Annotated in this window: 87 protein-coding genes, 1 tRNA gene and 1 riboswitch (2 of these 89 cut by a window edge); of the genes, 49 read left to right on the forward strand and 39 right to left on the reverse strand. The window is 41.9% G+C overall.

Features of this window, described 5'->3' with window-relative positions; genetic code table 11:
• The 3 genes from C900_RS02100 to C900_RS02115 all read right to left on the reverse strand — a co-directional run.
• Positions 1–2,395: the 5' portion of a hypothetical protein gene (locus tag C900_RS02100; RefSeq protein ID WP_009577897.1), read on the reverse strand. It extends 89 nt beyond the left edge of the window; the window shows 2,395 of its 2,484 coding nt (coding positions 1–2,395); its start codon is at positions 2,393–2,395; its stop codon lies beyond the left edge, outside the window.
• Between the two features lie 113 nt (positions 2,396–2,508).
• Positions 2,509–4,170 carry a tetratricopeptide repeat protein gene (locus tag C900_RS02105; RefSeq protein WP_009577898.1) on the reverse strand — a complete coding sequence of 554 codons (1,662 nt, stop codon included), beginning with the start codon at positions 4,168–4,170 and terminating at the stop codon, positions 2,509–2,511.
• A gap of 802 nt (positions 4,171–4,972) precedes the next feature.
• Positions 4,973–5,392 carry a BLUF domain-containing protein gene (locus C900_RS02115; RefSeq protein ID WP_009577900.1) on the reverse strand — a complete coding sequence of 140 codons (420 nt, stop codon included), beginning with the start codon at positions 5,390–5,392 and terminating at the stop codon, positions 4,973–4,975.
• 384 nt (positions 5,393–5,776) lie between these two features.
• Between C900_RS02115 and C900_RS02120 the strand changes: the two genes are divergently transcribed.
• The 6 genes from C900_RS02120 (at position 5,777) to C900_RS28005 (ending at position 10,942) form a co-directional block, all read left to right on the forward strand.
• Positions 5,777–6,553 (forward strand): SDR family NAD(P)-dependent oxidoreductase, encoded by a 777-nt coding sequence (locus tag C900_RS02120; RefSeq protein WP_009577901.1) that lies wholly within the window; start codon positions 5,777–5,779, stop codon positions 6,551–6,553.
• Between the two features lie 18 nt (positions 6,554–6,571).
• A complete protein-coding gene (locus C900_RS02125; RefSeq protein WP_009577902.1) occupies positions 6,572–7,558 on the forward strand; it encodes an NAD-dependent epimerase/dehydratase family protein in 987 nt (328 codons plus the stop codon).
• 55 nt (positions 7,559–7,613) lie between these two features.
• On the forward strand, positions 7,614–8,867 hold the full coding sequence (cypC, locus tag C900_RS02130; protein ID WP_040495363.1) for a CYP152 family fatty-acid peroxygenase CypC: 1,254 nt from the start codon (positions 7,614–7,616) through the stop codon (positions 8,865–8,867).
• A gap of 430 nt (positions 8,868–9,297) precedes the next feature.
• Positions 9,298–10,176, forward strand: a complete 879-nt coding sequence (locus tag C900_RS02135; RefSeq protein WP_009577905.1) for a sensor histidine kinase — start codon at positions 9,298–9,300, stop codon at positions 10,174–10,176.
• A 6-nt stretch (positions 10,177–10,182) separates the two neighbouring features.
• On the forward strand, positions 10,183–10,548 hold the full coding sequence (locus C900_RS28000) for a SpoIIAA family protein (protein WP_009577906.1): 366 nt from the start codon (positions 10,183–10,185) through the stop codon (positions 10,546–10,548).
• Between the two features lie 13 nt (positions 10,549–10,561).
• Positions 10,562–10,942: a DUF7793 family protein gene (locus C900_RS28005; protein WP_009577907.1), complete on the forward strand. Its 381-nt coding sequence runs from the start codon at positions 10,562–10,564 to the stop codon at positions 10,940–10,942.
• Between the two features lie 45 nt (positions 10,943–10,987).
• Here the strand turns inward: C900_RS28005 and C900_RS28010 are convergent, their stop codons facing one another.
• Positions 10,988–12,151 (reverse strand): PrsW family intramembrane metalloprotease, encoded by a 1,164-nt coding sequence (locus C900_RS28010; RefSeq protein ID WP_051052754.1) that lies wholly within the window; start codon positions 12,149–12,151, stop codon positions 10,988–10,990.
• Positions 12,152–12,267: 116 nt separating this feature from the next.
• Between C900_RS28010 and C900_RS02155 the strand changes: the two genes are divergently transcribed.
• Positions 12,268–13,245: a YihY/virulence factor BrkB family protein gene (locus C900_RS02155; RefSeq protein WP_009577910.1), complete on the forward strand. Its 978-nt coding sequence runs from the start codon at positions 12,268–12,270 to the stop codon at positions 13,243–13,245.
• A gap of 3 nt (positions 13,246–13,248) precedes the next feature.
• Here C900_RS02155 and C900_RS02160 read toward each other — a convergent pair whose 3' ends face one another.
• The gene (locus C900_RS02160; RefSeq protein WP_009577911.1) at positions 13,249–13,500 is read right to left on the reverse strand and encodes a hypothetical protein; all 252 of its coding nucleotides are present in this window, start codon (positions 13,498–13,500) and stop codon (positions 13,249–13,251) included.
• 174 nt (positions 13,501–13,674) lie between these two features.
• On the opposite strand from C900_RS02160, the gene C900_RS02165 reads away from it, so the two are divergent.
• Positions 13,675–14,658 (forward strand): GlxA family transcriptional regulator, encoded by a 984-nt coding sequence (locus C900_RS02165; protein WP_009577912.1) that lies wholly within the window; start codon positions 13,675–13,677, stop codon positions 14,656–14,658.
• 121 nt (positions 14,659–14,779) lie between these two features.
• On the opposite strand, the gene C900_RS28015 is transcribed toward C900_RS02165, so the two are convergent.
• On the reverse strand, positions 14,780–16,699 hold the full coding sequence (locus C900_RS28015) for a T9SS type A sorting domain-containing protein (protein ID WP_009577913.1): 1,920 nt from the start codon (positions 16,697–16,699) through the stop codon (positions 14,780–14,782).
• A 270-nt stretch (positions 16,700–16,969) separates the two neighbouring features.
• On the opposite strand from C900_RS28015, the gene C900_RS28020 reads away from it, so the two are divergent.
• The 5 genes from C900_RS28020 to C900_RS02195 all read left to right on the forward strand — a co-directional run bounded on the left by C900_RS28020 (position 16,970) and on the right by C900_RS02195 (position 25,306).
• Positions 16,970–19,060, forward strand: coding sequence for a substrate-binding domain-containing protein (locus tag C900_RS28020; protein ID WP_009577915.1), 2,091 nt, complete (start codon positions 16,970–16,972; stop codon positions 19,058–19,060).
• Between the two features lie 266 nt (positions 19,061–19,326).
• Positions 19,327–20,748 carry a hypothetical protein gene (locus tag C900_RS02180; RefSeq protein ID WP_009577916.1) on the forward strand — a complete coding sequence of 474 codons (1,422 nt, stop codon included), beginning with the start codon at positions 19,327–19,329 and terminating at the stop codon, positions 20,746–20,748.
• A 217-nt stretch (positions 20,749–20,965) separates the two neighbouring features.
• Positions 20,966–23,482, forward strand: a complete 2,517-nt coding sequence (gyrA, locus tag C900_RS02185) for a DNA gyrase subunit A (protein WP_009577918.1) — start codon at positions 20,966–20,968, stop codon at positions 23,480–23,482.
• 26 nt (positions 23,483–23,508) lie between these two features.
• Positions 23,509–24,693 (forward strand): tetratricopeptide repeat protein, encoded by a 1,185-nt coding sequence (locus C900_RS02190; protein ID WP_009577919.1) that lies wholly within the window; start codon positions 23,509–23,511, stop codon positions 24,691–24,693.
• Positions 24,694–24,910: 217 nt separating this feature from the next.
• Positions 24,911–25,306 (forward strand): rhodanese-like domain-containing protein, encoded by a 396-nt coding sequence (locus C900_RS02195; protein WP_009577920.1) that lies wholly within the window; start codon positions 24,911–24,913, stop codon positions 25,304–25,306.
• Between the two features lie 27 nt (positions 25,307–25,333).
• On the opposite strand, the gene C900_RS02200 is transcribed toward C900_RS02195, so the two are convergent.
• Both C900_RS02200 and C900_RS02205 read right to left on the reverse strand, forming a co-directional pair.
• Positions 25,334–26,248, reverse strand: coding sequence for a sulfotransferase family protein (locus tag C900_RS02200; RefSeq protein ID WP_040495376.1), 915 nt, complete (start codon positions 26,246–26,248; stop codon positions 25,334–25,336).
• Between the two features lie 4 nt (positions 26,249–26,252).
• Positions 26,253–27,863 (reverse strand): hypothetical protein, encoded by a 1,611-nt coding sequence (locus tag C900_RS02205; protein WP_009577922.1) that lies wholly within the window; start codon positions 27,861–27,863, stop codon positions 26,253–26,255.
• A gap of 63 nt (positions 27,864–27,926) precedes the next feature.
• Here C900_RS02205 and C900_RS02210 point away from each other — a divergent pair, with 63 nt between their 5' ends.
• From C900_RS02210 to C900_RS02230, 5 genes are read left to right on the forward strand one after another with little or no spacing between them, the layout of a single operon-like run.
• Positions 27,927–29,501, forward strand: a complete 1,575-nt coding sequence (locus C900_RS02210; RefSeq protein WP_009577923.1) for a DUF2723 domain-containing protein — start codon at positions 27,927–27,929, stop codon at positions 29,499–29,501.
• Positions 29,502–30,386, forward strand: coding sequence for a decaprenyl-phosphate phosphoribosyltransferase (locus tag C900_RS02215; protein WP_009577924.1), 885 nt, complete (start codon positions 29,502–29,504; stop codon positions 30,384–30,386).
• A 5-nt stretch (positions 30,387–30,391) separates the two neighbouring features.
• Positions 30,392–31,723, forward strand: coding sequence for an FAD-binding oxidoreductase (locus C900_RS02220; protein WP_009577925.1), 1,332 nt, complete (start codon positions 30,392–30,394; stop codon positions 31,721–31,723).
• The gene (locus C900_RS02225; protein WP_009577926.1) at positions 31,720–32,451 is read left to right on the forward strand and encodes an SDR family oxidoreductase; all 732 of its coding nucleotides are present in this window, start codon (positions 31,720–31,722) and stop codon (positions 32,449–32,451) included. Before C900_RS02220 ends, C900_RS02225 begins: the two co-directional genes overlap by 4 nt.
• Positions 32,448–33,035: an HAD-IB family hydrolase gene (locus tag C900_RS02230; protein WP_009577927.1), complete on the forward strand. Its 588-nt coding sequence runs from the start codon at positions 32,448–32,450 to the stop codon at positions 33,033–33,035. Before C900_RS02225 ends, C900_RS02230 begins: the two co-directional genes overlap by 4 nt.
• A 170-nt stretch (positions 33,036–33,205) precedes the next feature.
• Here the strand turns inward: C900_RS02230 and C900_RS02235 are convergent, their stop codons facing one another.
• The 13 genes from C900_RS02235 to C900_RS02300 all read right to left on the reverse strand — a co-directional run bounded on the left by C900_RS02235 (position 33,206) and on the right by C900_RS02300 (position 56,065).
• Positions 33,206–34,258: an acyltransferase gene (locus C900_RS02235; protein WP_009577928.1), complete on the reverse strand. Its 1,053-nt coding sequence runs from the start codon at positions 34,256–34,258 to the stop codon at positions 33,206–33,208.
• Positions 34,255–34,707 carry a twin-arginine translocation signal domain-containing protein gene (locus C900_RS02240; RefSeq protein WP_009577929.1) on the reverse strand — a complete coding sequence of 151 codons (453 nt, stop codon included), beginning with the start codon at positions 34,705–34,707 and terminating at the stop codon, positions 34,255–34,257. Before C900_RS02240 ends, C900_RS02235 begins: the two co-directional genes overlap by 4 nt.
• Positions 34,704–36,131, reverse strand: a complete 1,428-nt coding sequence (locus C900_RS02245; RefSeq protein WP_009577930.1) for a GMC oxidoreductase — start codon at positions 36,129–36,131, stop codon at positions 34,704–34,706. The genes C900_RS02240 and C900_RS02245 overlap by 4 nt, the downstream gene beginning before the upstream one ends.
• Before the next feature lies 1 nt (position 36,132).
• Positions 36,133–39,948: a fibronectin type III domain-containing protein gene (locus C900_RS28025; RefSeq protein ID WP_009577931.1), complete on the reverse strand. Its 3,816-nt coding sequence runs from the start codon at positions 39,946–39,948 to the stop codon at positions 36,133–36,135.
• A gap of 326 nt (positions 39,949–40,274) precedes the next feature.
• Positions 40,275–41,648, reverse strand: coding sequence for a PorP/SprF family type IX secretion system membrane protein (locus tag C900_RS02255; protein WP_009577932.1), 1,374 nt, complete (start codon positions 41,646–41,648; stop codon positions 40,275–40,277).
• 11 nt (positions 41,649–41,659) lie between these two features.
• Entirely contained in the window at positions 41,660–46,942 is a 5,283-nt protein-coding gene (locus C900_RS28030) for a PKD domain-containing protein (RefSeq protein ID WP_051052756.1), read from the reverse strand.
• A 116-nt stretch (positions 46,943–47,058) separates the two neighbouring features.
• Positions 47,059–48,750: a dienelactone hydrolase family protein gene (locus C900_RS28035; RefSeq protein WP_009577934.1), complete on the reverse strand. Its 1,692-nt coding sequence runs from the start codon at positions 48,748–48,750 to the stop codon at positions 47,059–47,061.
• Positions 48,741–50,630 carry an asparagine synthase (glutamine-hydrolyzing) gene (gene asnB, locus C900_RS02270; RefSeq protein ID WP_009577935.1) on the reverse strand — a complete coding sequence of 630 codons (1,890 nt, stop codon included), beginning with the start codon at positions 50,628–50,630 and terminating at the stop codon, positions 48,741–48,743. The genes C900_RS28035 and asnB overlap by 10 nt, the downstream gene beginning before the upstream one ends.
• Before the next feature lie 11 nt (positions 50,631–50,641).
• Positions 50,642–51,538 (reverse strand): glycosyltransferase family 2 protein, encoded by an 897-nt coding sequence (locus tag C900_RS02275; protein ID WP_009577936.1) that lies wholly within the window; start codon positions 51,536–51,538, stop codon positions 50,642–50,644.
• Positions 51,539–51,541: 3 nt separating this feature from the next.
• A complete protein-coding gene (locus C900_RS02280) occupies positions 51,542–52,729 on the reverse strand; it encodes a glycosyltransferase family 2 protein (RefSeq protein ID WP_051052758.1) in 1,188 nt (395 codons plus the stop codon).
• A 34-nt stretch (positions 52,730–52,763) separates the two neighbouring features.
• Positions 52,764–53,909 carry a sugar transferase gene (locus tag C900_RS02285; protein WP_009577938.1) on the reverse strand — a complete coding sequence of 382 codons (1,146 nt, stop codon included), beginning with the start codon at positions 53,907–53,909 and terminating at the stop codon, positions 52,764–52,766.
• 4 nt (positions 53,910–53,913) lie between these two features.
• Positions 53,914–54,309 (reverse strand): response regulator, encoded by a 396-nt coding sequence (locus C900_RS02290; protein WP_009577939.1) that lies wholly within the window; start codon positions 54,307–54,309, stop codon positions 53,914–53,916.
• Positions 54,310–55,225: 916 nt separating this feature from the next.
• Positions 55,226–56,065 carry a universal stress protein gene (locus C900_RS02300; protein WP_009577941.1) on the reverse strand — a complete coding sequence of 280 codons (840 nt, stop codon included), beginning with the start codon at positions 56,063–56,065 and terminating at the stop codon, positions 55,226–55,228.
• A 406-nt stretch (positions 56,066–56,471) separates the two neighbouring features.
• Here C900_RS02300 and C900_RS02305 point away from each other — a divergent pair, with 406 nt between their 5' ends.
• The 7 genes from C900_RS02305 (at position 56,472) to chrA (ending at position 62,873) form a co-directional block, all read left to right on the forward strand.
• Entirely contained in the window at positions 56,472–56,777 is a 306-nt protein-coding gene (locus C900_RS02305) for a DUF202 domain-containing protein (protein ID WP_009577942.1), read from the forward strand.
• Between the two features lie 335 nt (positions 56,778–57,112).
• Positions 57,113–57,448 (forward strand): ArsR/SmtB family transcription factor, encoded by a 336-nt coding sequence (locus C900_RS02310; protein WP_009577943.1) that lies wholly within the window; start codon positions 57,113–57,115, stop codon positions 57,446–57,448.
• Positions 57,449–57,497: 49 nt separating this feature from the next.
• Positions 57,498–58,382 carry an arsenite methyltransferase gene (locus C900_RS02315; RefSeq protein ID WP_009577944.1) on the forward strand — a complete coding sequence of 295 codons (885 nt, stop codon included), beginning with the start codon at positions 57,498–57,500 and terminating at the stop codon, positions 58,380–58,382.
• Positions 58,383–58,389: 7 nt separating this feature from the next.
• Complete coding sequence (locus C900_RS02320) at positions 58,390–59,016, forward strand: low molecular weight phosphatase family protein (protein WP_009577945.1); 627 nt, start codon at positions 58,390–58,392, stop codon at positions 59,014–59,016.
• On the forward strand, positions 59,016–60,068 hold the full coding sequence (arsB, locus tag C900_RS02325; RefSeq protein WP_009577946.1) for an ACR3 family arsenite efflux transporter: 1,053 nt from the start codon (positions 59,016–59,018) through the stop codon (positions 60,066–60,068). Before C900_RS02320 ends, arsB begins: the two co-directional genes overlap by 1 nt.
• A 2-nt stretch (positions 60,069–60,070) precedes the next feature.
• Positions 60,071–60,844, forward strand: coding sequence for a metallophosphoesterase family protein (locus C900_RS02330; RefSeq protein WP_009577947.1), 774 nt, complete (start codon positions 60,071–60,073; stop codon positions 60,842–60,844).
• Positions 60,845–61,622: 778 nt separating this feature from the next.
• The gene (gene chrA, locus C900_RS02340; protein WP_009577949.1) at positions 61,623–62,873 is read left to right on the forward strand and encodes a chromate efflux transporter; all 1,251 of its coding nucleotides are present in this window, start codon (positions 61,623–61,625) and stop codon (positions 62,871–62,873) included.
• A 226-nt stretch (positions 62,874–63,099) separates the two neighbouring features.
• Here chrA and C900_RS02345 read toward each other — a convergent pair whose 3' ends face one another.
• The 11 genes from C900_RS02345 to C900_RS02395 all read right to left on the reverse strand — a co-directional run bounded on the left by C900_RS02345 (position 63,100) and on the right by C900_RS02395 (position 74,004).
• Positions 63,100–64,890: an SLC13 family permease gene (locus tag C900_RS02345; RefSeq protein WP_009577951.1), complete on the reverse strand. Its 1,791-nt coding sequence runs from the start codon at positions 64,888–64,890 to the stop codon at positions 63,100–63,102.
• 429 nt (positions 64,891–65,319) lie between these two features.
• Positions 65,320–66,675 (reverse strand): FAD/NAD(P)-binding protein, encoded by a 1,356-nt coding sequence (locus C900_RS02350; RefSeq protein ID WP_009577952.1) that lies wholly within the window; start codon positions 66,673–66,675, stop codon positions 65,320–65,322.
• 34 nt (positions 66,676–66,709) lie between these two features.
• Positions 66,710–67,531 (reverse strand): phosphate ABC transporter ATP-binding protein, encoded by an 822-nt coding sequence (locus C900_RS02355; protein WP_009577953.1) that lies wholly within the window; start codon positions 67,529–67,531, stop codon positions 66,710–66,712.
• Positions 67,528–68,379 (reverse strand): PstA family ABC transporter permease, encoded by an 852-nt coding sequence (locus C900_RS02360; protein ID WP_009577954.1) that lies wholly within the window; start codon positions 68,377–68,379, stop codon positions 67,528–67,530. Before C900_RS02360 ends, C900_RS02355 begins: the two co-directional genes overlap by 4 nt.
• A gap of 13 nt (positions 68,380–68,392) precedes the next feature.
• On the reverse strand, positions 68,393–69,286 hold the full coding sequence (pstC, locus tag C900_RS02365) for a phosphate ABC transporter permease subunit PstC (RefSeq protein ID WP_009577955.1): 894 nt from the start codon (positions 69,284–69,286) through the stop codon (positions 68,393–68,395).
• 2 nt (positions 69,287–69,288) lie between these two features.
• Positions 69,289–70,284, reverse strand: a complete 996-nt coding sequence (locus C900_RS02370; RefSeq protein WP_009577956.1) for a PstS family phosphate ABC transporter substrate-binding protein — start codon at positions 70,282–70,284, stop codon at positions 69,289–69,291.
• Positions 70,285–70,360: 76 nt separating this feature from the next.
• Positions 70,361–71,845, reverse strand: coding sequence for an alginate export family protein (locus tag C900_RS02375; RefSeq protein WP_009577957.1), 1,485 nt, complete (start codon positions 71,843–71,845; stop codon positions 70,361–70,363).
• Positions 71,846–72,006: 161 nt separating this feature from the next.
• Positions 72,007–72,119, reverse strand: a riboswitch (SAM riboswitch).
• Positions 72,120–72,251: 132 nt separating this feature from the next.
• Complete coding sequence (locus C900_RS02380; protein WP_009577958.1) at positions 72,252–72,698, reverse strand: RrF2 family transcriptional regulator; 447 nt, start codon at positions 72,696–72,698, stop codon at positions 72,252–72,254.
• A 17-nt stretch (positions 72,699–72,715) separates the two neighbouring features.
• Positions 72,716–73,255, reverse strand: coding sequence for a sigma-54-dependent transcriptional regulator (locus tag C900_RS02385; protein ID WP_009577959.1), 540 nt, complete (start codon positions 73,253–73,255; stop codon positions 72,716–72,718).
• A 292-nt stretch (positions 73,256–73,547) separates the two neighbouring features.
• Complete coding sequence (locus C900_RS02390) at positions 73,548–73,739, reverse strand: hypothetical protein (protein WP_009577960.1); 192 nt, start codon at positions 73,737–73,739, stop codon at positions 73,548–73,550.
• 191 nt (positions 73,740–73,930) lie between these two features.
• A tRNA-Met gene (locus C900_RS02395) sits at positions 73,931–74,004 on the reverse strand.
• Between the two features lie 176 nt (positions 74,005–74,180).
• Here C900_RS02395 and C900_RS02400 point away from each other — a divergent pair.
• From C900_RS02400 to trxB, 6 genes are all read left to right on the forward strand, one after another.
• On the forward strand, positions 74,181–74,576 hold the full coding sequence (locus tag C900_RS02400) for an START-like domain-containing protein (RefSeq protein ID WP_040495295.1): 396 nt from the start codon (positions 74,181–74,183) through the stop codon (positions 74,574–74,576).
• A gap of 54 nt (positions 74,577–74,630) precedes the next feature.
• On the forward strand, positions 74,631–76,484 hold the full coding sequence (locus C900_RS02405; RefSeq protein WP_009577962.1) for an LptF/LptG family permease: 1,854 nt from the start codon (positions 74,631–74,633) through the stop codon (positions 76,482–76,484).
• Positions 76,485–76,557: 73 nt separating this feature from the next.
• A complete protein-coding gene (rpsO, locus tag C900_RS02410) occupies positions 76,558–76,833 on the forward strand; it encodes a 30S ribosomal protein S15 (RefSeq protein WP_009577963.1) in 276 nt (91 codons plus the stop codon).
• Between the two features lie 98 nt (positions 76,834–76,931).
• Positions 76,932–79,079: a polyribonucleotide nucleotidyltransferase gene (gene pnp / locus C900_RS02415; protein WP_009577964.1), complete on the forward strand. Its 2,148-nt coding sequence runs from the start codon at positions 76,932–76,934 to the stop codon at positions 79,077–79,079.
• An 89-nt stretch (positions 79,080–79,168) separates the two neighbouring features.
• Positions 79,169–80,032, forward strand: coding sequence for a sigma-70 family RNA polymerase sigma factor (locus C900_RS02420; RefSeq protein WP_009577965.1), 864 nt, complete (start codon positions 79,169–79,171; stop codon positions 80,030–80,032).
• 135 nt (positions 80,033–80,167) lie between these two features.
• Positions 80,168–81,115, forward strand: a complete 948-nt coding sequence (trxB, locus tag C900_RS02425; RefSeq protein WP_009577966.1) for a thioredoxin-disulfide reductase — start codon at positions 80,168–80,170, stop codon at positions 81,113–81,115.
• A 174-nt stretch (positions 81,116–81,289) separates the two neighbouring features.
• Here the strand turns inward: trxB and C900_RS02430 are convergent, their stop codons facing one another.
• The 3 genes from C900_RS02430 to C900_RS02440 all read right to left on the reverse strand — a co-directional run bounded on the left by C900_RS02430 (position 81,290) and on the right by C900_RS02440 (position 83,991).
• Positions 81,290–81,631, reverse strand: coding sequence for a rhodanese-like domain-containing protein (locus C900_RS02430; RefSeq protein ID WP_342662384.1), 342 nt, complete (start codon positions 81,629–81,631; stop codon positions 81,290–81,292).
• A 91-nt stretch (positions 81,632–81,722) separates the two neighbouring features.
• The gene (locus tag C900_RS02435) at positions 81,723–83,078 is read right to left on the reverse strand and encodes an MBL fold metallo-hydrolase (protein ID WP_009577968.1); all 1,356 of its coding nucleotides are present in this window, start codon (positions 83,076–83,078) and stop codon (positions 81,723–81,725) included.
• Positions 83,079–83,172: 94 nt separating this feature from the next.
• Positions 83,173–83,991, reverse strand: coding sequence for a sulfite exporter TauE/SafE family protein (locus C900_RS02440; RefSeq protein ID WP_009577969.1), 819 nt, complete (start codon positions 83,989–83,991; stop codon positions 83,173–83,175).
• Positions 83,992–84,344: 353 nt separating this feature from the next.
• Here C900_RS02440 and C900_RS02445 point away from each other — a divergent pair, with 353 nt between their 5' ends.
• The 10 genes from C900_RS02445 (at position 84,345) to C900_RS02495 (ending at position 102,130) form a co-directional block, all read left to right on the forward strand.
• Complete coding sequence (locus tag C900_RS02445) at positions 84,345–84,800, forward strand: hypothetical protein (protein ID WP_040495296.1); 456 nt, start codon at positions 84,345–84,347, stop codon at positions 84,798–84,800.
• A 666-nt stretch (positions 84,801–85,466) separates the two neighbouring features.
• Positions 85,467–86,003 carry an OmpH/Skp family outer membrane protein gene (locus tag C900_RS02450; RefSeq protein ID WP_085950821.1) on the forward strand — a complete coding sequence of 179 codons (537 nt, stop codon included), beginning with the start codon at positions 85,467–85,469 and terminating at the stop codon, positions 86,001–86,003.
• Entirely contained in the window at positions 85,990–86,628 is a 639-nt protein-coding gene (locus C900_RS02455) for a hypothetical protein (protein ID WP_009577972.1), read from the forward strand. The genes C900_RS02450 and C900_RS02455 overlap by 14 nt, the downstream gene beginning before the upstream one ends.
• A 69-nt stretch (positions 86,629–86,697) precedes the next feature.
• Positions 86,698–88,446, forward strand: a complete 1,749-nt coding sequence (locus C900_RS02460; protein ID WP_157493856.1) for an autotransporter outer membrane beta-barrel domain-containing protein — start codon at positions 86,698–86,700, stop codon at positions 88,444–88,446.
• Between the two features lie 43 nt (positions 88,447–88,489).
• The gene (locus C900_RS02465) at positions 88,490–93,961 is read left to right on the forward strand and encodes a hypothetical protein (protein ID WP_009577974.1); all 5,472 of its coding nucleotides are present in this window, start codon (positions 88,490–88,492) and stop codon (positions 93,959–93,961) included.
• Positions 93,962–93,986: 25 nt separating this feature from the next.
• Positions 93,987–99,347, forward strand: a complete 5,361-nt coding sequence (locus C900_RS02470) for an RHS repeat-associated core domain-containing protein (protein WP_009577975.1) — start codon at positions 93,987–93,989, stop codon at positions 99,345–99,347.
• The gene (locus C900_RS02475; RefSeq protein WP_040495299.1) at positions 99,347–99,931 is read left to right on the forward strand and encodes a hypothetical protein; all 585 of its coding nucleotides are present in this window, start codon (positions 99,347–99,349) and stop codon (positions 99,929–99,931) included. The genes C900_RS02470 and C900_RS02475 overlap by 1 nt, the downstream gene beginning before the upstream one ends.
• Positions 99,932–100,074: 143 nt before the next feature.
• Positions 100,075–100,530, forward strand: coding sequence for a hypothetical protein (locus tag C900_RS02480; protein ID WP_040495301.1), 456 nt, complete (start codon positions 100,075–100,077; stop codon positions 100,528–100,530).
• 629 nt (positions 100,531–101,159) lie between these two features.
• Complete coding sequence (locus C900_RS02490) at positions 101,160–101,627, forward strand: hypothetical protein (RefSeq protein WP_009577979.1); 468 nt, start codon at positions 101,160–101,162, stop codon at positions 101,625–101,627.
• Positions 101,628–101,683: 56 nt separating this feature from the next.
• Positions 101,684–102,130: a lipocalin-like domain-containing protein gene (locus tag C900_RS02495; RefSeq protein ID WP_009577980.1), complete on the forward strand. Its 447-nt coding sequence runs from the start codon at positions 101,684–101,686 to the stop codon at positions 102,128–102,130.
• A 159-nt stretch (positions 102,131–102,289) separates the two neighbouring features.
• Here C900_RS02495 and C900_RS02500 read toward each other — a convergent pair whose 3' ends face one another.
• Positions 102,290–103,429, reverse strand: coding sequence for a hypothetical protein (locus C900_RS02500; protein ID WP_040495304.1), 1,140 nt, complete (start codon positions 103,427–103,429; stop codon positions 102,290–102,292).
• A 167-nt stretch (positions 103,430–103,596) separates the two neighbouring features.
• Here C900_RS02500 and C900_RS02505 point away from each other — a divergent pair, with 167 nt between their 5' ends.
• A complete protein-coding gene (locus C900_RS02505) occupies positions 103,597–104,268 on the forward strand; it encodes a hypothetical protein (RefSeq protein WP_009577983.1) in 672 nt (223 codons plus the stop codon).
• 76 nt (positions 104,269–104,344) lie between these two features.
• Here the strand turns inward: C900_RS02505 and C900_RS02510 are convergent, their stop codons facing one another.
• Positions 104,345–105,487 carry a saccharopine dehydrogenase family protein gene (locus tag C900_RS02510; RefSeq protein ID WP_009577984.1) on the reverse strand — a complete coding sequence of 381 codons (1,143 nt, stop codon included), beginning with the start codon at positions 105,485–105,487 and terminating at the stop codon, positions 104,345–104,347.
• A gap of 431 nt (positions 105,488–105,918) precedes the next feature.
• Between C900_RS02510 and C900_RS02515 the strand changes: the two genes are divergently transcribed.
• The 5 genes from C900_RS02515 (at position 105,919) to C900_RS02535 (ending at position 110,725) form a co-directional block, all read left to right on the forward strand.
• Positions 105,919–106,410 (forward strand): MarR family winged helix-turn-helix transcriptional regulator, encoded by a 492-nt coding sequence (locus C900_RS02515; protein WP_040495308.1) that lies wholly within the window; start codon positions 105,919–105,921, stop codon positions 106,408–106,410.
• A complete protein-coding gene (locus C900_RS02520; RefSeq protein ID WP_009577987.1) occupies positions 106,407–107,312 on the forward strand; it encodes a PLP-dependent cysteine synthase family protein in 906 nt (301 codons plus the stop codon). Before C900_RS02515 ends, C900_RS02520 begins: the two co-directional genes overlap by 4 nt.
• Positions 107,313–107,351: 39 nt before the next feature.
• A complete protein-coding gene (locus tag C900_RS02525; protein ID WP_040495313.1) occupies positions 107,352–107,954 on the forward strand; it encodes a class I SAM-dependent methyltransferase in 603 nt (200 codons plus the stop codon).
• A gap of 134 nt (positions 107,955–108,088) precedes the next feature.
• Positions 108,089–109,384, forward strand: a complete 1,296-nt coding sequence (locus tag C900_RS02530; protein ID WP_009577989.1) for an OmpA family protein — start codon at positions 108,089–108,091, stop codon at positions 109,382–109,384.
• Between the two features lie 39 nt (positions 109,385–109,423).
• A complete protein-coding gene (locus C900_RS02535; protein WP_157493857.1) occupies positions 109,424–110,725 on the forward strand; it encodes a hypothetical protein in 1,302 nt (433 codons plus the stop codon).
• A 20-nt stretch (positions 110,726–110,745) separates the two neighbouring features.
• Here the strand turns inward: C900_RS02535 and C900_RS02540 are convergent, their stop codons facing one another.
• Positions 110,746–111,960 carry a PQQ-dependent sugar dehydrogenase gene (locus tag C900_RS02540; protein WP_009577991.1) on the reverse strand — a complete coding sequence of 405 codons (1,215 nt, stop codon included), beginning with the start codon at positions 111,958–111,960 and terminating at the stop codon, positions 110,746–110,748.
• Positions 111,961–112,320: 360 nt separating this feature from the next.
• Between C900_RS02540 and deoD the strand changes: the two genes are divergently transcribed.
• Positions 112,321–113,037, forward strand: a complete 717-nt coding sequence (gene deoD, locus C900_RS02545; RefSeq protein WP_009577992.1) for a purine-nucleoside phosphorylase — start codon at positions 112,321–112,323, stop codon at positions 113,035–113,037.
• Positions 113,038–113,055: 18 nt separating this feature from the next.
• On the opposite strand, the gene C900_RS02550 is transcribed toward deoD, so the two are convergent.
• The gene (locus C900_RS02550) at positions 113,056–113,790 is read right to left on the reverse strand and encodes a LytR/AlgR family response regulator transcription factor (RefSeq protein ID WP_009577993.1); all 735 of its coding nucleotides are present in this window, start codon (positions 113,788–113,790) and stop codon (positions 113,056–113,058) included.
• A 205-nt stretch (positions 113,791–113,995) separates the two neighbouring features.
• Between C900_RS02550 and C900_RS02555 the strand changes: the two genes are divergently transcribed.
• Positions 113,996–115,343, forward strand: the 5' portion of a protein-coding gene (locus C900_RS02555) for a S8 family peptidase (RefSeq protein WP_157493858.1). It continues 1,061 nt past the right edge of the window; only the first 1,348 of its 2,409 coding nucleotides appear in the window; the start codon lies at positions 113,996–113,998; its stop codon lies beyond the right edge, outside the window.

Raw genomic sequence — 115,343 nt, forward strand, 5'->3', positions numbered from 1 at the left:
CATTGGTACGAGTGCCTGCAATGTAGATGCTGCCATCGTATATGATCAGGTCTAAGGCAGTAAAATAATCTGGACTTTGCAGGCTTACAGATGTGCCGTTAAGCCAGTATCCCGCCTGTGGCAGTCCACCGTTATAGTCTACGCCCGATACGTGTACATCGCTTCCTGATATAGAAATAGAGTATGTGCGCGGATTGGTCGCGGTAATTGAGTTAATACTACCATTCACCCAGTATTTCCCTTCAGCCGGGGCTCCTGTATGAAATTCATCTCCGGCAATATATATGTTGGCGCCCACTACCTGAATAGCAGTAGCAACGGTGCTTAGACTTCCATCGGTGAGCTCTGTAACAACATCGTTTTTCCAATAACATGCATAAGACTTCGTCTCTCCGTTTTTATATAAATAACCTGATATGTATACGTCTCCATTTGTAATGGTAATGTCTGTTGCGCCCGAGGTTAAGTCGTGTAACGTTGTCTTAACTTCATTTTTCCAATATACAGCCCTGTAGTTGTCATGTCCGGTAATATATACGTCACCGTTTGAAACTGCTATGGCGCGGGCGTTAGCATAATCTGTATGTGTAGTCAGGGGTATGGCTATACCATTTTTCCAATATACTGCACTCTCATGAGTAGTTTTATTTACATACCCGGCTACATATATATCCGTGCCGTCAACATAAATGCTGTTGCCTTGACCCCACACTGCTCCCGAGGGAAGAGGGAGTGTCACGAGCATATTGTTTTTCCAGTATGCCGGCATTTGCTTATCATTTTCATCCATTACATAACCTGCTGTATACAAGTCTAAAGCAGTTGTAGTAAAGGATAACTCCTGGCTATAAGCTGTACCTTGACCATTTGTGGCAAAAGCTCTTACATAATATGTTGTTTCACCGCTCAGGCCATCCATTGAGCTTTCAAAGGCTCCAACACCCGCCCCGGTAGTGGTGAAATTATCTGCAATGGTTGGCATAGGAGAGGTGCTCCAACATATACCTCTGGAGGTTACTGATGCTCCACCACTGTTATCAACTGAGGCATCGATCTGTGCGGATGACTTGCCAATGTTTTTAGCATCTGCTATAGATACTTCGGGTAACTCTGCGGGTAGTGTGGTAAATGAAAGTTCATTGCCATAAGCTGTGCCAACACTGTTTGTAGCATAAGCTCTTACATAATATGTGTTTGAAGGTTCAATGTCATTGAACGGGGTGGTGTAAAAGCCTAATCCGGAGCCGCTGGAAATGGAGGCATCTTCAATAGTAGGATTGGGATTGTACCCCCAGGTGATACCTCGCGCGGTTACCTCTGCGCCTCCGTCATTAAGAACATTGCTTAGGATGTTCGCGGAATTTGAAGTTATGTCAGTGACCTCCACTGTCTCTATTTCGGGAATTGTCGGGGCTAGTGTAGTAAAGGATAATTCTTCACCATAAGATGTTCCTGCGCTGTTTTTAGCATATGCTCGCACATAATATTTTGTTGCCGGTTCTAAGTTCAGTGCCTCGGTAGTAAAACTGCCTGTGCCTGAACCATTTGATGTGCTTTGGTCTTCTACCACCGGATTCGGATCATTGCTAATGGTGATGCCTCTTTCAGTTACATCCGCTCCACCGTCTGTAGCTATATTCGCGCTGACAGTTGCAGAATACATGGTAATATTCATTACTTCTATTGTTTCTACATCTGCCAACTCAGCACCTGAGGTAGTAAAGGAAATCTCCTGTCCATACCCGGTTCCCACACTATTTATGGCATATGCTCTTATGTAATAAGTACTATCCGCACCCAAATCTGTAAGCGAACTTACAAAAATACCCATGCCGCTTCCGTCTGAAGTCGTATTATCTTCAATGGTGGGATTGGGATTTTTGCTCCAGCATATTCCGCGGGCCAGGACTTCTGCTCCGCCATCGCTGGTGATGTTTCCACCAGTAACGGCTGATGATCTGGTAATATTTGTTGCCTCAGTAGTGGATAGTTCGGGTAATGTTCGCGCGGGCGTGGTAAAAGAAATTTTATCACCGTAGGCTGTACCTGCCTTGTTTGTAGCGTACGCTCTGACAAAGTAGGTTGTTTGGGAAGTTAAATTAATGAGTGAGCTTGTGAATTCACCGGTGCCGCTCCCATCGGTTGAAAAATTGTCATCCAGTGTAGGCTCCTGATCCGTACTCCAGCAAATACCGTAAGCTGTAACCTTGGCACCACCATCTGAGAGTACGGTTCCTCCTCCGGTTGCACTGGTTTGTGTGATACTGCTGATTTCGTGTGTTTCTACCGCAGGCAGTGCCGGAGCAGGATCATCATCCTTACAACTTTGAATGATGGCGCCCATGAAAATTAGTACTGCTAAAAGGGCATAATTAAAAAGATCTCGTTCTGTCATAACTCGTGCATTTTGTGTTTGAAACAGCCTGCAAGTAAGACTAAACACGGATAAGAACCGAGAAATGGGGGGTTAACAAATGGGGAACATACCCCAAAAAAGTGGTTGGAGGTCTAAAGGTGATGGAGCATCTCTTGCATATTCTCCTCTTGAGGGAGCATCATCTTTTTCTTGAGCCTGTACTTCAATACCTTTACACTCTCCGGTGTAATGTTGAGCAAACGGCTGATCTCTTTATTGGTCATTTTCATCCGCAGATAAACACACAGCTTTTGCTCATGGACAGTGAGGCTCGGATACTGGGTCATGAGGTTCTCAAAAAATTGTGGATGTACCTGCTCAAAATGTAACTTAATGTGCTGCCAGTCATCAGATAGCTCGATATTATTGTTAATATCACGTGTCAGGTTTTTTAATTCTTTGTTTACTTCTGGTTCACGATTTTCCTGACTGATCTTCTTTACTTTCGCCTTTAGACCCTGCAGTACTTCATTTTTTTGAGCTATCATCATAGTACTTGATACTACCTGCCGGTTTTTATATTCCAGGTCCATTTGAAGCTTTTCCTTTTCCAGTATAGCAATCTTTTGTTCAGCCTCATGTTTGATCACCAGTTCATCATTCTTCTTTTTTAGCAGCTTATTTCGTAGGGTATATGTTACAAAAACGAGCACCAGGCCAATACAAAAGAGTATAGCAGAGGCTATGGCCCAATATATAATAGTTTGGTGCAAAGATTTCTCTTCTTCAAGCTGAGCGATTTTAATTGATTTCAGTTTTGTTTCATACTTGGCCTCCATCTCAGCCATTTGGTTAAACATATCCTTATGCAGGATACTGTCCTGCCAGTTGGCCTTCTGACTGTAAGCTTCCAGAGCGGATCTGTAATCACCCATGCTTTCGTAAATGGACGTCAGCGCTCCGTACCCATCCCTTAAGTACACCTGAAAATTGTTTCTCTTAGCCAGCGTTATTCCACTGTTCACTGCCTCCAGAGCCTCCTCATATCGCTTAAGCGCATTGTAAACTTTCCCCCTGTTGAGTAAGCGTACACATGTAATATAATCCAGGCCGGAACGCTGAGAGGCTTCGAGTGCTTTATCGATTTTCTCAAGGCTCTTCTCGTATTCACCTATTTCAGAATATAACTCCGACAGATTTCCTTCGGTATTGGCTATAGCCGTATCGTTCTTTGTTTCATATCCAATTGCTAAGGCTTTCTCATAACTTTCCTCGGCTTTATCATACTGGGCAAGGGCGCGGTACATGATGCCTAAATTGTTGTAAGTGATACCCACCCCTTTATGATCGCCTCGCTGCTGATCTATAAGCAGGCTTTGTTCCAGGCTTTCTATAGCTTTATCGTAAAGTCGTTGTACAAAATAGATGTAGGACAAATTATTGTATATGGCCGATTTTTTCACCAGGTCATTTGATTCTTCTGCTACATTCAGTGCCAGTAGAAAGTTTTCAAGAGCTGCTTCAAGATTTCCTTCTGTTGAGTAAGCCACTCCCAAATAATTATAAGCTTTATAAATATATGAGGGGTCACTATTTCTTTTTGCAAGCTCCAACAGTTGCTTTGCCAGACTTTTTACTGTATCAGGCGCTTCTTTTCGGTAGTACTCTATAATATTTCTTAGCGCCAGGAGCTTCTCTTCCTGGCTTTGGGCCTGGTCAAAGATATTTTGAAGTGAATCAGACTGAACTCCATAGCATGGTAGGCCAAAGATGAGCCCTAGAACGAATAAATAGACGGGTGTAAGCCTGGGCATAAAAATCTGGTTGTAACATACAATAATAAAAAGAAAAACGATATGACGGTAGACAAAATTTTGGTTTTAACATATTGCAGAGGAAGGTGGGAAGGCCGAAGTCGGAAGACGGAAGATCGGAGTCGGAAGTGTAATGGATAGTGATCGGTATTCGTTGATCGGTGTGATCAGTAGGTTCATTAAACATGCACTCTCCTCATGGGAGACTCCTAAGGCCCTCCAAAGGGGGAAAATTATAAATCAAATTATCGTGAACTTTATTAGTACTGTCCTCCGCTGGCGGAGGTGGCCAAAGGCCGGAGGTGGAGAAACGCACCCAGGAGGAGAGTTGTGCACGTGTTTTCGATGCAAACTCATCTTTCACTCAACTAGCAACAATGAAAGACCGAAGATCGAAGACCAGAGTCGGAAGACGGAAATCCGAGGTGTTAATCGGGTATTCGGTGATTGGTGCAGTAGTGTCATTCCGTTTTGTGTGTTTTGAAACAAAAAATTCTGTCTTAGGAGGAGATACAGAGCTGGGCCTGGGAAGCCTGAAATCAAAAGCCGTTATGAGATAATTGAACTTTGATATCGAGTAGCGAATGCCTGCTTTACTAAGCCTGAAAGGACTAGTAAAACTGTTCCTGGCAATGAAGTGCAATAATAGTGATAAGTGGTCTGTGGCGTGCTTTTTGTTCAAGCAACAAACATCCACTAAATATTAATTGTAAGTGACAGTCTTATACCAACGAGATGTTAAAAAATGAGGCTGTCTCCACACAGGAGAGCAGCCTCGTAACCAGCTATATGTAAAACTATTTTATTTAAAGAATTTCCTCATAAGATCAACGGTTTTGTTAGCGTCATGCTTATTGCCTGAAAGGATTGATCTGAATTCTTCCCGCTCATTGGGGGCAAGCTGTGTTTTAAAATCAAAATCATTACCATCAAAGTTCCGGGCACCCATTTGCCAACTCGGGAATATTCTGCTGTCCAATTTTCCACTGGTGATCATCACAACATTCTTGTGTCTTTGATCCTCTTTGATTTTGTCATATAGGGCGATTATCTTTTTGTATGCTCCTTCCAGGTACTGCACAAAGTGCGTTTTGGAATAAAGAAGTACGCCCGTGATGTCATCGTCATGGTTATTCCTTTTACAGGAAGCCAATATTTTCTGAATTTCTTCCTCTGTACATGAGGATGTTCGCAATGAAACGTAAACTAATTGTGATAACATAAAAGTGATGTTTAAAATGACATAGTTTTAAAACCTGGTTAGGAAGAAATACGGCACAAGATACATTTTGTTTAATAAAAATTAAAATTTATTAAACAAAAATTTTTTACACAATAACGAACACAACGAATCAGGTCATGTTTTCTATATAAAAGGAATTTGTTAGCGTTAGTGATGTAGCAGGAAAACTCTGTGACTTTAAGAAGATATCAGCATAAAATTCACCTTACGCAGCCAATCCGGCAAAGCAAGGTTTACACTGCAAAAGTGGAGTATTGTGCATTGATGAGCGCTTTTATTATCGCATTGGCGGTATATAGAGTTTGCTGGGGGGAGAGGTAGCGGTATCACTCTCCTATTTTCATTTGAGTAAGGAGGTTAATTATGGAGTATACACTTGTAACTGGTGCAAGTAGGGGTATTGGATTGGCATTGGCGATGGAATGTGCCAGACGCAAAATGAATGTCATACTGATTTCCTTAGAAGGTGAAGGGCTTTCCTGTGTGGCAAAAAAATTAAAGTCAAAGTATGATGTTTCCATACATTATAAAGAATTGGATCTGGCGCAAAAGCGTAATATTAATCATCTGTTTGATTGGTGTGTCGCTAAAGAATTTTCCATAAACATGCTGGTAAATAATGCCGGTTACAGCACACAGAAGGCCTTTCAGGATTGTGATTTGGAGGAACATACCAGGTGTTTGAAAGTAAATGTGGAAGTTCTTGTCTTAATGTGCGCTAAATTCCTGCCTTTATTAAAAAGACATAACCGATCTTATATCCTCAATTTGGGAAGCATTGCTTCTTTCATGCATATTCCCTATAAAGCGCTTTATTCTGCATCGAAGAATTTTGTGATGGCGCTGTCTAATGCTCTTAACCATGAGGTGGGTAAAGAAGGAGTGGTTGTAAGTTGTCTATGTCCAGGCCCAACGATCACTAATAGCAAAGTTGCGCTAAGAACAAAAGCTCAGGGATTTAAGGCGAAGGTACTCACTTTGACAGCAGAAGAGGTAGCACGTAAAGGAATTGACGGGGCGTTAAAGGGCAAGCGTGTTATTGTTCCGGGTATTTTTAACCGGTTGTTAGTTTTCATTACCATAGCTATTCCGCGCAGCTTGAGTATAACCGTGGCAGGTAAGATGTTTAGAAAAAAGTGAACATAGAACTGAATAACGATGAAGTATTTTATTACCGGTGGTACTGGTTATATTGGAGAGCATCTGGTGCAAAGGTTGCTGGAAGACAGGCAGCAGGTTATTGTGCTGTTGCGTCCTTCTTCCAGGCATAAAGCCCGTATAAATCACAAGAATTTAAGGTATGTTTCTGGAGATATTCTTGATTATCAAAGCCTGGTTTCGGGTATGAAAGGCTGTCGTTATGTATTTCATTTGGCTGCATTAGCGAGGGTTTGGGCTCCATCAATGGATATTTTCAGAGAAGTAAATGTAGTAGGAACGGAAAATGTACTGAAAGCAGCCTTATACCATAACGTACAGAAATTGGTATTTACCTCTACCTCAGGAGTCATGTCCCCTTCATCAACTAATCCTTCAAATGAAGATACCATCAGGACCATTCCTTTCTTCAATGCCTATGAGCGTACAAAAAGTGAAGCAGAGGTTATAGTAAAGGCTTTTGTAGAAAAAGGGCTTGATGCTGTTATTGTAAATCCTTCCAGGGTTTTCGGACCTGGAAACAACGTGGTTACGGATCTCATCAGGCGATATATGGGTGGAGCCTGGCGTCTGATCCCCGGAAGTGGAAGATCAGTAGGAAACTACGCCTTTATAGAAGATGTAGTTGACGGACATATGTTGGCGATGAAGAGCGGTGTTCCGCGTGAGCGATATATTCTTGGGGGCGAAAACTTATCTTATAATCAGTTTTTTGAATTGATAGCCCGACTTTCTGATATTCATAAAAGTATGGTGCATATTCCTTTGCCTGTAATCATGGTATATGGCTACCTGCAATTATTTATGGCTTCAGCTTTTAACCGCAAGCCGTTGATAACACCTCAATGGATTAAAAAGTACAGTTACAATTGGGCGCTTACTTCAGCTAAGGCCGAAAGGCGCCTTGAATACAATCCTATGCCATTTCAGAAGGCACTGAAAAAGACAATTTTCTGGATTAGAACGAAAGACTCTAATGTTAAATGAGCATGGTTTAAACATATATAAAAGTGGTCTGTTCTTTTTTAAAGGACTTATTATTATGACCACAATACCTAAAGATAAAGCGATAGACAGTACTCCGGCATTGTTATCCGATGGATATAATTTCATCGGAAACCGATGCGATGAATTGGGAACAGACGTATTTGAAACGCGGCTGATGATGAAGAAAGTTATCTGCATGAGAGGAGAGGAGGCCGCAAGGGTTTTTTATGATACTGACAGGTTCAATAGAAAAAAAGCCGCTCCGAAACGACTTCAGAAGACACTGTTTGGAGAAGGAGGTGTTCAGGGCATAGACGGTGAATCTCATAAAAATCGAAAAGAGCTGTTTATGTCTTTAATGTCGGCCGATAGTATCCGGCAGCTATTGGGCATGATAGGGCAGGAATGGGAGCTTGCTATAAAAAAATGGTCAACTCTAAAGGAGGTAATACTTCTAAACGAAACAGAGGAGATACTTTGTCGTGCTGTATGCCGGTGGGCTGGTGTTCCTCTTAAGGATAGTAAAGTATCTAAGCGTACGAAACAGATATCGTCAATGATAACATCGGCAGGTGAAATAGCGCTGGACCATTATAAAGGGAGAAGAAATCGCAAAAAAGCAGAAAAATGGATATCCGGCCTGATAAACAAGGTGAGGTCCGGCAAAATTATACCGGGGGAACAGTCAGCGTTAGCTGTTTTTGCACAGCATCGCGATCGGGATGGAAACAGATTGGATGAACGGGTGGCTGCGGTTGAAATACTGAACGTACTCCGTCCCACAGTGGCTATTGGCAGGTTTATAGTGTTTATTGCGCATGCTCTTTATATATATCCTGAATACAGGGACAAACTTCTGCAACAACCTGAGATGAGTGAATGGTTTGTGCAGGAAGTGAGAAGGGTATACCCATTCTTTCCATTTGCTGCAGCTCGTGTGAAGAAAGATTTTGAATGGAATGGGATACATTTTCCAAAAGGAAGAAGAGTATTATTGGATCTTTATGGAACAAACCACCATGCCGGTACCTGGGATGATCCTGAGGTTTTCCGCCCCGAAAGGTTTAAGCACTGGAATGGTAGTCCATATAACTTCATTCCTCAGGGTGGGGGCGATCATAACACCAATCACAGGTGTGCCGGTGAGTGGGCTACTATTGAAACAATGAAGCTGGCTCTGGATTATATTGTGAAAAAAATGAGATATAATGTGCCTCAACAGGACCTGACAATTGACATGTCAAATTTCCCGGCCATACCCGAAAGCCGGTTTGTGATCACCAATGTAAATAGCGTGAGTTCGACATAGAAGATAGAAGGACCGACCCAAAACCTCTTTTTAAGGTCGTTCCGGAAGGAATGAAGGATCTTGATAAGTTCAAGGGTGCTATTCACAACTTAAGAATATCCTTCCTGCGTACCAATGACAAGTTTTCATTACATGTTATTGAGACTAGAGATTTCATTTTGTAGTTGGTATTGCCGTTCCGCTACTCTATACTAACTACTCAGTACTCATGACTTTTTTTGCCAACTGCTTTTGCCAACTACCGACTGCTAAGCTTTCCGCATTTATATAGAACTCTAATGTGCCCCAACTGTGTAGGAGATATTTTCCCTTTTTTATAATGATGCTTTTGGCCATTTCTTTTATGGTTTTAATACCATAATTAACATTTTATTATTAAATTCCGTAATGATCAGCTAAAACCGCCATACAATTTTATGCCATCAAAGGAATGCTTTATAGCCAAAACGAGGAGAGGTATAGCGAAAATGAGGAGAGGTTAAATGATATATTAGATATGATCGGGAGTATGGCCTCTCTTGATTTTTCTAAGGTATTACAAACCAGCCACCGCAATGATATGGTAGATGCCATCGCTTTGGGGTTAAATATGCTGAGCGAAGAATTAAACACACAGGTAGTAACCCGCAGGCAACTAGACGAGATCAATGAAAAGCTGGAAAAATTTGCTTTTACAACAGCACATGATCTAAAATCGCCCCTTAACGCCATGACAGGCCTTTTGCATCTTTTGGAATACAGTTTAGCTCCTGACAGCAAGTCAGAAGTTATCGAGTATATGTCGCGGCTAAAGAAGATGACCGAGAAGATGAAGGGTTTAATATCGGGAATCTTAGAATATTCCAGGACTTTCTCGCTAGAGATGAAAACCGAAATAGTCGACCTCAACCAGCTTTTAAATGATGTTATTGAAAATGACAACGTGGCGGACCGGGCTAATATAGATGTGGATGGTAAGTTGCCGGAAGTGCTTTTTAACAAAACTGCAGGGGTACAGGTAATCAGAAATCTTTTGGATAATGCTATAAAGTATTCTGATAAAAGACAATGTGAGATCAAGATCAGCACTGAGGAACTTGACGATCACTATCAGATAACTTTCAGCGATAACGGTCCGGGTATAGCTGCTGAACATCATGAGACGATCTTTGAACTTTATAATCAGGTAGACACCGGTATGAAGGAAGATAGTCTCGGTATAGGCCTGGCCACAGTTAAAAATATCATTACATCGGCAGGAGGCCGTATATGGCTTGAGTCAGTGCCGGGAGAGGGTGCCTCTTTCATTTTTACTCTTAAGAAAACATAATACCAGATGTATAGAGAAAATGAAAAAATAAAATTCACTTTAAAGGACAATATTCTGTACACTGAATGCTTTCCCAACACGATCATGACCCTTGATGATGGAAGGGAAAGCACAAGAATATCAGCCGAAATGGTTAATTATCAGCCGCTTCCATTGCTATGTGATCTGACTAATGTAGTAAAAATGACGCAGGAATGTCGCCAGCATTTTGCAGGACCGGAACACGCCACTACATTCAGCAAGTGTGCATTGATCGTTACGAGCCCTATCAGCAGGATGATAGGAAATTTTTTCCTGGGGCTTAACAAACCCTTAAAACCCACGCGGCTATTTACAAATAAAGAAGAGGCTCTTAAGTGGCTTAAAGAATAGATAGAAAACTGTTATGATACGAAAGCAACGAGAAACAGACAAAGTCAAATTCAGGCTGGGCGCCGATAAAGTTTTATACATTGAGTGTGCTCCGAATACCATCATGACGTTGCAGGATGGTAAGGAGAGTACCAAAATAGGGCATGAACTCACCGAAGGAAAGCCGCACCCTCTTCTGTGCGATCTGACTAATGTAGTGAAGATGACGCAGGAGTGCAGGCAGCATTTTGCAGGACCTGAACATGCTGAGATCTTTAACAAGTGTGCACTTATTATAACCAGCCCTATCAGTAGAATAATCGGCAACTTCTTTCTGGGAGCTAATAAACCGCTTAAGCCTACGAAATTATTTACCAGCAGGGAAGCCGGATTGAAATGGCTTAAGGAAAAATAGATATAACACTGCCAAGAAATTAATCCCTGAAATTCAACCCTACATTTACTCTTTCCGCACAGGCTTGGGAATAAAGAAATCCATCGGCACAGTAAGCTTCCCAATATGTCCTTTTATTATCCTGTACCGGCTAAAGCTCAGCGTCAGGTATAGCACGAGATAGCCATATGCCAGCCAGGCTTTGGTAAGATATTCGTTTCCCGAAGATAAACCGTGTACGATAGAGACTATTACATATCCAAGCATCAGTATTGACGAAAGGGAAATCACCAAATACCACTTCAGTCGATCGTTGTCCAGCATTACTTTCGGGTCATAAAAGGTGGAAATATTGATGGCGTTGTTCTTTAGGATGAACCAGATATGGATGGTAATAAGAAAGAACAATGTAGTTAAGAACGACAAACTGCTTACGAAATAATTGATGATCCAGAAGTCGTAAAATCCATGTGCCAGCATAGCAAGACCAAAAAACACAAAGAAAGCCTTTACTTGTCGGGTATCCATGTTGCGGTATTTGCCGAGTAACATTCCATATCCAATAATAGAAGAAAAGGCCATATGTGCAACAGTTGAATACAGGGCTCTGCCTCCAATGTTGTACAGGCTGCTACTATCAATATAATATATGTTCTCAACAAAGGCGAATCCAAGGGCTGATATACTGGGGTAAAGTATATAATCATAGGGCTCATCTATGGCCCTGGTAAATTTCAGCAACAAAAGAAAGGGTATGATCTTTACGGTTTCTTCCAACCCTCCGATAGCAAAAATACAATAAATCAGGTCGTTTATTATTTGTCCGTTAAGATCGATGCCAATTGCTGTCAGCGTTTTGTAGCCCATAAGCGCTAGCTCTGTAGACACCGCCCCAAGCACAAATACAGTGATAACATACTTCCATTTCTCGCTTTCATAAATATCTATCTTCCGTACATACATCAGCCATATTCCCGAAATAAGCAGCGCCATAGCAATGCTTAAGATCAACTGTAGTTCCCTGCTAATAGTTTGACTCACCGGTATATAGTCGTTGTTCAATAGATAAACCGGCCCGAAACCAATGATCAGTAGGATTAGCAATAAGGCAGCATCACGCGATAATATTACATTCCGTATGTCATCAGCGTTCTTTATCCGGTATATCCACTTTTTGACGATCAATAAAATTAACGCGAGGTAAAAAAAGTTGAGGATCAGAAATTGCATGAGGAAATATAGGAAAATTATTTCAGTTCCGGTTGTCGTTTTCCAAACCATGCATTGAAAGCAGTCAACATTCCCGGCTCCTTTATTGTTTCATATTAAACATCAAGTGGAATTTTATGACCAAAGAAGCTGTGCAATTTGAGTCAGACCATAATGATAGATCCGCCTCTTCTTATTGGAAAGAGGTTCTAAAAGGAGCCAAAAGCCAGTTAGACAGGGATCATATCGGTATTATTTCGGCTGGCGTGGCCTTTTATTTTTTTCTGTCACTCTTCCCCGCGGCTGCTTCTGTGATTTCCATTTATGGATTGATCAATGACCCCGCAGAGGTACAGCAGCAGATGGCTCAATGGACGCAGGTACTACCTGCTGAGACGCATAAAATGCTTACCGAGAGAATGAGCGATATTGCCGCAACTTCCGGACAAACACTCGGATGGGGCGTAGCCTTAAGCATCATTTTGAGCCTCTGGAGTTCCAATAAAGGCACTAAAGCGCTCTTTGAAGGAGTAAACATTGCTTTTAATAAAAAAAATGAACGCAATTTTTTTCAGGAGAACGGTCTCACCCTGCTGTTCACTGTTGGAGGTATGATCTTAGGCTTCATTTCCATGAGCCTTGTAGTGGCGTTTCCTGCGCTCGTAGGAAAAATAGGCTTACCTGAAACAGTGGAAATAGTGATATCATGGGGTAGATGGGTGATTTTAGCGCTTGCCATATTAATAAGCCTGGGCCTGATCTATAGGTACGCACCATACCAGCGCAATGGCAGGATAATGTGGTGGAGTTATGGAGGCATTACGGCCACTATTTTATGGATGCTTGGTTCCTGGGGATTTTCTTTTTATGTAAATAATTTTGGTAGCTATGACGAGACCTACGGATCAGTGGCAGCCGTAATAATTCTCATGTTATGGTTCTACCTGACCGGCTTCGTGATCTTGCTGGGCGCAGAGATCAACTCAGAACTGGAATATCAGAGAGCTAAGAAAAGTAAGCCGGCAACACGGCCAAAGTCACCTTTCTATTCACACCAGGATGATCATCCGGAGGAGGCTATGAATGACCGGTTTGAATACGATGACAACATGTAGTGATTATTTGCTATACCAGGTGCCAAAAGATACCGGTTCATCGCATAAAACCTCCGCTTCAAAACCATGCTTTTGCAATAGAGCAGCTACAAATGAGACCTTAACCGGGCCTTCACAACATACCACTCTGAGTATGTGGTCGCAGTCATCCAAATCAAAATTAGCCTGATAATCAGTACAAATTGCATGTATTTCGTCTAATAAAAGGTCTGCATGATGCCGTTTCGTGACATTTGTTTTAAAAACTTCTACCATCGTTTATCCTTTTTCAGTGAATAATAGGTCAAAAGTAGTTGTCGATATTGTAATTCTACAGGGGTAAATACGGCAAACTACGGGGTTGATCGCGACATCGCCATGCGGTAACTTTACGTTTAATAAAACAAACGAATATTGATCTGACTAAGTTGTAACTGAAATGCGAAAATTATGAAGCACATATCCATTATTATACCTCGTGGACATACAAGCGTGGTAAATATTGAAGGCACACATCAGTTGTTGGCCAGCGTAAATGATTTATTACTTAAAAAGGGAAAGGCTCCCATTTTTGATATTCAACTGGTGGGTATCTCCCGCGAAACCACACTGGTGCCCGGGCTGTATACGGTAAAACCCGACCGGCTTATTGGAGAAGTCAGGAAAACAGATATGATCATAATACCAGCCGTGCATGGCGACCCCCAGGCAGCGGTAGCCGATAATTATGAGTTTATTCCCTGGATTGTTGAGCAGTATAAGTCAGGATGTGAAGTGGTGAGCTTATGTGTTGGCGCTTTCTTTCTTGCGTCTACAGGCTTACTCGATGGTAAACAATGCGCCACACATTGGATGTTTGCCAACGAGTTTAGAAATATGTTTCCGCAGGTGCACCTGGTAGATGATAAGATTATGACCGAAGAGCAGGGGATCTACACCAGTGGCGGTGCATATTCTTACCCCAATCTGATTCTATATCTTATTGAAAAATTTGCCGGCCGTGAAATTGCCATTTTGACTTCCAAAACATTCATGATCGATATTGATAGAGAAAGCCAGTCGCCTTTTATTATGTTTCAGGGCCAGCGTTCACATGAAGATGACCTGATAAAAAAGGCCCAGGATTATATAGAGGATAATTTCCAGGAAAAGATCACTGTCAATGAATTGGCAGACATGCTGGCGCTTGGCAGAAGAAGTCTTGAAAGAAGATTTAAAAAAGCTACTTGCAATACTGTAACGGAGTATATACAACGGGTGAAAATAGAAGCTGCAAAGAAAAGCTTTGAAACCAGCAGGAAAAATATCAACGAGGTGATGTACGATGTCGGTTATACCGATACCAAGGCCTTTAGAACTGTTTTTAAGAAGATCACCAATCTATCACCTGTCGAATATAAAAATAAATATAATCGGGAAGCAGCGTTTGCGTAGGGAGAAGGGCCACTAATTAGTGCTCGTAAAGACCCTGGACCGCATGGGAGCCATGATGACAAGGGTTTTTCCTACAAGCACTAATTGGTAGCCCCTTTTGAGACAGCTCAAAAAAATACCGCTATCGCATGATTGCCTTTTGCGTGATCTTCTTTCTACCGTCAGTAAGCTGTAAAATATACATACCCTTTTCAGTATTTTCTGCTGCTGCATCCCACAGCAAACGGATTCTTCCTGATCTGCCAGTAAGGTCAAAGGCTTTAACTTGTTGTCCAAAGATGTTATATATTACCAGTTTAGCTCCTTTACCGGTCACAGTTAGATCAATGTTTATGCTTTGCCGGAAAGGATTGGGATATGCGGCATCCAAAGATGACTCCTGATTACCCTCACTTATAGAATGACCCGAACCACCTGCTACGGCTATGCTGGTGATGACGTGCTTGCGAAAATTCGCACCCTGCGCATTAACTAGAATATTATAGATACCAGGAGGTAAATTTTCAATGACTTCTGCCCTAAATTCATTACCGGTATTTTCAAAGCTAATGATGTGCGGTGCGTCATTAGTTTTATTCAGTTGCAGATCTGTTGAACGTATCATTGTTCCGGTTACTTGTGCTTTATTGATAGATTCTCCATTGGCAGACTGAATTTTTATAGTAAGTGGTATTGCTTCACCTGCAGTATAGACCAATTTATCGTGGCTCAGACCGGTGCGGAGTTGCAGTTGCATGCCTCCCTCTGTTAAAACGATAGCATTATTTTCCCGCTTTGTTTTAAAGGTGTACTCTCCACTGCTTAGACCCTCATATTCATAGATAATATGTCGTCCATCCCCACGATTTGCAATGGATGAAGACCTGAACACTATTGCTTTACCTTCGGCATTTTTAACGATCATCTCCTCTGTATTTTCGGCCTTAGCCATGAAAATTGCAACTTTTCCGGCCTCCTCTTCAATATAGAACTTATTGTTCTGCACTATTTGAAGCCTGCTGTTAACGATAGAATTAGGATTGTAACCCTCCGGAGTGATTTGTGTTCCTGAAATAGTCGGAGAAAGATTGGCTTTGATATGTGGCCATACAAGTCCACCCCGGGTGAGCTCATAATGATCCAGGTTTGTTTCATCAGGACCAGTATAGTAGGGGATGCCCAGGAAATATGCTTTACGTTGCCCTCCGTAGAGTTCATTTCCTCCTGGTCTTCTACTACTCGAATATGGCACCACACCATCATTTCCACCGGAGGCTTTGCTACCACCTGCCAGGTAAAGATATCCCTGCGGTATGGCCAACCGGTTAAGAGGACCATTACCCCAGGCACCTAAGGTGGTATAACTCACGGTATTGTTTACATGGTTATCCGTTAGGGAGCGAAAGTAATTCATATATCCTCTTTGCAGGCATAGGGTAGCATCATTATTCTGCATGAAGATGATATTTACCAAGCTAAGCAATATGCTATTGGCGAGTTCTGCAATGCCGGTGCCGTAATGTGGCGCATTGAGCGTAAAAACCTGAGAAACCTTTGAATTGGCTCCTGCATGAACAAGTGCTGCGTCTATATCTATACCACCCTTGCTCCAGCCAACCAACACTACCTGCTCAACTCCATAGTAACCAGTGATCCGGTCGATCATACGGGCAAGCATATGTCCGTTGGTCCACATATGGCGGTTTGGAGTTAAAGAAACATATGCCGACCGGTAGCCATCGCGATAAACATCCCAATACATATTGTCATCGCCTTTAAGCCATACCTGGGCATTAGTGGCATAACCGTGCACAAACACAATCACCGGTTTGTTGGCAGCATTTTCGGGTATTTGTCCAAAATATATGGTGTTAACCTCATCACCTTCCCAAAGATCAATGCCAATGGGAATAAATTGTATACCCTCGCTTTGATCAGGATAGCCAAGAAGGAACTCTTTGGCCGGTCCATAATCTTCAATTTCGGGATAGTCAAACTGGGCAGATACACTATAGATCATTAGATAGTATAAGGGTAGGAAAATATAAATATAGGGTTTCATAATAGGATAGGTTTAGGTGGCTGAAAGTTTGGTATGCATGCATACTATTAACTACTTCAAGTTACAACTATTGGCAGGCTGGTACAAGTCTATACTGCGACAAAACTTACACCGTATGGTTTCTGTTGCTGGTCGCTGGTCAATGGTAATTGACAGATTTATGTGCAATTTTCACCTTAGTGGCAGTGGTGAAGTCTTTTTTGTTTAAAAAGCAGAAAATCACTAAATTGTATAGAGAGGTACACACACTTATCAGGTTGGCTAATACTCATGAAACCGTTATTTCTGAAGCTGCTCATTGCCATTAGCCTCAATATTTTGAGTGTTTCAGCATATGCCCAGAAAGTAGGGTTGCTATTGGGGAGCTATGTCAGCTCGCGCTGGTATATGGACCAGAAACTGTTTACCGACCGTGCAACGGAACTTGGCATGACTTGCAGCGTACAGATTGCCTATACTCCCGAGGAGCAGTTAGAGCAGGCAGAGAAATTAATACGGGAAGGAATCGATGTACTGGTTGTGGTGCCACTGGACGCCATAAAGGCTGCTAAAATTGTCGACCTTGCTAAAAACTCGAAGATCCCGGTCATCTCATACGACAGGCTTATCTTTAGCAACGACATTGCCATTTACATTTCATATGATAACGAAAAAGTAGGGCGTCTTCAGGCCGAATATATGGTGTCGAAGGTGCCTGAAGGAAATTATTTCCTGCTTAATGGTCCTATTTCAGACAATAATGCCATTCTTTTTCGAAAGGGGCAGCTTCAGGTGTTAGAGCCACATATTCAAAACGGAAATATCAAAGTGGTTGATGATGTAATACTCAAAAACTGGAGTCAACTGGATGCTTTCGAGATTATGACCCACTATTACGCCTCTGAAAAGCCAAATCCGGATGTAATTTTAGCGGCTAATGATGCGATTGCCAGCGGAGTAATACAGGCATTGCCCAGTGAGTATACCGGAAAAGTCCAATTATCAGGGCAGGACGCTGACCTGAACAGTATTCGCAGTATCATTTCAGGCACTCAGTCCATGACGGTTTATAAGCCCATTAAACCATTGGCCGATATGGCTGCGGAGATGACCCTAAAATTATACCACGGAGAGACACTAAAAGGACGGATGAAATTTGACTTAGATACCATTTCCGTAGAAGCAATTTTACTGGAGCCTATGATTGTCGACAGGAGTAATTATAAAGAAACGGTACTGAGAGACGGACATGCGTCACTTTCTGAGGTAGTCAACAATTTAGGAGAGGCCTTTGAGCAGGAACGAAATAAAATCAGACTTTCATTGCTGGAAAAGGAGAACGCACTGGAAGTGCAGAGAAAGGAGAGTCAACAAAATATCTTCGTTATCATTCTCACATTCTTCCTGTTATCTGTGGCTGGTCTCACCTTTACGATTTATCACAAGCAGAAGGATAATAAACTTCTTAACAAGCAGAAAAAGCTCATTGAAGATCAGAATGATGAGTTAAATCATTCCAACGAAAAACTACGGAATTATAATGAAGAGCTTACCCAACAACAGGAGGAGATCAGCGCCCAGCGAGATGCAATTGCCCTGCAGAACCGGAAACTTGAGGACGTTAAGCAAATTATAGAACAGCAAAGAGATGAAATACTGCACCAGAATGAGCGACTGGAGCAGCAGGTGCAGAAGCGCACTGCAGAGCTCGTTCAATATGTGCAGCAATTAGAGGAGTATGCATTCCTGACAGCCCATAACCTGCGCGCCCCGGTTGCACGTATTATGGGGCTGGGCCAGTTGATTCAAAATAAGCAGGCAAAGCCGGAAGAAATTCAGTTTATCATTGATGAGCTAACATCTGCGAGCCAGGAATTGCGCCTGATATTTGATGACCTGAATACCATTCTCGATATACGAACTTTTTCTATGGAGCCACTTACGGAAGTAGATATTGAGGCGGAAATCCATCACATTGTCGGCAACCTGCAATCTGAGATCAGCCACCATCAAGTGATCATTAATATAGATTTAAAGGTTAAAACCATTTTCTCAATTCGGCCCTATATTCAGAGTATCCTCTTTAATTTGATCACCAACGCTATAAAATTCCGGCACCATGACAGACGGCCAGAAGTTTCGATCACAACACAAATATCTGATGATCAGGTAAACTTGTGTGTTTCGGACAACGGCCTTGGTATAGATCAGGCAAGTTTGCCATCTGTATTTCAACTTTATAAACGCTTCCATTTTCATGTCAAAGGAAGGGGCATTGGGTTGTATCTTGTTAAGTCACAGGTGGATTCTCTGGGAGGCTCGATAAAAATTGATAGTAAAATAAACGAAGGCACCAGGGTATGTATTTCTCTGGCAGCATGAGTGGGCTCCTCTTTCTCTGGCAATCGAAATATGGGTAAATTTCCCCTGGTAAATTACTATTTAATATCCGTTATTTGTTTTAGAAAATGATGACAAAAATCATTCATTTTCTATTCCATTTTGGATGGAGACTACCTATATTGAGTTATAAATCATAACGGCACAACATGTAGTAATTGAGCATGGAGAAAAGTGCAGATAGTGGGTTGCCCACTGAAAATCTATAGACGGCTTATAGCGGATTTTCGAATGCAAATTTTTCCTGGGTGAAAGCCATATTTAACATAGTCAAGAATCTCACAAACAGAGAGGTCCAATCTTTCCGGCAACTGTTTCTGGCAGAAAAGAAAGGCAGCGAAAACAAAAAGAGGCTATTATTTGACGCTGCACTTCGAAGTAAGAAGCACTCCGATCTGAAGCGGTTTGTTAAGGTTCAGCGTTTTTCAAGGCAAAGTTACCACCAACTGTGTAAACGCCTGAAGGAAAATCTTTATGACTTCCTGCTCTCGTTTCATCAGATCAAAAAAGACAATGAACATCTAGCGGGGGAAATGGAATGTCACAAAAAATTGTATTGTGTGAAAATTTTGCTGGATAGAGGTATGGAGGACCAGGCTGAACAGGTATTGGATGAAACTATAACAGTCTCTCAAAGCCATCAGCTACCGGATCTCTATTTTGAAGCCGTTAACCTCAAACACAAATGTTTTCCCCTGGCTCACCGGTCTGATACCATACGGCCGGGGTACCTCACAGAGATCCGGGATAATTTCAGGAAGAATGAGTACATAAAACAATACCTGGTGGAGTCTGTTGCGGAAACATTTGAGTGCGATACCCAGTTGCGAGAGCGGCTTATGGAGTTCATTAAGCAACGAGACCCCGGAAGTGAGAATAGGATCATCTCCAGCTTAGTTACCATCAATAATTTGTTTTATAAGTGCGCATTTAAGGATGCTTACCATTTACTGAAGACTCTTGTTGACCAACTGTTCATGGATGTTCATCAGCCCGAAGATTCCATACAAGGCCTGGTGTGCCTGGAGCTGTCAAAGGCATGCATATGTCTGGGCAATTATGATGAAGCCAAAAAGTATCTTACCCATGCCAAAGCCCTGCTTGGACACCTTGATTATTGGCTGGCGGTGATATATGAGCAGCAATATTTGATAGCAGCGCGATGTAGCAATATGGGCGCTCAAGCCAATATTTTAGAGGCGATGCAAAAGCTTGTGCTTCCCGGAGTACAGATTCGGGGCCAGGCCAGGAGACACCTCTATCTGGTATGGTATCATTACCAAAACCAGGATTTTAAAGAAGTTATTAAGCTGGCCAATATCAAAACGCCACAAATACAGGAAGGCCAAATGGAGAATGTATTGTTTAAAATGCTTGAATTGATATGTATCTACCAACTTCATGACCCCGATTGGTTTTATTACAGGTCAGAATCCCTGCGAAAGCTGTTCAATGGCAAACCGCACGCCACGGATAGAATGCAGGCGCTCTTCTCATTCATAAAAAGAGACCTTCCCGGGTATGATGATGACTCCCTACGCAAGCTGGCAGAGATTGAACAAAAATCACCCTGGCACCCACTTAGTCTGGAGGTGATCAACATAACCGAAATATTGAGATCATTGATGTCATCAGTACACAGCCCACAATGCTCATACACAGGTTATTAGGGAACAAACCACATTTCTGGTGGATTTTGATAGCTGCAAGCTTTGAGCCTACAGCAGGCAACCAGCATCCAGCAACGGGCCACCAGCAACCAACGGCCAGCGACCAGCCGCCAGCGGGCCTTGACTTACCCAATAATTGTTTAATTTCGTTGTTAATTGCTAATTGAATTCCTTAAATTCGCCATGGTTTTTAAACATTGGATTTTAACACTAAATAATGGCTGAAGGAGCAAATGAGAATATCATTCCTATTAATATAGAGGATGAAATGCGTGGAGCCTACATAGATTATTCTATGTCGGTTATTATTTCCCGGGCACTGCCGGATGTGCGTGACGGATTAAAGCCTGTACACAGACGGATCCTTTATGGAATGCTCGAACTTGGAGTAAACTATAACAAACCTTATAAGAAGTCGGCAAGGATAGTAGGGGAAGTGTTGGGTAAGTACCACCCACATGGAGACATCGCAGTATACGATACTATGGTACGTATGGCGCAACCATGGTCGTTACGATACCCTCTGGTTGACGGTCAGGGTAACTTTGGATCGATAGACGGAGACTCCCCGGCTGCCATGAGGTATACAGAAGCCAGATTGAAGCGGATAGCAGAAGAAATGCTTACGGATATCAACAAAAATACTGTTGATTTTCAGCCTAACTTTGACGATTCCTTAAAAGAGCCAACTGTATTGCCTGGTAAATTACCAAACCTGCTGTTAAACGGAGCTTCAGGTATTGCAGTAGGTATGGCTACTAATATGGCGCCTCATAATCTCTCTGAGGTGGTTGATGGTATTGCTGCCTATATCGATAACAACGAAATAACAGTAGCCGAGCTAATGGAACACATCACTGCCCCGGATTTTCCTACAGGGGGTATTATTTATGGCTACAGTGGAGTGAAAGATGGTTTTGAAACAGGCCGCGGACGGATTGTAATGCGGGCAAAAGCTGAGTTTGATACCACCAGCACCGGCAGAGAGCAGATCATCGTGACGGAGATCCCCTACATGGTGAACAAAGCCAGCATGATCGAAAAGACGGCTGCTCTTGTTAATGAAAAGAAAATTGATGGTATTTCGGATATCAGAGATGAATCTGACCGAAATGGATTGAGGATTGTATATGATCTGAAAAAGGATGCAATTCCTAATATTGTACTTAATCATTTATATAAATATACTCAACTCCAGTCTTCTTTTGGGGTCAACAACATAGCCCTGGTAAAAGGCAGACCACAGACCCTTAACCTTAAGGATCAGATCAAACACTATGTTGATCATCGCCACGAGGTGGTGATAAAGAGGACGGAATTTGAGCTGGATGAGGCAGAAAAGAGGGCCCACATCCTGGAAGGTTATCTGATAGCGCTGGATAATCTTGATGAGGTGATAGACCTGATCAGAAAATCAAAAGATCCGGATGAGGCGAAAGATGGGCTGATCAAAAAGTTTGAACTTTCGGAGATCCAAGCCAAGGCCATCCTGGAAATGAGACTTCAGAGGCTGACAGGACTTGAAAGAGATAAGATCCAGAAGGAATATGAAGAAGTACAGGCTTTGATCACAGACTTAAAAGACATCCTTGCAAATGAAGACAGAAGGATGAATATCATTAAAGATGAGCTGTTGCAGTTGAAAGAACGCTATGGCGATGAAAGAAGAACTGAAATTGTACACAGCGCAGACGACCTTTCTGTCGAGGATATGATCCCCAACGATGAGATGGTGATCACCATTTCACATCAGGGATACATCAAAAGGTCACCTCTGGTAGAGTATAGAACGCAAAGCAGGGGAGGTGTAGGTTCCAGAGGAGTGAGTACCAAAGATGATGACTTCACAGAGCACCTGTTTATTGCTAGGGCGCATAATTATTTGTTGATATTTACAGCATTCGGAAAAGTATTCTGGAAAAAAGTATACGGTATACCGGAAGGTAGCAAAACCTCTAAAGGAAGGGCTATTCAGAACCTGATCAACATTGAGCCGGGTGATAAAGTACGTGCCGTGATCAACGTGGAGAGCCTGACCGATGAGAAGTATGTTGATAATAATTTTGTAATGATGTGTACTGAAAATGGTACCATTAAAAAAACGTCACTTAAAGCATACTCGAGGCCGCGTCAGAACGGCATTAATGCCATTACTGTGAGAGATGGCGACCGGTTGCTGGATGTCAAATTGACCAATGGCGATAACCATATTGTAATAGCCAAACGAAACGGTAAGGCCATACATTTTCATGAATCTGACGTACGCCCTATGGGTAGAACGGCTTCAGGAGTTCGTGGCGTGACACTGGAAAGTGCAGATGATCGTGTAGTGGGTATGGTTTGTATCAGCAGAGAGGAATCTAACCTGCTGGTAGTGTCTGAAAAGGGGTACGGAAAGCGCTCTCTTGTCGAGGACTATAGGATCACGAAAAGAGGTGGTAAAGGGGTGAAAACCATCAATGTTACGGAAAAAACTGGCAAGCTTGTTGCAATTAAGGAGGTAGTAGACTCTGACGATCTGATGATCATCAACAGGTCTGGTATTACTATCAGGCTGGCGGTGAGTGGCTTGCGGGTGATGGGTAGAGCCACACAAGGTGTTAAGCTGATCAGGCTTAATGAAAATGACGAGATATCATCGGTGGAGAAAATAGAGAAAATAGAAACTGAAGATGAGGAGGAGAATCTACAAAACCCATCAGAGGAAGCTCCTGATAACGAAGAAAAAGCATAACTTTATATTAAACAGAACAATAGATTATGAAACGAATCATTTTATTACTGGCTGCTTGTGCTATAGCCGGATATTCTTTCGGGCAGAAGAAGCCTAAAATTAATCAGGCTGAAAAGGCCAGAAGTGAGGGAAATCTGGGAGAGGCCAAGGAGATAATCGATGCCGCCATAGAGCATGAAAAAACCAAAGATGATGGCAAAACCTGGTACTACAGAGGTTTGATCTATGCTTCATTGGATACCACAACAAATCCTCAGTATCAAAACCTGGCTCAAGACCCATTAAAAATTGCCATGGAGTCTTTTGCAAAAGCAGATGAATTAAATAAAGGAAACAGTGATTATTATATTTCAGATGCTAATGGCCTACCTCTTTTGAAGAGCCAGCAGTTGCAGACCCTTTGGGGACACTACCTCAACAAAGGGGTAGAGAATTATCAGGCTCAAAAGACAAATGACGCAGTGAAATTCTTTACTAAAACGCAGTACGTAATGCCTGAAGATACTACAGGCTTCATTTATGCAGGTCTTGCTGCTCAGTCGGGTAAAGATTTCAAAACTGCTGCGGAGAATTATTACAAACTGATCAATGACCTCGATTACCATAGCCCGGATATTTACAATTCGCTGATATATATCGAAGGTACAGTCAATGAAAATCCGGAGAAAGCACTGGGACTGATACGTCAGGCCAAGAAGCAATTTCCTGAAAACCTGGATTTTGCAAAAGCTGAGATCAATGCACTCATTCAGTTAGATAAGGTTGATGAGGCTAAGAATGAGCTTGAGGCGGCTATTGCCAAGGAACCGGATAATTCTAATTTGTACTTTACATTAGGTGTAATGCAAGAGGAATTGGGTAATAAGGGCGAGGCTAAAGAAGCATATAAAAAAGCTGTTGACCTGGATCCTAAAAACTTCAATGCTACGTTTAACCTTGCCGTTATTAACTATAACGAGGCTGTTGAGCTTATTAAGAAAAAGAACAACCTGGGTATAACAGCCGCTGACTTGAAAAAGGCGAAGGACATGCAGGTCGAGATAAATGAAAAATTGAAGGCCGCCCTGCCTTATTGGGAAAAGATATTGGAGCTTGAGCCTCAGAACAGAACAGCCCTGGAGTCGCTACAGTACAGCTATAGCCAACTCAAAATGAATGAAAAGGCGCTGGAGGTAACTGAAAAGCTTGAAGCTCTGGATGACGAAGGCTGATAGTTCCTTCAAAAACAATTAAAGGAGAGGCCGTTTTAAGATAACTTTTGAGACGGCCTCTTTTTTTATGATGCCAGTTGCTGCTCCGATTACCTGCGTACGTCAATCATACCAGATATTGTACTTAACCAATTGATGTTTTTTAATCAGACACATGCCAAGATGTGGCGTTTTTTTCTTATATTGTAAGAATGATTAATTCTGTAAATGGTTAGTTATGAATAAGTTGGGGTTATTTCTGGTAGGAATCATATTACTCGCATGTAAGCCTCAAACGGCTCAGCAGGTACAAACAGACGATGAGGTCAGGCTTGTTGAGATTAATGAGTTCAGAGCGTTGCTGAAGGAAAAGGAGGTACAGCTTATAGATGTACGCACAGTTCATGAATTTGAGCTGGGAAGTATACCAGGGGCGGTCAATATCAACTATTGGGATAAAGACTTTGCAGACCGGCTGAATGAATTCGATAAAGAAAAGGCGATTGCCGTATATTGTGCCGCCGGGCTGCGCAGCGCTCAAGCCGCAGTTAAACTTAAAGCGCTGGGCTTTAAAGAGGTCTATGACCTGGACGGAGGTCTCAGGGCATGGCACACACGCCCTGTTGTCGAATAGCATTTATCCACTTCTTCCGGCTTACGACTACTTCAACCAGTGAGAAAGGTCCTTATTTAGTAGGGTAGAAAGTTTGTCTACATCTTCTTTAAAATATTGAACAAGCCGTTGTTTTGATTGATCATCAATGGACTGTTTCTGCAGGTTTCGTTTTGAAAGATTATAAACTATTTTTCTTCTGGCATTCTCAGGCAGCACAGCACGGATAAGCGGTCTGAAGAAGGTCTTTAAACTATTTTCTCTGGATAACAATCTGTTCAGTATCTTCACTTTTGGAACCCCGGACATGTTGTATTGTACTTCCGTATCGATCTGTACGGTACTGTCTACTTCAAGAAAGTCAAATATTTGCTTAAACACCTTGTCAGGATTCTTATAGAGGTCTTCATTCAGAAGAACCAGGACGTCATCAAAATTATCAAGATAAGCCTTGACACTATCGTGGAAAAGGCTGCATTCCGTATAGTGATACAGTGGGTCCCACCCATCTGCTATCCGGTTTTTCTCTTCATTTAGAGCCTTTTCAAAAGGTAATGGTTCCCTTTCATCTCTGACCAGGTGCTGGTAAGCCGAAAAAGTTCTTTTTACCGGGTCTCTGAGCACTATAACTATTTTTGGAGACCCCAGGTATTTTTTAATAACCGGAATGACATCATTATAATAATAGATCGTATCTGCACTGGCTTCACCTATAGCCTTCTGCGTAGCATTTTTAAACAGATCAACATAGTCGTCATAGTTTTTAATATACCATGCTTCCACTTCATGTGATTTTATACCTCTCAACGGAAATTTGACTACCTGACTTGTAAGAAACCTGGGCTCCTTGGCTTCGCTGATGAAGATATCCGGGTGTTGCTTCAGGTATTCACTTAGTGAGGTGGTACCACATTTTGTAGCGCCAATGATCAGAAAGTTGGGTAGTACAGGGGTATCAGTCATTTTATTATTTTTTTCTAACATAAACTTCTATATAAGAATCTTCAGGTATGCGTGGGGCCGGAAAGGTATCATCAAGTTCATAATGATCTTGTATACAATCCCTTACCTCTGGGGGATAAAACCTGTTCAGCTTCGGAATTGTTTCAAAAAATATAAGATCAAACTGCTCATCGGCTATCTGTAAACAAGTATTTTGGCTTTCTCTGTCAAAAAATGCCACATTGCGATGAAACCACAGCGGTTGATCTTCACCCGAAAGAGGCGTGTAGCCCAGTTCGTAAGCCAATTGTGTAAGTTCTGACATATTGAGTACTTTCAGGTCTGCTTTTCCTGCCCATTGTTCCTTCAATCGCTTAATACCTTTAATAGTGGCTTCAGGTAAATATACATTATCCAATGACTTAAAAGGTGTGCGCTTCCAGTCTGACCGATCGGTTTTCTCCTCTTTGTCTTTTATGATCCAGGTCCTTTTGGTAACATAGTTGTAATCTACCTCCTGCTTTATGCCTAAAGTGCGTTCCATTATTCTCTTGCCGTAACGCCAGTAGTCATGCGACCAGAGAAAGAAGATCAATAGCAAAAGCGAGCCAAATACCCAGCTTTTTCTCACCTCAAGGTGTCGAATCTGAGAAAGTATGAATACAAAAACAAAACTGTGGTAGTAATAATGTGCATTGGCTGGGATATACGTAGTTACTTGTGCCAGTAGAGGCTGTATTAAGAGCGCAAGAATGAATAATGAAAAATTTAATTGTACTCTATCCTCAATTAATGCCTTTATTCCCCCCTGCGATATTTTTATTAACAAACTAATAATAATCCCTGTGATATAGAGCCTTAAGATCAGAGAAGATTCTTTAAAAGCATCGTCCATGTAGTCAAAAATTGCTATCCTTGAAGAGTGGGGCGCCTGGCCATAATTAAACCAATATGTAAATTCATAAGATAATAGCGGAGAGATGATTATAATTGCAAAAAAAATAAAAGAAGCAAGAAATATTAATGTACTTCTAAACTCCCTGTCTATTACATTGTTAATAATCAACAAGGTAAGGGCGATGATAAGTCCCAGACCACCAATATCTTGCTTAGTGAATACCGATAGAAAGATGAAAAAACCGGCAGCAATTAATTTATATAAAGCGTATTTGTCACGCTTCAATATACCGCTTATGAGAAAGGCGAGTCCAATTAATTCATAAACAAAAACAGTATGGTTGTACCAGGGCCAAAAATTTATAAATACATAAGACAGACAGAAAAATATTACCCCCAGAACCCTGATAGGGGGAGCAACCTTGAAAGTTCTGAGAATGGAGCTAAAAGCAACTATAGACAATGCATTGATAAAAACCTGCGCCTTTATAAGAGAGGACATGAAAGGGCCGAATATTTTAAAAAAAAGGCCTGGGATAATCCAGAAACCGTAGCCCAGAGGCATACCGAAGTCCCGAAAAGGCAACTGGCCAAGGTACATCCTATAGGCGCCATCCCAGGCGAGATATAAGTTAATTTTATATGGAAAAGTGGCAAAAAGAGGAATACTGCAAAATATTACGGCTATTAAAATTTCTGCAATGCTTAATTCCTTGTCTTTTAAGAAATATTTAAACATTTTAACATTTTTTATAATCACAATTAGTTGATAACTTACAGCAAAATAATAAAACTCAGACTCTTGAAACTAGTAAAGCCGACAAATAAATTATATGTTTATTTGACAGCATTCTTTTTAGTGCAAATCATGCTCATTGCTTTTTATCCTGCTAACCGTACGGAAGTAGACGATGGTTTTTGGTATGCAGCAGGAATTAGGGATGAGCCTTACCTCAAATTGTTTAATCCACGGTTTTTCCTGTTCCTCCCTCTCTTTAAAGCCCTTTATGAATTGGTGAGCCTGACAGGGTTGAGAATAGACGCCTATCATTTTATGTGTGCGGTGAGCATGATCTTTGCCGGGTTGACCTTAGTGCTTTTGTATGATATACTTCGTCAATACATGCATTTTAAAACGAAGACAGCATTTTTTATTGTCGCTTTGCTTGCTATATCCTATCAATTCTGGAGGTATTCTGTTGAGGCAGAAGTATATGTTTTATCGATGTTTTTGATTGTGCTTATTCTTAAGCTATGTTTAAAACTAAAAGAGAGTGCATCATGGCATCATGTGTTGCTGCTATGTATTCTTGGTGCATTTACCACACTACTTTACAAGCCGAATTTTATCCCGCTGTATGCCGTATTTCCAGCTATTTTCCTTTATTACAAAAGATATAAAGCTTTTATTGTATATTATGCTTTGAGCGCTGTCTTTATTGTTGGCAGCTTTTTTATAGTGTACCTGCAGTTGCCTGAAGAAGGCACATTTCTTACATATCTTTTCGGGGGCACAAATCATCCCGTTGGCAATCCGGCCGTGTCTGTTTTAGTGATCACCTCCAACATACTTTCCCTCATGTGGATATTTGGTTTCGAAGAGGCCACCACCTTCATCATTGACAAATTTCCCCATAAGGTTATTCAGGAAGAACTATTTCTTGCCCAGCAGATAGGCAGAGAAAAATATTTGCTTTTAGGGGTGTTGTGCCTTCTGGCGCTGCTGTTTATTATCTTGGTAGTAAATGCAATCAGAAGAAGAGATGTCTTTAAGATGGGGAGGTTCCGGATACTGGCGATAATGGCGCTTTGGGTTTTGGTATACGGAGGATTTCTATTGCTAATGGACCCTACATCAAACGAACCATGGCTTATGCTCCAAATTCCAATACTTGTGTTTTTTGGAGCGATCCTGATAGAGCCTTTGTCTAAGAGTCTGCAGTGGATAGCTCCCACATTCCTGGTGTTGGTTTTTATTAACAATACTGTAGGAGGGATGAACCTACTCCGCCAACTGGACTATGACTACTATTATAAAAAATCCGAGTGGCTTATAAATAATGCCACGGGTGATGATTATATTATTTCATACGGCCCGATGTCTTTCATTCGATATCTGAGGTATTATACTGATGCAGAAATTCTCAATATGGAAGAGGGGCAGGGCAGGGCTTTGACAGTTTTAAAAACTCCGGAAAAAGTTTCAGGTGAAATATACCTGTCAGAAAACATTTTTCACCCTCCACCTGCTATTATGTACAGGTCGCAAGTCAATGTGGTATCACTTTTTAAACTCTATGAAGAAAAGGGATATAGGACTGAATTGATATCCGGGGAAGGTGATAGATTTGCTACATATAAATTGATAATGAAATAAATGAAACAGGTTGGCGCGATAATCAAACTCATCCGCGTAAAGCAATGGGTTAAGAATAGCTTTTTGTTCATACCGATATTTTTTGCCGGTGAAATATTTGATACCGATAAGTTACTTGCGGTATTTATAGGCTTTTGTATCTATAGCATTACAGCCAGCGCAGTATATATATTAAATGATATTAAAGATGTTGAATTGGATAGGGTTCACCCGGAGAAGTCCAAGAGACCAATAGCTTCAGGCGCTGTTAGCATACCCTTAGCCTATACTCTTTTTACGATTTTTCTGCTGGCCAGCCTTTCTCTGAGCTTCATCATCGATATCCATTTCTTTTATATTATATTAACTTATCTGTTAATAAACCTCGGCTACAGCGCAGGTCTCAAGCAGATATCCATACTTGACCTGATGCTGGTGTCTGTCGGGTTTGTCCTTCGTGTGATGGCTGGCGGTATTATAGCGGATGTCTGGGTGTCGCATTGGTTGGTGATCATGATATTTCTTTTGTCTTTATTCATCGTATTGGCCAAGCGGAGGGATGACCTTATTGAATCAAAAAACTCCGGTAAAGTTTTGAGGGTAGCCAGTCAAAAATATAACCTGGACTTTGTACACTCGATCCTGACCATGCTTTCGGCAATTGTTGTCACAGCATATATTATGTACACCTTGTCTGACGATATTCAAAGGCAGTTTGATACAGAACATTTATATCTAACCAGTATTTTTGTAGTGGCGGGGGTGATGCGGTATATTCAAATAACTATAGTAGAAAATAATAGCGGCTACCCCACAAAGATCTTATATTCGGACAGGTTTATTCACTTTACTCTTATTGGGTGGGCGCTGAGCTTTTTCCTGATCATATATATTTTAAAGGCTTAAATTATTTGAAAAAGAGACTGAAAAATTGGGGCAATTATCCTGAAAAGGCATGTCAGGTCCATTCGTTCGATACGATCGAGCGACTGGTGTCCTTGTGTAGTGCGGAAGATGCATTAATAGCAAGAGGCAAAGGCAGGTGTTATGGAGATTCGTCTCTTGCGGAGCACGTGATATCAACAAATAAGTATAACAGGATTACTTTTTTTGACGTAGAGCAAGGTGTTATGGAATGCCAGGCTGGGGTGTCGTTAGACGACATTCTCCGGGTAGCGGTGCCCAAAGGGTGGTTTTTGCCAGTTACTCCGGGTACAAAATTTGTTTCTCTGGGGGGCGCTGTGGCCTCTGATATCCACGGGAAAAATCATCATAAAGAGGGGTCTTTCTCCAGCCACACATTGAGCATTAAAGTATTGTGCGGTGATGGTAAAATATACGAATGCTCCAGGGAGCAACATACTGACCTTTTCATGGCCACCTGCGGAGGTATGGGATTGACTGGTATTATTGTGTCGGTTAAATTTAAGCTGAAAAGGATATCTTCGGCCTATATCAGGCAAAAGCAGGTAAAGGCTGCCAATCTCGATGAGTTATTAAGGTTATTTGAGACAAATAAAGACTACACCTATTCTGTCGCCTGGGTGGATTGTTTAGCTACCGGCAACAGCTTTGGGCGTGGTATTTTAATGCTTGGCGAGCATGCGGAAAGGAAAGAGTTGCCTATGTCCATGATGGAAGAGCCGTTAAAGGTTCACTCAGACTCTAAATTTAACATTCCATTCAACTTTCCCTCTTTTGTGCTCAATAAAATGAGTATAAAGCTTTTTAACATTCTATACTACCATAAGAACCTAAAGCCGGTACAGGACAGCATTGTTCACTATGATGGATTCTTTTACCCGCTGGATAATATCAGAAACTGGAACCGGATGTATGGCAAAAAGGGCTTTTTACAATATCAATTCGTACTACCCCTGGATCAGATTGCGAATCTGAAAGACATCATGAAGAAGATCTCGGAAAAGAAAATGGGATCATTTCTGTCTGTGTTAAAAGTGTTTGGCCCACAGGATGATCTTATCTCCTTCCCTCAGGAGGGCTACACACTAGCCCTTGATTTTCCTGTTCGTTCTAATATTCTCAACTTTTTGGATGAACTGGACGAGATTGTAGAGAAGAGTGGGGGACGATTATATTTGACCAAAGATGCCCGCATGAACAAAATTTTTTTTCAGAACTCTTATCCCAGATTGTCAGAATTTAAACAGATCATTAACAAATATAATCCCCATTTTAATTTTAGGTCAGCACAATCTGAAAGATTATCAATTATAGAATGAAAACAGTACTTTTATTAGGAGCGACTTCCGATATTGGACAGGCATTAGCAGAAAAATATGCCAAAGAAGGCTACGGACTATTACTGGCAGGCCGTAACTTGACCCATCTGGAAGATATTTCCGCAGATCTTAACATAAGATATAATGTAGCGGTACGTTGTTATTTTTTTGAAGCATTAGATTACGGCTCTCATAGTAGTTTTTATGAAGAACTACCGGGTACACCTGATGTTACTATCTGCATTTTCGGCTATCTGGGAGAACAGGAGCGTGCTGAGACCGAATGGCAGGAATGTGAGAGGATTATGGATGTAAACTATAAAGCTGCTGTTTCAATACTCAATATAGTCGCCAATAGCTACCAAAAAGCAGGCTCAGGCACCATAATAGGGATCAGTTCGGTAGCAGGCGATAGAGGCCGCCAAAGCAACTATTTCTACGGGAGCGCCAAGGCTGGTTTTACAGCTTATCTTTCAGGCCTTCGAAACAGGTTATTCAAGAGTCAGGTACATGTACTTACTGTAAAACCGGGTTTTGTCAACACTAAAATGACAGAAGGAATGCCACTACCCGCACCACTAACTGCAGAACCTCAGAAAGTTGCTTCTGCTATCTATAGCGCTGCCCGAAAGAAAAAAAACGTACTGTATGTATTAGGCGTGTGGAGACTCATAATGACGGTTATAGTACTGATTCCCGAGTTTGTATTTAAAAGGCTGAAGCTTTGAAAAAACTGGCGTTATTTGACTTTGACGGTACCCTTACCACCAGAGATACTTTATTGGAATTTATTAAGTTTTATAGGGGTACATTTCGTTTTTACCTGGGGTTTCTGATCTTATCCCCACTCCTGATACTCTATAAGCTTAAAATTATACCTAATTGGAAGGCCAAGGAATATACCCTGCAGTATTTTTTTAAAGGAGAATCCCTGGAAACCTTCAATCAAAAGGCGCATAGTTTTGCCTTAAATCGCATACCTGCTATGCTTAGGAAAAAGGCTATGGATAAACTTCAATGGCACCTGAAGAACGGCCATGAGGTTGCTGTTGTGAGTGCATCGGCTGTCAACTGGATTAAACCCTGGGTCGAAAAGTTGAATATTGGTTTGATAGCCACAGAACTTGAAGTGAAAAATGGACTGCTTACCGGGCGAATTTCAGGGAAGAATTGCTATGGCAATGAAAAAGTGACAAGAGTATGCGCTAAACTTGTAATAGATGATTTCACAGAAATTTACGCCTACGGAGACAGTTCAGGAGATAAGGAATTGCTTGATTTGGCCACCCATCCGTTTTACAGGAGTTTCTAAGTACTAGTGTTTGTAAAAAACTCTAAGTGGCTTTAAAAAAAACGTTCCTGCCAAAGAGCAGGGACGAAGTCCCAAAAAGCGGTAGTCCCGTACAGTTGTTGCAGTTGTCGGGAAGAGCATTTCTGGAACGAGCGTAACGTGGACACTGGCCTGGCATTTTCTTAGAGACACTAACTACCTATAAAGTAACGGCTTTTACGTCCGGTGACTTTTTTTATCACATATACGATCCCCATCGTTATGGCTGTAACCAATGCAGTATAAATAAAGAAAGTGATCATATTCAGCCTGAAGTCAGGCACCAGATTTTTAACACTTAGCTCGATAGCTGTTATTACATATAAATGGATAAAATAGATGCCAAAGCTATAGTCGCCCAACAATTTCAATACAGCCACTTCTTTATTCAGCACATGAAATTCACGCAGAAGAATGACACAAAGAATTGATACTTTGAGTTTGGCAAAATTAAACATAAAATATGCATCTGTGGCAGCATCCTGGAATGAGCTTAGTTTTGGTGCATAAACAAAGTTTGATGCCTCCATAAAAGCTATGACAATATAAATGGCCACCAGTACAAGGCTTACAGAAGAGCGAAGATTGATTATTCTGTGCCTATAGCGGGCACCCCACATCCCAAACATGTACACTGGAAAATAGTGGATAAAGGAATCAAAAGTATTGGAAAAGTACCCGAATCTAAAGGTAAACAACCCTGCAACAAATATTACCGGGAACACGGTTTTGTAGAATACAGGCTTATCCAGCCAGTTGAGAAGAGGTGAAATAAGATAGAAGACCACTATCATTGGAATGAACCAAAACGGCCCCAGATGTTTGCCAGTGGCGAGCATATATACAGCCTGAACCATCTTAGATTGTTCAACTATATTGTCAGGCATCCATGCAGGCACAGTATCCAGGTAAAGCTTGTATAATATTGCAGGAAGCGATGCGAGGATATAGGGGAGGATTACATACTTCGCCTTTCTTTTGAGGTAGGGCACATAATGGAATTTATGCTTGAGGTATTGAAACAGAAATCCGGCAATAAAGACAAATAGCACTGTCCCATTATCCAAAAAAGTAATTAACAGGTCCTTCCCGATCGAATGCTCAGGCCACCTGAAAGATATCCTGCAATGGATGCCTACTATGATTAAAATGGCAAACCCTCTGAATAAATGTATGTAATTGAGGTAGCCTTCTTTTTTGATCATGTCTCCGGGTAATATAAATTAGAAAAAGGATTGGAGCATGGTCTCGCGTAAGGGTTATACAAGCCGATATAATTTATTGTTTTATTACTATCCATCCTGTTCATAAAGAAGTCTGTGGATAGAAGAAAATCTCCTACTATATCGCTCCTATACTGCACATATTTATATTTATATGGAAAGGAGGGAAGTAGGCTGTCAACTATAAACCCGAATCTTACAAACTGTTTCTTTTTCCAGTCGAAAAATTTACCTGCCCAATGGCGCTTATCATCTGCTTCTTTAACAAATTTCTCAAAGCTGTCAGGATTTATCTTTAGATGCGCCAGATCTTTTTTGAGCATCTGAACAACTATCTTGTTGAAATCGAAAATAACCAAAGTACCGGCAAGAACGGCAGCCACCGCCAATAGGATCAGTTTTATGAACTTACGTCTGGAGATCTTCTTCATGATAAATACTTTTCAGCCGCCCGAAGAGAAAGTGCCGATAATGTCAGTGTCGGATTTGCAGGAGTGATAGAAGGATAAGCACTACTGCCCACTACAACAACGTTTCTGTATTCATGGTGTATCATATTCTCATCTATTACACTATTTTCCCGGCTCTGGCCCATTTTTGTAGTAGAGCAAATATGAAATTCCGTTTTTTGACTATAATTATCTATTTCCAACTTTTCGATAGGTAGGAAACCGAAGTAGTTGTTTACATCTTGTTTTAATCGTGCTATGCCTTTATTAACATATTCTGACGGTCCGTTAAAGATAATATCAGGTGATAGCTCGTTATCAGACAGCGCAACTTTATTGTCTTTTTGTGGTAGATCTTCATAGATAAACTTGAAAATCGAAAGCTTGCGCCACTTCCCTGCCTCATTTCTTATAAATGGAGTGTTGAAGCTTTCGATCAGGCAGGCCGCATGATCTTTCCTGTGATCTCCATCATACATCATATATCCATTGGCAGAAATAATCGAACTGCCTCCAAGATTGTCGAGATCTTTGTAATACATTCTTACAAACACACCCACCTGCTCACAAATGCCCGTACCTGTATGGGGGTTTGAGTCACCGGAGTTCAGTAGAATATGGGCATTAAAGATAGCATTTGCGCCTAACACAATAGTTTCCCCTTTTGCTGTGCGTGTAGTACCTTCTTCAACATAGGTGACAGATTTTACTATTCCCTGCACGCTGTCCATGCCAATAACCTGGGCATTGTACTTTATAGTTACCCTTGGGTCTGAATAGAGATAACCTAACCCATTCTCAATAGTGAATTTGGCGTTTACGGGGCAAAGATCACATACGGAACTAGAACAACAGGCGCCCCTTTCTCCAACTGCCCTGCTGGCCCTGGCTGTTGGTTGACTGATATATAAGTCACCATACTTTTCCTGTAGCAATCTGTCCACGGTGCTCAACTGATGAGCAGGAAGAGGGTATGAGGATCTTCTTGGGAATGGTGTATGATCAGGACCTGAAATAGACATTATCTTTTCCACCTGATCGTAATATGGATCAAGATCATCATATGATATTGGCCAATCCTGGCCAACACCATATAATGTCTTTAGCTTAAAATCATTGGGTAAAAAGCGGGGAGTACATCCTGTCCAGCAATTTGAACTTCCCCCGAAGTTCGGATCAAAAACCCATATCTTACCAAAGTCTGTAGTATAGGTCTTTCCTGCTTTAGTGATTTGCAACTGCTTTTTACCTTTTTTAAGAGCCAACCTGTCGACATAAGGGTGAAATTTCCCCCTTTCCAACACCAACACTTTCTTACCTGAGCTACTGTGCTCTAAGTAATGCTTTAAAAAAAAAGAAGATGCAAAACCTGTTCCTACTACTATCAGATCATAACCATCTGACATCTTATCGAATAATTACACGTTTTTGAGATTTGTTTATACCATCACTGATTTCCACCATATAAATACCAGGGTGCAGGTTATTCCTGGCATCAATATTTAATCCTTCCAGCAAAGTATTAGGATCTGTTTCGATGGCCAAAGAGCTTTTACCCATAGTATCGTAGAATCTAATATTGATCCTGTCCTTTTCAGTCGGAACATAACCTTTTATATTGATATTGTTAGGACTTGCCGGGTTAGGATACACCGTTAGCTCTTCGAATACATTAGTTAATGTTACACGAATGGTTTTGGATAGTGTAGATTGTCCATCCAGGTCCACCTGTTTAATTCGATAGTATGCTATGTTCAAAGGATTTGAGTCTCTAAATTCATAATCCACCCTGCCATCAGTATTTCCAGATCCTTCCACTTCACCAATTGAAGTAAACTGCTCAATATTCTCGGCTCTTTCAATAGAGAAGTAGTCATTGTTTACCTCGTTGGTGGTAGTCCACTTAAGTACTACATCATTACCCTCCAATACATAGTTGAAACTAACAAAATCAACAGGTAGGGGATTATCCGAAAGGGTGGTAGCAGTTATGGGGTCACTATCACCCGATTGATTTCCTGAAGCATCCAGGGCCGAAACTGTGAAAGTGTACTCTGTTTCTGGCGCAAGGTCTTCAATAGTTATTCCATTGCTGTTACTTGTCGCAGTTTGTGACTGTGTTTTAGCTGCAGTACTATTTCTTGTTGCTGTACCCGTTCTGTCTGCACTTCCTCCACCTGTAGTGGAGTAGGACACGACATATTCGGTAACACCCACATTATCAACAGAATTATCCCACGACAACGCTATTTTGCTTTCCGATTTTGAACGCACCACTACGTTCTGAGGTATAGAAGGTGGTGCAACATCCGGAGCAGACGTAGCGCTTACAGTTGAGGAAAAACCGGATGAGCCATTTGCATTAACCGCTTTCAATTTATACCAGTAGGTTGTGCTCGGATGCAACTCGGTATCCTGATAAGATATAATGCCGGTAGCAGTGGTATGTATCAGGCTAAAATTTGTGCCGTTGGCAGATCGATAAATTTCAAATTTCGGATTACCAGAGCCTGAGTGGCTCCATGACAGATCAATTCTGAAGGCGGTATTGTCAGCAGTTGCAGATACATTGGTAGGTGCCGGTGGCAACGTAACCGAAGGTTTGTTTCCACTTTTCAACACATTGTCAGGGATCTGTCGTTTACCAATTCCCGGTCCTTTATAGCTTACCTGTAACCCGTGTCCGCCGGACCTTTCAAAATACTTGACGGTTATAGGGTAAACACCGGCAGATAACGTGATTTTTCCACTTCTTTCTTGCATGCCATGCACACCGTCATTATTTACTACCATTTGGTTGCCAATCCAGAGTTGACTACCGTCATCAGAAGACGTGTAAAAGGTATACTCACCTGAGTTGGTGATATAAATGTATCCAAAGAAATCAAAGGCGAAATAATCATCATCAACGTAAATACCATCTTTAATCGATATTTTAAAATTTTCCACGCTACCTGATGCAAATATTGCCCAATCGGAGAAATCTTTAACAACATCCCAGGTTCCACCTCCATATAAATTAAAGTATAAGCCTTCAAATACAGTTGTAACAGAGATACTATTACTTGGATTGGAAACATTACCCGCAGCATCTTTAGCCACTACATAAAAGCTATAGACAGCCTCCTTTTGTAAACCAGTGATGATAGTCTCGGTAGATGTTGTTGTTTTCGCTAACGTTCCATCAGAAAAATATACTTCATATTCCGTTACACCCACATTGTCCTGAGAAGGTTCCCAGGAAAGTACAATTTCATCCGTGTGTACTGTGAAGTGCTCATCCGCTAAATTGGAACCGGTGACATTAAGCCGGTGTTCTGTATAGTTAAAATGTTTAAATACAAAATTTCCGGGTGATGTAGGTTTCTTGTCATCCTCCAGAGTCTGCGCAGAAGCTACATTTGAAGGAGCTGATGGTCCATTCATGTTATATGCCCTGACCTTATAATAATATAGTTTATTACTGCTCAGTAGCGTGTCGGAATACATCAGAATGTTAGGGCCTGTAGTGGTAACCCAACTATAATTAGTGCCATCCGCACTGCGATATACTTCGAAGCCAAGCTCATCTGTGGATTTGTCCTCCCAGTAAATGTTTATTGAACTCGCAGAGCTTGGGGAAGCGTGGACATTCTCTGGTTTAGCTGGTAAGGCTCCTGTATAAGGCTGGTTGGAGACATAGATCTTATTAGATTCGTTCCCCTTACATAAGCCTTCATCCTTTACAATTAGGGAATATGCCCCAGGGTCCGATACGGTTATTGCATTAAGTGTTGAATCATGTAAATAAAGATTTCCATCCTTATACCATTCATAATATAAGCCCTGCTGATCAGTGGTTAGAGTAACAGTCGTAGCGCCATCAAGACCCGGCAATGCAGAGCTTCCCGTGGCCTTTACAACTGCTGTAGGACGTGTCTTACTTGTAATAGTATATGGTTCTGACCACTCTGTCCACTCAGCGCCTCTTGCAAATCTCACCTGATAGCTGGCCAATTCATCTGCAATGATCTCGTTATCCCTTTCAGGAGAAGGAGGAAAAGCTACTGTGTCGCCATCAGCGATCTTCCTCCATTCATAAGCGTCAAAGCCCTTTGATATTCCTAGTCGTACATTTACCTCATCTCCCTCACAAACGGCCTTTACACCATAATATCCATGTATGGTTAACTTACTATGTTGTAAAAACCATGAGAAGAAATCAGGTTCTGCGTAAGCTGTATTCCATGTAGCATGCCCCAGATGGGCGTATTCTGTATAACGTGGTGTACCTCCAACGTTTCTTAGTTTCTTCATTTTGTTTTGAGTGGAAGAAGGCTTAGGCCTGGTGTCTTTGCCTCCCTGGATCTGCCAGATGGGAATGTGGATCATTGTAGTGTCCATACCAACAACATCAGTACTAAAGACTCCATAATCCTTATACCCTGACATGGGAGCGGACGCTGCAAAGAGATCAGGGCGGCTATTAAAAAGCATCCATGCACCCTGAGCCCCTTCTGACAGGCCGTGTATATATACTCTATTGGGATCTATTGGGTACACTTTAATTAATTGCTGAACAAGAGCTATCACACGTGCTGTGTAGCTGCCCAGTCCGTTACCATGGTTCCATCCGTTTTTCATTTGAGGAAAAACAACAAACCCTGGCCAGTGTCTAGGATCGGAAGGAGATCGGTTTATGGCATCCAGATGCTGCTTGCCTCCATGCTGTACGTTATGGTCATTGTTCCACATTCTAGGATTAGATTCTCCATAGCAGCTTCCTCCCCAGCAGTCTGCTCTTTCACCCGCCCCATGCATGAATATAATTAATGGGAATAGTTGCTCCTTGCTGGCTGTATCATAGCTATAATGAGTTGTTGAAGGATACGCCATCCTGAAATTGAGGAGCCATCGTGACCAGTTATATCCTCCATTATTGATTTTCGGGAGTACATCCACCTGATGAGGATCTGTTATAAAGTCTGCCTTATTAGGGTGATAGAACAACGAGAAGTCCTTGTATTGTGAACTGTTAAAACCAGTCATTGCACCACCCGATGCGGCTCCGTAGTATGTACCCCGTACCAAAGTATCAGGGTGAGATAATGGAGGATTCGTTGTTGCATCTAAGCGATAACTCATAGTACCGGGTACTATAAAGTAATGCTGCTTGGGCACTTGAGCAGACACCATCTGCACTGCCAATATAAACACTATTACGAGGGTAATATTTGTTTTCATTTTCAATGTCTTTAGACACCTTTTTTCAAAGGTAGTAATTATTTTTAAGTAAATAATCATCCGATCAGATGTAATTTTCTTGGGTTTTTTTCAGATTATTTTCATCAATCGTTTGTTGGCTTAAAAAACCCTATTCTGATCTATATTTCAATAAAATCATCTTATAATTTTATTAGTAACACCTTTCGTAAAGCGTGGGATAACACATGCTTTAGTTGAAAAACAAGCGGTTATGGGAAATGTTTAGAGGCAGGATAAAGAAATTCTCTTTCCTGGTTCGGTGTTTAAACTAAGAAATGATGGAGAATGACCATATCATTTTAAATTTACCGCTCCACCTGCAATATCCAGGCATCCTTAAATTCAAAACGGCTTATTTTTCTGATTTGATTTCGCGCCTCAATGGCTGTTGTTCGGTCTTCGCTGAATCTAATGTATACATAGTTTAATTCCCTTTGAGGACTGTAACCGGAAAGGGCTTCATAGCCGTACGAACGTAAGTTTTTGATATATGATTCTGCATTTTGCTTGCTTCTATATGCACCAACCACCACATAATAGCCCGGCTTCATGCCTGCAACAGGATCGGTTTTTTCCGTCTTTATAATGGGCTCATCGGCAGGTTCTGTAATAGGAATAACTTCATCAGGTCCTTCCTCCTCATACTCTTCTTCAATAAATGTCTGCTCTGGTTCTTCCACTTCTTTATCTTCCACTTCAGTAACCGTTTCTTCCTCCTCGTCCTCTTCCTCAGGTTCTGCTATTGCATTCTCCTCTACCTGGGGCTTTTTAGGCTTCGAGGTGGGTGAGGGAATAATAGATTCTCTTTTATTCTTTTTTCCAAGGCGTATACCCAGTTGGAATTCATGAGTTCCATTACCAAACCCGGTGACTACTTCCGGGGCAAATTCATAGGAATATCCGACTTTGAGGAAGTTATTGACATTAAGGCCGAGAAAAGCATTCGCCCCTACATCTTGTTTGTAGCTTCCACCTATCCAGATCAGGTTATCATAGGTGAGCACGGCCAATCCGCCCAGTTGATTTTTGCTTTTTTCATCGGTCTGATAAAAAACAACCGGTTCCAGTTGAACGCGCGGTCCTAGATCAAATTTATATCCCAGGGAAGAGAATGTGATTTTTGTGGCTTCGATCCCCAGCTCTTCAAAATGGTACTCCTGTAGAAATTTGGATTCTACAAGACGTGGCAATGAAAAGCCCAGGGTCAGTTTTTCAATGTTAAGGCTCATCCCAAACTGCCCCGCCATGTAATAGCTTTTGTCCAGGGTATTAGTAAGCGCCCTATCGGTAATAACAAAGTCGATATCATTACGCCCCACACCAACGGTGAGCCCAAAAGATAGCCTGCTCATTCTTGATAGCTCCACACCATAGCTTAGGCCGGCACTGGTTTCATACGTGGAGAGCAAACCTCTGGTATCACTATAAAGGACAGCGCCCAGGGCAAGTTTACGCGAAAGCGGAACCTGGAAGTTGATATTTGTGGTAACGGGAGCGCCTTCAACTCCTACCCACTGCTGCCGGTGATTTACATTTGCCTCAGTATAGCCCGATTGACCAATGAATGATGGGTTATACAGTGCAGGATTAAAGAAAAACTGATTGTAAACCGGCATTTGTTGACCAGATGCAAGTGTACAGACAAAAGTGATAAGCAGGAGGGCTAGGGTTCTCTTCATTTCACGCTCGACTATCTAATTACTGTTATACTTCCTGATTTCGAATTTTTATTATCACACTGGATCACATAGTAGTAAACTCCTTCAGGAAGGTCGTCACCATTAAGCTGTGCTTCCCAATTGTTCATATACGGGAATGCTTCATACACCTTGGAGCCTTGCCGGTTAAAGATATACAGTTGGCAGGATTCATAGGTGCTCAGGTCAGGGTCTAAGATCCAGGTATCGTTTTCACCATCCCGGTTCGGGCTAAACATTTTCATGGGAAACTCCAGGTCGGGAAACTGTGATACCACATAAATTGTTACCTGATCCGTTCCTGTAAGGTTTTGATTATCAGTTATCATTAATTCAAAAGTGTACTCCCCTGCGGCCAGTCCTGATATATTCAGTGTGTCGCTGTCGGCTCCTTCCAGTTGTACCAGTCCACCGGATATCTGTGTCCAGGCGAAAGATTCGGCAAAACCCTCGCTTGTCATTTGACCAATAAGTTGTGCTGCATTCTCCGGAAGTATTATTGTCTGGTCTTCGCCTGCATAGACTACCGGTGGGGTTGCTTCTATCTGTTCACTGGCGATAACAGTCACTTTTACATTATCCCTGTCAGTTAATCCACCATCATCCACCACCTCTAATGTGAAGACATAGATGCCTTCTATTAGGTTCGACACAGAAAGTGTAGCGGTATTCTGGCCTGACAGGGTAGGGTTATTAGGGCCGTTTGCCAGAAACCAGTTGTAGCTGACTATAGTGCCGTCAGAGTCACTGCCTGAGCCATTGATCTGAACAGCATTCTCCGGTAGTTCAACCAGTAGGTCAGGACCTGCGTTTGCAGTAGGATCCAGGTTAAATGATTCGGGGAATACAGTCACTTTTACTTCATCGAAATTCTCCGCGCCATCGTCATCCATAGCTGTAAAACGGAATATGTATGTACCTTGTACAAGGTCCGATAGAGAAAGGGAGTTTTGATTAACATCACTTGTAGTAACTGTCGGGCCACTTACCTTATCCCATATCACAGAAGCTATGGTGCCATCATTATCACTGGCGGAGCCGTTCAGCGTGGCGGTGTTTGTGGGTAATTTTATACTTTGATCGGCTCCGGCATTTACGATAGGAGCCAGGTTGGTGTTCTCGGGTAACACAGCAACGATTACCTCATCAGATCCTTTGGCGCCATCGTCATCCGTAGCCGACAACCTAAACAGGTATGAGCCTTCCACCATGTTGGTAACTGTTAGCTTGGGCTGATTGGTTCCGGATAGGGTAGCATCAGGGCCGCTCACTTTAGTCCAGATGTATGAAACCACCGTTCCATCGCTATCACTTGCCGACCCGTTGATCACAGTGGCATTCTCCGGCAGTACGAGCGTAATATCTGCTCCTGAATTTACGGAAGGCGGCTGATTGACAGTTTCCGGAAGTACTGTAAGTATCATTTCATCAGTAGCGGTATCACCATCGTCATCTGTCACCATCAGTCTGAATTTATAGGTGCCCTCTACCAGGCTGCTGGCCGTTAATGTTGCACTTGTTGTATTGCTAAGCGTAGAGGCTGGCCCACTGACTTTTGTCCATAGGTATGAAACAATAGCTCCATCTGCATCGCTACCGGAGCCTGAGATATTAATGGTGTTTGTTGGCAATATGATCGTTCTGTCCGAACCGGCATTGGCAACAGGCTTTTGATTGACGGAAGCTGATTGTACCGTTACTACAACATTATCTTCATCAGTGGCGCCATCATCATCTGTAACTGTTAAATTGAATGTATAGGCTCCTTCCACCAGATCGCTTACAGATAATGTCGCACTGCCGCTACCTGCAAGTGTGGCAGTAGAAGGGCCACTTAGCTGAGTCCATACATAGCTCACTATTGTGCCATCAGGATCACTGGCAGAACCAATAATGTTGGTGCTGTTTGTAGGCAGTATAAGCAAGATATCACTACCCGCCTGTGCTACCGGAGCCTGGTTTACAATTTCCGGATTGACAGTGACGATTACATCGTCGCTATGCGAAGCGCCTTTATTGTCGGTTACTTTTAAGGAAAAAACATAGGTGCCCTCTAACATGTTTGTCACGGTAAGAGTGGGAGTACCCGTATTGGACAGGTCGGCAGCCGGGCCGGTTTTTTTCGTCCAGGCGTATGCCGCTATTGATCCGTCAGAATCCGAACCGGTACCTGTAATGGTCACTGTATTGGTCGGAAGAGTAATGCTTTTATTGGGGCCTGCATTAGCAATTGGGGCCTGATTGGTTGCTTCGGGATTTACAGTGACCACAGCAAGGTCAGCCTTTGAGCCACCATCATTATCAGTTACTGTCAGCCGCATGGTATATGTGCCTTCCACCAGATTGCTCATGGTCAGGGTAGGAGTATTCTGATTAGTTAGGGTGAAAGTAATAGGTCCGTTTACCTTAGTCCAGGCATATGTCACAATTGTGCCGTCACTGTCGCTGGCGGTTCCGGTGAGGTTTACAGTATTTGTCGGTAAGGTGATAGACTTGTCGGGGCCGGCAGATACGGTAGGTAGTACGTTTGTTGCCGTTACAAAAATTTCAACATCGTCTTCTGAGGTGGCCCCGTCATCATCGGTAGCGCTGAACCGGAAGGTATAATTACCTTCGATAAGGTCAGTAACCGAGAGGGTGTTGCCACTGACAGTAAAAGAGGCTGCTGGTCCCGCTACCTGTACCCATTGGGTAGATGCAATCGTGCCATCATTGTCAGAAGCAGTTCCGGTAATATCCGTACTATTTGCCGGCAAAACGAGGCTGACATCAGCTCCTGCAGAGACTACCGGAGGGACATTGATGGCTGAGACGGTCACCTGTGCATTGTCCGTGTCGGTGGCTCCTTTGTCATCCGTTACCAGGAGCTCAAATACATACACTCCTTCTGCAAGATCGCTTACATTAAGTGTATTAGTGTTGCTCCCCGAAATTGTGGCAGTAGACGGCCCGGATAGCTGTGTCCATAGATAGCTTGAAATTGTGCCGTCTGCATCAGTTCCGGTGCCATTAAGGGTTGTAGAATTAGCGGGTAGAGTAATACTTTTATCAGCTCCTGCATTGGCCACAGGGGCCTGATTCACAGTTTCGGGAGCTACCACTACGCTTACTTCATCGAAATGCACGGCACCTTCATTATCTGTTACGGTTAGTCTGAATACATAAGTGCCTGCCACAAGATTACTGGCAGTGAGCGTTGCAGTGCTCTGGCCGGAAAGTGAAAATGTAGACGGGCCTGATCTTTTTGTCCAAAGATAAGTGGCTATTGAGCCATCAGCATCAGATCCACTGCCGTTAAATATTACGGAATTAACAGGGAGTGTTATGTTTTTGTCCGGCCCGGCGTTTGCCACCGGAGCTATATTCACCGGAGCAGGCTGAACGATAACACGCATAATATCGGCATCCTGGGCGCCATCATCGTCAGTTACCGTCAGTTGAAACTGGTAAGTCCCTTCAATAAGGGAGGTAACGGTGGCTTCTGCGTTGCTGGCATTTGTGATGGTGATGGTGCTCGGCCCGCTTATTTGTTCCCAAAGATATGTGGTAATAGATCCATCGGGATCAGAACCAGTGCCTGGTAAGGTGGTTGAATTGGTGGGTAATGTCAAAGTAATGTCAGACCCCGCATTAGCGGTTGGATTTTGATTGACAGCGATCACCGAAACAATGACATTGTCAAAACCGGTGGCGCCATCATCATCGGTTACGGTGAGTCTAAATTCATAAATACCCTCAGTCATTCCTGATACGGTTACAGTGGGTTTATCGGTGTTAGCCAAAGTGGCCGAAGGGCCACTGAGTTGTTCCCAAAGATAAGCTGCAATCGAGCCGTCACTATCGCTACCACTTCCGGCAATTGTAGTACTGTTTGTCGGAAGGTTTATCGTCTGATCTGCCCCTGCATTTGCCACGGGAGGGTTGTTAACCGCTTCGGGGTTTACAATAACATTGACCTCGTCAAAGGATGAAGCGCCATCGTCATCCTGTACTGTTAACCTGAACTTATAGGTGCCTTCAATAAGGGTTGCGGCCGTGAGTGTAATAGTACCGGCCCCGGTAAGTGCGGCAGTTGACGGTCCTGAGCGTTGTGTCCAGGCATAGCTGACAATGCTGCCATCGCTGTCTGTTGCTGTTCCGGTAATATTTGTGCTATTGATAGGCAGTGTGATTGTAATGTCAGGCCCTGCATTAACAGAAGGGGCCACATTGGTCACTTCAGGGTTAACTGTCACCGCTACATCATCACTTGCAGAAATACCACTGTCATCCGTCACGGTTAGTCTAAAGGTATAAATACCCTGAACCAGGTCGCTGGCAGTAAGCGTAGCTGTGTTCTGATTTGTTAATGTTGCGGCCGGTCCTGATATCTGTGTCCAGGCATAGGAGCTGATAGTGCCATCGGGATCGCTGCCGGAGCCTGACAGCACAACAGTATTGGTAGGCAATGTGATCGCCTGATCCGGTCCCGCGTTAGCAGTTGGGTTTCCGCTGAGTGTTTTAGACAGCATCCATTCGTAAAGATTCGGATCATGATAAGTATGCCCGGTGTTATAGGCCCGGTTCCAGGAATTATGAGCTACACCTTCATAAGTAGTAAAGATAAGTTCTGCAGTAGGCTCGGGAGAAGTACAATCCTTGATTGAGTTGAACATGGCCAGACCGCTGGCGTAACCAACCGTTTTATCCTGGTCGCCATGAAACGCCCATACCGGTATTTTTCTTTCGGAAATGATACAACCTTTTGATTTGTCTCCCCAAGCCGCAATAGGAGATATGGAAGCCAGCTTATTGGGTTCGTTAACTGCCATGTAGGCATATTTATACACACCATTAGAGCCCAGGCTCAAACCGGTAAGGTGTATTTTGTTCACGTCTACACGGTAATTGTTCAAAGCATGCTTAAACACTTCATCAATGAAAGCTACTCCCCATGAAGGTTTGTCGCCTGGCAGTTGAGGAGCAACAACAATAAAACACTCCTGTACTCCATTGACAGTGAAGCACATATTATGTCCGTTTTTAATCTCTTTTGTAGGTCCGTGATTCTTTAATTTTTCCAGTGCAGCGGGCGAACCGTCTCCTTTTTCTCCGGCACCATGCAGGAAAATCATTAACGGATATTTTTTTGTGGGGCTACTTGCATAGTCCGGGGGCAGATACTCAAGATAGCCTGTACCTCCATCAGTACGGAGGGCAGTAAGCTGGGCGTAGGAATAGGTTGTACTAATACATAGCAGGACACACAGTAGTAGTAAGTTTCGGTTGATTTTCATTGCAACTGTGAATTAATATTTGCTGCCAGCCAATAAAAGACAAGTTAGCAAAAAAGCATTTAGTTTATTAATCAATTGATGTTAAATAGCACTGAATGCAAATTCGCTTCTCAAATTTAATCACAATCTTTTGATAACCAAGCGTTAATATTTAATTCGTATAAATATCCGCCTAATACCTTTTTAAATCTTTCATCCGTAAGATAAAGCGTTGAGTCGTTGGTGAACGCAACACCTTCTTTTTGCGTGAAAGTGTCGAGGGTGAGTTCTGTTACATGCCCTTCAGAAAACCTTTTACCTCCAAAGCAACTGAGCAACCATAATTTCCTGTGTGATAGCAGGACTACAGTTTTTTCATCGGGGCTAATATCAGCTCCGGTTATCCAATTGTCCAACATGGGGCCATCTCCTAATCGGAGGCTATCTACAAGCTGTGCTTCATAGCTGCCAGGCCGGGATGGCACACTATATACTTTGATCAACCCGTTATACGGCTCGGTTCGGTTTTTCGTGAATATGTACAGCGAGTCGTGGTAGAATATCATGGCTTCAGCATCGTAATTCATTTTATCACGTGCGGGAGGGAATTCCAGTTGATCAGGATAAGTGAAGGTAATAGCCTCTGCTTTTATTCTTCTTGATGAATCACCCAACGCAACCTTATAAATAATAAGTTGCTTTCTGATATTTTCGTTATTGCCAATGTCACCTATGTAAACATTGCCTTTTTTATCTTTGGCGAGATCTTCCCAATCGAAATTGGAAGCAAATATGACCTTTTTAAATTCTGGCACCGCTCCGGTTGTGTCAATTCTCATGAGCAGGGGGCCATGCCCGCTATCATTGTGCGACCAGATACGTCCTTTATCATCGACTATTAAACCGGACGTTTCGCTAATTGAAGTAGATAACTCTGCCAACACTTTTAAGGTCACGTGATTGGTATTACTTTCGGCTTCGGTCTTTTTCTCTGAAATAATTTCCGGTAATCCTGTGGCGGGCGGATTTTCCAATGAATGGCTTAAAAACCATTCATAAATATTGGGTGTGTGCCATTTATTGGATGGGAAATATGCTCTCTGCCAGGAGTTGTGGGCCACTTTTGGATATGAAGTGAACCTATAGTTTTCCTTATTGCCGCCAGGACAGGAGTCAACCGCGAAAAACATGCTTCTTCCTTGCGCAAAGGGCACTGTCATGTCATCTTCACCATGAAATGCCCATACAGGAATATTTCTTTCTTTAATGATACATGCCTTTTTCTCGTTTCCCCATGCAGCAATAGGCGCAATTGCGGCTAATTTATTTTCCGCGTTGAAGTTACTGTAAGCATAATTCCAGGTGCCATTGCCGCCCATACTCAATCCGGTGAGATAGATCCTTTTTTTATCAATATTGTAAGTGTGCAAGGCGTAATTGATAAATTCATCTACCAACTCGGGGCTCCAGAAGCTGCTGGGTTTATTTAATTGTGGTGCAAGAATGATGAACGAATATTCTTTATTCCCATATTTGTACTTTCCGAATTTATCATTTTTTACTTGCCGCAAAGGCCCCCAGGTGAGTACATTTTGCAAGCCCGCTTCAGAACCGTCACCACGCTCTCCTTTTCCATGCAGGAAGATAATTACAGGAAGCTCCTTTTCCTGAGAATATTCGGCAGGCAGATATTCCCAATATCCTATGCGTGATATTGTTGGTGTTCTTTTGGCTTCAAGTGACTGGGCGCTTGCCGGCAATCCATAACACCAAATGAGTACTACAATGAGTATTGTTTTAAATACAGATGTTGAATCCTTTACATCCATTTTTCCTTCCACAGTTGGAAAACAAGAATATTCCAAAGCTTTTGATGATTTACCTCTTTCCCGGAAAGATAGGAATTTCTGAGATTAACTACATCTTGTGTGAAAATACCCTCTCTTTTTAGTCGCGCTTCATCGAGGTATTCCAGGTAGTAGTCCTTCAGCTCATCTTTAAACCACACTGTCAAAGGAGCCAGGAAAGGTTTCTTAGGCCTGTTCATGATTTCCTCAGGTACATATTTGTGCACTATCGTCTTCAGAATACTCTTATTTACACCATTCCTGATCTTATAATGCGAAGGGAGTTGGCTAACAAATTCTACAATCCGGTGGTCCAGAATTGGTTCGCGCCCTTCGAGACTTACAGCCATGGTGGCGCGGTCAACTTTTGTCAGGTTGTTATCTAAAAGAAAGGTTTTATAATCGATCGCCAGGAGTTTGTTCAGGGCATCGTTCCCTCCGTTCAGTTCAGCCTCTATATCAAAGTAGGTCTTCCTGTTTTGAAAATCCTGCGATAAAAATTTCCGTGCTTCCTGCTCTGTAATAAACTGAGAAATGATCTTCATTGCCAGGGAAGGAGACTTATGCTTCCAGATCTCTCTCATTTTCTCATAGCGGGTAGAAAAGTTGTACTTTTTGTTGAGTATGGGAATATTATCGGGTGAAACCAATCCCATCGCACCACTCATGATGCTCTGAGCGAGCTCCGGTATCTTTTGCGTGAAGTTGACAGACCTGTTGAACTTATCATAACCTGCAAATATTTCATCTCCGGCATCACCAGAAAGCGCCACGGTCACCTTTGTGCGGGCCAATTGGCTCACCAAAAAGGTAGGTACTACTGAGTTATCGGCAAAAGGCTCATCGTAAATATGGGGCAGCTTGTGCAGGATGTCCGCAGTATCTTTAGCTGTGCAGTACTTTTCAGTATGATCGGTGCCCAGGTAGTCAGCAACTTTTTTAGCTTCGGGGGCTTCATTGAAAGCCTCCTCTTCATACCCGATCGTGAAGGTTTTTATTTTTTCTGTACTCTGGCTCTGCAAAAGAGCTGTAACAGCGGTACTATCATATCCACCGCTCAGAAATAGGCCAACAGGCACATCAGCAACCATTCTGTATTGAAAAGCGCTCATCAAAAGCTTTTCGGTTTCTTCTACTGCTTCTTCATATGATATATCGATCTTAGGCTTGTTGTAAAAGTCCACAACATCCCAGTATTTATTTTTCTTTAGGTCGCGATTTTTTAGATCCAACTGAAGAAAATGCCCCGGCTCCAGCTTATGGGTATACTTAAATATAGAGTAGGGGGCAGGAATGTAATTATATTGCAAGAACAAGGCCAGGCTGTCATGGTCAACTTCCTTTTTGAATGCTTCATGCGGATGAAAAGCCTTTAATTCTGAGCCAAAAAGCAGGCAGCCATCTTTAAAATAATAATAAAGCGGTTTTACTCCGGCCCGATCCCGGAATAGCAGTACTTCGTCCTGGTTTTTATCATACAATACAAAGGCAAACATGCCAATGAAATGATTTACTGCATCTTTTCCCCAGCAATCAAAAGCTTTAAGCAGTACTTCCGTATCAGATTCCGACTTGAACTTATAGCCCTTTTCTTCCAGAAGTGCAGCTACTTCCCTGAAATTGTAGATCTCTCCGTTATACACCACCGTATAATCCTTGAACTGCATGGGTTGGTGACCTAAAGCGCTCAGATCTAAAATGGATAGCCTGCGATGCCCAAGTCCTATTTGCGCATGGTCAGACTCTTCGAAAAATATTCCGCTATCATCCGGACCGCGATGTACCAGTTGGTCGGTCATCGATCTGAGCGTAGTTTCTGAAGATCGCTTATTAAAATCTATAAATCCGGTAATGCCGCACATAAATTACGTTCTTAAAATTGTGGTATTTTTTTAAAACCAAAGTTCCAGGTTACGGCCTTCAAGAAAACTGATAAATGTTGATATTTTTTCTTAACTGTAAAAAGAAGTACGTTTTTCGGAACTGTAAAACAAAACAGAAAAGTCAGGAAAGTGAAGTAGGAGAGTATATTTTTATTTCTACGCATAAACAGGATCCTGTTCCTTGTCAGATAGTATGTTTTTAACGTACTATCCTGCCCGATGGATGCCGATACCTTATGTCTCACCAGGGCTTTTGGCTGATAATATATTTTATAGCCCGCTCGTTTCATCATTTCGCACCAGTCAAATTCTTCGTAATAGAGAAAATAATCCTCAGGCATTGGCCCTACTTTATCAACCACCCGCATTGGCACCATCATGCCACCGCCATGTGTGTAATTGGTCATGCTGAGCTCATCATATTGCCCCTGGTCCTTTTCGTTGGCTCCGATAGTTGTATTGCGGCCGGTAAAGGGACTTATTGCTGAATATCCGGCATATTCAATAATACCAGGCTTACTATGGTAATGGAATTTTGGGCTTATGGCACCTGCGTCAGGGCAGTCTTTAAATGTCTGGAGCAGGGGAGGTATACAGTCAGGGGTAAGCTCAGCATCGTTGTTTACAAAGAACAGGTATTCACCATTGGCCTCTTCAATTGCCAGATTATTGCCTCCGGCAAAGCCGAGGTTTTCAGAGCTCATAATGAATTTAACCATTGGATATTCGTCCACCAGCAGCTCTACCTCTCTATTGGCAGAGGCATTGTCGACAATAATGATCTCGAGGTTGTTGTAATTAACACTTTTTAGCGACTCGAGTAGTTCCCGGGTCTGTTCAGCGCTGTTATAGTTGATGCTGATGATCGAAACAAGAGGTTCTTGCATAGCCTATTTGCTTTGAGAAGGTGAACTATGGGGTGTATGAATAAACTTCTTGTTAGCATCCTTTAGCTTAAAAAGAAGGGTGAACATTTTCCAAAATATAGCAGGCAACCGGAATACTGCTTTGATCAGGCGAATATTATAATACGATCTGGGTATAGCCATAACAATCCCCATCACAGTAGCGCTCCAGGCCAGTAGCCAGGCTTCGTATGGCAGATGCAGTCTGTTCTGTAAGAAAAATAAAAGGAAAGTCAAAACCGTGATGAGTCCCAAATTGATCAGCCGGGGAAGTTGAAGATTTCTGAGGACGGTGCTGTTGAAATATGTAAGTCTTCCCTTAAGCAAATTGATCAACCCGGATATGAAATATTGTCTCAGATAAAAAAATTGGCTGGATATCCATCTCTTGCGTTGATTTTCAAAAACATTCGATTTTTCAACTTTCTCGTCATATACAATAGCCTTGGATACATATTTTACCTTGGTGCCTTCACCCACCAGCCTCAGTTCCAGTTCACGGTCAAAACCTCCGATGGAATCCATCCGGAGCAGCATTCTTTTTAGAACATCATATTTGAAGGACATACCCGAGCCCTTGAGTGCAGATGATAAGCCCAGGGTGGTACTTCCTTTACCGTACACGTGATTGTTAATCTCCTCACTCAAACCGTCAAGATAAGACAAACTGTTGTTTTCGTTTTTTGCTGCTCTTCTTCCCTGAATGGCATTATAGCCTTGCTGATGAAGGTCATTCATTATCTCCAGGAAGTGCGGCTCCATTACATTATCGGCATCTAAAATCACACCATAATCATAGCTGTCGCCAATCCTTTTCATCGCTTCATTAAGCGCTTTTACCTTAGTGCTTTTTTCAAAGGAAACCTTCACGGTTTTTACCGGAATAGTAGCCAGATCTTTTAGCGTGGCCGGTTGCAGGGAGTCAGCTATTACAACTACGTCATAATTGCTCTGATCATAGGTTTGATTCAGCGCATCTTTGGCAACGTGAAATATAACACCGTCTTCCTTATAGGCGGGTATCATCACGGCAAACTTCTTTTCTTTGAACCCTCCTTTGGTGCGTGGGCTTTTATAAAAAAGGCCTCCGAGAGAAAATATAAATGTATAAAGGGCAACGTAGCCAAAATAGCATAGCAAGGCCGCTTCCAATATAGTAACTGCTATATCCAAGTCTAAATGAGGTTATGTTGATCAACTTGCTTTTCTAAACGTCTTCTTTCTGCAAGAGGGCAGTTGGAGTCCTCAGCATAATGCCCAGGTCATACCAAAACGAATTCTTTTTAGCGTACTCCATATCCAGGGCAACCCGCTCTTCTTCTGACATCTCTTCTTTGCCTCTTTTGGTGATCTGCCAAAGGCCTGTAATGCCGGCAGGGGCTAAGAACCTCAACGCCCATTGGTCCTGGGTCAACTTTTCGGCTTCATAAAGAGGGAGCGGCCTGTTTCCTACCAAAGACATGTCACCTTTGAGGACGTTGATTAGCTGTGGAAGCTCGTCAAGGCTTGTTTTTCTCAAGAATCCACCCAGTTTTGTGATCCTGGGGTCATTTTTCACCTTGAAGAATACAGACTCTCCCTTTTCGGGATCCGCCGAGTATTGGTTGAGGTGTTTGAGTTCATTTACGATTCGATCAGCATCCTGCCTCATTGATCTGAATTTATAGAAATCAAAGATCTGGTATCCTTTTCCAGCTCTTTTAGAAATGTAGAAAACAGGTCCTTTGGAATCAAGTTTTATCGCAATGGCTATGAGGAGTAGTACCGGGCTCAAAATGAGTAGCAGTGTTGCCGATACCATAATGTCGAAAGCTCTTTTCATCGACCACATCCTGAAAGAGTCACCATTATATATAGAAGGCTTAGGTTGTTTACCTACTTCTTCAGCGTTTTCATTAGATAACTCTCTTAACCTGGTAAGAAATTCTATTCTGAAGCACAGGTATTTGGCGCTAATGTTTTCAGTATAGTAATCTTCAGCGCCAATTTTTATGGCAAGATCCCGTTCGCTTTCATCAAACTTTTCACCAATGAATATAATGGGGATCTCATGTAAGCGCTCCTGGCTTTGCAAAGATTGAAGCAATACAACATTTTCGTTGTCCACTTTTTGGCTGATGATGATCACATCGGGCAAATTGGCGCGGTGCGATGCTTGGCTTTGAAGCCAGGTAATGGCCTCAGTTATATTTTCTATAGCCTGTACTTCATATTTTTCCAACTTCAGGTCCAGGCAGAGGTCATCATATTTGCCCAACACAAGCACTTTGCCTTTTACCTGGTGCTCCAACTCACGAGTTACACGTGTGTCGAATTTTATAGGCTGAAAATTTAATATATAGCTATCCTTCATTTTCTTATCTTATTAGCGTGTTCTCCTTTCGCTTGTTGTTAATGATATTATTGATCCTTTCGATCAATTTTTCGGGGTTAAAAGGTTTCATAATATAATCATCTGCACCAGCTTCCAAACAGGCGGATTTCGTTTGTTCATCTTTAAAAGAAGAAATTACCACTACAGGGATCGCTGAATACAGACCATTGGTTTTTAAGTTGCTTAAAAAATCCTTACCGTCTATGACTGGAAGATGTATATCGGTAACAATGACGTCAGGATGTCCATACTGATTCATGTGCTTAAGTGCATTGGCTACATGGCTGAAAACATCAACAGTATATTCTTTTTCCAGCATTTTTTTGATGAGCCAACGCATAGCCTCGTCATCATCTATTACTAAAATCTTTTTCTTCATGAGAATTATCTTTAATATAGATGTTCACCGTTGATCCTCAGTTACTTTCCAATAACTTTACGAATCGAACAGCCAACTATCATTTTTTTACCAATAGAACATCAATATTACCTAAAAAAAACGGATATTCGAAATAGCAGCCAGCCCTTTTTTGCTTCTTAAATTCAAATTTAAAATAAAACCAGTCATATCGAGTCAATTCGCTATTTTTAGATTTTAATAATAAGGTACATGTGACATTTTCTTCCTTGTATCCGACACAAATATCATAGTTATTAAGCATTAATACCAATGACGTAAGTCATAACATGTAAATTATTATTATGTTTTCTTATGCTATGAAAACTATTTAGTGTCTCTAAGAAAACTCACAATTTATCGTCATTGCAAACGAAGTGCGGCAACCCCCTCTTCATTGACGTGCATTAAGAGGGATTCGCTTCGATTCCTCCCCGTGGCAAGCCCGGGGGCAGCCGCGATGACGTCAAGAGTATTCTTAGTGACATGTGTTAAGAAAACTCTAAGTAACTTATAGACACTATTTAGTTCTCATTAATTATAACATGGTTAACTCCATTTGGTTTTAATGGAAGCTATTTATTTTCAGGTAATTGTATTGTTGTAAAATTAGAAGAAGAACATGTAAAATATGTGTTTTTTTTGTTATCCTTCTATTAAAAAGGTTTAATTTATTTGATGTTTAGTGCTTTTATTTTCCCAGTGTGGTTTGAAATTTCGTGCTAATATTTGACTGAGGTGTTTTATTCAGTGATCAATATAGGTAAATATAGACTCATAAAAAAGCTTATAAATTAGCGTGATCGTAATAAAAGCTAAACTGATATACAAAGAGTAAGTTTAAAAAGAAAATCCACGAACCAGATAAAGGTTTGTGGTAAAATACACGCTCAAATCATCACCATTTATGAGTGTTTATGCACAGAATAGGGATGGTTGAATGGTTTGCCAGGCTTTCCGTTATGCTCTTTGCCATTATTTGCAGAAACCCGGGCCTTCCATGCGTTGTAAGTGCTATAAGATCGGCCTTAACAGATTCCGAAAATTTTAAAATACCCCGCTCTTCATTAAGTGAATTAAATATGTTCATAGAGCAGGTGCTACTACGGGGACAGGTTTCGTGAAATTCCTTCATTTTTTTCATGATAACATCTGTTTCCTGAAAGGCGAAGGGCACATTCACGTACAGCAGATGGATATTCGATTCATTAAGGTCAGCGAAGTCAACTACCGTTTTGAAGGGTAGTTGCGCATCATCTTCAAAACTTGAAGCAAAGACGATGTTCTGTATTGGCCAGGAGGTATTTTCCTTTACTACCAAAACCGGCACGGTACTTTCTCTAATGATCTTTTGTGAATTGGTATTTACAAATATTTCCTTGAAACCATGCGAACCGTGTGTGCCCATGACTATAAAATCGATACCGAAAGGTGCAATATAATTTTCTATCTTTTCATAACCCGTATCCAGTACAAACAATTCATTTGCCCGTACCCCGTGGCTCCCGGCCTCTTTTACAACCTGATGAAGCTGACTTTTAGCATGACCTTCTTTTGCAGAATGCCTTGAAATACTGCCGCCATCAGTATCTACATGTACATGACTGGCTGTCGGTATAGTGTAATGAATATGAAGGAAATACAATTCTGCACCTGTTTTAAGCGCTATTTTTATGGCAACCCGGGATGCTTCATTGGCGCAATCCGAAAAATCAGTAGGGACAAGTATCTTTTTCATAACTGCATACACATTTATTGTATTTCAAAAATGGTCATAATATTATTGCTGGTGAATGATACCCCTCACTGTCACCAATGATTTTTATCAGTTACCTGTATAGATCAAAGATCCGGTTTTGATTTAACAGTAGCAGGCGAGAGTGGTGCGTGTGTATTAACCGATCACCGAGTGCTTATAGGAAAAATCAAGTGGCTTTAAGAAAACATTCCCGCTGAAGAGGGAGATGAAGTCCCAAAAAGCGGAGTCCCCTGGGGGAAGAGCATTTTGGGTAAGTGTAACGCAGCTACTGGTGTTTCTTAGATACATTATGTAGCTGATGGTGATGCAGCGGGAAAGATCAAATTCTGCCTCTAACTGTTATTAATGAACAGGGTTTATTTTTTCAGGAAAACAGGATTGGACAATGATGAAATATATATTCAGGTTCACACCAAAATTCACGGCAAGGGAGGAGATCATATTGCGTGATTACCTCGCTCTGGAAAGGTCAAAGCTGGCCAATGAGCGGACGTTGCTGTCATATATCAGAACCTCATTGTATTTGGCATTGGGAGGTATAGCTTTTTTGCAGTTGGAGAACTTTGGCAACATAAACTGGATAGGATATATTGCTCTTGCCCTGAGTATTACCTTTTTAGTAACAGGCATTATAAGATACCACAGGTTCAAAAGACGCTTGTGGACGTTTTATAATAATATGAAAAAATAAAGCAAGAACGCTTTGCACGAATAAATAAGGAGCATCATTTTTAAGGCCCGGTTCGTTCGCCTGCCACGTTTCTCCAAGAGCATTGCCCCTAATCTTTCCTGCAGGATTTATCTGACTGGTGCTTGTAAGAAAACTCCAGGTGGCTTTAAGAAAACGTCAAGGTCTACGCTTAGCAGCTTTGGCAGGGCAAGGGGTCAGGTGAGTATTTTTGGAACAAACGCAACGCAGACACTCGCTTGATGGGTATGAACAGATTGAGCAGAAAAAAAAAACTAGTATTTAAGTATATTCTCATTTTATTATCGTAATATTGCGATGTATTAATGACTTTGTAAATGGGTGTAACTAAAACCGAACTTTTCACAAAACAACAAAATGAACTGGCGCAAGTAGCCAAGGCTTTTGCTCACCCGGCAAGGGTAGCCATTGTTCAATATTTGCTAAAGGCGAATACGTGTATAAATGGTAATCTGGTTCAGGAATTAGGACTCGCGCAGCCCACTATTAGTCAGCATTTAAAAGAGCTTAAGGCTATTGGCATCATACAGGGTACTATTGAAGGTGTCTCTGTAAGCTACTGCATCAACCCTGTGCGCTGGGAGGAAATAAAAAACCTGTTTAACCATCTTTTCACGCAGTACGCCATAGCTTCTGACCGGGACTGTTGTTAAAAAAAATTTGAATCGATTAATCGTAATATTGCAATAAACAAATATAGCTATGAAAACATCAGAAGAACTTAAAAAGATAGTTCGCGACAAATACAGCCAAATCGCTGAGCAGGATAAAGAAATGAACGCGGCTTCCTGCTGTGGTGCGGGAGGCTGCTCTACAGAGGTCTATAACATTATGACTGATGATTATTCTGAACTGCAAGGATATAATGCCGATGCCGACCTGGGGCTTGGCTGCGGCCTGCCTACCCAATATGCGAAAATAAAGAAAGGGGATACCGTGATAGACCTGGGCTCCGGAGCTGGAAATGACTGCTTTGTGGCCAGACACGAAACAGGAGAAACCGGTAAAGTGATCGGAATAGATTTTACGGAAGCCATGATCAAAAAAGCCAGGGAAAATGCCGTGAAACTAAACTTTAACAACGTGGAGTTCCGCTTCGGGGATATAGAAGATATGCCGGTTTCCGATAACTCTGCAGACGTGGTAGTGAGCAACTGTGTGCTGAACCTGGTGCCTGATAAGCAGAAAGTCATAGCAGAAATATTCCGTGTACTGAAGCCGGGAGGGCATTTCAGTATTTCTGATATTGTATTGGTAGGGCAGCTTCCTGAGGCCTTGCAAAAAGATGCTGAAATGTATGCCGGATGTGTTTCCGGTGCCATTCAGAAAGATGAGTACTTAAACTTCATCCACGAGCAGGGATTCCTTCAGGTAACGATCCAAAAGGAGAAACCCATAATTATTCCGGCAGATATCTTAAGCCAATATTTGACACCGGCAGAGCTGGAAGATTTTAAAAGTGGAGCATCGGGAATTTTCAGTGTAACGGTTTATGCAGAAAAGCCAGGGAAAAATCAGCCGGAAAAGAAAAAAGTGAACCTCTCGGAACTCCAAAACAACTGCATGCCTGGTAGCGGATGTTGCTAAACTTGATATGAGAGAGTTAATCCCTGCAATATCTGAATTTTTGGGACAGTTGGATATCACAGCTATCAAAAAAGAGAGAAGAAATGACTTGCAGTCACTGGTCGATATTATCCAGGAAAAGGTAGGCAGGCATCAAACCATTTACCTTAATTTCATCTGTACTCACAATTCCAGGCGAAGCCAGCTTTGCCAGGTATGGGCTGAAACTATTGCATGGGCTAAGGGTGTACCAAAGGTAAAGGCATATTCGGGAGGAACTGAGCCGTCTGAGTTTCATTGCAACGCCATTAGGGCGTTGGAAAGTTGTCGCTTTCTGTTAACTAAAAAAGAGGATCGTACAATACCTGTCTATTTCTTCTTTTATTCCTATGAGGCCGAGGCCATCCCCTGTTTTTCCAAGGTATACAACGACCCGATCAATTGTTGGACGGCATTTACAGCAGTAATGACCTGCTATGATGCTGAGGATAAATGCCCGCATATAGCAGAAGCAGAGGCAAGGGTTTCGGTAATCTATGACGACCCCAAATATGCAGACGGTACCCCCAAAGAAACCGAGGTATATGCGCGTAGAAACAGTCAGATCGCTACTGAAATGTTATATGTATTTTCGAAAATCAAAATAACCGAATAATGCCATCAGCAACTAAAAAATTAAACTTTCTTGATCGCCATCTTACGCTATGGATCTTTCTGGCCATGGCAGTGGGTGTATTAGCCGGATATCTTTTCCCAAACACCTCAGCATTTATTGATTCTTTCAGCCATGGTTCTACAAATATTCCCATAGCCATAGGATTAATACTGATGATGTACCCTCCGCTGGCCAAGGTAAATTACCGGTTATTGCCAAAAGTATTCGGTAACCTTAAAATACTAGGTGTTTCTCTTTTGCTCAACTGGATCATTGGCCCGGTGTTGATGTTTGGCCTGGCCATAATTTTCCTGCAAGATCACCCTGAATATATGGTAGGCCTTATTTTGATCGGTCTGGCCCGTTGTATAGCGATGGTACTGGTGTGGAATGACCTTGCCGATGGCAGCAGCGAATATGGAGCCGGATTGGTAGCTTTGAATAGTATTTTCCAGGTATTTGCCTACAGCTTTTATGCCTGGGTCTTTATTACCAAGCTGCCTCCGTTACTTGGGTTTGAAGGCGCCATCGTTAATATTTCAATAGCGACCATCGCGGAAAGTGTGGCCATTTATCTGGGTATTCCTTTTTTAGCCGGCTTGCTGAGCAGGATAATACTTGTAAAGGTGAAGAGCGAGCAGTGGTATAACGAAAAGTTCATTCCTGCAATATCTCCCATCACTTTAATAGCTCTGCTATTTACCATCGTAGTTATGTTCAGTCTTAAGGGTGAACTGATAGTAGCCATACCCTTTGATGTGGTAAGGATTGCCATACCATTGCTGATATATTTCGGGCTCATGTTTTTCATCAGCTTTTTTATAAGCAAAGCAATGGGTGCGAAGTATAATCAGAACGCTTCGATCTCATTCACCGCCACCGGTAATAATTTTGAGCTGGCCATTGCAGTTGCCATTGCAGTATTTGGCCTAAACAGTGGGCAGGCCTTTGCCGGTGTAATCGGTCCTCTTGTAGAAGTACCCGCGTTGATCGCTTTGGTCAATGTGGCATTTTGGTTAAAGAAAAAGTATTATCAACCTCAATCTGCTTAAATATGAAAATAGCATTCTTTTCAGATGTTCACGCCAACTTGCCTGCCTTAGAGGCTGTTTTGGCAGATATTGACCGGAAAAACCCCGATTTTGTTTACTGCCTTGGAGACCTGGTAGGTTATAACGTGTGGCCCAATGAAGTGACAGCACTTATCCGTCAACGTAATATACCTACGCTTGCTGGCAATTACGATGAAGGTATTGGCCTTAACAGCAATGAGTGTGGATGCGCCTATAAATCCGATGAAGAAAAAGCCTGGGGGAAGCAATCCATATCATTTACAAATGAAGTTGTAAATGATGATATGCGATCGTATTTAAGAATGCTCCCGAGGCATATGAGCCTTCGTTTTGAAAACCACCATGAAGCAGTTGATCTTTTGATGGTACATGGAAGCCCCAGAAAGATCAATGAATACCTGTTTGAAGACCGGCCTGAAAAGAGCCTGATGCGGATCATGGAAGAAGCCGAAGCCGATATTATGCTATTTGGACATACCCACAAACCTTACCACAGATTACTGGAATACCGGAAAGATGGAAAAATAGCTTACCGGCATGCTATCAATCTGGGCTCTGTAGGCAAACCAAAAGATGGCGACCCCAGGGCGTGTTATGTAATAATGACTATCAACGAAAACCTATCCGTTTTTATTCCTGAGTCTGTTGAAGTGACTTTTGTGAGAGTTGATTATGATGTGGAAAAAGCGGCAAGAGCGGTAGAGGAAAGCCCGTTACCAAATGTCTATGCAGATAAGTTAAGAACCGCGCAGTGATCCGGGCTTTGCAAAGAAATTTGAGCCGATGATTTCTGATACCATCTTTTCCTTTTCATGATTCCTGACGCAGCAGAGTGGGGATCAGGAATCTTGATCCCGGATCAATCCTCTAAAAACAAAAAGGAAGCCGAAAATCAGCTTCCTTTTGTCATAGTAGCGGGAAGGGGCGAATTCTCGAACTTTTTGGAGCAAAATTTCAGCCAAATTTTGGAGGGTTATGCAAAGATTTACAAGCGAGAATAAAGGTCGAAACTGTAATTATAATGAAAGAAAAAATTATAATCAGTATTGCTTGTTAGTGATATCTAATATCTCAAATTTAGAATACCTTTAAAAAAGGTGGGTATCGCAGGTTTTGCCGCTGCTATATCCACTTTGACTTTATTTAAAAGGTGGTGAACCGGGCAATGAAATCTAAAGTTCTGCCGTGGTTATTCTAGGGGGATCGGCTACATTGCTCAACCTGGTTGTTATTCCATGTGTATATCACTTGGTTACAGATAAATAATATCACAAGCCAGATCAACCTGGTTCGGTTGGTCTGGCATTTTTCCTTTTCGTCTGAGCTTCCTCGATCAGTTTTTCCACCCTAAGTTTAAAAGGTCAGCACACCAATTAAAGTTTTTATTTTCCATAGGAATTGATGTATGCAAGCGTTTGATAAGCTATATTTAATCATGAATACCACTAATCCCCAAATGATTCTTCCGAGCTTCCGAGAAGCTTTGAATGTGTGGACAAAAGTCGCTCTACATAGGCAGGTCAGATTGCCGTTATGCACAGGTTCCTCGTAGAGGAAAAGAAATGGATAGGTGAAAACCGTTTCCTGCATGCTTTGAATTATTGCATGTTGCTTCCGGGGCCAGAGGCTCAGCAATTGGCCACCTACATTGGCTGGCTTTTACATGGCCGCAGAGGTGGCATTGTTGCAGGCGCCCTGTTCGTACTGCCTGGCTTTCTCTCAATTCTTTTTCTTAGCATACTTTACGCCCTTTGGAAAGATGTGGCTATAGTGGAAGGTATATTTTATGGCATTAAACCGGCAGTGCTTGCCATTGTGGTTGGAGCAGTGATTAAAATCGGCAAAAAAGCACTGAAAAATGAAGTGATGGTTGCCATAGCAATTCTCTCCTTTATTGCTATCTTCTTTTTTGAGGTGGCCTTCCCCATTATTGTTGTTGGTGCTGCGCTTATTGGCTTTGTCGGTGGAAAAATCAGTGAAGAAAAGTTTTATGTCATTAAAGGTCATAAAGAGGCTGCCAACTCCGGAGAGGGTCTGATAGATGCGCTCATTACTACTGATAGACCAACCCTGTCTCAAAGTTTGAAGACAGCCATATTCTGGCTCTTACTATGGTTTGTCCCAATCATTTTACTGGCCATCGTTTTAGGGCTGGAGAATATCTTCACAAAGGAGAGCCTGTTTTTCAGTCAGGCCGCCGTGGTCACCTTCGGAGGGGCCTATTCAGTGCTGGCATATATTTCTCAAAAGGCAGTGGAAACGTTTGGCTGGTTGCAACCCGGTGAAATGCTAGATGGCCTTGGGATGGCAGAAACAACACCGGGGCCGCTCATCCAGGTGGTTCAATTCGTGGGCTTCATGGGGGCTTTCAGAAATCCTGGTACGCTTGATCCGGTGGTGGCGGGTGTATTAGCTTCATTTCTTGTGACTTGGGTGACTTTTATTCCCTGTTTCTTTTTCATATTTCTCGGCGCACCTTATATCGAAAGTTTAAGAAATAATAAAAACCTGAGTACAGCACTCTCCTCGATAACAGCCGCTGTGGTGGGTGTAGTGCTTAATCTCGGCATCTGGTTTTCTCTCAATACGATCTTCAAAACAATCGAAGAGCGGTCGTTCTATGGTATGCGTTTACTTATTCCCGATCTGGCCTCAATAGATATAGGGGTGGCAGGAATTACAGTAGCGGCTTGTGTAGCTTATTTTGGGTTTAAACTGGATATGCTTAAAACCATTGGTCTTTGTATCGCGCTGGGACTACTGGTAAAATTTCTAATTTTCTAACCTTTCACATTCACTCATTTAACGCAGAAAATTCATTCAAAACTCAATGATCATCGGTGGGGCGTCTATACTGCCACGCAATGTCTCCAAATCTGTAGAGGCAAGTGGCAGGGAATTCCCGAACTTTTGGGAGCCAAGTTTGAGTGAAATTAACAGTACTTCAAACGCCTTGAATAAATAAATAAAATACTGCAAAATGATGGTTTATAACGACTATTAAACATTTCTAAAACTTATAAATAAGGGGAATGAAAATAGTAGCAATAATCCAGAACAGAATGTTTAAAAGCGTACCTACCTTTATGAAATCCATGAACTTGTACTGACCTGCGCTATAGACCATGGTGTTTGTCTGATAGCCTACAGGAGTCATAAAACTTGCTGATGCAGCAAAAGTAATAGCCATTAAGAATGGCATCGGCTCAAGACCCATACTTTGTGCAATAGCTATGGCAATTGGAGCTAAAAGTGCAGCGGCAGCATTGTTTGACATAATTTCAGTCATAAACGATGTAACCAGGTAGAGTCCTGAGACTATAGCAACAGGCCCCCACTGCCCCAAATTTTGCACCAGAGTTTCCGCAATCATTCGGTCTAAACCAGTGTTAATCATGGCTGTACCCAAACTGAGGGCGCCAGCTAGCAGAAAAATGATTTTCCAGCTAACCGATTCATAAGCCTCACGCATAGAAAGACAGCCTAAAAGTACCAGTAAGGAAACCCCTGCTATTGCCCCTACCATAATATCTACGATATTGAGTGTTGCAAGTAAGACAATTGCCAAAACGGTCAACACTACTATAGAAAATCTTTTTTTGTCGAAATCAGTGATAGAATCCTCTGATAGTAGGATAAATGGCGCATCCTGTAAATTTTCCAATTGCTTAAGCTCCTTCACAAAATGTGTTTTAACCTCTGCAAGAATAACATCTCCTGCCTTCAACCGAACATCATACAAGTGCTCTCTTACTACTTCTTCTCTGTGCCTGATGGCTAGTGGTGCCGCCCTGAATCTTCTCCTAAAATCTACGTCTCGTAATTTCTTGCCATCAAGCTCTGAATTAGAAGTAATTACCATCTCCACTAAAGTAGAGTTTGTTCCTTTCAAATCATCATCACCAATTTTAACAGATGAGTTCACTAGTATTTTTTCCCTGTCTTTCAGTGATTTTATTTTTTCTACATCACACCTAACCTTTAAAACATCATGCGCCTGAAGTATGAAGTCACCAGGTGGTAAGGTAAAATTGCCATTTCTGCGTACCTCGATAATATCCATTTCAAGCTCTTTAACCAGTTCCGATTCCATGATTCTCTTTCCTACGGAATCACCATTTTCCAGTAGCTCTATTTCAGTCAAATAGTTACGTAGTCCGAATTTTGCTGTTAAATCCTTTTCTTCTTTTCTGAATGGCAGTAACCTTATCCCCAAAAAAACCATATACGTAATGCCTGCCAAAAGAAATATTAATCCTAATGGTGTCAATTCAAACATAGATATAGGTGGCAGACCAGCCTTTTCTGCTATCCCACTTACGAGTATATTAGTGGAAGTCCCGATGAGTGTACAACAGCCCCCGAAAATGGATGCAAATGACAGGGGAATAAGCATTTTTGAAGGACTTTGTCCCGAAACATTTGCTATCTGCACAATAACGGGAATGAAGACAGCAACAACAGGTGTATTGTTAACAAATGCAGAAATGACAGCTATCAGTATCATCATCATCACTATCCCGTAATTAAAATTATATCGAAAGGTCTTTGATAAGCGATGAGCTAAAAGCTGCAATGCACCGGTTTTTAAAAGGGCTGCACTCAATATAAACATAAATGCTACGGTAACAGTGGCTTTATTGCTAAATCCTTCTACTCCTTCCTCAGGCGAAATAACTCCAGTAAGTATCAACGTTACCATGATAAGTAATGCCACCAGGTCGATAGATATTATTTCGGTGGCAAAAAGAATTATAGCACCTACGATTACGCAGAGGGTGATTATAGCATCAGGAGTCATACATATTGGGTTCTATGTAAATATAATAAATAAACAACAAGAGTTTTGTGAGCTTTTCTGTATGAGATCAATCGTTCTACAGAATATACTGTCGGAATCCTCATCTTTCGCTAAATGGAAAAGGCCATAGTTTTACCTACCATAAAAAAGATAAAGTCATTCATACTTACCTTCAAAACGGGGGCAAATATGATTAAACCTATAAACTATACCAAGTTAGTGTAGTAATAAGTTTAGGGGAAAATGATTGGCTTAGGAAAAATGAAAAGCAGCTTGAGTATGAGTAACTATTTAGTGTCTATAAGAAACCTCTAAGTGGCTTTAAGAAAACGTCCAGGCCAAGGCTTGTCCCAAAAAGCGGAGCGGACTGAGGTACGTGGGCATTTTTGGGACTAGCATAATGCAGACATTTGCGTTTTCTTAGAGACACTATTTAACAGGCTTTTTCTTAATTAAATCCGTCTGGGTTCTAATTTCTTTTAATGCGGTGCATTCCCATAATGAGCCTTTACCAGGGGGACCAATGACATGCAAATTCTGAATTTCTGATGACAACCTACCGATCGCTTTGTAAGAGGGTGAAATTCTAATGCCGAGGTTTAGTTCGTCAAGGGTTAGCACACCGGCACTTATCATACTCTTAAAGAATGGCATATTTTTATGCTTGCCAAAAGCCTGAGGACCTGTACAATTAATCAGCCAGTCGAATTCGAGGGTTTCTTCTTCAATGCATTGCCTTACCTTAATATCAACCAGCAACTTTTGCTCCTCCTTCCTGATTAGTTTTATCCTGGCAGCCATTAATTCAAGCCTCCCTTTTTCACGTAGGCTTTGGAATATTTCATAACTTTCCGCAGGCACTCTGTGGCGGGAAGTTTCCCAATATGGCCTTAAATGAGTGAGAAAACTTATTCTATCATTTTTGGATAGGTTTTTCCAAATTTCCGGAGTATAGTTTCTTACAGCATTAATAACACTCCTCCAGTCTATTCCTTTTTTTTCAGCATAACATATCTCTTTCCTTATCCAGTGGAGCAATTCCACTACCCGCATGCTATTAAAATTAGGTATTGTTTGTAGTGAATAGTCTTCCACTGCCTTATGTGGCTGGGGAATCAAGCCTCTGCGAGAGATCACCGTGATTTTTCCCTGATGATTTTTCTGCTTCAAAGACAGGACCTGGTCTATCATTGTCAGGCCGCTACCTATTATCAGGACATCATCTTTAGGGTGTATCCGCTTTAGTTGGTGAACATCCCACGGGTTGGAGATATATGGCATGCGTTGGTCTGAATTATTTTTGATGTCAAATTCATGAGGCTGTAGATTTCCAATGCATAACCATAAGTTTTGTACGGTCAACTCTTGCTGATTTTGATCCCGAATGGTAAAAGTATTGTAATTATAAATGTCAAGATTGGTAATTTCACTATAGTGAACATATACTTGATGCTGCGAATATCTTTTTATAGCTTTTTCCAAAGAATCTGATAGGTAATGACCAAACACCCATCTCGGAACAAAATCATTTGGTTCGTATATATAACCATTTTTTAATAACCATCTACAAAAATCATCCGGTTTGTCCTCGTGAATACTCATTTCTTTAGCAGGAACATTTAATAGATGACAATGATCTTTTGAGGCATAAGCGACACCTTTGGCAAACTGATGCCGATACTTTTCAAAGATATGAATAAGCAGAGGCTCAATACTTCTCTCTAAAAGTCGAATGGTGGTAAGGGTACCGCTCAATCCGCCTCCTACAATAGCATGAGATTCCATTATATTATAATCAATTTTTGATTGTTGTTTAAGTTTAATGGCCGACAAACAAATACTCTTTGAAGGTTTCCGTTTTTGGGTCTTCAAAGAGCACATCCGGACGGCCTTTTTCTATTACTTCTCCGAAATACATAAAGGCAACATAGTCGGCCAGGCGTTTGGCTTGTCGTAAAATGTGTGTCACCAATACGATAGAAAATTCTTGACTCAACTCCTTAAATTGCTCTTCGATTTTTCGACTAGAAATGGGGTCTAATGCAGAAGTAGGTTCATCCGCCAAAATCACACGAGGTTCAATGGCCAACCCACGGGCAAGGCACAATCGTTGTTGCTGACCAATGGATAACCGGCCTGCCGGACTTTTCAGCCTGTCTTTTACTTCTTCCCAAAGGGCGACTTTTTGCAAGTAGTGTGCTATACGATCGTCCTGCTCCGACTTAGCTTTTATGCCTTTCAGCTTTAAAGCATAGCGAATATTTTCGGCTATAGTACCTGGCAAGGGTTGTGGTCGTTGGGAGAGCAGCCCCATTTTTTGCCGCAAGTCATATACATCGATTTCTTTGCTGAGGATGTCTTTTCCTTCAAAGAAAATGGACCCTTCGGTACGGATGTCCGGGTAAAGGTCGGACAAGCGATTGAAGGTTTTGAGCAAAGTGGTTTTACCACAACCCGATGGTCCGAGAAGAACAGTAATCCCTTTGTCACGGATGTTGAGTTCTACATTTTTAAGCGTTTGTTGTTTGCCATGCCAGAGGCTCAGGTCTTTGACATAGATCAGGTTGTGAAGCCCTTTAGCCTGATCCTTCCTTATAATTTCCTGATCTATAATTGATGATACATGATTACTGTTTCTCATGCTATTTTGTTTTTAGAGAGTTTTTTACTGATAAATCTTGATGAAATGCTGATGGTAAGTATGATGATCGTCAATACTACTGCTGCTGCATAAGCCCTTGCCTTTACTTCGGGAATAGGTGAACTGAGCTGAAAGAATACAGCCAAAGGCAAGGTAGCTGCAGGTTCTGTCAGGCTTTCCGGAATATAGTCGGTATAACCTGCTGTAAACAGTACGGAAGCGGTATCACCAATTCCTTTTCCTAGTGCCAACAGGAAAGCCGTAGCTACTCCGGGCAGTGTTTGCCTCAGCAAAAACTTATACCCTATCTCTCCTTTGTAAAACCCCAGTGAAACGGCCGATTCGAAGAGTCCATGTGAAACTTGCTGAAGGCTTTCGTCCATAGCCCGGATCATCACCGGACTGATGAGAAAAGCTACTGTAATAATGGCTGCCAGTAGTGAGGTTGGCCAGCCCATAAAGAGCATCAGGTTGAAACCGAAGGCTCCATAGACGATAGGAGGAACACCCCACAATACATCCAAACATAAACGGATTCTTTTTTGCCAATTTGGAAATGAGAAGAGGTAGGTGTGTATAAACAATGCCGTAGGCACACTGATCACAACGGCTATTAACGATGCTCCGATGGCCAGATACACCGAACCAATAATGGCATTTAGTATTCCTCCTTCTTTTCCAAAGTAATACCCTCCCTTAGGTACCTGGGTCAGGATCTCCCAGTTTAGAGCAGGAAGTCCCTTAATAAAGATACCTCCCAATATGCTGAAAAGTACCAGAACAATGAGCAATGTAAATATTGCGAGTATCACTTTGGCTACTTTTTCCTGTATGTATGTATTTCTCATGAGTGGTTTTCGTTTAGATTCTTGCGTGATAGTAGCGGATCACCTTGTGAGCGATGTAGTTAAAGAAAATGACGATGATCAGCAGTATAAGGGCTGACAGCATCAGTGCTGCATCGTACATGGGTATGGTCATCATTTCTCCATAATTGTTCGCCAGTAATGCGGGAAGCGGGTACCCTGCAGAAAACAAACCTTTAGGAACCTGTACCACATTTCCTACCACCATCAGCACGGCTATGGTTTCCCCGAATGCCTTGCTCACCCCCAGTGTGAAAGAGGCAATGATTCCCGGTTTTAATTTTCTGACTATTACATCCTTGATAACCTGCCAGTAGCTTGCTCCAAGAGATAAAGCCGATTCTTTCAGTTCGATAGATACCGACTCAAACAGCTCAATCAACATATTCAGAATAAAAGGCATCACCGAGAAGGAAACCACAATACCGGCAGCCAGAATGGAATAGCCCGTTGCATTTCCCGCTCCGTAAGAAGTCGCCAAATCTCCAACGATCGGCACAATGGTCATGACTCCCCATAGCCCGAAAATGACGGAAGGAATCCCTGCCAGGATATCAATGACCGATCGTAGAGATCGGGCCAACCATGCCGGAGCAAACTGGGTAATGAATATCGCAGCAGACAGACAAACCGGCACCATAAAAAGCAGGCCCATCAGGGACACTATTATGGAACTACTAATGAAGGGCCAAAGGCCAAACTTACCCTGCATAGGTGACCATTCACTACCCAATAACACATCGATTAGTCCCGATGGTGCTAATAGCGGCCATGCCTTATACAAAAGTGATAATCCTATTGCAAAAGGCAGGAGCAGGATGATCCCGAGAGCCACCTGCATCCAACCTTTTCGAAGGTACTCATGAGAAAGCCGCTTCGTGATAGTCATGTTTATAATTTTTGTTTTTGAGCGTTAATCACTTTTTCACTGAGGAGAATATATCCGTTCTCTTCTATGAACTGCTGCCCTTTGTCCAGCACCCAGTTTAAGAAGGCTCTAACAGCCGGGTCAGTCGGTTCACCTTTCGATATCAGGTAAAGTTCCCGTGCCGGTGGGGAAGGATATCGTCCATCGGCTATAGCTGTAGTGATGTCACCGATGTTATCGTAGAAATCTTCTTCAGGATCAATCTTTCCATTTTCATTTACATCGATAGGGATGACCTCCAGTCCGGGATATTTATTACCTGTCTTCAGGTCGTAGGCATAAATGACGTTATTGAAGCCTAAAGCATTCGGCTCTTTTTTCACTGCCTCAGCCAGCCCCGGATCGCCATATACTGCAATTCCTTTCAGATCCTCCTGCTCGGCTCCTCCAAGGTATTTGGCCCAGGTGGCTGCTGCACCCGCAGCATCCGAACGGGTAAAGACACTTACTTCATACGCAGAGTTTTTCCATTTCTGTTTTTCTTCTTTCAAGAAATAGCTGGCAAGTTGCTCTCGCGTCAACCCTTCTTTTTTTAGTTGCTCCAATACCGGATTTTGATCACTAATCGTAGGAATAACAGCATCCTTCGTGACTGATACCCACCAGACTCCCTGATCTTTTTCTTCCTGTTTAATGTCACGGGAAAACATGCCCAGGTCAGTAGCTCCGGCCAGAACATCGGCCATTCCTTTTCCAGCTCCACCTCCGGAAATGTTGAACCTTATATTAGGGTACTCTTTTCTGAACTCTTCTGCCCAAACGTTGGCCAATGGATAGAGCGCGAAAGCTCCTGAAATGGAAATAGAGCCTTCCAGTTGTTCATTGTTAATTGCTCCCGTTTTTTCTGATTTCGCAGCATTTTCTTTTGACCCGGATACACATGAATTGATTCCCAGGATAAGTACTGCATAAATTGCCAGAGATATAATAAGGGAGAATGATAAAGTCTTTCTATTCATGATTTCAAGGATTTAGTATTTTTATTTAATTAACTCTATGGATTTTATATAGTATTTGGATATAGATTTAACTGGGTTACTTTTTGAACATATCAAAGGCGTTGAAGGATAGCTCTATGTAAAAGAAATCCGAGCTTGTAGCATGTTCGTTAAGTGCTGCCTCTTGTCTGTTCTGAACAAACTCTCCCATTGTGTAATGCGTGTATCCAATATTGGCATCAATGAACTTCGTAGGCACAAATCTTACTCTTGCATCCAGTCCATGGCCCAGAAATGTTCCGCTATTACCTGTAACATCACGATTATTTGATCCTGCTAGCAGGTTGTTAAACCTGTCCGTGGAGCTTGCCAGCCAATAGAAGCTATATCCACCATCAAATTTTACCCCCTTTACAGGTTCAAATTCCAATTTTAGTTTTGGAGTGATAATATTTTCGGGAATCACATAATCATCCGATGACCAGGGCCGGGCAAAACCAAAGAAGCGCTCAAAACGATTGTTTACATTATCGTTAGGGTCTTTATCTCCACTCACATGCCCATAGAACAAACTCACTCTGGGTTTGGATTTGATCTGCTGGAACTTGTATCCCACTTCTGCGGTAACAGCATACGCATTATGGTCCAACCCATTGTCTTCCCCAAATTGTTGTGTGTAGGTAAAGTCGTAGTTTATATGGTTGCTATTGAACCAACCGTAAAACCGGATACCAGGGCTATGAATGATACGTTCACGGTTGTTGTTTGCTGCTGCCGGTCGTTGTTTGAGTCCCAGATAATACGGCTCGATTGTTAATGCATCAGACCACTTTCTCCAATGCCCGATTACTGCCCAGAAATCACGATTATTGTCTGTTTTGTCAAACTCATCAATCAGTCTATTTATAGGTCTTAGAGCTAGTAAGTCCAATTGCCAATCATTTTTTTCTTGTCCCAGAGTTGTTCTCAGTCCAAGGAAATTGTTGGTTGTATTACGCCAGCGATTTAAACCAATTAACCTTCTGTCTGTAAACTCAAATGCCTGGCGTCCGAAACGAATAAATAAGGCACGAGAGTTGCCCAAATCGTCTTTACCCAGTGCATTCTTAAAGTGAAGTTCTGCGTAAGCCTGGATCAATTCTGCCCGGTTAAAATCCCGATTATCAGGAGCAAACTTTCCGTTAACCCGATGCGCATCTTCAAATTCAATTACCGCACGAAAAGGATCAATGATGTTTTTTATTCCTATATAAGCCCTGGATCGAAGCAGAAGCGGGTAATCCGTTGTGATCACCTCTCTTCGCAAATCATTATGCCGTACCTCAAAACGAGCCCTGTAATCGAGTCCTACATCAAGCCAATCAATTTTTTCGGCACCTTTGATTCCTGTTTTTCCCAATTCTCTAATGTATGAGGGAGGATCGGTTTCCCGCTTTGTACCGTATGAACCGGGCTCAATATAGTAGCTGGTTTTTGAGGGTTGACTTAATTTTTCAGCAGTGGTATCTGCTGGAATATCTTGAGCCGATACGAACCCTGAGGTACCGGATAGCAGAATTGTATATATGATTTTTTTCTTCATTGTTTTGTATTTAGTTAATTAAGCCTATCGGAATTATAGACTAATTGTTTAAAATAAAAATCACATTGCTATGATTCCGACCAATTTTTAATTGCTTGTGATTAAGTTATCAGGAACAACAACTTTCCGAATGTGAGGCATGTCTTTTTTTCATCGTTTTTAATTTATAATTCCCTTTGATCTTGGGTAGGTTGAAGCACCTTGTCAGTTTATGAAACTCTTCAGGTTGCCATAGGATCGCAGAGCCTACTCTCTTACCTATTCTCTATAAATTTTGGTCACTTAACTGCCTTGGCAAGGCAAATGTAATAAGAATTTTTTATTTGTACTATTACTCTATAGTTTAAATAGAGTATAAAAATCAAAAAGAACCCAAAAATGCCTTTCTCTGCGAGAAAACGAACAATTATTTTTTTCTCTTTTTTTTGAGCAGGACTTTTTCTCTTTCAACCAGGGTTTTTAGAGTCTCGTTTTTGAAGATTCGAACAGATTCATTTCGTACCTTCAGAAAGGCTTCCCTTATAGAACAGGTATCTTCATCCTTGCACTCCTCACAACGTTCATAAAACCTGAAAGTAACACAAGGTAGCAAAGCAATGGCTCCATCAAAAAGCCGAAGTACCTGGGCTATATTTACCTCTTCAGGTTTTTTACGCAGGTAATAACCACCACCTTTACCTTTTTTACTTCCCAAAATCCCGGAATTTTTCAGGTCAAGCAATATGGTTTCCAGAAACTTCTGCGGAATATTTTCCTCTTCTGCAATGGTACTAATTAAAATTGGTCCTTCTCCATATTGCCTGGCAAGGTGAACCAGTGCGTTTAGAGCATATTTGGATTTTTTCGATATCACAATTACAAATATATCATTTAGTCTATTATATGTGTAGACTTAAAAAAATTATCTATTGTTGAAAGGTCCGAGGCAGCTACTTTCCTGGCCAACGTAACCGCCTCTTGTATAAATGGAGAGTTGCCGATGATCTGGTCAAAATTATACTTTTGATTAACCCGGCTTTCCAATTCTTTGATCCTGAACTGAAGCTTGGATTTTTCCAGGGCTTTGCTCTCCAATGGAAGAATTCTATTATTATCATCCCCTTTCACCAGGTAATCGAAAGCACCGTTTTTGATAGCCTGCACACCATGCTTAATGTTACCGTAAGCGGTCAGGCAGATCACTTCCGTCTCTGGAGAGATTTCTTTGATCTCTTCCGTGAGTTCAACACCATTAGCATCAGGCAACTTCACATCGCAGATCACAACATGGACTGCCTGATCCTGCAGTATTCGTATCCCGTTACTGGCTTTATCAGCAGCCAGTACTTCATAACCTTCATACTCCAGCGTCTTGGCCAGCAAACTGCGGATATCTTTCTCGTCATCTACTATAAGAATGGTATTGTTCATTGAAACCAAAGTTACCGAAAACTAAAAGAGAAACCAGAGTGGGATTATTTAACTTGCATTTTGGTTTGCTAACTATCGGGGAGTTCGGTTAAATACTCAAATGTATGAATCTGAAAAGCACTTGTATAATAGTATCTGCAGATCAGAAAATACAGTGCTGCAAAGAAGAGATTTTTAAAAGCAGAAAGCTCAATAACCAGAGCAGGAATCGGCAAGAATTGTTGCTGATCTTTACCCCATTATTACTAATAAAACAACCAGGTCGATTTTACATTAGAGTTAGGCGTCTGAATTACTCTCTCTCGGAAGTTTTACCTCCTTCAGACTTATTCATCTCCGAAAGCAAATGCCTTAACACAATTTCTGAAAGTCGTTCCATCTGACGGATCATCTCCAATGCCTCATCTTCAGTTAGATGTGAAAATTCCTTTTTTGCCCTTATTCTGTCTGGGGTAACGTTATGTTTTCTTTTCCCATTGGACATAGTAAACAATTAAATAATGTAAAACCGGATAGGGGAGTTGAACTATTGCTAATTAACTGATTTTTAATTAATTAACACGGAAATATTGACGAAATTACAAATTATAAAGAAAATTTCTCGAACCTATTAAATACTGTAAATGATTGAAAATCAGTAAAAAAGACAACTTACTGAGTTGTCTTTTTTACTAGTAGCGAGGACGGGAGTTGAACCCGTGACCTCAGGGTTATGAATCCTGCGCTCTAACCAACTGAGCTACCTCGCCAGATTCAGTTCTCAGTCTGCAGTTTTGAGTTCTCAGTTACTGTGAACTATTCAACTGTCAAACGGAGCGCAAACTTACAAACATTGCTTTTTATTTACCAAAAGGTTTTTAATTTTTTATTTAAATTGGTCGTCTCATAAAAATGCCATATATTAAAAAATCTTAAAGAGGTGCATATGAGCAGGCATTTGTTTACAACGGACTTTGAAATTAACGCATCCACCAAAATGTTGTACCCTTATTTGAGTACGGCAAGTGGTTTGTCTCAATGGTTGGCTGATGATGTTACCATTAACGAGGATAAGGTTTTTAATTTCATCTGGGATGAAGAGGATCACAAAGCCAGAATGGTATCACATCGTAATAATCACTATGTAAAGTTCGAATTTCTTCCGGAAACTGAAGATGATGCTGAGGACCCCGCGTATTTTGAGCTCAGGCTTGAACTAAACGAACTCACACAGAGTGTTTTTATCAAAATAACGGACTATTCGGACATGGATGACAATGAGGAACTGTTTGATCTTTGGCACAGTTTAGTCGAGAATCTAAAAGAAACAGTGGGAGGGTAATAATTCTGATCAGGATTATTTATTTTTGGCTTTCTTTTTGATGCGAGTACTGGAATGAAGAAGATTGACAAGCTTATACTGTCCTCATTTTTAGGGCCATTTTTCCTGACATTTCTGGTAGTGGTGTTCATTCTGCTTACCCAGCATATGCTGAAATATTTCGATGATATTGTCGGCAAAGACCTGGGGGTGGATGTGCTGGCTCAGCTATTCTTCTATTTTGCAATCTTCATGACACCCATTGCCATACCCCTGGCAGTGCTGTTATCCTCTTTGATGACCTTTGGTAACCTCGGTGAACACTTTGAGCTCACGGCCATCAAAAGTGCCGGTATTTCACTGTTGCGAGCTTTGCTGCCGATCTTCGTTTTTGTGCTGGCCCTTACTGTGCTGGCTTTTTATTCCAACAATTATTTTGTGCCCAAAGCTGCTCTTGAGGCCTATAGCTTGCTATACGATATCAAGCAGAAAAAACCCGCGCTGGATTTGAAAGAAGGGACTTTTTATAATGGCATTCCGGAGTTTAGTATTAAGGTGAATAAAAAACATGCCGATGGACAGACCATTGAAGATGTGATTATCTACGATCATCGCAATCAGAGTGGCAACAAGAATGTTACCCTTGCTGATTCCGGTGCCATGTATACCATCCACAACGACAGGTACCTGAAGCTGGAACTATTTAACGGCCATAGCTATGCCGAGGGCTCGGCTGCTTCAAAAGCAACGTCTTCCAATAAGGCCGGCAAAAATGATACCTTTCGCAGAGCCAAATTTTCACGTAGCGAATTTGTGCTCGACTTGTCTTCTTTTGACCTCGACAGAACAGATAAGGACCTGTTTAAAGGCAACAGGATAATGCGTAACCTGAGGCAACTGAAGGGTGATGTGGATTCTGTGAGGCGTGATATAATGGAAAAGAAATTACAGGTGTATGCCGATGTGCCTTATGCATTTTACTTTCACCTCAGAGAAGACTCTGTGCTAATGCCTGAAAACCTCAGAAGGTTTAAGGTGTATAACGATTCTATAAGAGCGGAGGAGGAGCGTATAAAAAGGGAAAAAGCAGATCGTCAGGATAGTATAAACAGAGCAAGCTATAGTGAGAAATATAACAAAAAAGGTGCGGAAGGAAAGCCCCAGGAAACAACCGATATAAAGGAGAAGAGGGAGTATGAGGAGCAGAAGAAAGCAGAGGAGGCTGAGAACAAAGCCAAAAGAAAGGCGGCTAATGAAAATAATAAACAGCAAAAGGCTCCTGCCAAGGCCAGTAAGTTAAGACCTGAATCAAATATTACCGGTGAAATCAAGGACGGTAAAGCGATCAGGGAGCAGAAACCACAAATTATTCCTAAAGAAGGAGAACTCGCTAAGGCTGATTCAGTAAAAACCACAGGGGATGTAGTGGAGGAGCTGATGGCTGACAATGAAAAGCTTGACCGTGTATTACAGTCTTCATTAAATATGGTACGGCAGGGTAAAAGTAAGCTGCAAACCAGCAATACCAGAATAGAAAGGCTGAACTACGAGAAAAATGTATTTGAAATACAGTGGCATAAGATCCTGGCTAATTCCCTTGCCTGCATCATTATGTTCCTGATAGGAGCGCCACTTGGGGCCATTATCAAAAGGGGAGGGCTTGGAGTGCCGGTGCTGGTATCCATTATCTTCTTCATTATCTTTTATGTGATCAGTATGACTGGTGAGAAATGGGCCAAACAGGACATGATAGATCCTATGGTTGGTATATGGGCAGCCAACGCTATTTTGTTGCCTGTTGGACTCATATTTTTAAGACAGGCCCGTAATGACGCCCGGCTGTTTGATTCCGATTTCTACAACGTGATGGCGGACAGATTTAAAAGTTGGTTTGGGAAGCGAAAAAAAAGAACAGAAGATAGTAATTAATTGTTTGGTAATTATCGAGTGGCTTAATACCTTTGCGCTTTATTTATTTAAAACATTAACATTTTAACTAAGCATGTATTTACACACCGAGAAGAAACAGGAGTTGTTTGAAAATCATGGCCGGTTAAAGTCAAAGCAGGATACAGGATCTCCTGAGTCCCAAATTGCACTTTTTACCTACAGGATCAATCACCTCACTGAGCACATGAAGAAGAACAAGAAAGACTACTCCACTCAGCAGGGGCTTTTAAAGCTTGTGGGTAAAAGGAGAAAGTTATTAAACTTCTTGCACAAATCAGATATCGAAAGATACAGGGCGATTATCGCAGAATTGAATTTAAGAAAATAATCAAAAAAGGGAATCCACGGATTCCCTTTTCTGCCTTTGATACCTTTCCTGATTCAGGCGCCCCACGCTAGGATTTTTTTTAAATACAAATTGACAATATGCAACTTAACGTAATAACCAAAGCTATTAATTTACCTGATGGGAGAACCATCACCATAGAGACCGGCAAATTGGCGAAACAAGCCGATGGATCTGTGGTTGTTAGAATGGGCAATACAATGATACTTGCCACTGTAGTTTCTACTCCGGAAGCCAAAGAAGGGGTAGACTTTTTACCTCTATCCGTTGATTATCAGGAAAAATTTGCTTCAGGAGGAAAAATACCGGGTGGTTTCCTGAAGAGAGAAGGAAAATTATCCGATTACGAAGTATTGATCAGCCGTTTGGTGGACAGAGCTATCCGTCCGATGTTCAATGACGACTACCATGCCGATACACAAATTACTATCTCATTAATTTCTGCTGATGAAGAGGCTTTGCCTGATGCACTGGCAGCATTGGCTGCTTCTGCTGCACTATCAGTATCCGACATACCATTTAACGGGCCTATCTCCGAAGTGCGTGTTTCACGCATCAACGGTGAATATGTGGTGAACCCTACTTTGAGCCAAAATAAAGAATCTGACCTCGACCTGATCGTAGCCGCTACTATGGACAACATACTGATGGTAGAAGGAGAGATGAAAGAAGTTTCGGAAGATGATATGCTGGAGGCCATCAAGGTAGCTCATGAAGCTATAAAAGTACAGTGCCAGGTGCAGCTCGAACTGCAGGAGGCTGTAGGTAAAACACAAAAAAGAGAATACAGCCACGAAACAGACGATGAAGAATTAAAAGCAAGAATGCACAAGGAGCTTTACGACAAGGCTTATGCCATTGCCAAAAGCCAGGGCTCTAAAAATGAGCGTTCCGAAGGGTTCAAAAAGCTAAAAGAAGATTTCCTTGCCACTATACCTGAAGATGCTGAACTGGATGAAGCCATGTTTGCCAGGTATTTCAAGTCTATCCAGAAAGAAGCAGCGCGTAATCTTGTGCTGGAGGAAAAGAAAAGGCTGGACGGAAGGGCGCTTGATCAAGTGAGACCTATTTGGTCGGAGGTAAACTATTTACCATCAACACACGGATCAGCAGTTTTTACCCGTGGTGAAACGCAAGCGCTGGCTACCGTTACACTCGGCACTAAAATGGACGAGCAGCTTATTGACGGAGCTATGTTCGAGGGTTCAAACAAATTTATGCTACATTATAACTTTCCTGGTTTTTCAACTGGTGAGGTAAGGCCTAACAGAGGTCCCGGCAGGAGAGAGGTAGGACATGGTAACCTGGCCTGGAGATCACTGAAGCAGGTGCTTCCCACAGAGAATCCATACACGATCAGGATAGTATCGGATATTTTGGAGTCTAACGGTTCTTCTTCAATGGCTACTGTTTGTGCCGGTGCACTGGCGCTTATGGATGCGGGTATCCAAATATCATCACCGGTGTCTGGTATTGCCATGGGTATGATCTCGGATAGCAAGACAGGAAAATATGCTATTCTTTCCGATATCCTCGGAGATGAAGATCACCTCGGTGATATGGATTTTAAAGTAACAGGTACTGAAAAGGGTATTACAGCCACTCAGATGGACATCAAAGTAGACGGATTGTCTTACGATGTGCTAAAGCAGGCCCTTGAGCAGGCAAGACTGGGAAGACTTCACATCCTGAACGAAATGAAGAAGACCATGTCTGAGCCTAATCCTGACCTGAAACCTACCGCACCTAGATCAGAAGTGATGACCATTGATAAGGATATGATCGGAGCTGTGATCGGACCAGGTGGTAAGGTGATACAGGAGATCCAGAAAGAAACAGGCGCTACAATCGTGATCGAAGAGGTGCAGAATAAAGGTGTTGTTTCTGTATTTGCCGTGAACAAAGATTCTATGAATGAGGCGCTGAAGCGCATAAAGGCAATTGTAGCTATGCCGGAGATTGGCGAGGTCTATGATGGTAAGGTAAAATCCATCATGCCTTTCGGAGCATTTATTGAATTTATGCCTGGTAAAGATGGACTGCTTCACATTTCTGAGATCAAATGGGAGAGATTGGAGAATATGGAAGGCGTGCTCGAAGTTGGTGAAGAAGTAAAAGTGAAATTAGTAGACATTGACAAGAAAACTGGTAAATTTAGACTGTCCAGAAAGGTACTATTGCCAAAGCCCGAACGAAAAACTGAAAAAAAGGAGGAAAGCAGTAATTAATTTGGCTTCTCATTTTTCATTTGGAACTTTATTTTATAAAATTGGTGTTTGCCTAATGGTCAAAAGTAAATTTAACAGACACAACTTGAATGAGACAGCTTAAGATTAGCAAGCAGATTACGAACAGGGAGAGCCAATCTCTGGACAAATATCTGCAAGAAATTGGTAAGGTTGATCTACTAACACCGGATGAAGAAGTAGAACTGGCGCAGAGGATAAAAGAAGGTGACCAATTGGCACTGGAAAAGCTGACCAAAGCAAACTTGCGCTTCGTAGTATCTGTTGCTAAACAATATCAAAACCAGGGGTTATCGCTCGGTGATCTGATCAACGAGGGTAATCTGGGTTTGATCAAAGCTGCTCAGAGGTTTGACGAAACCAGGGGATTTAAATTTATTTCCTACGCGGTTTGGTGGATCAGGCAATCTATACTTCAGGCTCTTGCTGAGCAATCTCGTATTGTGAGGTTGCCGCTGAACAGGGTAGGGTCGCTCAACAAGATCTCCAAGACATTTTCAGAATTGGAGCAGAAGTATGAACGCGAGCCATCTCCTGACGAGCTAGCTGAGGTTTTGGAAGTAACTACCGCTGAAGTGGTGGATACTATGAAGATCTCAGGTCGGCATGTTTCTATGGATGCACCCTTTGTACAGGGAGAAGAAAATAGTTTGCTCGATGTTCTGGAAAACGACCTTGAGGAGACTCCTGATTCAGAGTTGATGAATGACTCACTGAGGAGAGAGGTGCAGAGAGCATTATCTACGCTTACTCAACGTGAAGCAGATGTAATATCACTTTACTTCGGATTGAATGGAGAACACTCAATGACGTTGGAAGAGATTGGAGAGAAGTTTAATCTCACCAGGGAACGTGTAAGACAAATCAAGGAAAAAGCTATCAGAAGACTAAGGCATACATCCCGAAGCAAGGCGTTGAAGCCCTATTTAGGATAGTTATGAAGACATAGGTAAAATTGATTAGGTCTCGGGGAAACTTGAGACCTATTTTTTTTAGTTTTGCAGTATAACTGACATGAATTGAGACGATATAAAACAATTTTTGATTGTAATAAAATTTTAGAAGAAATAATGACAAAAGAAAATGCTAAAGTACTGATCATTGGTTCCGGTCCTGCCGGATATACTGCTGCCATCTATGCTTCCAGAGCGGGTTTGAACCCGATAATGGTAACCGGAGGTCAGCCAGGCGGACAACTAACCACCACAAATGATGTTGAAAACTATCCGGGCTATCCTGACGGCATCAATGGCCCTCAGATGATGGTGGATTTTCAGAAGCAGGCGGAACGTTTTGGTACGGATATCCGATACGGAATGGCAACGGCAGTAGATTTTTCAGGATATCCTCATAAAGTGATTATCGATGATAAGTATGAGATCATAGCCGAATCGGTCATTATAGCCACAGGCGCCAGCGCCAAATATCTTGGACTGGCTTCGGAGGAAAAATATTATAACAAAGGGGTGTCTGCCTGTGCGGTTTGTGATGGCTTCTTTTACAAGGGTAAAGAGGTAGCCGTTGTTGGTGGTGGAGATACAGCGGCAGAAGAGGCTACTTATCTGGCCAATCTTTGTCCGAAGGTTTATCTTCTGGTACGCAGAGATGAAATGAGGGCTTCGCAGATCATGCAGAACAGGGTGAAAAACACTCCAAACATTGAGATTCTGTGGAATACTGAAACTGAAGAGATCCTCGGCAATGAAGAGGAAGTGACTGGAATGAGAGTGGTTAATAATATTACCGGTGAAAAGAAAGATATTGATATTAAGGGCTTCTTCGTAGCTATTGGCCATCAGCCAAATACCGATATTTTTAAAGATTACCTGGAAATGGACGAGACAGGCTACCTGAAAGTACAGCCGGGTTCTTCCAAAACCAATATACAAGGGGTATTTGCCACTGGCGATGCCGCGGATAAAGTCTACAGACAAGCTGTAACAGCAGCAGGTACCGGCTGTATGGGAGCGCTAGACGCAGAAAGATTCCTTCAGGCGAAGGAGATCCATACGGTTTAGTTGAAAGTGACATAAAACAAAGAAGGCCGGTAGTTAGCATTACCGGCCTTCTTTGTTTTTCGGTGAGTCGGTGATCTGTGGTCGGTAATTAGTAATAGGTAATCAGTATCTGTAAAAAATAAATAACCCCCTGTCTCTTTCGAAACAAGGGGCGTAAAAACTAAACTATTAACATTATGCGTAGCGTTTCATGCTATTCCATGCACCTATGCCGCCCACCAGGTTGTAGAGGTTTTCAAAACCCATACCCGCCATGATCTGGCATGCCTGTCGGCTTCTGTTTCCGCTTCTACAGTACACCAGATACTTTTTCGATTTATCAAGCTGCGACACCTGATTTGCAAAATCCGGTGACATCAGGTTGATCATCTTATAACCTGGTATCGTGCCCTCTGCTTTCTCTGCAGGAGTCCTCACATCCAGTACCACCACATCTTTATCTTTCATCAATTCCTGGAATTCCCCGGCATCAATGTTTTCATATTTACTCGTCTTCTTTCCAAATCCAAACATCATCTTTTTCCTTATTTATCAGTTATTGGCCATTTGTCATTGGTCACTGGTAATTTGCTAGTAACCAGCAACCAGTGACCAGAAGCAACCAGTCTTACACCAATGCTTCTTTTGTATTGAACTCTTTTATTGCTTCGCTCAAATCATACACCTGGGTATTGAGTTTTTGAGCAAGTATACTTGCACCCGCAGCAGACCTGTAACCTCCGGCACAATGTACCACCACAGGCTTGTCAGCATTTACCTCGGCAGCCCGTTCTCTCAGTTCAGGAAGTGGTATATTAACCGCATTCTCGAAAAACTTGCCACCCGCCACTTCAGAGGTATTCCTGATATCTACTATAGTGTATTTAGCCGGGTTTTGTCTGAAATCCTGCAAGTCCAAAGCGCTTTCCGTTACCGGTTTTTCACCGGCCACGATTACTGCAGCTCTGATGTTGGCTTCATAACCGATCTTAGCCGCACGCTTTACGCCTCTGTCCAACTCTTCTCTGTTATCAGCTACCAGGTAGAATTTTTCGTCAGGACCAACAATGGATCCCAACCAGGTTTCAAACTTGTCATTCTCATTATTTTGAATGTTGATCGCTCCTTTCAGGTGTCCTCCCTTGAATTTGCTTTGATCGCGAACATCAATTACAAGCGCGCCTCCCTCAATTTTATCAGCTCCTTCGGTGTATTGTACCTTTTTGATACTCTCTTCCATTGATTCTGCACCTTTTCTGTTCAGCTCCACATCGTAAGGGAAGTATTTTGGTATAAACGCCTGTCCTTCCAGGTAGCTCGCAATAAACTGATCTTTCTCTTTCAACTGAAATGCCCAGTTTTCCTTCTTTTCTCTACCAATAGTGCTGTATAGGTCATCGCTCATATTTTTACCACACAAAGACCCTGCACCGTGAGCCGGGTAAACCACTACATCTTCATCAAGCTTGTCAAAGACAGTTTGAAGGGTTTCGAACATCATTCCAGCCAGCTCTTTCTTGTTCACCTTGATGTTTCCGGCACCTTCACGTAAGTCTGGCCTTCCTACATCACCCACAAACAGAGAGTCTCCTGTGAAAACTGCGCTTTCTTTCCCTTTCTCGTCAAGTAGAAGGTAAGAATTATGGTCAGGCGAGTGGCCCGGGGTAAATAAAGCCCGGACGGTCACCTGCCCGATCTTTACCTCATCGTTATGCTCCATTGGTTTGTACTCATAAGAGACACCTACCTTTGGGTTGACATAAATGTCAGCGCCAAATTTCTTTTGAAACTCCAGGTGGCTGCTGGCAAAGTCTGCATGTGGGTGTGTTTCAAACACTGCTACGATCTTGCCATTGTGTTTTTTTGCAAAGTCAAGATAAGGTTGCGGGTCTCTTCCCGGATCAACCAACGCTACTTTTCCATCGCTTTCAATGGCATAAGAACCATGTGCGAGTGCCTTATCATATATTTGTTCAACTTTCATAATTCAATTCAGATTTAAAACTTAATAATCACTTTAATTATTTTTACTACAAAATTAACACCTCAACCGGCGGTTTGGCGTAACAAATGTTACACTATAGGAAGAGTTCTTTCACGATCATAAAGCTACCCATTACCAACACAAACCAGCCAAAACCCGTTTTGAGCTTTCGTCCGTCAATAGAGTGCGCCAGAAAAGTGCCCAGGAAGATTCCTACAATGGCTATTGCGGAAAATATCCCCAGAAATGCCCAGTTGATCGGTTCACCAGCCTGTACATCGCCAATGAAGCCGATGAGTGATTTCACGGCAATAATGAGCAGTGAAGTGCCTATAGCCATTTTCATGGGGAGTTTGGCAAACAGTACGAGCGCAGGAATGATCAGGAAGCCACCTCCGGCACCTACAAGGCCGGTAAGCGTACCTACTACCAGACCTTCCACAATGATCATCGGGTAGTTGAATTTCAATGGTTTATCTTCTTCCTCTGCTGTTGAAATAACATTACCTTTTTTGTTTCGGATCATAGATACCGAAGCAAAAACCATCAGGAAAGCAAAGAGCAATAAGATCCCTGTATCCTTTGTCAGGGCAAAATTGCCCAATGTAAGCCATGTTTCGGGCAAAGCTGGCACAAGTAACAAACGGGTAAGATAAACGGCTATAAACGCGGGTATGGTAAATACAATCCCCGTTTTATAGCTCACCAGTCCTTTTCGGGCATAATTGATACCCCCGATCAAGGCGCTAAATCCTACGATAAATAATGAGTAAGCTGTGGCCAGTACGGGTTCCACGCCCATGAGGTAAACCAACACCGGCACAGTAAGTATTGAACCACCGCCACCGATCAATCCCAACGATACGCCAATGGCTGCAGCTCCAACGAATCCTGCTATTTCTATTATGGTCATTTTGTTTCTGTTTGTAAATGTTTCTAAAATGTACAATGCAAAGGTAGGTGGCTTCGGTAGGGGAGTGCGTAACTTTTGTTACGTTGCGGCTCGCAGTTCTGAGTTCACTGTTCTGAGTTCACTGTTCTGAGTTCACTGTTTTCAGGCACTAACCGTTTTGAGTTCTTAGTGCTCATTTTTAGAGAGAAGAGGTGGGCCATACACCAGCTTCCCGCTTCCCGCTTGAGCTTGGCCCTGTGCCACCCCTTTGTGGTGTTTTCACCAAGAAACCTTTGGGTGGCGTGTGTGGTGGCGCGAGGTGTTTTTTAAGTATATAAAGGCATTTGTAATACTGTGAAATTGGAGAAACATTCTTGAAACCTAAACTTGGCACCTTTATAAAATACCTGACTCTACAAGTCGTTGCATTTTTTGCACTTGGGATAATGTTTTATATTTTCACTTCCCCTAATCCATTTGAATTAAAGCTTTACGGATGGTGGTTGTTGCCAGTTGGTGTTGCAATTGGTTTAACCTTTGGGACAAGGAAGTTTCAACTTGTTATTTCCGACACAAATGACCAGGAAAAAGTAAAGCAATGGACATTACAATTTCTTTCTGAAAATGGACTTAATGTTAAGGATAGCAATGAAAATGAGACGACATTAGAATCATTGAAAAACTATAATCGACTATTCAGTAATTGGTTTGGGACGGAGCTAATTTCAGTAAGGCAAACGGACGCAAAAATAATTATTGGTGGACCATTCAGACTAGTTGATAGACTTGCTGACTCAGTGGACACCAAATTAAGATACGAAAAACGTTAAATTAAGGCGAGTTCGATATAAAATGCTTAAAAATAGGCGGTCATCCTGTCTGTTCCGAACGTGCCTAACTTGCCCTCGGGGAGGCATCCAACAACTTCAGTTGATTTTGTGGATAATGACATTACGCCAGCATTACCACAGAAGAAACTGAGGAAACAGAGATCGCAAATTCTTTCAATGCCTTCAAAGAATTACCCGCGTTATTGACTGATGTCTTGCCCGATAAATGGAAACCAACTGATTAACCCATGGCTGGCACAAGGACGGCCCCAAGATAGCATGAATACGGTACAAATGCCGGGGCACTGAAATTTGAGCCTGTTGATTTAACTTAGTAGTATGGAGAAGCGGGATTGGAGAGATTAAAGATCAAGTGTGTGTAGGAAGGTAAGTATGTAATAAATCCATTCAATATGGTGAAATATGTGTGGGAGAATTGAGTAGGTTGAGACTTATTTTATGAGTTGTTCAAAAAAAAGTTATAATAGTTTATGTAATGTTTTGTTGAAAATAAATAATTAAATAGGCTTTTGGGGCTTTTAGGTAGTAGTATTGCCAATATAATTACATGAATTATTCAGATATTTAATGTAAGCAAACCATGCTTTTTAATTTTTAATAAAGTTTTGAGCCTGTTATGTTTGAAACTTTATCAATTTGGAATTTATGTCTAAGTCTATTCAGTTGGTTCTTTTCGGCCTCTTATTTTTGGCCACAGCTACCCTTTATTACTTCCATTTTTCTCAACAGAAAGTTGCCTATGTAGATTCTGCAAAACTCATCAACGGCTACCAGGGAATGGTTGAGGCAAGAAAAGAATTTCAGCAAAAATCTTCAGTTTGGAAAGCTAATATTGACACCCTGGCGCAGGAGGTCCAAAGCGCCATTCAGGACTATGAGCGCGAGAGTGCCGGAATGACCGCCAGGGAAAAAGAACTTTCCAAAGAACTGATAAGAACTAAACAAAAACAGTTAAGCGATTATCAGCGGGCCATGAATGAAAAGGCAGGCCAGGAGGATGCACAAATGACTGCTCAGGTATTGGATCAGGTAAATGCTTACATCCAACAGTATGGCAAAGAACATGGATACAGGATTATACTTGCCGCCACCGAATATGGCAATATAGCCTATGCTGAAGAAGGATTGGATATCACAGCACAGGTACTTGAGGGGTTAAATAAAAGCTATGCAGGGCAGTAAAATTCTTTCATACGGAAATTTCGCTGTGCTGATAGCAGGATCTCTTCTGTTCACGCTTGGCTGCAAGCCCACGTATTTAAGTGAAGAAGGGCTTAAAAGCTATGTGCTGGACCCGGACAATGAACTGACGAAGGAAATAAGCTATAAGGATTACAGCGTAAAAGTGACCTTCCGACCGGCCGACCTTCTCATAGCCCAGGAAACAGGTGGTGAGACAGAAGTGGAGAAGGAAGAATTGGAGCGGTTGAGACAAAAGTACAGCGATCACTATTACTTCATTCTGAGCTTGTCCAGGGATAACAAAGAGGCGCACTATCAGACAGGACAGGGATTCGGCCAGTTCAGCGAATTGGTGCAGAGACTTTCTTTCAGAATGCATGAATACGTCAATCTAACTACATCAGCACAAGATACCATACATGTAGGAGATTACATATTTCCCCGGACGTATGGAATGGGAGGGGCAACCAACCTGATGTTTGCATTCAACAGAGAAAAATCTATTGGCAAAGAGTGGTTGCAGTTGAACTTAAAGGAGTTTGGACTGGGAGTTGGCAACCAGAATTTCAGGTTTCGGATTGAAGATATTGAAACAGTACCAAAAATAAATTTTAAAGAAAAATAAGCCGGTCTCATTTTTTTGAGACTACCATATTGTATTATGCCTGTTGGCGGAAATGAAAAACAAATCACTATGAACAAGTTTACATCAATTGTTTTGATGTTGCTGCTGTTATTGTCGGCTGCAACCTATGCTCAAAAGAACGGCAAAAATCCCAACTCCAATGGGAATGAAGACAATGGGAGAGTTAACCTGCTGCTTCCCCACGGAAACATTGGTATTAATACACTTACCCCTTCGGAAAGGCTGGAAGTAATTGGGAATGTCAGGGTGAGCAACACGCTTTTTGTTAATGACATTGATGTTGTTGGCCTAAAAGCAGTAAATATTACTGTATCTGAAGATGCCAGTATTGGAAGGAACCTGTTCGTCAATGGTAATGTCGGTATAGGAGTAGCGAATCCTGTCGAACGCCTGGAGATCAGCGGGAACCTGAAGGTTAGCGATGGCATATTCAGCAACACACTTGATGTAAATACCTTCACAGGGGAGAACGGAACGTTCAATCAGAACCTGTTGATTAGACAAAACCTGAATGTAGATGGTCTAACTGGTCTTGGTGTTGCCAATCCTACAGAGCGTCTGGAAATCAGCGGCAATCTCAAAGTCAGCGATGGCATCTATAGCAACACACTGGATGTAAACACTTTCACTGGCGAAAATGGCACTTACAACCAAAACCTGCTGGTGAAGCAAAATTTTAATGTAGAAGGCCTTACAGGTCTTGGTGTAGCTAACCCGACAGAGCGTCTCGAGATCAGCGGGAACATGAAAGTCAGCAATGGTATTTTCACAGAAACGGCAGAAGGTACTTCATACAGTTTTCAGGATGGAGCTCTCAGCAATAACCTTTCTGTGGGAGGCAATACTGTAATTAGTGGAAATACAGGGTTGGGAGTAGCAGCGCCTACGGAAAGGCTTGATGTGAACGGAAATGTAAAAGTGAGTAACACCCTTTTTGCGAATACGCTGGAAAGTGAAGAGTTGATATTGGAAAATGGAACGATTAATAATCAATTATCTGTAGGGGGCAATACGCTGGTTAATGGCAATGTTGGTATAGGAATTACCTCACCAACAGAAAAACTACATGTAGCCGGTAACATCAAAGCAACGGGCAATATTACAGGAGCAGCGCTTTCAGTGAGCCAGGGTAGCTTTTCCGGTAATGTAAACCTGGCAAAGAATCTTAGCGTAACCGGGACATCTGATTTTACAGGTAAAGTAACTACCCGAGATCTGACAGTGCTCAACACACTGGAGCTGAAAAACGGCCTTACACTTGGCAACGCACTGGGTATAGGAGTGGCTACACCCGAAGCCACCCTGCATGTTGCCGGTGATGGCAAGTTTGAGGGCAACATAACGGCGGTAAAGCTCATTGTACAGGATTTGGAAGTAGCCAACCTGGATCTGGGCGCTCAGAATGGAGAGATCCGTTTCGGTGAAGACATGTTCGTAGGCGGGAGCGTAGGTATTGGCACAGAGCTTATCGATGGATACAAACTCTCCGTTAACGGAAAGATAAGAGCCAGTGATGATATAAAAGTATACCCTTCTTCTCAGTGGTCCGACTTCGTTTTTGAAGAAGATTATAACCTGCGTCCCCTTGAAGAAGTAGAAGCATTTATCAAAGAAAACAAGCATTTACCTGAAGTCCCCTCTGCACAGGAAGTGGAAGGTTCAGGAATTGACCTTGGCGCTATGGATGCCAGGCTGCTTCAAAAAATAGAAGAATTGACCCTTTATATGATTGAGATCAAAAAGGAGAACGAGAAGCTGAAAGCAGAAGTGGAAGTCCTGAAGAAGAAGCTCGACTAGTTCCGGTAATGAATTCAATCATATTCAACAAAACAGATCAGTTATGATTCGAAAAAGAAAGTTGATGAAAGGAATGGCCGTTTTTCTGGCTGTACATACAATTTTTTCTGCGGTGGCGCCTACTGTATCTTATGCGCTGACGGCTGGACCAACCGCACCTGAGGCTACCAGTTTTGAACCTGTGGATACTACGGATATGGTGAACCTGGCTTCCGGTGATCTGGCTTACAATATTCCGTTGCTTGAGGTGCCTGGACCGTCTGGTGGCTATCCCTTGTCACTATCCTATCATGCTGGAATACAGACTAATGAAGATGCTTCCTGGACTGGTTTAGGTTGGTCTGTAAATCCTGGCGCTATTACAAGAAATGTAAATGGCTATGCTGATGATCATTTTCATGTAAATAATACATCAAGATTCTATTGGGAAGGAGGGGAAAGGAAAACTCATTCAGTCGGAGTTTCTGTTGGTATCCCTGGTACACCGGCATCAATGAATGGTGGGGTTTCCTTTTCACATGATACGTATCTCGGAATGGGTTTTGGAGTTAGACTTGGGGCCGGAGCCAGCTTAGCGAATTCTCCATTTGATGTAGGCGTAACTGTTGGAACAAGTCCATACGGAGGCAGCTATGCCAGTGCCGGAATTGGCGTTGGAATCCGATCTTCTGAAAATAGTACTGCCAGTCTGTCCGCCGGGTTGTCGGTTTCAACAAATTTTGAATCTGTAAATGTTGGAGGAACAGCCGGTGTTAATGTAATGGGTACGTCTATTTCGACCGGAAGCGGGGTAAAGCCATCCTTGAGCGTGGGTGGAGCCAGCATAAGTAGACATAACAGTAAAAGTGGAAATTTGAGCCAGAATGCTTGGGGGCTCACAGTTCCAATACCGGTTTTTTATGGGGTTTGGTTGAATTTAGGTTATAACTATCGTAGATACTGGATAGATGAGACCGAGAACCTTTATACTAATGGAGCTTTATATTACCCAAATTTTGAAACCGATAAATCCTGGCTCGATACGAGAGACTATGATACATATTCTCTACTTGATCCCACTTTAGAGGGGGGAATTATAGAAAATGCTGATGCCAATGAGGTTTTGGGTGGTTCTTTGGTGAATTATGATGATTATTTTGTGCATGCTCAGGGAGTTGTAGGTGGTATGCGTCCATATTTATTCAAAAGGCACCTTCTTAAAAGAAATAAATTTGATATAAAGGACTTTGATGATGATAATGCTACTGAGAGACGAGACTATATGGTTTCATATCCCCTTGGTTATAATGAAGAAAAGGTGGAGTTCAGATTTATTAATGACTTTTCGAATCGTCATTTATATAGGTCCTCCGAGATTATAAATAAGCAAAACACCGCAGATCCCTTAGATTATAATTTCGATGGAGAGGTTAAGACTGGAGAGAAAGGTGACGATGGTTACAAGGAGAATCATTTAGCCGGGTCCAAAAATATCAGGTGGTTTACCCATAGACAAATTACAGATAAAGAGCAAGAGGTTCTAGATAACGGCTTTATTGAAACAAGCTCTCCTGGATTCAAAAGGGGAGATTGGCCCGATGATCAGATTGGTGGCTTTATTATAACTAATGAAAGCGGTATTAAATATCACTTTTCTCTACCTGCTGCCAGCTATGGTGAATACATGCGCTCTCAAAATATTACAAGAGAAGATGGAAGAACTTTTAATGAATTTAAAAAGCCGGAGAGATATGCCTATACATGGTATTTAACGGCTATAACGGGTCCGGATTTTGTTGACAGAGGGCCTTCAGGTGAGCCTGATGGTATTCTTAATGAATATGATTGGGGCTATTGGGTTGCTTTTGATTACGGACTTTGGTCCGATAACTATCAGTGGAGAACTCCATCTATTGGTACTCATAGAGATCTTGATCAAAATTTTGAGAATTATTCATACGGGAAAAAGGAGGTTTACTATTTGAATAAAATCTACACAAAATCTCATACAGCTTTTTTTGTCAAGGAAATACGTGCTGATGGAAAAGGAGTGGTTAATCGAAACGGAGGACATTACAAATTAAGATCATCCGAATATGATCAATGCAGGGATGATTGTGAACTGGATTGTGATAGAGATGGCTATGAAGATTGTCAATGTGACTCCAGGTGTGAAGGGTTAAGTGATGAAATGCAAATAGATTTACCTGTATCTACGTTGCGTCTCGATAAGATATTACTGTGTAAAAATTCTGAATTGAATGGTATCGATCAGGTGGAAGCAAAAGCTCAGAATTATAACTATCAATCATCGCTCGTGCATCATTTTGGTGACAATGTATTGGATGTCCATGATGAGGAAAATATTCAACTGACAGAAAGATCATTAAGAAGTATTGTATTCACACATGATTATTCTTTGGCGCCACAGACGTCCAATAGTTTTGACCCCAACGGAGATAACTATCTTGACGGCAGCAGGAATACTTATTTAAAAGGAAAACTGACTTTGAAGGGCCTGCAGTTTAATGGCAAGTCAGGTGTTTCGTTGGTACCTCCAATGTCATTTGAATATGATATAGATGAATCTGGTACAGCCGATTTGAGCGGAGAGATTGTTGTCGATAAGTCACATATATTGTCAGAGGGGGATATTATTAAGTTTGGTCATCAGAATAAAACTTACTATGCAGTTATTACGAGATACGAAAGTACCATATCTGACCCACGATTTAGACTCAAGTATTTAAATGGTAGTCCTACAACTTCATTTATTGAAAACGTCTCCATAAGTAAAACTAAAAATCCACCGTATAATCAGGAACAGTATGATATTTGGGGTCTATATAAACCAGATGTAGACATAGATGTGGTAGAGCAAGATGAGAATCTTGGAAGAATGGTATCATTTGTATCCAGTAAAGCAAGTGATGCCTGGTCGTTAAGAGGTATTAATACAAGTATGGGTTCTTCGATCTCCTTGAGTTATGAATCTGATACTTACAAGCAATCTCCGCTTTACAAGGCTTATAACCTTAAAGTTACCGAACTAGAGCCTTTAAGTAGCGGACAAGTTAAGGTTCATCTTGGTCAAAGCGCAATAGACTTAAGCAAGATTAAATACATAGATATATTAGGAGTGGTGGCATATCCCTATGTTGATGGATGGTATTATGATAATCTTTCCTGTGGAAATACAGGTTTTTATAGTTTTGATTCCGATTTATTCGACTTTAAGAATGAAGAAGTTATTGATGCTGGAGTGGATTTTATTACAATTAAGAATCCACAACTTTACAACATAATTACTTTAGACAAAGGAACTGTCCAAGAATCAGGACCGGGCCACCCCGATTGCGGAAACGAGTATCACGAAGTAGACTATTCTGGGGATGTCGATCTGCTTGGGGCTAACATTTCTTTTAGGACCGACCTGAATAATGCAGGCGGAGGGCTTCGGGTTAAAAAGATTGCAATTAATTCACTCATCGATTCACACAGCACCATCTATGACTATAGAAATGGTGTGACATCCTTTGAGCCTTATAAGATGGGTCAATATCTCGATCTAAGTTTCCCAAAGAATGATTATTACAATGATGATAGACTAGTTGACTATCAAAAAAAGAAGTCCGATCTGAATAAACAATACCAAAAGCTTGTTTGGGGAACCTTTGAAGAATTACTTGCTAATGCCGCGGAAGCACCTGCTCCGGGAATTGTTTACCAAGAAGTCGAGGTTTCTGAAGTAGCAAATGGTGTCGAAATTCCTAATTCCACGGTATATAGTTTTGAGGTATTTAATAAAGGAATGGTTGGGATTGATTATTCCAATGAAGAATTAACTGCCCTTGAAGGAATTTTGGATGGAGATGAAACCCGTGAAATACCACCATATGATACTGTAAGAACAAGGCATGTTACTGTCAAAGATTATACTACAAGAGTAGGTAATTTAAAAACGATTACACTTTATGATGCGGGGAACAACAAGGTCAGTGAAACAATAAACCATTACCTTTCTGATGGTATTGAAGAAGAACTCCTTGCCCAGGGGTACGAGGGTGACAATCAATTGTATGATGCCAATAAGGAAGTGTATGAGAGTAAGCTGGATGCCTATAAGCAACAAGGTGTGGTTCATGAGAATTTTTCAGAAGCCAGATTTTTAAGGCAAGAGTATAAAAAGCAGGTAAAATATGATAACCTTCCATTTGCTTTTAAAACAAATGCATATCACTTGCTCGGGGTTGTCACTCAAAAGGAAGAATATCCTTCTATTCAAATAGGGCAGACGAATATTAACTATAAAACAGGAATAGTTACTTCCAGTGAAAACCTGGCTTTTGATTTCTATTCTGGTCAGGTTGTTAAGATACTCACAAAGGATAGCTACGGCAACTACTATATGACTGAAGAACAACCTGCTTATAGAAAATATGAGGCAATGGGATTGGCCATCTATGGAGGCAAAAACATGCTGATCCAATCTGCCGGCAGAAATATGTTTAAAGTGGAGAGGGCAAATCACAAACCAATTGGTCTCGTTTCAGCAACCGTTCAGACCTGGAGTAATGGCATCAAAGTAGTTGAGGAAATCGGCGAAAATGATATTTGGAGAAAGCAAGCTTCTTTTGTATGGAATGGAGATTGGCCATCAAATCCTGACGGAACCTATCCTGTTGATCATTTTGTATCGAACTCTTTCAATTATGAGAATTTATCGTCAAATATTGAATGGGAAAAGCAAGCGGAGATCACTTTGTATGATATGAATTCTCATTCTCTTGAAGCTACCGACATCAACAATAATTATGCTGCAGTAAGAATGGATCCATTATATGAAAAGGTTCTAATCTCTGTTGCTAATGGATCGTATGATGAAATTGGCTACTCAGGTGCTGAAAATTTATCTTTTAGCACAAAGGAGGGAGGTGTAAACAGCGGAGAGGGCATTGCTACCACAGCCAGAAGCCATACTGGGAAATATAGTCTTCAGGTTGCGTTCAATACAGAGGGATTCAATTATCACCTGGGGCAAAGTGCGGATCTTTCCAAAATGTATAAGGCCAGCGTTTGGGTGTATATGCCTGGTGAAAGTGAAACAGATGACCAGATTTCTAAAATTCAGCTTTACTACAAGGTAAATGGCCAGGAGTATATATCGCACCCGAATGTTAACAAGAACAAATCTAAAAATTGGTACTTGCTTGAAGCAATTATAGATCCCAAAGGTGCCGATGAGGTTTATATAGGGTGCAGGAATCTCTCTTCCAGGAGTGTTTACTTTGATGACTTCCGAGTCAATCCAGTCAGTGCGGTAGTAACATCCTACGTATATGATCCCGTGACTGGTGAGCTTAGCTATATATTGGATCAGAATAACTTTTATACTCATTTTGAATATGATGCACTAGGAAGGCTGGTTCGAACTAGTAGAGAAATGTTGAATTTCGATTTCGGTCAAGGTAAGGAAAGCTTTAAAGCAGATAAAACACTTAGTGAGATCATTTACAACTACGGGGAAAAAGAATAATTCTTAACCTTTTAAGAGAAAGGAAATGAAAATAAAATACTTATTAATTTGCGCAACTTTTCTGCTGTTGTGTAACAGCAATTTTGCTCAGCAGTATGAGGAATTTGTCTGTCCTGCTAATTCATCGTCAAGTTACCTTCAGCAGGATCCTAAAGCCGGAAGGTCTAACAAATGCTGTAGCAAGGGGACCCAGGTAAAATTAGAATATTCTGGCGATACACAAATAGTTAAATCCGCTGAAGCGGTCAGGTTGGATAACACTCCCGGTCCGCATAGAGTTAGGTTAGATGTGGAGTGGAATGCTCAGGGCGAAGGTGTTGTACTCTTTGATATCTATTATAGGCGCATGAGATCAGGTGGTACATTCTGTAATTGTGATTTTGAAGCCTGGACGCTGCTTTACACCTATAAAATTACCAGAAAGTCTATAAGTCCGGGAGGGAGCTTGTCAGGCACGGCTGTAAGAACAACAAAAGATGAACAGAGTTTAATTAACTTTCCGCTGACATACCAAAAAGCAAGTAATTACGACTATGATGTGAACAAAATCAGGTGGTATATCAATGGGCAATTGGATGGCGATGCTACTGGAACAAACACAATATCAATTAGTCCAAAAGCCAAACAAATAGGTGATTACACGATAACAACTGAAGTATACAATCTTTGTAACGAGTGGAAATCCGGTCCTTCCTCTACTATTTCCATCAAGCCCACGTGCTATCAGGACAATCCAAATTCATCGAGCTTGTCTTTAACAGGCCCCGGTTTAACAGTTCATTCGGAGGGCTATGAAGTGGAAAAAGATAATAGCTACACGATTGGAGTATCCGGAGTTACTGATTTTGACTATCACTATGATTTGTCACATGACGGAGGCGAAGACATAAGCCTGACCAGCAAGCAACTCGTAATGAACGCGGAGCTAGGAAGCTATAGAGTTGAAGCAAGCAGAAAGGGAGGAAGAGAGGAATGTCCGGTTATTAATCCTATGAGCGTTTTTGTTGGAGGACACGATTTAACAATTGAGGACAATTGCCTTATAACTCTTCCTGAAGATCTTTCTGATTTTCTTGATAAACCCATTGTTCCAGGAGAGCCGGCACTTGAGCATTTTGCAGCCACAGTTACGAGCAAAAAGGGATTTATCATAAAGCCAGGAATTGTCTTAAGCAAGGGGGCGGAATTAATTTTAGATTATAATGAACCTGTCATAGATGACTCTGAACTTGATCCCAATAAAAATTTCATTCAAACTACTTCATATGATGAATATGGGAGAATCTTAAGACAAAGCAGACAATATTTTGATGACCGGGGTAGGGCTACTCAATCTCAATACAAGAATTTGACCAAGGACGTCTTGTTGGCCTCAGAGGTGCTCTATGATGGTCAAGGAAGGACAGTCATCAACACATTAACGGCTCCCGTTAAATCCGGTACTTTTGAGGAAACTGTGGATGAGTGTGGAGACAATGTTCAAATAGGGGCCAAAGTCAGATTTGAATTTAAAGAAAAATTTGTGACTGACGCTAACAATACAAAATATGACTATAAGAAATTTGATGGAGCAAAAGAGGTTTCTCCTGAGCCGGTTGGTAGCACTGAAGAAGGCACCTTGGGGTGGTACTACAGTGACAATAATGGAGAAAGTGCTGATGAAAAGTTGAATGAGCCACTAGTGGCAACTACAAGCTATCCCTATACAAGAACCGTGTTTCATCATGATGGTACTGAAGACATAAAAAGTATTTCGAAGCCAGGAGACGTTTTTCGTATCGGAGGGGGGCATACAGGGGAAACAGATAAAGAGGAGGTGGATAATGGTGATTCATATCTTGACGACTACCTGGCTATTCGTGAAAATGAGCTGGGACTAAAAAGGCCAACGGTTTATGAAGGCAATTTCTTCAAAACCGTGAATACTGATGGACAGGGATATACTTCCATAACTTACCAGGATATCGCGGGAAACGGCATTATTTCGCTGTACCTGGCCAACCAAACCACTCCTGTGACTAGAAGTTACCAGTTTTACAACAATCTCAATCAGTTGATCGTAAGTCTGTCACCAAATGGATGGCAACAGTATAACAGCGGAGTGAATTTTGATGAAGTGGACAAAACATCCTACTCGTACGATGTAAAAGGGCAGTTGATCGCTACTCAGGAAACAGATGCGGGAAGAACTGAATTTGTTTACCGTAAAGATGGCAGCATACGCTTTTCACAAAATAGCGAGCAGCGAAAGGAGGAAAAATATTCTTACACTCATTATGACAAAACTGGACGCCCCGTGGAATCGGGAGAATATACTCCGGTATTTGATGGTATCAGGTTTAACAGCCAGCAAATGCGTGCGATCCTGGAGGATGTCAGCGTGGATGGCGGGCTTTCAAAGGACCTGGGGATACGCACTGATGTAATATATACCTATTATGATTTGCCTGACCCTGATCTTCCGGTAGATCGGAAACAGCGATTTGTTCATGGGGCGGTTTCTTATTCTAAAAATGAAAATACCACCATATGGTACAGCTATGATGAGCAGGGGAGTATCGAGTGGTTGGTACAGGATATTGTGGGACTGGGTATCAAAATTGCAGACTACAGATATGGGCCTACGGGTGATGTACGAGAGGTGGCCTATCAGAGAGGTAATGCGGGGACGGACTTTTATCATTATTACGACTACGATACTGATGGCAGGCTCAGCAGGATATATACAGCCACCGAACCCCTGGTGTACGACCATTTTGGAGAGTTGACCAATCCTGAAGTGTTGAAGCAGCAGGCATTATACGACTACTACCTGCATGGGCCTTTGAAGCGTGTAGAGCTGGCCGACCAGTTGCAGGGAATAGATTATATATATACCGCTGACGGAGCCCTGAAAGGCATCAATAGCGGTAATCCTGATCAGGATCCGGGTGAAGATGGCATCACCAATGATTTTCAGGCCGATGTGTTCGGTATGACGCTGGATTATTACAATAACGACTACCGTAGTGCTGCTTTAGGCACTGTTAGTCTGAGCGGTAGTGGTGTGGCGCAACAGTTTACTGGTAACATCCGAGCTCAGAGCTGGTTCAGCCCTGTAGACAATGGACAGATGAGAGGTTATGTATACACTTATGACAAAAGGAACCAGTTGCAGGAAGCCAGGTGGGGTAATGCCATGCCAACAACTTCTGGTTTTGGCTTTGTTGCTGATCCTACTGAAGCCTTTAAAGTCGCCATTTCGGAGTATGACCTCAATGGAAATATCAGGCAACTGAACCGCAAAGCGGAGCAGGGAGCGGGCATAGCGCAGTTTGTTTACCACTATAAAGAACATACCAATCAGTTGACTGATGTTACTGATGCCAGCCAGCCCTTCAGAGGCTATGAGTATAACGACATTGGCCAGATGACCAGGCAACAGAACACTGATGGAGAGCTGTACCAGCAGTACGATGTATCGGGTAAATTGATGGGATCATATAAAAGCTATGACGAAGCCACAGGCATATATACCGATCCGGTAGTAACCTTTACTTATGATGATCGTGGCTTCAGGGTATCAAAAATATCTTACGAGGACGGACTGCAAAAGCAACGCACCTGGTATGTGCGAGATCCTTCGGGATCATTGCTGAGCCTTTACGAGCAAGACCTGGAGACTGACGACCCTGCAAAACAGACTGAGATACCTATCTACGGATCCGGGCGTATTGGTCTTTACAAACCTCAGGCAACAATACACCAACATTTGTACGAACTTAGTGATCATCTGGGTAACGTAAGAGCTGTTATTGGTGAGGATATCTCTGTAGAATATTTAGCCACAATGGAGACCGAGAGGGAGAATAATGAGGATATGGCCATAGATGGTAACTTTGAAAATATTCAGCGAATATCTACAGCAGATAGAATAAATCATACCCCTTCTGTGGTAATAGAAGATGGGATTGAATATACGATCAACGATCCTAACGAAGTTGTCAGATTAAATGGCTATCACAATATCACCGAGGGGCCCGGTATATTACTTGAAGTTTCCCCCGGAGATAAAATTGAAGTAGAAGTATATGTGAAATACCTGGACCTACGAAGAGATGAGGGAATTGGAGCGACTGCTTTGCTTGCTTACTTAATGGGTGGAATACATAACCCGGCCTATACACAAACGTCTGTTGAAGGTGGGGGTGCTCTTATAACAGACAGATTAAATAATGTTTCAGCTTTAATAGGTGCTACATCTGATATTGATGTTCCTGAAGCTTTTCTGAATTATCATTTTCTGGATCACAACCAAAATCCAGTGCATGGGCAATTGGACTTTATTCAGATTTCAGACGCGGCAGCAATAGATCCATTAAATATTGATAAAACGCATGAGAAACTATATCTTGAAATAGAAGTGACTCAACCAGGATTTGCATATATTAACGTAACACATGACGCTCAGGAAAACGTTGATGTTTATTTTGATGATTTGAAGGTGACTCATACCTATGGAAACATTGTTGCAGGTTCTGATTATTATCCTTTTGGGCTTGCTATGGAGGGCAGGGAAATAACGCGAGAGGATTTCCGTTACGGATATCAAGGGCAATTCTCAGAGGAAGATGAAGAGACCGGATGGAACAGTTTTGAGCTCAGGATGTATGATCCTGTCATTGGTAGGTGGCTTACAACAGATCCTTACAGGCAGTTTGTAAGTCCTTATGTAGGTATGGGAAACAATCCAGCAAATGGGGTGGACTATGATGGTGGATTTTGGGATCAAGGGATCAATTCTAAGGGTGAAATAGTGTACGATAATGGAATTAACAATGGAAATGTTTACTTAGTTAATGATGGATATTCTGAACCCATTCAATCTTTGAGTCAGTTAAAGGAAAATTCAACACAAATTGTGGCTAATAACATTTGGATAGGAACAGAAAGTCAACTTAAAAATTATGTTCTATCACAATTTGCATTTGTTGATTTTGCGTGGCCTTATGCTGTCAGAATTAAAGAGTCTCTTAATCAAGGCTTTACAATGGATACGAAAAAGTTAATTAAGACGAGTGGAAGTGAAGTGATGCTCAAGCCGAAGGCAATTGAAGATTTTGCATTTGAAATCCGTTATAGCACATCACAAGGTAATGTAATATTAGGGAATGTGTATAATGTGCGAAACTCACTTGAACACGAAAAGCGTCATTTTATAACCACATTAACAATGATTAATAGTGGCATTGAACAAGTAGGTTTTTCAAGCTATGAGCGAGCGCGGGAATGGAGCGAGCAAGGTGCTATAACCTATCAAAGGAATAGACCTTCTTGGATTCGAACCAATGCGGCATTCAAGGCTTACACCCGAGATTATTGGAATAGAGTGACAATTAAACGATAATGACTTTACAAATAGTACTTTGCATTTTAATAATTGTAATCAGTTGCTCAGAGAGGAAGGACGCTGAATTCAACAATATACCAGCAGACATTTCAATGGAAGTGTCAATAAACTCTGTAGATACTATTTATGTCAATTTGCTTTTAAAATTTTCGGCATCACAAACTCATGACGTAACGTTAGATCATAAGGCTTTTACTACAGAATGTTTTTACTGGAAAGACAATAATGTATTGCAGGATTTTTTAAGTTCCAACTCAATAAACATTAATGAACTAATGAGGCAGTTTAGGTTTAATCAGGTAATTGTTGAAAACGAAGATGGAGAAATGAAGCTGTTATCAGTTGAAAGTAATTTTCCCTATGAAAAAGATTTTAAAGAGGTTAATTGCATGCTAGACTGGAAAGCAACAAAACAGATTGATGAAGGTAAAGATGCTAATTTTAAAGTTGAGGGAATAGATATACATAATCTTAAGATTAACAGATCGGATCGTAAAATTAGGCTTTACTATTCTTACTTATCTCGAGACAATGGGGAAACAATAATGGCTAGGTCCAATTGGGTTAATCTTCCCAATTAGATTTAAGGAGGCAGGATAGTAAATGAGTCCAAAGGAATTTTGTTGCTAATGGTCTTTTATTGCGATTGTGTAAAGGTGTTTGAAGGACTAATTCATTTATCTGCTGTTTGAATCAGCGATGTTGGAGATCTTGGAAGAGGATTATGAGTGAAATAACTATATCTGAGAAATGGGCTGAGATTATTGGAGACATGGAGGGAGATGACATTGTTCTCGAAATAAGAGTAGCTAGTGCAGATTTGGACAAGCAAAATGCTCTTCTAAAACTACTTAAGACCAAAAAATATAACGTGAAGTACTTTTTTGCTGGTCAGGAAATGGATTTGCCATCGACAGTTGGTTTTGAAACCTTTCTTAGTGACGAAAGTAAAGAAGTGATTATTGATTTGCGAACTTGTAAGTTGTATTATTATTTCAATGCAGTTAATGAGATGGAGTTTTATACAGATTCCGTTCTTCACTTAAGTGATAGAGAGGCAGCCACTTTGTTTGAATTCATTCATCAGCTAGGGAACTTCATGCATTCAAAGATTTATTTGTATATAGAATCGTATCCTCGGTATAGTTATGTATTCGATCCCACGAAGCCTAATAGGTAACTTTCTGTTTCAAACTAGTACAGTGCAATGTGTGGGTTCAAGAATCCTTTTTATTTATTTCTGATGCTTAATCTGATTGGTTGCAGCAAAAGCATTGATAAACTTGCCTTTATCGAAAAGTATGGAGATGAAAAGTTTGATGAATTTATTGACACTGCTATCCACTACAGAAAGCCAAAATGAGAATGGCGACTTACTCTATTTCGTAAGTACACTAATTGGTGAATGTGATAGTCCTATTATAATGACTGTAGATGCTTCCACCGGTGAGGTAAAAAAGGCAGATCTGCATTTGGTTTTGAAACGGTGTAGAAAGCAAGACTATCCTGACACGGTTTTATACAAGGAGTTGACAAAGAAATTCCTAAGATACAATATCACTTATTTGCAGGTAGATCAAGATACCAATGTGTACATAAATCTAAATCAAATAATGGCTAGACCAAACTTAATAAGATTATCTGTTACGGGGGGAAAAAATAATTTAGAAAAACTCGAACGCTTAAAAAACAACTGGTATGCGAAATATTGACGTATTACTCATTGGCCTTAAATATCTTTTAGAATTGAACAAGTCTTTATAAAGGAATATCTACAATATCTACAAATGACTAACTATCATTATAACTATGAAAACACTTTCTATTTTATTAGTGGCACTCTGGTTTTGTTTTACAAGTGAAGATAACAGCATTCAAAGCGATTCGTCACTTTTAACAAACGGAAGCCAGAAGAGTTGGTATCTGGCAGCAAAGTCTCCTGAAGGGAAGCACTTGTCCTGTAAAGCCACAAGTCCACAGTCGATGGATAACAAGTATATATTTTTTGCAGATGGCAAATTTGAACTTGATCACGGCGAAATAACAGAAGACCCTGATTGTGTAGACGAGGGATGTTGTATTGATCCGGTAAGCATAGCTGGAACATGGAGATTTATTAATGAGGGGGGAGGCCTGGAGGTTAAGGCTTTGCATAAAAAGGACGACAAGGATTATACCTTAGACCATGTGCTTTTCGAAGGTGTTATTCAAACTCTAGAGGAGGATCGCTTGGTTATATCTGCTTCAGGAATAATGCTGGAATTTCGTTCCAAATGATTTTCTCGTAATCGGGTACATATATATAAATTGATTTTTTAATAAACTTTAGAAACATGAATTTTTTAAAAAGAAGATCCCTTTGGGGAATGTTATTGGTATTATTAGTAGCTGTTACCACTTTAGGTTGCAAGAATGATGATGATGATGATGAGGTATCTACTGAAAAATTGCTTATCGGAACCTGGACGGCCTTAGGTGTTGAAAGAGTAAATTGTACCAGTGCTGATGATAACGGCACCGTTACGTTAGATTGCCCGGATTTTTGCCTGGTTTTAACAGTTAATAGCGATGGTACATATGAAGACGTTTATACTGATTCGGGAGATATCACCACCACTACCGGAAAATACACAGTATCTGGCGATACCATAACTATTTGCGATGATCATGACGCAGACTGCACGTCCGTAACATTTACATTATCGGGGGATACACTGGTTATAACCAATTTAGAGGAGGATAGCGGCTGTGATGTTGTGTTGACATATACGAGGAATTAAGACCTTATTCTCATATTGTTATTGTTACATTTCTTTCGATAAACTCAAGGGAAAGTTGGACGTTGTGTGTTACTTTTTTGTAGCCATGATTAATAGCCTGAGACAATACATGGCCTCAGAGGAGATCAAATATGGCCAGTGGGGGGACAAATTAGGTATTCAATCCACAATCTCCGAGTCAGTAACCGAAATATCCGTATCCTCATGCATCGAAATATCCGGATAAACAGGATACCATGAACCTCCCTTGTTGTTACGGATAATGGATTGGTCAATGACAATATTGCCGGTATGATTGTTGGAAACGAAGAAAATGGCTGCCCCATAGGCATTGACTTCGTTTTCTTCAATTATCGAACCAAGTATCCTGAGAGTCATTTCATTGCCATCATTGTAGATAGCGCCACCGCTGCCACCTCCCGGTGTACCGGCCTCGGCAGGATTACCACCATTACCGACCGCGCTGTTATGCGAAAATAGCGAATTGATAATGGTCCATGAAACTCCGATACTGCTGATTGCACCACCATTGGAGCCTGAGTTGCCGTATCCCTCTGCACCTCCGAAAGTGCTGTTGACAACATATACGGGCCGGTCCTGGTATTGATCAAAAACCCGTATGGCGCCACCACCGAGATCAGGGCCTGTGGAAGCACAAATGTTGTTGAAAAAACGGCAGTTGACTACCTTCAACTGTCCGCCTCGTGCCCAGATAGCCCCACCACCTGTGTACTCTGTTTCTGAAGAGGAGTTTCCATTTGCAAATGTGATATTCTGAACGGTGAGTCTTGGATGATCCTGGTCCTGGCAGTGCGAGGTGGTCCAGTTTTGGTCTGGATCGCAGGTATTCATGTAGAGTATTCTTCTTACGCCACCACCACTCAGTGTTATCAGGCCACCACCGTCAATAACAACTTCATTGTTAGCGTCATTAAATATCTTCGCGGTTTCCGGTAATATAATTGTTAAAGGCTCCTCACCACAGTTAAATACAATCTTACCACCTTGTGCAATGGCCTCTACTACCAATTGGCCCGTGCAACTCTCGGGGGTGCCATTACCAATCACCTGGTCGGGATTGGTGATGTCCGCCAGTCCTGCTTCCATTGGGATCGGATATTTGCCATCAGGGTTTCCTGCGGGTGGTCCATCTTCTGGATTGGCCAGAGGATTGTTAATGGTAGTATTGGTTGGGGTGTCATCATCACTGCAAGCGGAGACTATTGCTGCCGTTGATAACATGACAATGAGTAGCCTGGCACAACGTATAGACAAAAGGTTTTGTGCAAGCGGCTTCATGTAAATATTAAGTTAGCTGCAATTTATAGTATTGGCAAGTTTAATTTGCTTAATCGTCAATTTAATTTTCGGTTTGTCAATCTCTCTATTTATACCAAAAAATACCGCAGCTTGGGTATTTCATTTATCGTTTAGTACACCTAAATTGACATTAAAAAATGACTGCTATGTTCAGGTTCCCGTTTGATCCCACAGATATTCAACAGCTAATAGATCTCCTTCGTGAAACAATGGAAGCACACCGAGACCCGGCCGTAAGGGCTAAATTGGCTGGTTTTATAAAAATTCTTGAAGGATGGTTAAGAAGGCGACCTACCTGGCGACAAGCTTGGAGAGTGTTGGGTGACATATTAAAATGGGCAAGGGGAGGAAGGCCTGTCTCCGGAGTAATAGAAACAGCCTCAAAAATGATCCTACAAATGTGGGATAAAATGTTTTTCAGATTACCTTGGGGAGGTTCAGCAGCAGGCGTGGGCGCTGCGGCGACAATCATGGTGTTAGCATTGGCTTTACTTGGTTATTCCATATATAAAACTGCAACTGCACCTTCTCTTGAACATCGTGGTGGACCATCATGCATGATTCAGCCTGTAGCAACTGATCTCGGGCCTGTAAGTGACTGGGGAATAATTGCGAATGAAAAGGAGCTTTTTGACAACGTAATGAAAAAAGCGCAAGGGCAATGTGATCAATACTCTGCTCAATGTGCTGGAGATTGTGATCCCCCTCTGGAATGCAAACCAAACGTGTCCCTTCAGGATTTTGATATTAGCAATTACCTTGTCTATCGAAAAGTGACATTTGAAAAATTCAATTGTACATGTGAATGTCTTGAGTAAATCTTCTGCGCATTATAATATATTCCGTTCGTTTTAGTGACATAATAGGTTATTTAGTTCAACTAAATTTTTCGGTTTATAACTGGCTTTCATGCTTTTTATACACAACATTCCTTTCTTTGAGGTAGTTGAGTATATAGCTAAAGCATGCCTCATGCTTACCAACCAGCTCCGGTGGAAAAACTCCTTTGTCGGTAAATAAGCCTTCCAAAACCATATTGGCTGCTGCTGTCGCGGTATACCCGGTTGTTCTGGCCATGGAAGAGGTTCGTGTATGGGGATCGTATTCATCATACAGACTGTATATTACCTTCTTCCTTTTGCCTGTCACATCTTTGCCCTCTACAGTAACGCGCATAATGGTGAACTCAGGTTCAGTTTCCCCTAATTTCCATTCCTTAAAGAGAATTTTGGAAGTAAAATCAAGAGGAGAGAGCTCAGTATCATTGTTTATCCTAATCTTTTTGGTATCGAAAAAGCCGGCTTCTCTTAAGGCCAAAATGTGGTCGACATGTCCGGGATAGCGGAGTGTTTTTTCCTTCATGTTGGGAATATGAGGCATGGTATGAATAATAGATCTCAATCCATCGGAATTAAAGGCTTCCAATGTTCCTATTTCATTGAATTGTATAAATTCTACATCAGAAAGCGCGGGTTTTACTATTTCATTGCCATTTTCAACGTATCGGGCAGGTCTGGTGTATTCCTCGATGACATCTATAGGAGAAAAGGGAGCTTTATAAAAAAACGGCCATTTTTTTATTTTCGGAAGTCCACCTACGAGACATTCGAAATCTGTAAGCTCCAGTAATTCATTCTCATGTCCTAATATGAGGTTGTCCATTCCGGGGGCCACACCGCAGTCGACAATGGCAGTAACTCCATTTTCTTTAGCCAGGGCATCCAACTCCAGCGCATTTTCAGGAAAGAATGAAATGTCAATGACATTTTTCCCGGCTAGGATAATCTGCTTCAGGGTATTGTACCCCAAAAAGCCAGGTATAGCACACACCACCAGGTCGAAAGGGGCCAACAGTCGTGTGAGTGCATTTTTATCGGTTACATCTAATGCTTGGGTATTTATCGAATTGTTTTTGGTACTAATCTTTCTTAAAGCATCAGTATTAAGATCGGTGACTGTTACTTCATGTTTTTTAGACAGATCGAGGGCAATGGCGCTGCCGACCATGCCCGATCCAAGTACTATTATATTGCTCATGTTTTTATGTTAAGTGAAAGATGAATTCAGAGCCCTCTACAGGCCATGGACGGAAGAAGTTGGGGTACTTCTACAGACCTGGAATTAATACCCAGGGCATTTTGCTTGAGTCGGAAATGATGCGAAAAGAAGTTGCTGTCGTCACAGGTTGAAGATAACCAATTCAAATCAAATAGAGCCTCAATTAAACGTATAAATTTAGTGTTGGATACTTCCGAACAAAGATAGGCGCCTGGCCTCATGCGGTGTCAGGCATCAGGGAGATTCCTGATCTCCGCTTCGCTGCGTCAGGAATGACGAAAAGGGGAAGGACTACGTCAGGAATTACACAAGGACGTCAGAAATGACGGCTCATGGAAGAAATTTTCTTGCAAAAACGCTTAACTGGTTAAGTTATTTTTTATATTTACTTAACTAGTTAAGTATTTAAAATGAAGAACGATTATTTAAAAGAATTAGGCCACTTGGGCATGATCGCGAGACTCAAGCGGCTGAGTGACAATATGCTCTATAGCATCAGAGATGTTTATAGGATCAAAAACATTGATATTGAGCCCAACTGGCACTTTGTATTCCTGATTCTGAAGGATCACAAAACAAGAACCATGTCTGAAATGGCTGAAGCCTTCCAACTGTCACAGCCTGCAGTAGTTAAGATCATCAATAAGATGAAGAAAAGGGGTTACATAGATATAGTTCAGGATGGTCATGATAATAGAAAACGGCAATTGCGGCTTTCTAAAAAAGCAGTTGATCTGTTGCCCATGTTTGAAACGATATGGAGTGCCGGACAGTTATCAATCCGGCAAATGCTTCAGGATAATGAGCAGTTTTTAGCTGAGCTAGAGTCACTCGAACAGCAACTGCAACACAAAAGCTTCAACGAAAGAATACTTACAAACCTTAAATGCCAGGAAAAATGATAGGAAACACGCCACTGATCAAATTAGAAAAGTTGTCGGAGCCGGGCTGTGCCGAAATATATGTGAAATATGAGGCTGGTAATCCCACAGGCAGTATGAAAGACAGGATGGCTTTATCCATGATCGAAGGAGCCGAACGAAGGGGAGAGTTGCGTAATGGCGGCAGGGTAGTGGAGTATACCGGAGGAAGCACGGGCAGCTCACTGGCTATGGTATGCGCTATGAAAGGTTACAAAGCCCATTTTGTATCTTCCGATGCTTTTGCTGAAGAAAAACTCCAAACCATGCGTGCATTTGGAGCCGAGCTGGAACTGATACCGAGTGGTAATGGAGCAATAACTGCTAAGTTGATCGATAATATGGTGGCCCGAGCCAGGGAACTAAGCCGATCGCCCAATACTTTCTGGACGGATCAGTTTAACAATGTAGACAATAGAAATGCCTACCATCATATGGCCAGGGAGATCATGGATGTACTAGGCGCCGGAATAGATGAATTCATCATGGGAGTGGGTACAGGAGCCTGCTTTTCAGGCAATTCGGAGGTGCTCAAAAAGGAAATTCCCGGCATCAGGTGTATTGCTATTGAGCCAAACCAGGTACGGGCACTATCAGGTGGCGATACCACCGGAAAGCATAAGCTGGAAGGGATTGGGGCAGGTTTTGTTCCTGCTATATGCAGGTTGGATCTTGCCGATGAGATAATTGCTGTTACTGATCAACATGCCTACGATACCGCCAGAAAGCTGGCAAGGATGGAAGGAATATTCGGTGGCATCACTTCAGGAGCCAATGTATGGGCCGCAATGCAACGCGCCAGGATCATAGGCGCAGGAAAAAAGATCGTAACCATTGTTGTTGATTCCGGATTGAGGTATCTTCATGGAGATCTTTACAGGTAGACTGTAGACTGTAGACTGCTCATTATCTCTTAAATAGCCATGGAGTCTCAAAAAAAAGTTAAAATATTTGATAAACAGGCTAACCGTTATGAGAGATTGCGCAGGAGGGGGTCGCCAGATAAAAAGTGGCGTAAAGTGCTCCTTGAAGGTGTACATGGCAATATCCTGGAAATTGCAGTCGGAGCCGGTGCTAATTTTGAATTTTATTCTCAGGGTAGCACCGTTACCGGACTTGATTTTAGCGCTGCTATGCTCGAAAAAGCTCGTCAGGCAGCCAAAGAGTATCAAATACAAGCAGATCTTCGTCAGACGGATCTCGATGAATGGGAGGGGGAGTGTCAGAAATATGATTTTGTAGTTTCCACGTTATGCCTTTGTGCTTTTGAGGATCCTGTACAAGTAATCAAGGCCATGGCTAACTCATGCAAATCGAATGGCCGGCTGCTGTTCATGGAGCATGGCCTCAGCAAGTACGCACTTCCGGGTATAGTTCAAAAATGGCTGGATCCTATCAATTACAAATTTAATGGCTGCCACATTAACAGGGATATGTCGGCCATTTTTCACTCTTCGGGAGTTAAGGTGCTTAGCATGAAAAGAAAATTATTTGGAATAATTTATCTCATACAAGCGCAGCCCTGATAGCTGCTTACATTTCAATGTCTCTGATCCAAAATAAAACCTGATCATCCGGTAACCCTCGCTTTTTTGGATGCACTAATCCATAGTAACATTTCACCAATATTTTTGAAATCAACTATAAAACATCCAATGGCATGAAAACAATATATATAATATTTCTGAGTGTGGCTATGGCCTGTATTTGCAGGGCGACTAACGCACAGCTCATTGACAAGTTGGGTAAAAGGGCAGAAAATGCTGCTGAGCGAACTGTGGAACGTAGAGTGGAGAAAGAAACAGAGAAAAAGACAGACAAGACTCTCGATAAGGTATTCAATAAAAAAGATAAAAAGAAAAAGAAGGAAGCTGATCCGGTTCAGGAGCAGAAATCAGGCCCGCAGGCGAAAGACCAAACTTCCTCACCAGGAAAGCCTAAGGGTAACGCAGGTCAGGAGATTGTTTCAGGCAGCACCTTTTTCCCTGGCGGGAATATTATTTTTGAGGAAAATTTTGCTCAGGATGCTCAAGGTGATTTTCCTGCGAACTGGGAAACTACATCCGGGGGCGAGATCATCCTGGTTGATCAACAAAAGGCACTGAAATTCTATCCAAATAGCCTTTGCATGGCGAATACCGGTGAATTACCGGAAAATTACGCCCTCGAGTTTGACCTCATCACTGCTAATCTCAACTACAAAGAGCTAAGTGGATCGGAATTCAGAGTGCAATTTGTAAATGAAAATAAGCTTAAAATAGACCAAAAGCAGCGTTCTGAATTCCATTTCTCTTTATGGCAGGGCAGCACGGTATCCGATAAAATACATGTAGAAAACTATGGTGCCGAGAATAAGATAAGCAATAACATCAACTATAAGATGAACAGCAAGTTCAACAAGACGGTGCATTTTACTGCGGTGGTGAACGGTAAGCGGTTAAGGGTTTATCTTGACAATGAAAAAGTAATCGATTTACCCTCTTTTTTACAAAACAATGTAGGCAGATACGTTCAGTTTTACCTGAAGGGCACTAGTCCTGCCCTTGATCATATTGCGGCTATAGCCAATCTGAAAATTACCGAAGAGGGGGAAGACCTGCGTTCCATGATCTTAAAAGGAGGATTTAGCACAACCAAGATCCTGTTCGACAGCGGGTCCGATCAATTGAAATCATCTTCATTTACTTTTTTAGATAAACTGGGAAAAACATTGGAGAGTGATGGTACTCTGAAAGTTACTATTGTTGGTCATACCGATAGCGATGGCGACAGTAAAGCCAATCTTACACTGTCAGAAAAGCGGGCTATTGCGGTTAAAAAATACCTGCTGTCAAAGTTTTCGATCAATGACGGCAATCTGCAAACGGAAGGAAGAGGTGAAGGTGAGCCTGTATCTGACAATACTACTGCAGAAGGTAAGGCAAAAAACAGAAGGGTAGAATTCAGGAAAATTTAAATTAATTTAGAAATGCTGACGCTAAACTGTTTCCATGTCATGATGACAAGAGCCCGTATGGGGGCTCTTGTCACCATAGCATTGCTACCGGGATGGCTGACAGCTCAGGATAATTTATTTTTTAGTCCCAATCATGAGGAGACCATTGTGGACGAGGTGTCAGTGGGGTCCAGCCATATGCGTGTCCGTCCGCAACCGTTCAATCCTTCCGAAACGGTTTCATTTGATAAAAGAATGACCTTCTCTGCGCATACCGGAGCCAGGGGCAGCACTTCTCAGTTCCTGGTCAACTCTGAAAAAGGTTATATGGGTATGGATAAAACCATGATGGAGAATTTTTCAGGAATAGAACTACCTGATAATGATCAGCTTAGGGTGTTCTACAGAGTTACCGCCACAAATGGCAAAACCTATTATTTTGTGGAGATCAACGGAGAAAGACAGGTGATCAATCGTTTGCCTGGCGATAATATTGAAATTGATCATACCAATATGTCGGTGAAGAAGTTCGATCAAAATTATTCTCATACCGGAAATACGCTCAGTGTAAGCAGCCAAAACTACCAGTCAAAAGAATATACCGCCATATCACCAAATACGGGCGTTCCGGTCATGGTATATGTTTCGGAACAAAGCTCAACCCGCATCAATCCTGTAAAAGTGCCCAAAACGGTGGGCATATTTGGGCTGGGATATATCTATCATGAAAATAAGACCCAACTGGTGACACGTATTGAAAATGATGAAGGAACAGCAGAGCTGGAGCGAATAGAAAACACCAATATTTCATTTAATGGAGAAGAATATGCCAAAAGGGAAAATAAGCTGACTGAAAAGGAAGTAAGGGACAGTGAATTGATAGAAGATGTGATGACAAAAAAGCAACAGGATATCAACAGTATGACTGACTCCAGGGCCGATATCAGGAATATCGAGCAGCAGATTTTGAATATTGAGAAAGAAAGGGAATCGAAGCGTAAACGGGCTATGAATAAATACATCGATGATGACGCTCCGGCAGAGAAAAACAGTCAATATGCAATGGAGGCTTTTGACCCAAAGGATGATATCACCATAAGAAAACTGGAATGCCAGAAGAGGGTGCTCGAAATCAACCGATTGCTGGACAGAATAAATTCCAACAATCCGGATTACAGCCGGCTACAAAATGAAAAGAGCTGTCAGGAGCAAAAGATTGATGCCTATAAGCAGGCTGAATTGGAGATGATAGCCATAAAAGAAAGACATGGGGACAATGTGGAAGAGGCTAACAAGGAGAAGATGAATTATCACTTCATGCAGGTGGTACCCATTATCTATGCCAGGCCATGTGTGTTTTAAATCCGGCATAATTCCAGAGGTCAGTGGCTAACCCTCCAAATGATGCCGGTAACATCATCGGTAACTAGCAGATTGCCGTCCGGTAATACCGTAACACCTACCGGACGGCCATATACTTTTTCTTTGTTTAGGTTATCTATAAAGCCGGTGAGAAAATCTTCGGATTTTTGCACCGGCTTTCCACCATCGAATGGCACAAAAATAACCTTGTACCCGGAAAGCGTAGAGCGGTTCCATGAGCCATGCTGAGCGATAAATGCGCCACCATGGTATTTTTCAGGAAAGCCTTCGCTATCATAAAACACAAGACCTAAAGAGGCGGTATGAGACAGGAGTGGGAGATCGGGTACTACGGTGTTTTCAACGATAGGCGGCTTCTCCTTTACTCGTGGTTCATCATGCTGCCCAAGGTACACATAGGGCCATCCATAAAATGCACCTTCTTTAACATGTGTCAGGTAATCAGGCACCAGCTCATCGCCTAGCATGTCACGCTCATTAACAACCGTCCATAGCTCATCCGTACCCGGCAACCAATCCATTCCTACAGGATTCCTTAATCCACTCGCATAAACTTTCAGCTCCGAGCCATCCGGATTAATTTCCAGGATGCTGGCTTTTAAAAATTCTTCTTTCAGGCCATGTTCAGCCACATTGCTACCCGATCCAACTGCGATATAGATCTTGGATCCATCTTCATTGGCAATGATATTTCGGGTCCAGTGCTGGTTATGCTTTCCTGCGGGAAGGTCTGTTATCTTTTCTCCTTTTTCATTAATATTGGTTTGCCCGGCTTTGTATGGGTAGCGCCATACGGCATCTGTATTGGCTACATAAAACCAGTCACCCAGCACCAACATACCGAAAGGTTGATTGAGATTTTTCAAAAAAGTAGTACGCACTTCAGGGATACCATCATTATTTGAATCGCGAAGCAGCGTAATGCGGTCGGCACTTTTTTTAAGGTTTTTAGACTTGTGGGCTCCAATGATCACCGCTCCGATTTTTTTGATCAGGCCGTAGTTTGAGTTGCTTTCAGCCACCAGCACATCTCCGTTTGGAGTCACATACATCCATCTCGGATTTTCCAGTTTGTCAGCATACATATCAACAGTAAATCCTTCGGGTGCCTGAGGTTTTCTGTTTCCTTTCCAGCCGGTAACGTGGCTGAAATTCATTACCTGCTTGGTGGCGTAGGGGGGTGGCAGTGTGTCATTAGGATTGTCGTCTGGCATCACTTGCTTCTGTGTCACGCATGATGATACCGCGATAATGATCATCAGTGTGCAGGCGGGAAAGTATCGGGAATGCATTTTTACTCTGGTAATTTAATCAAAACGATGTAAAAAAGACTGTAATTACCATGCCAAAATGTATCAAATACTGACATTCAGTTAGTTAATAATAACTTATTATAGAGTTTGTATAGTTTTTTCCACGCTGGAGTTCGTATTGCCGTTCTTTTACTCAATACTCACGACTTCTATATCGAACTCAGGTTAAAATATGATTTTTATCATGTTGAAAGCTAATCTTTAGCAGTCATATTCACGTGTTTGAAACCTTAATTTGCAGGTAGTAACAAATGTTGATCTATGAGTTTACATATAGGCGCTGAACCTGGCGAAATTGCCGAGACCGTTTTGTTGAGCGGTGACCCTTTAAGGGCTAAGTTTATTGCTGAAAATCTGCTGGAAGATGCTGTCTGTTATAATACCGTACGTAATATGCTCGGATTCACCGGCTATCACCATGGAAAGCGGGTATCAGTTCAGGGCTCGGGTATGGGACAACCGTCACTGGCTATCTATGTACACGAACTGTTGCAGTCTTACAAGGTAAAGAACCTGGTAAGAATAGGTACCTGTGGTGCATTGCTTCCCGATATCAGACTCGGTGAGATTATCATAGCTCAGGGTGCATGCACCGATTCGAATGCCAGCAGGTTGCAGTTTAATGGATTGGATTTTGCTCCTTTGGCGGACTTTAATATGTTGCTCAAAGCGTATGAATCAGCCGGAAAAGAGGGCATCAAGGTGCGGATTGGGAATGTTTTTAGCACTGATCTGTTCTATTTTAAAAATGATCCGGAACGCTGGAAGGTATGGTCGGAACATGGCGTTTTATGTGTGGATATGGAAACCTCGGCTCTTTATACCATGGCCGCTGCTGCAAATGCAAGGGCGTTAAGTATACTTACCGTTAGTGATAATATTATAACCGGATCTTTCAGCACGTCAAAGGACCGAGAGCAATCACTGATCGACATGGTGAGGATTGCCCTTGGAGAACTGGACCTGGTAAATGCCTGATGGGGAATTAACACCAACCTACAAGGTTTTGATATGGTTCACAAGCCAACTGTGTTGTGACCTGCCTATCGGTATCCTCTTCTGTCCGATATGCACCTCCTGTGCGTCTATGGCATCTATAGCTTCTAAATTGATCAGGTAAGATTTATGGATACGTGCGAAGTTATATTTCGTAAGTTTTTGTTCCAGATCTTTGAGGATGGCACGAAGTGCAAAGCGCTTTTCTCTGGTAAAGACATTAGTATAGTTGGCGTCTGCTTCCAGGTATAGGATGTCTTGGAACCTTAACTTAACAAGCATACCTCCTGTCCTTACAAATAGACTGTCGTTAAGTACAAATCCTGCCTCTTGTTCCTTTTCTTCCTTTTGTCGGGCTTCATTGGCAAAATTACTTAATGCCATCTCTACCGTGGTAAAGATATTCTTCTCCTCATATGGCTTGACCAGGTAACCATAGGGATGCACCTTTTTGGCGCGATCAAGAGTTTCTTTATCCGCATGGGAAGTAAGAAAAATATAGGGGATCTTGTATTGTTCTCTGATAATTTGTGCGAGCTCGATACCATCGTCACCGCCTTTTAACTCTATATCTAAAAGTGCCAGGTTGGGGGTATGATCCTCAAGAATAGTCAGGGCTTCCCGGGTATTCGCGGCACGACCACATACCTGATACCCCAAACCCAATAGCATAAATTTGAGATCTTCCGCTAAGATGAGATCATCTTCAACAATCAGTATGTTTACTTTATTCAAGGGTTAGGTGTTCAGTTACGATAAGGTAGTACTAAAATAAAAAAGAATCTAAACATAGCCCACAGTAATACCGGTATTTGAATACCTGTTTTGGTGATGACAATCTTACCTGCTAATGATTCATATCATCGCTAAGCGTGGGGGAAAAGCGGTAATTGTGGTTTGGAATGAAATTTCGCAATCAATCCACCTAAATTTTTTTGTTATGAAAAACCAACAGACCTTAAGTTGTTTTACTCTTAATCAAAGGAGAAGAACACGTCCCTACATGAATGGTCATGAAAAGATAAAACCATACAGTGGTTTTATCATTGTCAGACTTTCTGATCAGTTTGCATACCTTGATGGTGAAAATCTCAAAGAATTCGCTAAAAAGAATAAAATGGATAAAATCTCAGCTATTCTTGAGAAATATCCTCCAAAATCTATCAGAAGAAGCATCAAAAGTGTGCCCGTTTCCCGTTTGAAAGAACTTGAAACCAATGCACAGAAATCGGATTTCCCGCCTCTTAACAGCCTTACTAATTATTGGAGGTTAGACTACCGCAATTTTGAAGGCAGTCTTGATGAACTTGTACATGTGTTTCAGGATGCCTATGAAATAGAGGTGGCCTACAAGGAAGCTTCCGTTTCTGACCCGTTGATCAATGCTGCCGATGATACGCTGGCGGCACAGCAGGGATACCTGGAAGCAGCTCCGGATGGTATTGACGCACGGTGGGCATGGACACAGCCCAACAGCGAAGGCGTGGGCGTAGGCCTGGTTGACCTGGAGCAGGGTTGGATCCCAGGCCATGAGGATCTTGCTGCCGCTGCTCCTTCCCTGGTGTTCAATGATAACCTGCATGGTGTAGGAACTTATATCGGTGACCACGGTACCGCTGTGCTGGGAGAGATCATCGGTGTTGATAACGACCGTGGTGTTGTAGGTATCGCTCCTTCTGTAAGCTATGTGAAAATGGTGTCACACTACGAAGCTGCCACTGGTACAGCGCTGCACGTAGCTGATGCCATTGTAGCCGCCATCACCAATATGAATGCCGGAGATGTACTCCTTCTCGAGGTGCAAAGAAACTACTTGCCCACAGAAACAGACAGCGCTGATTTTGATGCTATCCGTTTGGCAGTAGCAAATGGCATTATCGTAGTGGAAGCAGCCGGTAACGGCAACAATGACCTGGATACATGGGTAAATGGTGCAGGCTTAAACTATCTCAACAGGGCCAGCATGGATTTTCGCGATTCCGGTGCTATCATGGTGGGCGCTTCTACCGCAACAGTGCCTCACAACAGGGCATGGTTTTCCAACTATGGCACACGTATAGACTGTTATGCCTGGGGTGAAGACATCGTGACTTCGGGCTATAGCAACAGACAAGGAAATACATCCCTTGGGGGAGCGGCTACGGGTACCTTTAATGATGACTACACCAGTACGTTTGGCGGCACCAGTGGAGCGTCACCAATTATTGTAGGAGCTGCGTTGACCCTGCAGGGCATGTACAAGGCTACCGCGCTTACTCTGCTGTCACCTATGCAAATGCGATCCCTGC

The sequence above is a fragment of the Fulvivirga imtechensis AK7 genome (assembly GCF_000331535.1).
Lineage (GTDB): Bacteria > Bacteroidota > Bacteroidia > Cytophagales > Cyclobacteriaceae > Fulvivirga > Fulvivirga imtechensis.

Bases quoted from the DNA above. Each gene is read 5' to 3' on its own strand.
- C900_RS02105 (WP_009577898.1), bottom strand. From the start codon at position 4,170: ATGCCCAGGCTTACACCCGTCTATTTATTCGTTCTAGGGCTCATCTTT.
- C900_RS02115 (WP_009577900.1), bottom strand. From the start codon at position 5,392: ATGTTATCACAATTAGTTTACGTTTCATTGCGAACATCCTCATGTACA.
- C900_RS02120 (WP_009577901.1), top strand. From the start codon at position 5,777: ATGGAGTATACACTTGTAACTGGTGCAAGTAGGGGTATTGGATTGGCA.
- C900_RS02125 (WP_009577902.1), top strand. From the start codon at position 6,572: ATGAAGTATTTTATTACCGGTGGTACTGGTTATATTGGAGAGCATCTG.
- cypC (WP_040495363.1), top strand. From the start codon at position 7,614: ATGACCACAATACCTAAAGATAAAGCGATAGACAGTACTCCGGCATTG.
- C900_RS02135 (WP_009577905.1), top strand. From the start codon at position 9,298: ATGCTTTATAGCCAAAACGAGGAGAGGTATAGCGAAAATGAGGAGAGG.
- C900_RS28000 (WP_009577906.1), top strand. From the start codon at position 10,183: ATGTATAGAGAAAATGAAAAAATAAAATTCACTTTAAAGGACAATATT.
- C900_RS28005 (WP_009577907.1), top strand. From the start codon at position 10,562: ATGATACGAAAGCAACGAGAAACAGACAAAGTCAAATTCAGGCTGGGC.
- C900_RS28010 (WP_051052754.1), bottom strand. From the start codon at position 12,151: ATGCAATTTCTGATCCTCAACTTTTTTTACCTCGCGTTAATTTTATTG.
- C900_RS02155 (WP_009577910.1), top strand. From the start codon at position 12,268: ATGACCAAAGAAGCTGTGCAATTTGAGTCAGACCATAATGATAGATCC.
- C900_RS02160 (WP_009577911.1), bottom strand. From the start codon at position 13,500: ATGGTAGAAGTTTTTAAAACAAATGTCACGAAACGGCATCATGCAGAC.
- C900_RS02165 (WP_009577912.1), top strand. From the start codon at position 13,675: ATGAAGCACATATCCATTATTATACCTCGTGGACATACAAGCGTGGTA.
- C900_RS28015 (WP_009577913.1), bottom strand. From the start codon at position 16,699: ATGAAACCCTATATTTATATTTTCCTACCCTTATACTATCTAATGATC.
- C900_RS28020 (WP_009577915.1), top strand. From the start codon at position 16,970: ATGAAACCGTTATTTCTGAAGCTGCTCATTGCCATTAGCCTCAATATT.
- gyrA (WP_009577918.1), top strand. From the start codon at position 20,966: ATGGCTGAAGGAGCAAATGAGAATATCATTCCTATTAATATAGAGGAT.
- C900_RS02190 (WP_009577919.1), top strand. From the start codon at position 23,509: ATGAAACGAATCATTTTATTACTGGCTGCTTGTGCTATAGCCGGATAT.
- C900_RS02195 (WP_009577920.1), top strand. From the start codon at position 24,911: ATGAATAAGTTGGGGTTATTTCTGGTAGGAATCATATTACTCGCATGT.
- C900_RS02200 (WP_040495376.1), bottom strand. From the start codon at position 26,248: ATGACTGATACCCCTGTACTACCCAACTTTCTGATCATTGGCGCTACA.
- C900_RS02205 (WP_009577922.1), bottom strand. From the start codon at position 27,863: ATGTTTAAATATTTCTTAAAAGACAAGGAATTAAGCATTGCAGAAATT.
- C900_RS02215 (WP_009577924.1), top strand. From the start codon at position 29,502: ATGAAACAGGTTGGCGCGATAATCAAACTCATCCGCGTAAAGCAATGG.
- C900_RS02225 (WP_009577926.1), top strand. From the start codon at position 31,720: ATGAAAACAGTACTTTTATTAGGAGCGACTTCCGATATTGGACAGGCA.
- C900_RS02235 (WP_009577928.1), bottom strand. From the start codon at position 34,258: ATGATCAAAAAAGAAGGCTACCTCAATTACATACATTTATTCAGAGGG.
- C900_RS02240 (WP_009577929.1), bottom strand. From the start codon at position 34,707: ATGAAGAAGATCTCCAGACGTAAGTTCATAAAACTGATCCTATTGGCG.
- C900_RS02245 (WP_009577930.1), bottom strand. From the start codon at position 36,131: ATGTCAGATGGTTATGATCTGATAGTAGTAGGAACAGGTTTTGCATCT.
- C900_RS28025 (WP_009577931.1), bottom strand. From the start codon at position 39,948: ATGAAAACAAATATTACCCTCGTAATAGTGTTTATATTGGCAGTGCAG.
- C900_RS02255 (WP_009577932.1), bottom strand. From the start codon at position 41,648: ATGAAGAGAACCCTAGCCCTCCTGCTTATCACTTTTGTCTGTACACTT.
- C900_RS28030 (WP_051052756.1), bottom strand. From the start codon at position 46,942: ATGAAAATCAACCGAAACTTACTACTACTGTGTGTCCTGCTATGTATT.
- C900_RS28035 (WP_009577934.1), bottom strand. From the start codon at position 48,750: ATGGATGTAAAGGATTCAACATCTGTATTTAAAACAATACTCATTGTA.
- asnB (WP_009577935.1), bottom strand. From the start codon at position 50,630: ATGTGCGGCATTACCGGATTTATAGATTTTAATAAGCGATCTTCAGAA.
- C900_RS02275 (WP_009577936.1), bottom strand. From the start codon at position 51,538: ATGCAAGAACCTCTTGTTTCGATCATCAGCATCAACTATAACAGCGCT.
- C900_RS02285 (WP_009577938.1), bottom strand. From the start codon at position 53,909: ATGAAGGATAGCTATATATTAAATTTTCAGCCTATAAAATTCGACACA.
- C900_RS02290 (WP_009577939.1), bottom strand. From the start codon at position 54,309: ATGAAGAAAAAGATTTTAGTAATAGATGATGACGAGGCTATGCGTTGG.
- C900_RS02300 (WP_009577941.1), bottom strand. From the start codon at position 56,065: ATGAAAAAGATACTTGTCCCTACTGATTTTTCGGATTGCGCCAATGAA.
- C900_RS02305 (WP_009577942.1), top strand. From the start codon at position 56,472: ATGATGAAATATATATTCAGGTTCACACCAAAATTCACGGCAAGGGAG.
- C900_RS02310 (WP_009577943.1), top strand. From the start codon at position 57,113: ATGGGTGTAACTAAAACCGAACTTTTCACAAAACAACAAAATGAACTG.
- C900_RS02315 (WP_009577944.1), top strand. From the start codon at position 57,498: ATGAAAACATCAGAAGAACTTAAAAAGATAGTTCGCGACAAATACAGC.
- C900_RS02320 (WP_009577945.1), top strand. From the start codon at position 58,390: ATGAGAGAGTTAATCCCTGCAATATCTGAATTTTTGGGACAGTTGGAT.
- arsB (WP_009577946.1), top strand. From the start codon at position 59,016: ATGCCATCAGCAACTAAAAAATTAAACTTTCTTGATCGCCATCTTACG.
- C900_RS02330 (WP_009577947.1), top strand. From the start codon at position 60,071: ATGAAAATAGCATTCTTTTCAGATGTTCACGCCAACTTGCCTGCCTTA.
- chrA (WP_009577949.1), top strand. From the start codon at position 61,623: ATGCACAGGTTCCTCGTAGAGGAAAAGAAATGGATAGGTGAAAACCGT.
- C900_RS02345 (WP_009577951.1), bottom strand. From the start codon at position 64,890: ATGACTCCTGATGCTATAATCACCCTCTGCGTAATCGTAGGTGCTATA.
- C900_RS02350 (WP_009577952.1), bottom strand. From the start codon at position 66,675: ATGGAATCTCATGCTATTGTAGGAGGCGGATTGAGCGGTACCCTTACC.
- C900_RS02355 (WP_009577953.1), bottom strand. From the start codon at position 67,531: ATGAGAAACAGTAATCATGTATCATCAATTATAGATCAGGAAATTATA.
- C900_RS02360 (WP_009577954.1), bottom strand. From the start codon at position 68,379: ATGAGAAATACATACATACAGGAAAAAGTAGCCAAAGTGATACTCGCA.
- pstC (WP_009577955.1), bottom strand. From the start codon at position 69,286: ATGACTATCACGAAGCGGCTTTCTCATGAGTACCTTCGAAAAGGTTGG.
- C900_RS02370 (WP_009577956.1), bottom strand. From the start codon at position 70,284: ATGAATAGAAAGACTTTATCATTCTCCCTTATTATATCTCTGGCAATT.
- C900_RS02375 (WP_009577957.1), bottom strand. From the start codon at position 71,845: ATGAAGAAAAAAATCATATATACAATTCTGCTATCCGGTACCTCAGGG.
- C900_RS02385 (WP_009577959.1), bottom strand. From the start codon at position 73,255: ATGAACAATACCATTCTTATAGTAGATGACGAGAAAGATATCCGCAGT.
- C900_RS02390 (WP_009577960.1), bottom strand. From the start codon at position 73,739: ATGTCCAATGGGAAAAGAAAACATAACGTTACCCCAGACAGAATAAGG.
- C900_RS02400 (WP_040495295.1), top strand. From the start codon at position 74,181: ATGAGCAGGCATTTGTTTACAACGGACTTTGAAATTAACGCATCCACC.
- C900_RS02405 (WP_009577962.1), top strand. From the start codon at position 74,631: ATGAAGAAGATTGACAAGCTTATACTGTCCTCATTTTTAGGGCCATTT.
- rpsO (WP_009577963.1), top strand. From the start codon at position 76,558: ATGTATTTACACACCGAGAAGAAACAGGAGTTGTTTGAAAATCATGGC.
- pnp (WP_009577964.1), top strand. From the start codon at position 76,932: ATGCAACTTAACGTAATAACCAAAGCTATTAATTTACCTGATGGGAGA.
- C900_RS02420 (WP_009577965.1), top strand. From the start codon at position 79,169: ATGAGACAGCTTAAGATTAGCAAGCAGATTACGAACAGGGAGAGCCAA.
- trxB (WP_009577966.1), top strand. From the start codon at position 80,168: ATGACAAAAGAAAATGCTAAAGTACTGATCATTGGTTCCGGTCCTGCC.
- C900_RS02430 (WP_342662384.1), bottom strand. From the start codon at position 81,631: ATGATGTTTGGATTTGGAAAGAAGACGAGTAAATATGAAAACATTGAT.
- C900_RS02435 (WP_009577968.1), bottom strand. From the start codon at position 83,078: ATGAAAGTTGAACAAATATATGATAAGGCACTCGCACATGGTTCTTAT.
- C900_RS02440 (WP_009577969.1), bottom strand. From the start codon at position 83,991: ATGACCATAATAGAAATAGCAGGATTCGTTGGAGCTGCAGCCATTGGC.
- C900_RS02450 (WP_085950821.1), top strand. From the start codon at position 85,467: ATGTCTAAGTCTATTCAGTTGGTTCTTTTCGGCCTCTTATTTTTGGCC.
- C900_RS02455 (WP_009577972.1), top strand. From the start codon at position 85,990: ATGCAGGGCAGTAAAATTCTTTCATACGGAAATTTCGCTGTGCTGATA.
- C900_RS02460 (WP_157493856.1), top strand. From the start codon at position 86,698: ATGAACAAGTTTACATCAATTGTTTTGATGTTGCTGCTGTTATTGTCG.
- C900_RS02465 (WP_009577974.1), top strand. From the start codon at position 88,490: ATGATTCGAAAAAGAAAGTTGATGAAAGGAATGGCCGTTTTTCTGGCT.
- C900_RS02470 (WP_009577975.1), top strand. From the start codon at position 93,987: ATGAAAATAAAATACTTATTAATTTGCGCAACTTTTCTGCTGTTGTGT.
- C900_RS02475 (WP_040495299.1), top strand. From the start codon at position 99,347: ATGACTTTACAAATAGTACTTTGCATTTTAATAATTGTAATCAGTTGC.
- C900_RS02480 (WP_040495301.1), top strand. From the start codon at position 100,075: ATGAGTGAAATAACTATATCTGAGAAATGGGCTGAGATTATTGGAGAC.
- C900_RS02490 (WP_009577979.1), top strand. From the start codon at position 101,160: ATGAAAACACTTTCTATTTTATTAGTGGCACTCTGGTTTTGTTTTACA.
- C900_RS02495 (WP_009577980.1), top strand. From the start codon at position 101,684: ATGAATTTTTTAAAAAGAAGATCCCTTTGGGGAATGTTATTGGTATTA.
- C900_RS02500 (WP_040495304.1), bottom strand. From the start codon at position 103,429: ATGAAGCCGCTTGCACAAAACCTTTTGTCTATACGTTGTGCCAGGCTA.
- C900_RS02505 (WP_009577983.1), top strand. From the start codon at position 103,597: ATGTTCAGGTTCCCGTTTGATCCCACAGATATTCAACAGCTAATAGAT.
- C900_RS02510 (WP_009577984.1), bottom strand. From the start codon at position 105,487: ATGAGCAATATAATAGTACTTGGATCGGGCATGGTCGGCAGCGCCATT.
- C900_RS02515 (WP_040495308.1), top strand. From the start codon at position 105,919: ATGAAGAACGATTATTTAAAAGAATTAGGCCACTTGGGCATGATCGCG.
- C900_RS02520 (WP_009577987.1), top strand. From the start codon at position 106,407: ATGATAGGAAACACGCCACTGATCAAATTAGAAAAGTTGTCGGAGCCG.
- C900_RS02525 (WP_040495313.1), top strand. From the start codon at position 107,352: ATGGAGTCTCAAAAAAAAGTTAAAATATTTGATAAACAGGCTAACCGT.
- C900_RS02530 (WP_009577989.1), top strand. From the start codon at position 108,089: ATGAAAACAATATATATAATATTTCTGAGTGTGGCTATGGCCTGTATT.
- C900_RS02535 (WP_157493857.1), top strand. From the start codon at position 109,424: ATGATGACAAGAGCCCGTATGGGGGCTCTTGTCACCATAGCATTGCTA.
- C900_RS02540 (WP_009577991.1), bottom strand. From the start codon at position 111,960: ATGCCAGACGACAATCCTAATGACACACTGCCACCCCCCTACGCCACC.
- deoD (WP_009577992.1), top strand. From the start codon at position 112,321: ATGAGTTTACATATAGGCGCTGAACCTGGCGAAATTGCCGAGACCGTT.